Here is a 113197-nt window from a genome sequence, read left to right as displayed (position 1 = left end):
GCGAGCCGGCCGGGTCCTGGCAGACGGCGCCGCCGTCCTCGCCGAGGGTGTGCACGATCTGGCTCTGGGAGGGCACCGGGTAGCCGGCCGCGCCGAGTGCCTCGGAGAGCTGTTGGGCCTTGCGGTTGGCCTCGTTGGTGGAACGCAGCTGGGAGTAGGTCAGGAGGCCGGTGACCAGCATGGCGACCAGGAGGACGATCGCGCCGATGTAGATCCAGCGGTGCTGGGAGGCCATCAGGCTGCGGGTCATGACGCACCTCCGGGGGTACCGCCGGTGCCGGGTCCGTCGGGTCCGTCGTCGGGTCCGCCGTGTGGCCCGGCGCCGGATCCGCCCGGCCCGCCGTCGGGTCCGGTGCCGGGTCCGTCGGGTCCGCGGGGGTCGTCGTGGGTGCTGCCGGGGCCGACGTGGTCCGCCGGTCCGCCGTCGTGGGGCCGGTTGCCGGCCGACCTCTCGGCGGCCGACCGTTCGGCGGAGGACCTCTCGGCGGCCTCCACCTCGGCGAGTTCCGCCTGCGCGTCGGGCGAGCGCCACTCGGGCTTGCGCAGCCGCAGGAACAGGTACGGGATCACCAGCCCGAGCAGGGCCAGACCGCCGCCGACGATCACCACGTACGACCAGACCGAGCCGCTGCCGAACTGCGAGGAGGGGACGAAACCGATCGCCATCGCGGCGGCCGAGGCGATCAGGCCGGTCACCGCGATCGGCACCAGCGCCGGCGCGCGGTAGCCGCGCGGGTGGTCGGGCTGGGTGCGGCGCAGCCGGATCGCGGCGGTGAACATCAGCAGGTAGACGATCAGGTACACCTGCGTGGTGATCACCGAGAAGATCCAGTAGGCACTGGAGACGTTCGGGATCAGCGCGTACGCGAGGGCGATGACGGTGGTGACCACACCCTGGGTGACCAGCAGGTTCTGCTGGACCCCCTCCCCGTTGAGCCGCTGCAGGAACGGCGGCAGGTAGCCCTCCTGCCGGGAGATCATCAGCAGGCCCTTGGACGGTCCGGCCAGCCAGGTGAGCATGCCGCCGAGCGAGGCGGAGACCAGCGCCACCGCGATCACCGGGGTGAGCCAGCCGATGTGGAAGTACTGGAAGAACGAGTCGAAGGCCTGCATCACGCCCGCGGTCAGGCTGAGCTCGCTGGACGGCACCACCCAGCTGATCGCCAGCGCAGGCAGGATGAAGATCGCCAGCACCATCCCGGAGGAGGTGAACATCGCCCGCGGGAACTCCTTGGCCGGGTCGCGGAGCGAGGAGACGTGCACCGCGTTCATCTCCATGCCGGAGTAGCTGAGGAAGTTGTTGACGATCAGCACCAGGCTGGCCAGACCGGTCCACTGCGGGAACAGGTGCGCGGCGTTCATCGGCGCGGCGGAGGGGTTGCCCTGGCCGAGGAAGACCAGACCGAGCACCACCAGCAGCACGCCGGGGATCAGCGTGCCGATCACCAGACCCATCGAGGAGAGGCCGGCCACGGCCTTGGTGCCGCGCGAGGAGACCCAGACGCCGGTCCAGTACAGCACCATGATCACGATCGCGGTGTACAGGCCGTTGCTGGCGAGCGCCGGGTTGACCACGTAGGCGATGGTCGACGCCACGTACGCGAGCAGGGACGGGTAGTAGAAGATCGTCATCGCGAACTGGCACCAGACGGCCAGGAAGCCGAGCGGCTTCGACAGGCCCTCCGACACCCAGCGGTAGACACCGCCCTCCCAGCCGGACGCCAGCTCGGCGGAGACCAGCGCGGTCGGGAGCAGGAAGACGACCGCCGGGAGGAGGTAGAGGAAGACGCACGCGAGGCCGTAGACCGCCATCGTCGGGGCGGAGCGGAGGCTGGCCACCGAGCTGGTCGTCATCAGGGCGAGCGTCAGCCAGGACATCCGGGGCGCGCTCGCGAGCCTGGTCGCGACCGCGCCGGTGCGCTGCCGGGTGGCCGGGCCGGTGCCGGCGCCTCCGGGACCCGCTCCGCCCGGTCCCGATCCTCCCGGCCCGCCCGTACCGGGACTGCCACGACCGGACGAGGGCACGTCCATGGAACTCATCAGTCCTCCTCGGGGCCCGGCGGGTCTGGTTCGGCGGGCCTGGTCCAGCAGCCCGCCCCGGGGATGGCCCCGGGGCGGGCCGTACCCGGCCAGTTCACCCGGTTGCCGGTGAGGCCGCATGCGGCGTGCACCCGCACGGGTGATCGACTGTCAGGGGTGGGCGGAGGAGTGCGGCCGGCCCGCCGTCCGGTTTTCGGGTCGGCGGACCGGTGGGGCGGTGTACCGGTGGTCGGGCGAGGCGGTGGACCGGCGGGCGGGGCGAGGACCGCCGGGACCGGCACCCAGGCCACCGCGAGCAGCAGCACGCCGGGGCCCGCCAGCCGGTGCAGCCGGCCCACCAGGAACGCGCCGGCCAGTGCCCCGACGGCCTCCCCGGCCGGCGCCGGCCCCATTCCGCCGCTCGACGTACCCTGCCCGCGCGGGATCACCGTCACCGGCAGCAGCATCGGGGTGGCCGCCACGTCGAGGACCAGGACGAGGGCGAGGGTCGGGCGGAGGAAGGCGTTGGCGGCGAGGAAGCGGAAGCCGGCGAGGGCACCGCCGTCCTTCTCCGGGGAGTCCTGCGCCGGGGGGCTCGCGTCCGCCGCTCCCGGGCGGTTCGGGAACCGGACCAGCAGGGCCGAGGCCAGCGCGAGCAGCAAGGCGAGCGCCGTCCCGACGAACGGTGCGCCCCGGCCGGGCCCGAACAGTGCCCCCGCCAGCGGCGGCCCGACCGGCCCCGCGCCGCTCATCCGCGCCTCGTCCTGTGCCGGCGCCTGCCTCAGTTGCTGGGGCGGGACGACCGAGCGCACCGCGAGCAGCCGGACCGGACCGCTGTACGCGACGGTCGCGCCGATCACGACGGCCACCGACAGGGTGCGGACGAGGGTCGGCCGGTCCAGGGCCATCGCCGCCGGGACGCTCGCGGAGGCGAGCAGCCGGGTGCCGTCGGCGGCGATCAGGATCCGCCGGCGGTCGTACCGGTCGGCGACCGCGCCGCCGTGGACCCCGAGGACGACGGCGGTGCCGATCCGGAGGGGGCGACTTTCTCCACCCCGCAGGAGGGCTCGGCCGGCCTCCCCGGGCTGTTCTCGCACTTCACGCTGCGGCTCAGCCCCGGGCGGCTGGTCCGGCTCCGGGCCCAACTCAAGGACGTGTTCGACGAGTTGCACGCCCAAGGGCAGAGCGCGTCGGCGGACGCGGTGGAGGTGGCCGCCTTCGCCCTGCTGTACGGGGTCCGGCCGGACGCGGCCGTCCCGGCCGGGTCGGCCGATCCGCCGGAGGCCGCCGGTCCCCCGCCGGCCGGCTCTCGAAGCGGTACCCGGCCGGGCACGGAATCGTAAACGCCGGGCGCACTGTCAGTGCCATGGTTCAGGATGACTGAATGTCATACGAACTTCAGGCGCTGATCGGCTCGGCGGAGCTGGTCGCAGTGGCGGCCGCCGAGGTTCCGGCGGCCCGCCCCCGACCGCTGGCCCAGGGGTTGGCGATGATCCCGGCGACGCCCGCCTTCCTGGCCTCGCTGCGACTCGGCGGGCAGGAGTCGGCGACCACCGGAGCCGTCGGCTTCGCCTGGTTCCCGGACGGCCTCGAACGCAGGCTCGCCGCCTGGTCCAAGGCCGGCCCGATCGCCTGCGTCGAGGCGAACTTCTTCGGCGGCACCGGCACCCAGCGCGCCGCCGTCTGGGCCGACGGCCGGCTCGACCTTGGCCCGCTCACCGGGGGTGAGTTCGAACCCACGCCGCCCGAGGGCAGTCCGATCTCCCGCGTCCTGCGCAGGCTCGGCGCCCGGGTGGAGGACGCCGCCCACCGCGACGAGTTCGACGCCGTCGGCCTCGGCGAGCACCGCAGCACGGCCTCCTGGGCGTCGGCCCGCTGACCCGTCACCCCGGGGAGCGGTCGGCGCCGACCGCCTGACGGCGTGTCGCCGCCGGTCGCCGCGTGTCGTGCACCGTTCGGCGTACACGCGGTGGCTGGGCCAACTGGCCTGCCCCACGGTGTGAATCAGGCATTTCGCCTGATTCGTACCGAGAGGAAAGCATCACCCATGCGTGCCACCTGGATGGCCACCGCGCTGACCGCAGCCCTTGTGCTGGCTCCGGTCGCCACGGCGACCTCCGCCACCGCCGCCGGCAACGGAGCCGCGGTCGCCCCCGCCCACGTCAGCACCTTCGCGGTCCCCGTCGACCTCCCCCTGCCCGTCCCGGCCGCCCCTGCGGTGCCCGGTGCGGAGGCCCTCCCGTCCCTGCCGGATCTCTCGACGCTGTTCGCCCTGCCGGCCACCCCGGCGAACCCGGTCGCTCCTGCCGTCCCGGCCGCCCCCGATCCGACGGCCGCCCTCGGCGGAGTCCTCCAGCTGGTCGACGGCCTGCTCTCGACCGTCGCGCCGCTGCTCGGGGCGCCCGACCTCGGGCCCCTCCAGCAACTCCTCGCCTCGCTGGAGGCGACTGTTCAGGCCCTGATCGGCCAACTGCCCGCACCCCCAACGGCGACGGCCCCCGTCCCGCCCCCGGCCGTCGACCCCCCGGCGACCCCGACCGTCCCGCCGACGGACCAACCGGCCTTCCTCAAGGCCCAGGCCCAGGCGCAGGCCCAGGTCCAGGCTCTCCTCCAGGCCCGCCCCCTGCCCGGTGTCGTCGCTCCCCACTGACGGCGCCCGCCCGCACGACGGCGGCCCCGGTCGCGAGCCGCAGCTCGCGACCGGGGCCGCCCCGTCGCCGGTCCGCCGCCCCTCGGGGTCAGCGGTAGTTCACGTACTGGACCGCGAAGTCCAGGTCCTTGCCCTTGAGCAGGGCCTGGACGGTCTGCAGGTCGTCGCGGCTCTTCGAGCTCACCCGGAGCTCGTCACCCTGCACCTGGGCCTTCACGCCCTTGGGGCCCTCGTCCCGGATGATCTTCGCGATCTTCTTGGCATCGTCCTGGGAGATGCCCTCCTTCACGTCCGCGAAGATCTTGTACTCCTTGCCGGACAGCTGAGGTTCCTTGGTGTCCAACGCCTTCAGCGACAGACCGCGCTTGATGAACTTGCTCTGCAGCACGTCCAGGATCGCCTTGACGCGCTCCTCGCCGTTCGCCTTCATCTCGATCGTCTCGCCGGAGCGGCTGATCTCGGCGCCGACGTTCTTGAAGTCGAAGCGGGTGGCGATCTCGCGGGAGGTCTGGTTGATCGCGTTGTCGACCTCCTGCCACTCGACCTTCGAGACGATGTCGAAACTGGAGTCGGCCATGGGTGTTGGTCTCCTTGATGCTCTGCCTGCACTGACACGGCGTGCCCCACCGGGCGTCCGCCGCCCCAGCCTATCCAGCCCACCCCCGCCCTCGCCCCCGACCGCCACGCCGCACCACGTGATCACTCGCCGCCCAACCGGGTGGCGAAGCACCCCCTTCCATCGGGTAAGGTTTACCCAGTCGAACGGGGCAAGCCCCGGGCGGCAAAACATCCTGGCTGGTTGCCCGAGCGGCCAAAGGGAGCAGACTGTAAATCTGCCGCGCAAGCTACGCAGGTTCGAACCCTGCACCAGCCACAGGATAGAGAACGGCCCGTGATCAGCGGAAACGCTGATCACGGGCCGTTCTTCGTTTTCGGCGATCAGGAGGGCCCGGGGGAAGGGGTCGGCCGGAGCGTCAGGAGGAGGGTGGCGGCTGCGGGGGTGTCGGGGGCGGTGTGGGTGGGGGTGGGGTGGGCCGGGGGGAGTGGTGGGGGTGGGGTGGGGGTGATCCAGACGGAGAGCAGGCCGGTGGCGTGGGCGCCCCGGAGGTCGGTGGCGGGGTTGTTGCCGACCATCCAGTCGGCGGCAGTCAGGGTGCGGCCGAGGCGGGTGGCGGCGAGGTGGAAGATCGCGGGGGCGGGCTTGCGGGCGCCGGCCTCCTCGGAGACGCAGACGGCGTCGACGGCGGGCAGCAGGCCGGTGCGGGCGAGTTTGGCGCGCTGGATGTCGGTGGAGCCGTTGGTGACGACGGCGATGGTCCAGCCCGCGTCGCGGAGGGCGGCGAGGGCTTCGGGAACGCCGGGGATCAGGTGGGTGCGGGCGGCCTCCTGGGCGACGTGTTCCTCCCAGAGGGTCGCGCCGGAGCGCGGCAGGCCGTAGTGGTCGGCGATCCGGGCGAAGCCGGCCGGGGACCGGTCGGCGCGGAGGAGTGCGAAGACGGTGGGGGCGGCTTCGGCGGGGAGGCCGTGGGCGGTGCAGAAGCCGGGTGTCCAGGCGTCGGCACCGCCGTCGCGTTCGACCAGGGTGTGGTCGAGGTCGATCAGGAGGAGAGGACGGCGGGGGCGGAGCCCGTCGCGAGCTGGCGACGTGAAGTGATTTTTCATGTGCGGAGGGTAGTGGTCGGCGTCGGTGCCACTATTGCGAATGGCTTGCAATTACCTCGATCAAGCAGCAAAGTGGTGGGGCAGGGGTGGGGTCGGGCCGTTCAGCCTCCCCGCTGAGAAGCCCCGGTCGTGCGGAAGCGCGCCGGGAGTCCTCCGTAAGAGCTGATCGTCTTCCCAACCGGCGCCCGCCGGGACAGCGGTCCGCCCACCCCGCCTCTCGTCCCCACCGCGTCAAAGGCGTGTCAAGGCTGCGCGCCGGAGCGTCAGGAACGCGTAGGGGGCGGCGGCGGACGGGTGCGCGGCCCGCAGGATCGGATCATCCGATCGACTGCGGAGGTCCCGCCCGATGTCCAGCCCCGTCACTCCGGCCGTCGCCGTCGTGCCCGAGCAGCCCGAGCCGCCCGAGCCGCCCGAGCAGCCCGGACGGTCCGGGCGGTCCGGACCGCCAGGGACGGATGCCGCCGGCGCGGACGCCGACCGTCACCGGCTCACCGCCCTCGGCGGCCTGGCCGCACTGTCGTTGGACGCGATGGCCTCCGTGGCGTACGGGCCCGAGTCGATCGTGCTGGTGCTGGCCGCGGCGGGGGCGTACGGGCTGGGGTTCACGCTTCCGGTGACGGCGGCGATCGCGGTGCTGCTGGCGGTGCTGGTGGCTTCGTACCGGCAGGTGATCGCGGCGTTCCCGGACGGCGGCGGTTCGTACGCGGTGGCCAAGGCGCACCTGGGGCGGCGGACGGCGCTGACCGCCGCGGCCTCGCTGGTGATCGACTACGTGCTGAACGTGGCGGTGTCGGTGACGGCGGGCGTGGCGGCGCTGACCTCCGCCGTACCGGGACTGTACGGGGACCGGGTCTGGCTCTGCCTGGGTGTGCTGGCGCTGGTGACGGCGGTGAACCTGCGCGGGATCGCCGAGTCGGCCCGCTGGTTCATGGCGCCGACCGCCGTGTTCGTGCTCTCGATCCTGACGATCGTCGTGGTGGGTCTGTTCCGTGACGCCCCGGTGAGCACGGCGGCGGCCGAGGGGCACGCCTCGGTGCTGGCCGGCAACGCGACCGCCGTCGGGGCGCTGCTGCTGCTCAAGGCCTTCGCGGCCGGCTGCTCGGCGTTGACCGGCGTGGAGGCGGTGGCGAACGCCGTGCCGTCCTTCCGCACGCCCGGCGTGAAGCGGGCCCAGCACACCGAGGTCGCACTGGGCGCGCTGCTCGGCGTGATGCTGATCGGACTGGCCGTGCTGATCGGCCGGTTCCACCTCCAGCCGGTGGAGGGCGTCACCGTCCTCGCCCAGCTCGCCGACGCCTCGCTGGGCCACGGTGCCGGCTTCTACCTGGTCCAGTTCGCCACGGTGGTCCTGCTCGGCCTGGCCGCCAACACCTCCTTCGGCGGGCTGCCGGTCCTGCTCCACCTGCTGGCCCGCGACAACCACCTGCCGCACGTCTTCGCCCTGCGCGCCGACCGCCAGGTGCACCGGCACGGCGTGCTGTTCCTCGCGGCCGTCTCCGCGGTGCTGCTGGTCGGTTCGGGCGGCGACGTCAACAGCTTGGTGCCGCTCTTCGCGATCGGCGTGTTCGTCGGCTTCACGATCTGCCAGGTCGGCATGGTCCGCCACTGGGTGCTGGAGCGGCCGGCCCGCTGGCGGGCGAAGGCCGCGCTGAACGGCTTCGGCGCCCTGCTCACCGCCGTGGCGGCGCTGGTCGTCACCGGCACCAAGTTCACCGAGGGCGCCTGGGGCATCTGCCTGGCCCTGCCGCTGCTCGTCCTGCTCTTCGAGGCGGTCCACCGCAGCTACGCACGGATCGGCGAGCGACTGGAACTCGGCCGGATCCCCGGCCCGCTCACCCCGCAGCGCAGCCTCGTCCTCGTGCCCGTCACCGCCATCACCCGCCTCACCCGCGACGGCCTCTCCGCCGCGCTCTCACTCGGCGACGAGGTCCTCGCCGTCACCGTCGTCCACGACCCGGCCGAGGCCGAAGCCCTGCGCCGGGACTGGGAACTGTGGCAGCCCGGCGTACCGCTGGTGGACATCCCGGACGGCCACCGCCGCCTCGGCCCGCCGATCGCCGAGTTCGTGAACCGCCTTGCTGCCGAACGCGCCTACGACCGGCTGACCGTCCTGATCCCCGAGGTCGAACCGGCCCGTCCCTGGCAGCGCGCCCTGCAGAACCGGCGCGGCGCGGTCATCGACCGGGCGCTGCGCCGGCACACCGACGCGGTGGTCTGCCGGCTCCGGATGCGGATGTGAGGGCCCGCCGTGTGGCGGTGAATTGCGCAGATCGTAGGCATTTGTCCGAGCTGATCGTCATATCTTGACGATGTCTTAACGGCCCCCCTCTGTGCTCCCCGAACGCCCTCCGAACGCCCCCGCGCCACCTGGCGTGCCGCGCCCGCAGCGGCCCCGACCTGCGGGAACGTCCCCGCCGATCGGAGATGCCGGGCGTTCCGGACACTCCTCGGAGGCCCGTTCCGCGCCGGCCGGACGCGCTTACGCTCGCCCATGTGTTCAACGTGCCCCAGGCGCTCAAGCGCCTAGTGATCGGCAGAGCCATGCGCAGCGAGGAGCTGGGCGAGACGCTGCTCCCCAAGCGGCTGGCGCTGCCGATCTTCGCTTCCGACCCGCTCTCCTCGGTCGCCTACGCGACCCAGGAGATCCTGCTGGTGCTCACCGTCGGTGGCGCCGCCTTCCTCTCGCTGACCCCGTGGGTCGCGGCCGGTGTGGTCGCCCTGATGGCGGTCGTGGTGATGTCGTACCGCCAGGTCGTGCACGCCTACCCGAGCGGCGGCGGCTCGTACGAGGTGGTCTCCCGGAACCTGGGCGCCAACTCGGGCCTGGTGGTGGCCGCCTCGCTGCTGGTCGACTACGTGATGACGGTCGCCGTGTCGGTGGCCTCCGGCGTGGACAACATCATCTCGGCGCTGCCCTCGCTCGCCGACCACCGGGTCGAGCTGGCGGTCGGCTTCGTCGTGCTGCTGATGGCGGGGAACCTGCGCGGAGTGCGGGAGTCGGGCAAGGCCTTCGCCGCGCCGACGTACCTGTTCATCGGCGGCATCCTGCTGATGGTGGTCACCGGGCTGGTCCGGGCCGTGCTCGGCGACGCACCGGTGGCGGCCAGCGCCTCGTACGGGATTGTGCCGGAGGACGGCAAGGACACCCTGGCCGGGCTGGGACTGCTGCTGCTGGGACTGCGGGCGTTCGCCTCCGGCTGCACGGCGCTGACCGGGGTCGAGGCGATCTCCAACGGCGTGCCGGCGTTCCGGGCACCGAAGTCGAGGAACGCCGCCGCCACGATGGCCGTGATGGGCACCACGGCCGTGGTCATGTTCGTCGGCATCACGGCGCTGGCGCTGGTGTCCGACGTCCACATCGCCGACGACGCCTGCCACCTCACCGGGTTCCCCGGCGACTGCACGACCGCGCCCCAGCAGACCGTGATCGCCCAGCTGGCGGCGGCGGTCTTCGGCGGCGACGGGAGCGTCCTCTTCTACGCGATCCAGGCGGTCACCGCGCTGGTGCTGATCCTGGCGGCCAACACCGCGTTCAACGGCTTCCCCCTGCTGGCCTCGATCCTGGCCGAGCACCGCTACCTGCCGCGGCAGATGCACACCCGCGGTGACCGGCTGGCCTTCTCCAACGGCATCATCGCGCTCGCGGTGGTGGCCGGCGGGCTGCTCTGGCTGTACGACGCGGACGTCACCAGCCTGATCCACCTCTACATCCTGGGGGTCTTCACCTCCTTCACGCTGTCCCAGATCGGCATGGTGCGGCACTGGAACCGCACCCTGGAGACCGGGACCGACCCGGCGGTCCGGGGCGGCGCCCTGCGGTCCCGGGTGATCAACTCCTTCGGTGCGGTCACCACCGCGCTGGTGCTGGTCGTCGTGCTGCTGACCAAGTTCACCCAGGGCGCCTGGCTGGCCGTGGTCGCGGCGGCGGTGCTCTGGGTGATGATGCGCGGCATCCGGCGGCACTACGACAGCGTCGCCGAGGAGCTGGCGGTGGACGACCCGGACGCCGAGGCGGTGCGGCCCTCCAAGGTGCACGGCATCGTGCTGGTGTCCAAGGTGCACAAGCCGACCCTGCGGGCGCTCGGCTACGCCGAGGCGTTCCGGCCGGACTCGCTGGAGGCGCTCACCGTCGCCGTGGAGCCGGACGCCACCGGCGAACTGGAGCGGCAGTGGCGGGAGCTGGCCGTGGCGGTGCCGCTGAAGGTGCTGGACTCGCCGTACCGGGAGATCACCCGGCCGGTCGTCCAGTACGTGCGGGAGTACCGCCGGACCGGCCCGCGCGAGGCGGTGGCGGTGTTCATCCCCGAGTACGTGGTCGGGCACTGGTGGGAGCACCTGCTGCACAACCAGTCGGCGCTCTGGCTGAAGAGCAGGCTGCTCTTCACCCCGGGGGTGATGGTGATCAGCGTGCCGTGGCAGCTGACCTCGGCCGGCCGGGCCGACCACCCGTCCCGCCGGGCGCCGGGTGCGGTCCGGCGCGGCGAGCCGGCGGTGCGGTCGGAGCGGGAGAAGCTGCCGGCGCCCGAGCACGCCTGACGCACGCGGGCAGGGGCGCGGCAGGAACGCAGGAGCATAGGAGTACGGGAGTCACCCCACGGGCCCCGGACGGCATCGGCCGTCCGGGGCCGCGCCATGACCCGGCATGACCCTGCGCGGGACGCCGCGCGGGTGACACGCGCGGCAGCGCCCCTGGCCCCGCCGCCCCCGGCCCGTATGGAGCCCGTCAACAATCGAACGTACGCCGTATGGAGGGCGTCAAGAACGCCGTTGACGCACCGTGAGGGCGGTTGGCTGGCGTAGCCGGCCCGCCGCCGGTGCCGCGCCCCGCCCCTTCTACGCAGGCCGCGGCCACCTCCGAACCACTGTGGTGGAGCCCATGTCCGATCTCATCTACGTCGGTGTCACGGTCGCCGTGTTCGCCGTCATCGCCCTGATCGCGCGGGGGGTGGAGAAGCTGTGAGCGCCGAGAACGTCGCAGGTCTCATCGTGGCCGTCGCCCTCGTCGGCTACCTCGTCGTGGCGCTGATCTACCCGGAGAAGTTCTGACATGAGCTCCACTCTCGCGGGCTGGCTGCAGGTCCTCGCCCTGGTGGGCGCACTGGCCCTGTGCTACCGGCCCCTGGGCGACTACATCGCCCGGATCCTCACCACCTCCCGGCACCTCAGAGCCGAGCGCGGCCTGTACAAGGTGATCGGCGTGGACCCGGACGCCGACCAGCGATGGTCGGTGTACCTGCGCTCGGTGCTGGCCTTCTCGGCCGTCTCGGTCCTCTTCCTCTACGGCCTGATCCGCCTCCAGGGCCACCTCCTGCTGAACCTCGGCGTCGAGCAGATGCCGGGCCACCAGGCGTGGAACACCGCGATCTCGTTCGTCGCCAACACCAACTGGCAGTCCTACAGCGGCGAGGCCGCGATGGGGCACGTGGCCCAGATGGCGGGTCTGGCGGTGCAGAACTTCGTCTCCGCGGCCGTCGGCATCGCCGTCGTCGCCACGCTGATCCGGGGCTTCACCCGCAACCGGACGGACCGGGTCGGCAACTTCTGGGTCGACCTGACCCGGATCACCCTGCGCCTGCTGCTGCCGGTCGCGGTCGTCTTCGCCCTGGTGCTGGCGGCGACCGGGGTGGTGCAGAACTTCCACGGCTTCCACGAGGTGGCCGCGCTGGTCGGCGATCCGCAGTCGGTCCCGGGCGGGCCGGTGGCCTCGCAGGAGGTCATCAAGCTGCTGGGCACCAACGGCGGCGGCTTCTTCAACGCCAACTCGGCGCACCCGTTCGAGAACCCGACGGGTCTGAGCAACTTCCTGGAGATCTTCCTGATCCTCCTGATCCCGTTCGCGTTGCCGCGGGCCTTCGGCCGGATGGTCGGGGACCACCGGCAGGGCTACGCGATCGTCGCGGTGATGGGTCTGTTCTGGGCGGCGTCGGTGGCGCTGATCACCTTCTCCGAGTCGCAGCACGCCGGTTCGGCGATGCAGGCGGCCGGCGGGGCCCTGGAGGGCAAGGAGCAGCGGTTCGGTATCGCGGCGTCCGGTCTGTTCGCGGCGTCGACGACGCTGACCTCGACCGGTGCGGTGAACTCGTTCCACGACTCGTACTCGGCGCTCGGCGGCGGGTTGACGATGTTCAACATGATGCTGGGCGAGATCGCGCCCGGCGGTGTGGGCTCGGGCCTGTACGGGATGCTGGTGCTGGCGATCGTCGCGGTGTTCGTGGCCGGTCTGATGGTCGGGCGCACCCCGGAGTACCTGGGCAAGAAGCTCGGCGGGCGGGAGATGAAGTTCGCCTCCCTGTACATCCTGACCACGCCGACGCTCGTGCTGGTCGGTACGGGTGTGGCGATGGCGCTGCCGGGTCAGCGGGCCGGGATGCTCAACTCGGGTGCCCACGGTTTCTCCGAGGTGCTGTACGCGTTCACCTCGGGCGCGAACAACAACGGCTCGGCGTTCGCCGGCATCACGGTCAACACCGACTGGTACGACACCGCGATCGGCCTGGCCATGGTGTTCGGCCGGTTCCTGCCGATGGTCTTCGTCCTGGCCCTGGCCGGCGCGCTCGCACAGCAGCAGCCGGTCCCCGCCACCCCGGGCACCCTGCCCACCCACAAGCCGCTGTTCGTGGGCCTGCTGTCGGGCGTCGTCCTGATCGTCGTCGGCCTCACCTACTTCCCGGCCCTGGCTCTCGGGCCGATCGCGGAAGGTCTCTCCTGATGTCCTCCACCCTGACCGAGAAGCCGGCCCCCCGGCCGGAGGCGCCCGCCGAGGCGCCGCACAGAGCGGCCGGCGGCCTGCTCGACCCGAAGGTGCTCCTCGCCGCCCTGCCGGACGCGGTGAAGAAGCTCGACCCGCGCGTGATGGTCAAGAACCCCGTCATGTTCGTGGTCGAGGTCGGCTCCGTCGTCACCACGGTCTGCGCGATAGCCGACCCGTCGGTGTTCGCCTGGTCGATCACCGTCTGGCTCTGGCTGACCACGGTCTTCGCCAACCTGGCCGAGGCCGTCGCCGAGGGCCGTGGCAAGGCGCAGGCGGACACCCTGCGCCGGACCAGGACCGACACCGTGGCCCGGCGGCTCACCGGATGGCCCGCGGGCCGGGACGAGGAGGAGGTCCCGGGTGCGTCGCTGCGCCTGGGCGACCACGTCGTGGTCGAGGCCGGCCAGATCATCCCCGGTGACGGGGACGTCGTCGAGGGCGTCGCGAGCGTCGACGAGTCGGCGATCACGGGCGAGTCCGCGCCGGTGATCCGCGAGTCGGGCGGAGACCGCTCCGCCGTGACCGGCGGCACCAGGGTGCTCTCCGACCGGATCGTGGTGAAGATCTCCTCCGAACCCGGAAAGACCTTCATCGACCGGATGATCGCCCTGGTCGAGGGCGCCGCCCGGCAGAAGACGCCGAACGAGATCGCGCTCAACATCCTGCTGGCCTCGCTGACCATCGTGTTCCTGGTCGCGGTCGTCACCCTGCAGCCGATGGCCACCTACGCGGGCGCCCCGCAGTCGATGATCGTGCTGGTCGCCCTGATCGTGGCGCTCATCCCGACCACCATCGGCGCGCTGCTCTCCGCGATCGGCATCGCCGGCATGGACCGGCTGGTCCAGCGCAACGTGCTGGCGATGTCCGGCCGCGCGGTCGAGGCCGCCGGCGACGTCAACACCCTGCTGCTCGACAAGACCGGCACCATCACCCTCGGCAACCGCCAGGCCGCCGAGTTCCTCCCGGCCGCCGGCGTCACGGTCGAGGAGCTGGCCGACGCGGCGCAGCTCTCCTCGCTGGCCGACGAGACCCCCGAGGGCCGCTCGATCGTCGTCCTCGCCAAGACGCGGTACGGACTGCGCGCCCGCGCCCAGGGCGAGTTGGCGCACGCCACCTGGGTGCCGTTCACCGCCCAGACCCGGATGTCCGGCGTCGACCTCGACGAGCCCGACGGCCCGCACCAGGTCCGCAAGGGTGCGGCGGGATCGGTCACCACCTGGGTCACCGAGAACGGCGGCACCGTCGGCCGGGACGTCGCCGAGCTGGTCGACGGCATCTCGGCCGCCGGCGGGACCCCGCTGCTGGTCGCCTCCAAGGCCGGCCCCGCGGCCCCGAAGGCCCTCGGCGTGATCCACCTCAAGGACGTGGTCAAGGAGGGCATGCGGGAGCGCTTCGACGAGCTGCGCCGGATGGGCATCAGGACGGTCATGATCACGGGCGACAACCCGCTGACCGCCCGGGCGATCGCGGAGGAGGCGGGCGTGGACGACTTCCTCGCCGAGGCCACCCCCGAGGACAAGATGGCGCTGATCAAGAAGGAGCAGGCCGGCGGCAAGCTGGTCGCGATGACCGGCGACGGCACCAACGACGCCCCGGCCCTCGCCCAGGCCGACGTCGGTGTCGCGATGAACACCGGGACCATGGCGGCCAAGGAGGCCGGCAACATGGTCGACCTCGACTCCAACCCCACCAAGCTGATCGAGATCGTCGAGATCGGCAAGCAGCTCCTGATCACCCGCGGCGCGCTCACGACCTTCTCGATCGCCAACGACGTCGCGAAGTACTTCGCGATCATCCCGGCCATGTTCGCGTCGGTGTACCCGGGCCTCGACAAGCTCAACATCATGGGCCTGCACAGCCCGCAGTCCGCGATCACCTCGGCGATCGTCTTCAACGCCCTGGTCATCGTCGGCCTCATCCCGCTCGCCCTGCGCGGGGTGAAGTACCGCCCCTCCGACGCCAGTTCGCTCCTGCGTCGCAACATCGGGGTCTACGGCCTCGGCGGGCTCGTCGTCCCCTTCGCCGGGATCAAACTGATCGACCTGGTCGTCCAGTTCGTCCCCGGCCTGAGCTGAGAGAGGAGAACCCCCGTGTCCAAGCCCCTGCCCACCACCGTGCGCACGCACCTCACCGCCCTGCGGATGCTGCTGGTGATGACGGTGATCCTCGGTATCGCCTACCCGCTGCTGGTCACCGGCATCGCCCAGGCCGCCTTCCCCGACAAGGCCGACGGCTCGATCGTCAGGGTCGACGGCAAGGAGGTCGGCTCCGGCCTGCTGGCACAGAGCTACGACCTGCCCAAGCAGAACCCGGACGACCCGGACGAGGTCGCGCTGCCGGACCCGAGGTGGTTCCAGCCCCGGCCCTCCGCCGGCGGCCACGACCCGAAGAGCTCCGGCGCCTCCAACCTGGGCCCCACCAGCGAGGACCTCACCGCGACGGTCGAGGAGCGACGCAAGGCCGTCGCCGCGTTCGACGGCGTCGACCCGGCGAGCGTCCCGGTGGACGCCGTCACCGCCTCCGGATCCGGCCTCGACCCGCACATCTCGGTCGCCTACGCCGAGCAGCAGGTCGACCGGGTGGCCAAGGCCCGTGGCAACGTCTCGCCCGAGCAGCTGAACAAGCTGGTCGAGAAGTACACCGAGGGCCGCTCGCTGGGCTTCCTCGGGCAGCCTGGCGTGAACGTGGTCCGACTCAACGCCGCGCTGGCGCAGCAGAAGTGAGCGCGGAGGGCGTGCGGACGCAACGCGCGCCGGCCGACCGGCCGGACCTGTGAGACTGGCCGACCCGGGCCGGGGCACTGCCCCGCGCCCGGGTCGGCCGCCGTCCGCCCCGGCCCCGGAACCGCTCCGTTCCGGCCCCCGGAACCGCCCCGGCCCGGGGACCGCCCCCGGCCACCGTCGCCCCTCGCCCTCGCCCTCGCCCCTCGCCCCTGACCTCACCTCCGCCCCCGCCCCAGAAGCCGCCTCGTGCGCAGAAGACGAAAGAGCAGCGCCCATGGTCCGCGACCTCGCTCCCGGCACCGGCCACCGCCGAGGCCGGCTGAGGGTCTACCTCGGCTCCGCCCCCGGTGTCGGCAAGACCTACCGGATGCTGGACGAGGCGCGGCGCAGACAGGACCGCGGCGCGGACGTGGTGGTCGGCTACATCGAGTGCCACGGCCGCCGGCACACCGAGTCCATGCTCGCCGGTCTGGAGGTCCTCCCGCGGGTCCACCGCTCCTACCGGGAAGGCGACTTCGAGGAGATGGACCTCGACGGCGTGCTCGCCCGCGGGCCCGCCGTCGTCCTGGTCGACGAGCTGGCCCACACCAACGTCCCCGGCGGCCGGCACACCAAGCGCTGGCAGGACGTCGAGGAGCTGCTGGACGCCGGGATCGACGTCATCACCACCGTCAACGTCCAGCACCTGGAGTCGTTGAACGACGTCGTCCAGAAGATCACCGGCATCCCGCAGCGCGAGACCGTCCCGGACGAGGTGGTCCGCCGGGCCGACCAGATCGAGCTCGTCGACATGGCCCCGCAGGCACTGCGCCGGCGGATGGCCCACGGCAACGTCTACAAGGCGGAGAAGGTGGACGCCGCGCTCTCCCACTACTTCCGGGTCGGGAACCTCACCGCCCTGCGCGAACTCGCCCTGCTCTGGGTGGCCGGGCGGGTCGACGAGGGCCTGCGCGACTACCGGGCCAGCCACGACATCGACCGCGTCTGGGAGGCCCGCGAGCGCGTCGTGGTCGCCCTCACCGGCGGCCCCGAGGGCGAGACGCTGGTCCGCCGCGCCGCCCGGATCGCCGACCGCACCGCCGGCGGCGACCTGCTCGCCGTCCACGTCACCCGCAGCGACGGCCTGGCGGGGGCCTCGTCGGGGGAACTCGCGCAACAGCGGCAGCTGGTCGAGAACCTCGGCGGCAGCTACCACGTGGTGGTGGGCGACGACATCCCCACCGCGCTGCTCGCCTTCGCCCGGGCCCACGACGCCACCCAGCTCGTCCTCGGCACCAGCCGGCGCGGCCGGACCACCCGCTTCCTGACCGGCCCGGGAATCGGCGAGACCACCGTGGACGCCTCCGAGGACATCGACGTCCACATGGTCACCCACGAGTTCACCGGCCGCGGCCGGCTGCCGTCGCTCGGCCGCCGCCACTCCAGGCGCCGCACCGTCACCGGCTTCCTCGCCGGGCTGGTGGTGCCCTGGCTGATCACCGCCGGACTCTCGCAGTCCCACGACACCGTCAACCTCACCACCGACGCGCTGATCTTCCAGCTCGGCGTGGTCGTGGTCGCCCTGCTCGGCGGGGCGACCTCCGCACTGGTGGCCTCGGTGGTCGCCTCGCTGCTGCTCAACTACTTCTTCATCCCGCCCGTCCACGCCTTCACCATCGGCGAGACCAACAACATCATCGCCCTCACCGTCTTCGCCGCCGTCGCGCTGACCGTCTCCACGGTGGTCGACCACGCCGGCCGGCTCACCGCCCGGGCCGCCCGGGCCACCGCCGAGGCCGAGACGCTCTCCACCCTCGCCGGCAGCGTGCTGCGCGGAGCCGACGCCCTGCCCGCCCTGCTGGAGAAGTCCCGCACCGCCTTCGGCATGCACGCCGTCGCCCTGCTGGAGCGCACCGGCGGCGAGGTGCTGGCCGCCTGCGACGGCGGCGGCGAGCCCGAACCCGGACAGCCGGCCGAGGCCACCGAGGTCCCGGTCGGCGCCGACGCCGTCCTCGTCCTCACCGGACGCCGGCTGCCCGCCGCCGACCAGCGCGTCCTCACCGCCTTCGCCGCGCACGTCGCCGCCGCGCTGGAACGCGACCGGCTCGCGGTGGTCGCCGCCGAGGTCGAACCCATCAAGGCCGCCGACCGGATGCGCACCGCCCTGCTCGCCGCGGTCAGCCACGACCTGCGCACCCCGCTGGCCGCCGCGCTCGCCTCGGTCGGCTCGCTGCGCAGCCCGGACGTCGAGTTCTCGCCCGAGGACCGGGCCGAACTGCTGGCCACCGCCGACGAATCCCTGGTCAAGCTCACCCGGCTGGTCGACAACCTGCTCGACATGAGCCGCCTCCAGGCCGGCGCGCTCACCCTGCACCTCGCCGAGACCCACGTCGACGAGATCCTGCCGCGCGCCCTCGACTCGCTGCCCGACCCGTACGCGCCCGTCCAGCCGCTGGACCTGGAGAACGTGCCGCCGGTCCTGGCCGACCCGCCGCTGCTGGAACGCGTCCTCGCCAACGTGATCGCCAACGCGCTGCGCCACAACGCGCCCGGCGCGCCGGTCCTGGTGGCCGCCAGCCACCACCGGGGCCGGGTCGAGGTCCGGGTGATCGACCGCGGCCCCGGCATCGCCCCCGAGGATCGCGACCGGGTCTTCCTGCCGTTCCAGCGCCTCGGCGACACCGACAACACCACCGGCGTCGGCCTGGGCCTCGCGCTCTCCCGCGGCCTCGCCGAGGCCATGGGCGGCAGCCTGGAGGTCGAGGACACCCCCGGCGGCGGCACCACCATGCTGCTCACCCTGCCCGCCGCGGGGCCGTACGGGCCCGGCGGGGGCCGTCCGGACGAGACCGGGCCCGGCACGGGGGAGCGGCACCCGGGAGGGGTCCCCGCATGAGCGAGATCCTGGTCGTCGACGACGAGCCCGCCCTGCTGCGGACCCTGCGGATCAACCTGAGCGCCCGGCAGTACGCCGTGCGGACCGCCGCCACCGGCGGTGAGGCGCTGGACCGCGCCGCGCACACCGCCCCGGACGCCGTCCTGCTCGACCTCGGCCTGCCCGACCTGGACGGCATGGAGGTCATCCGGGGCCTGCGCAGCCGCAGCGCGGTGCCGATCATCGTGCTGTCCGGCCGCTCGGGCGGCGTCGACAAGGTGAACGCGCTGGACGCCGGCGCCGACGACTACCTCACCAAGCCGTTCCTGATGGAGGAGCTGCTGGCCCGGTTGCGGGTGGTGCTGCGCCGCCCGCGGGCCGGCCCGCCCGGGCCCGTGCCGGTGCTGGTCGGCGACCACACGGTGGACCTCGCCGCCACCACCGTCACCGGTCCGGACGGTCCGGTCCGGCTCACCCCGACCGAGTGGCGGATCCTGGCCCTGCTGCTGGCCAGCCCGGGCCGGCTGGTGCCGGGCCGGCGCATCCTGCGCGAGGTCTGGGGGCCGGACCGGGAGCTGCGCGGCAACTACCTGCGGGTCTACCTGGCGGGGCTGCGCCGCAAGCTGGAACGCGATCCGGCGCGCCCGCGCCACCTGATCACCGAACCCGGGATCGGTTACCGGTACGAGCCCTGAGGCCCGCGCTGTGCGCGGGCGGCGTCAACGAGCCGTCAGGAGCGGACCTCCGGGCGTCAGGAGGGCGTCAGGAGGGGGCGGCGGGGGCGGTTCGCGGGCGTAGCGTCAGCGATGAGGAAGCGGCCCCGCTCCATGTGGGGGATGCCTGGGGCCGCTTCGCCGCCTCGGCGGCCAGTGTGGGGGAAGGGGCGCGCGGTCGACACTGCGCGCCCCTGCCGCCTGTTCGGCGCAGGGCGACCGCCCCTGCCCGGGCGCCCGCGCAGCGGCCGGTCACCCCCCGCCGCCGCCCGCGCAGCGGCCGGTCACCCCCCGCCCGCGCTGCCCGACTGCCGGGGCAGCGCCAGCGCCACCGTGTCGGCGAACTCCCGCACCGCGCTGGTCCGGCTGACCACGCGTCCGCTGTGCACCACCAGCCGGCTGTGCCCGCCGGCCAGCGCCCCCGCCAGGCTGTCGCCGCGGACCGCCAGCAGCTCGGCCGGGAAGCCGGCGTCCACCCGCACCGGAGGCAGCCCGAGCGCCGCCCGCGCCTGGTTGGACACGGTGTCGTACGCCGCGTCGGGGCTCAGCACCCCGCCCGCCGCCAGCAGGTACGCGGCCTCCAGCGGATCGGCCCGACCGACCGGGTTGGCGCCGTCCCGCAGCGAGCCGCTGCCCGCCACCAGTGGCACCCGCGCCTCCACCAGCTCGCGCACTACCGAGTGCCGCAGCCCGACCGCCGGGCCCTCCAGACCGGAGCAGCCGCCGTTCTGCGGCAGGCAGACCACCCGGACCCCGCTGCTGGCCAGCACCGCCGAGGCGCCCGGCGCCAGCGACCCGCACGGCCCCAGCACCACCCGCGGCCGCAGCGGTCCGAGCGCCCCGGCCAGCCGGGCCAGCTGCCCCGGGTCGGCGGCCGTGGTGTGCAGGTCCACCGGGCAGTCCGCCTCCCGGGCGGCCTCCAGCAGTACCTGGACGAAGCCCGCCGGGTCCGGGTCCAGTTCGGGGCAGCCGCCGGCCGCGGTGGCCCCCAGCTTGAGCGCGTCCCGCAGCTGGGCCCGGCCGTCCGCACCGGCCCGGCCGGTGAGCAGCCGGGGCATGGCGACGGCCTGCAGATCGGCGAGGCCGCGCAGCGCCTGGCGGGCGGTGAGCACCGCCTCCAGCCGGCGCAGCCCGTGCACGTCGCCGATCCGGACGTGGGTGCGCTGGGCGGTGGCGCCGTAGCCGAGCGAGGTGAGCGCGGCCTCGGTGACCCGCCGGGTGAGGTCGGAGGGCGTCTCCGGCGGAGGGGCGGGCAGCGCGGCGGAGAAGGCGACGTCGTAGTGGGCGTGCACCTCGGCGGGGGCCGGCAGCAGCAGGTAGCCGCGGAGGTCGATCCGGGCGCCGGTGGTGACGGTGGGGGCGCCGGGCAGGGCCGGCAGCGGGCCGAGACCGCCGGAGGTGCCGACGGCCTGGATCCGGTCGCCGCTGATCCGGACGTCCACCACCCGGCCGTCGGCCAGCCGTGCGTCGGTGAGGAGCAGGACGGGGCCGTGCCCGAGCGGGTTGGCCGCCGGGCCGGGTCCGGGCTGCGGCCCGTCGGCGGCTGCGCTGTCCATCGCCCGGCTCCCTCTTCGTGCCGGCCCGGCCCGCTGTCCACGGCCCCGTCCCGGTTCCGATCAATGAGCGACGAGCCTACGGCGGGCAGGGGCGGGGCGCAGGGAGGCGGGCAATAGTCGTATCGGGTCGGGCCGCGGCCCGACCGGGCCGGTCGAACGCGCTGCCTTCGATCGCTCGCCAGTGCAGGCCGTCCACCTGCGGACTTCGCCGCGGGATACGGATTTCACCTCTGGGCGCGGAACGTGTAATCTCTTCCTCGTTCGCCCCTATAGCTCAGTCGGTAGAGCGTCTCCATGGTAAGGAGAAGGTCTGCGGTTCGATTCCGCATGGGGGCTCTGGTGAGAGAGGACCGGCTTCGGCCGTGTTCAGGATCACCGTGGCGGTGTAGCTCAGTTGGTAGAGCAAGCGGCTCATAATCGCTGTGTCACCGGTTCAAGTCCGGTCACCGCTACTCCGCGTAGTCGGTCGGGAGATCGCACTCCCGGTCGGCTACTCTTGTCTTTGTTCTCATTCATTGTTGTACAAGGAAGGCACTCCCGTGGCTGCCACCGATGTCCGCCCGAAGATCACGCTGGCCTGCGTGGAGTGCAAGGAGCGGAACTACATCACCAAGAAGAACCGGCGTAACGACCCGGACCGTCTTGAGATGAAGAAGCACTGCCCCCGCTGCAACTCGCACACCGCGCACCGCGAGACCCGTTGACCCTGTTGCAGGGCACCGGGCCTGTGTGAACCAGGTCTACGACTCCGGGCCGCAATCCTCATTGGGTTGCGGTCCGGAGTTTTTTTGTCATCCAACGCGCTTCCGAGGAGTTGCCCGTGGCACTCGACCCCTCCTTCATCGGGCGGACGTACCCGCCCACCGAGCCGTACGAGGTCGGCCGGGAGAAGATCCGCGAGTTCGCCGCCGCCGTGGGCGACGCCAACCCGGCGTACACCGACCAGGAGGCGGCCAAGGCGTTCGGTCACCCGGACGTGATCGCCCCGCCGACCTTCCCGTTCATGCTCACCTTCCGGGCCGCCGCCCAGGTGGTCCAGGACCCCGAGCTGGGCCTGGACTACAGCCGGGTCGTGCACGGGGACCAGAAGTTCGTCTACACCCGCCCGGTCCGGGCCGGTGACCGGCTGACCGTCGAGGTCACCATCGACAACATCAAGTCACTGGCGGGCAACGACGTCCTCACCGTGCGTGGCGAGGTGTCGGACGAGACCGGCGAGCACGTGGTGACGTCGGTCATGACGTTGGTGGCCCGGGCCGCCGACGAGAAGACGGGGGAGTGAGCCCGATGGCGATCAGCTACGACGAGGTCGAGGCCGGCACCGAGCTGCCCGCGCAGTCCTTCCCGGTGACCCGCGCCACACTGGTGCAGTACGCCGGAGCCTCGGGCGACTTCAACCCGATCCACTGGAACGAGAAGTTCGCCCTGGAGGTCGGCCTGCCCGACGTCATCGCGCACGGCATGTTCACCATGGCCGAGGCGATCCGGGTGGTCACCGACTGGGTCGGCGACCCGGCCGCGGTGGTCGAGTACGGCGTCCGCTTCACCCGTCCGGTGCCGGTGCCCGACGACGGGGTCGGCTCCGTGATCGAGGTCACCGGCAAGGTGGCCAAGCTGCTGGACGACCGCAGGGTCCAGGTCGACCTGGTGGCGACCTACGGCGGCCAGAAGGTGCTGGGCATGTCCCGGGCCGTCGTCCGGCTGGCCTGATCCTCCGGCCGGCCCGACGCTCCGGCCCGAACGGGCGGGGTGCGTACGGGGGCCCCGTACGCTGGGGGGCGTGCTGGAAGAACTCGACGCCCCCCTCGCCCCGCTGACCACCCTCCGGCTCGGCGGCCCGGCCCGCCGCCTGGTGACCGCGCACACCGACGACGAGGTGGTCTCGGCCGTCCGCGCGGCCGACGCGGCGGGCGAGCCGCTGCTGGTCCTCGGCGGCGGCTCCAACCTGGTGATCGGCGACGCCGGCTTCGCCGGCACGGTGCTGCGGATCGCCACCACCGGCTTCGCGCTGGACGGCACCGCACTGGAGCTGGCCGCCGGTGAGGTCTGGGCCGACGCGGTGGCCCGGACGGTCGACCACGGGCTGGCCGGCGTCGAGTTCCTGGCCGGCATCCCCGGCTCGGCCGGGGCCACCCCGGTGCAGAACGTCGGGGCCTACGGCCAGGAGGTGGCCCAGACGATCACCGAGGTGGTCGCGTACGACCGCCGGTCCGGCGAGGTGCTCGCCCTCACCGGCGCCGAGTGCGGCTTCTCCTACCGGCACAGCCGCTTCAAGGCCGAGCCCGACCGCTACGTGGTGCTGCGGGTCCGCTTCGCGCTGGAGGACGCCGGCGGGCGGTCCACCCCCGTCCGCTACGCCGAGGTCGCCAAGCACTTCGGGGTGGCCCAGGACGAGCGGGTCGGACTGCGCGAGGCGTACGAGGCGGTGCTGGGCCTGCGCTCCGGCAAGGGCATGGTGCTGGACCCGGCGGACCACGACACCTGGTCGGCGGGCTCCTTCTTCACCAACCCGGTGCTGGACCCCGAGCAGTACGCCGTGTTCCTGGCACTGGCCGCCGAGCGCGAGCTGACCGCCCCCGCCTACCCGGCGCCGGGCGGCCGCACCAAGACCTCGGCGGCCTGGCTGATCGACAGGGCCGGGTTCGGCAAGGGCTACGGCAGCGGCCCGGCGACCCTCTCCACCAAGCACACCCTGGCGCTCACCAACCGGGGGGCCGCCACCACCGAGGACCTGCTGGTGCTGGCCCGGGAGATCCGGGACGGCGTGCGCGCCGCCTTCGGGGTGGAGCTGGTGAACGAGCCGGTGATGGTCGGCGTCACCCTCTGAGGCCCCTCCCCGGGCGATCGCGGGGTGAATCCCGGAGAGGCTCCGGGGCGACTCCCGGGGAGCTCCAGGACGACTCCCCGGGCTGACTCAGCCCGCCAGCCAGGCGTCGACGTCCGCGAGCAGTTCCTTCCGCACGCTCTCCGGCGCGCACGAACCGCGCACCGACTGGCGCGCCAGTTCGGCCAGTTCGGCGTCGGAGAAGCCCAGGACGTCGCGGGCCAGGCCGTACTGGTCGGCCAGCCGGCTGCCGAACAGCAGCGGGTCGTCGGCGCCGAGCGCCAGCGGCACCCCGGCGTCGAACAGCCGTCGCAGCGGGACGTCCTCGGGCCGCTCGTAGACGCCGAGCGAGACGTTGGAGGACGGGCAGACCTCGCAGGTGACCTGGCGGTCCGCCAGCCGCTGCATCAGCCGGTCGTCCTCGGCGGCCCGGACCCCGTGGCCGATCCGGCCGGCGCCCAGGTCGTCCAGGCAGTCGCGGACCGACTCCGGTCCGGCGAGTTCGCCGCCGTGCGGGGCCGCGAGCAGCCCGCCCTTGCGGGCGATGTCGAAGGCCCGGTCGAAGTCGCGGGCCAGGCCGCGCCGCTCGTCGTTGGAGAGGCCGAAGCCGACCACGCCCCGGTCGGCGTACCGGACGGCGAGCCGGGCCAGGGTCCGGGCGTCCATCGGGGACTTCATCCGGTTGGCCGCGACCAGGACCCGGATACCGACCCCGGTGGCCGCGGCGGCCTGCTCGACGGCGTCCAGGATCAGCTCCAGGGCGGGGATCAGCCCGCCGAGCCGGGGCGCGTACGAGGTCGGGTCGACCTGGATCTCCAGCCAGCGCGAGCCGTCCCGCCGCTCGTCCTCGGCGGTCTCCCGGACCAGGCGGCGGATGTCGTCCTCGTCACGGAGCACCGAGCGGGCGGTGTCGTAGAGGCGCTGGAAGCGGAACCAGCCGCGTTCGTCGGTGGCCCGCAGGCTCGGCGGCTGGTCGGAGCTGAGCGCCTCCGGCAGCCGGACGCCGTGCCTGTCGGCCAGTTCCAGCAGGGTGGCCGGGCGCATCGAGCCGGTGAAGTGCAGGTGCAGGTGGGCCTTGGGCAGGTCCCTGACGTCTCGCGGGTTCAGCAGGCGTTCCATTCACGAATCCTGCCGTACGGAGGGCCCGGACGGGAACCGCCCCCTTCACATCCCCCGAAGGGGTGAAAAGGGGGCGGGCCGGGAGCCGGTGCCGTCAGTCGCGGGCCTCGGCGAGCAGCTTCTGGATCCGGCCGACGCCCTCGGCCAGGTCGGCGTCGCCCAGCGCGTAGGAGAGGCGCAGGTAGCCCGGGGTGCCGAAGGCCTCGCCGGGGACGACCGCGACCTCGGCCTCGTCGAGGATCAGGGTGGCCAGCTCGCCGGAGGTCTGCGGGCGCTTGCCGCGGATCTCCTTGCCCAGCAGGCCCTTGACGGACGGGTAGACGTAGAAGGCGCCCTCGGGCTCGGGGCAGACCACGCCGTCGATCTCGTTGAGCAGCCGCACGATGGTCCGGCGGCGGCGGTCGAAGGCGGTGCGCATCTCGTGCACGGCCGAGAGGTCGCCGGAGACGGCGGCGAGCGCGGCCCGCTGGGCGACGTTGGAGACGTTCGAGGTGGCGTGCGACTGCAGGTTGGTCGCGGCCTTGACGACGTCCTTGGGGCCGATCACCCAGCCCACCCGCCAGCCGGTCATGGCGTAGGTCTTGGCGACACCGTTGACCACGACGGTCTTGTCGGCGAGCTCCGGCAGCAGGGCCGGCAGCGAGGTGAACTCCGCGTCGCCGTAGACCAGGTGCTCGTAGATCTCGTCGGTGAGCACCCAGAGGCCGTGCTCCAGCGCCCAGCGGCCGATCGCCTCGGCCTCGGCCCGGGTGTACACCGCGCCGGTCGGGTTGGACGGGGAGACGAAGAGCACCACCTTGGTGTTCTCGGTGCGCGCGGCCTCCAGCTGCTCGACCGAGACCTTGTAGCCGGTGGTCTCGTCGGTCACGACCTCCACCGGCACGCCGCCGGCCAGCTGGATCGACTCCGGGTAGGTGGTCCAGTACGGGGCCGGGACGATGACCTCGTCGCCCGGGTCGAGGATCGCCGCGAACGCCTCGTAGATCGCCTGCTTGCCGCCGTTGGTGACCAGCACCTGGGAGGCGTCCACCTGGTAGCCCGAGTCACGGAGCGTCTTGGCGGCGATCGCCTCCTTCAGCTCCGGCAGTCCGCCGGCCGGGGTGTAGCGGTGGTTCTTCGGGTCACGGCAGGCCTCGACGGCCGTCTCGACGATGTAGTCCGGGGTCGGGAAGTCCGGCTCGCCGGCGCCGAAGCCGATGACCGGCCGGCCGGCCGCCTTCAGGGCCTTGGCCTTGGCGTCGACGGCGAGCGTGGCGGACTCGGCGATCGCGCCGATCCGGGCGGAGACGCGCCGGTCGGCGGGGCGGACGGAACTGTCGGGCTGCGGGGTGGAAGCGCTCATGCCTGCATGGTCGCAGACGGCACACGGCCCGGGCATGGCGGTTTCACGATATGTACGGGGCCGTCCACATGGCGGCCCGGAAAGAAGAGGTTCGACCAAACACCCCCCGACCACGTACACTCACTGCTCGACGGACACCGAGCCGACCGGAACGCTCGCCACCTGTACCTGGGGCGGCGGGAGATACGGTAGGTTGGTGGTCGCTACTGGAGCCGAAAAGCTCCGTAGGGCAATAGCTCAATTGGTAGAGCACCGGTCTCCAAAACCGGCGGTTGGGGGTTCAAGTCCCTCTTGCCCTGCTGCTTGATCCGTACTCAGCCCGTTCGCTCCAAAGAGCGAGCGGGCTTGATGCGGAGAGGGCACCGAACAGCACCGCTTTAGCCGGCCGCTCGTGCCCTACCCGGGTACGCAGGTGATGCTCGGCAGGACCCGGATTCAGGTGAGGACGAGTGACGGAGACCACGGGCTCCACCGCAACGCCTGAGAGCGGCAACCCCGAGGGGGCCGACGGCGCTGCCGAGACCACGCCTGCGGAGGGCGAGTCCCGCCGCAAGCGCTCTGGCGAGAAGAAGTCGGGCAAGCGCGGCAAGAAGGGCCCCTTCGCCCGGCTCGCGCTGTTCTACCGGCAGATCATCGCCGAGCTGCGCAAGGTCGTCTGGCCGACCCGCAGCCAGCTGGTGAACTACACCACGGTCGTGGTCGTGTTCGTCGTGATCGTGATGGCGTTCGTCTCCGGTCTCGACTACGGCTTCTCCAAGCTGGCCCTCTGGATCTTCGGCTGACGGAACCGCCACACCTTTGAAACAGCTTCCCGACCCGGGCCGGTCCTCGGCCCGGGTCGAGCTGTCTGCGTCGGAGGTACGGGGCCGCTACCGTTGACTCGGTACTGTTGAAGTCTCCGAGGCGAACTTCCGGCGCCCGCGAGAGCGGACCGGCACCGGGAACGCCACGGAGCGCGCCACCTTCACCATCTCCAGGAAAGAAGCAGCCACCGTGTCTGACTCCCCCCTGTACGACGCCGACGAGACCGTCCGCGAGGCGGATGTCGCCGCCGAGCTGGACGCGGCCGAGCTGGCTGACGACGTCGAGGCCGCCGAGCAGATCGTGGACGCCGCGGACAGCGACGAGGACGAGGCCGAGGCGCACGACGAGGTCGAGGCCGGTGAGCCGGCCGAGGAGGCCGCGCTGCACGAGGAGTCCGACGAGGAGCTCGCCGAGGAGACCGAGGCCGCAGCCGAGGCCGGGACCGAGGACGAGACCGAGGCCGAGGCCGAGGAGGCCGTCGAGGTCGACCCGGTCGCCAAGTTCCGCGAGGACCTGCGGTTCATGCCGGGCGAGTGGTACGTGATCCACACCTACGCCGGCTACGAGAACCGGGTGAAGCAGAACCTGGAGCAGCGCGCCGTCTCGCTCAACGTCGAGGAGTACATCTTCCAGGCCGAGGTGCCGCAGGAGGAGGTCGTCCAGATCAAGAACGGCGACCGCAAGACCATCCGCCAGAACAAGCTCCCCGGCTACGTCCTGGTGCGCATGGACCTCACCCCGGAGTCCTGGGGCGTCGTGCGCAACACCCCCGGCGTCACCGGCTTCGTCGGCAACGCCTACGACCCGTACCCGCTGACGCTGGACGAGGTCGTCAAGATGCTCGCCCCGGACGTCGAGCGCCAGGCGGCCAAGGAGGCCGGCAAGCCCTCCCCGGTCAAGCCCAGCGAGATCCAGGTCCTCGACTTCGAGGTCGGCGACTCGGTCACCGTCACCGACGGTCCGTTCGCCACCCTGCAGGCGACCATCAACGAGATCAACCCCGACTCGAAGAAGGTCAAGGGTCTGGTGGAGATCTTCGGCCGGGAGACCCCGGTCGAGCTCTCCTTCGACCAGATCCAGAAGAACTAGTCCCAACCGTCCGCGGATTCGGGGCAGGGCCGACGGCCCTGCCCCGAATCCGTTTTGGTCCAGCGACGCCGAGGCGTTAGCCTGGTCCGATGTGTGTGCTGGCGACTGGGTGTCGCCCCGGTTCCGCACACACCAGCAATCACCTCTCGGAAGGACCCGGAGAGACATGCCTCCCAAGAAGAAGAAGGTCACGGGGCTTATCAAGCTCCAGATCAACGCCGGTGCGGCCAACCCGGCGCCGCCGGTCGGCCCCGCGCTGGGCCAGCACGGCGTCAACATCATGGAGTTCTGCAAGGCCTACAACGCTGCGACCGAGTCGCAGCGCGGCATGATCGTGCCGGTGGAGATCACGGTCTACGACGACCGTTCCTTCACCTTCATCACGAAGACGCCGCCGGCCGCGCGCCTCATCCTGAAGGCTGCGGGTGTCGACAAGGGCTCTGCCGAGCCGCACAAGACCAAGGTCGCCAAGCTCACGGCCGCCCAGGTCCGCGAGATCGCCACGGTCAAGCTCCCCGACCTGAACGCCAACGACCTGGACGCCGCGTCGAAGATCATCGCCGGCACCGCCCGGTCGATGGGCATCACGGTCGAGGGCTGATCACCCTTCTCGTCCATGTGGTAGGGCCTGCGCGGCCCGCACATACCACGACTCCATTCCCCATTCAGGAGCAGCAGTGAAGCGCAGCAAGGCTCTGAAGGCCGCGGACGCTCAGGTCGACCGCGACCGCCTCTACGCCCCCCTCGAGGCCATCCGCCTCGCCAAGGCGACCAGCACCACCAAGTTCGACGGCACCGTCGAGGTCGCCATGCGTCTGGGCGTCGACCCGCGCAAGGCGGACCAGATGGTCCGCAGCACCGTGATCCTCCCGCACGGCACCGGTAAGACCGCTCGGGTCCTGGTCTTCGCGACCGGCGAGCGTGCCGAGGCCGCGCGTGCTGCGGGCGCCGACATCGTCGGTTCCGACGAGCTCATCGACGAGGTCGCCAAGGGCCGCCTCGACTTCGACGCCGTCGTCGCCACCCCGGACCTCATGGGCAAGGTCGGCCGCCTCGGCCGCGTGCTCGGTCCCCGTGGCCTGATGCCGAACCCGAAGACCGGCACCGTGACCCCGGACGTGGCCAAGGCCGTGAACGAGATCAAGGGCGGCAAGATCGAGTTCCGCGTCGACAAGCACTCGAACCTGCACTTCATCATCGGTAAGGTCTCCTTCACCGACGAGCAGCTGGTCGAGAACTACGCCGCCGCGCTGGACGAGGTGCTCCGCGCCAAGCCGTCCGCCGCCAAGGGCCGGTACATCAAGAAGACCGCGCTCTCCACCACGATCGGCCCCGGCATCCTCGTGGACCCGAACCGCACCCGGAACCTCCTCGTCGAGGAGGACCCGGCCGCGCTCTGATCGCAGCCGTAGTCCGTACGGCGGGCCCGCACCCCTTCGCCGGGGGTGCGGGCCCGCCGTCGTTTCCCGATCGAGATCCCGCCACTGGGGAACTGTTGCGCGGTCCGTCGTACGCTCGGCCGGACCGATCACGCGCCCCGACCGGGGCCGCATCCCAGCCCGACCGCCGGAGTGTGCCGTGCCGTCCGCCCCCCGCCCCGCCGTCAAGGGCGTGGCCCTCCTCCTGCTCGCCGCCGGTCTCACCGCGTGCAGTGTGCTGGCCGTCTCCGGGGAACGCACTCCGGACAGCGGTCGACCCACCGTCCGGCCGCCCCGGGAGGTGCTGCTGTCGGCCGCCCAGCGGCTGGACGACGTCGGCGGCGCGCGGGTCCAGCTGGTCGAGGAGGGACCGGCCGGGCGGCGGAGCGCGAGCGGGACGGTCTCCTGGGGCGCCCACGACGCGGCCGACCTGACCGTGACCGACGAGCTGGGCACCGGCCGGCTGAGCGGCCGGGACGGCGTCCTGGACCTCGGGTACCCGGGCGCGGCGCCGAAGCGCGCCGAGCGGGCCGACGCCGAGTCGCTGGACTCCCGCGCGAGCGCCGCCGGCCGGGGCGGCTGGGCCGGCGGGTGGATGACCGGCCTGGTCTCCAACCCCGGCGGGCAGATGCACTCGATGGCGCTGGCGGGCAAGCTCAGCTCCCTCGGCGGCGAACAGCTGAACGGCGGGACCGTCGCCCACTACCGGGGCACCGCGTCGGTCGAGGACTTCTTCGCCGCCGACGAGGGGCTGGGCCCCGAGCGGCTGGCCGCGGTGGTCGGGTACCACCGGCAGCGCGGGGTCACCGGCGTCGGCTACGACTTCTGGGTGGCTCCGGGGGACCGGCTGCTCCGGGTGCGGTCCACCTTCCAGGGCACCGCCGGGGCGGTGGTGACCACGACGGAGGTCGCCGAGCCGGTCGAGCCGGGCGCGGAGTCGGGCTCCGCCGAGCCGGGGGCGGGGCCGTCGGCCGTGCAGCCGTCGGGTCCGGAACCGGTTCCGGGGCCTGCTCCGGGCTCCGCTCCGGCGGCCGTCCCGGTCGGCTGACGCCGCGTCGCAGGGGGGCGCCGCCGGGCGCGCGGGCGCCGGGTGGCAAGGTGGCGGGGAGAGGGCGGCCGGGGAGCGCGGCCGCCGGGGCGGGAACGGTACGAAGGGGAGACGGGGATGGCGGTGCGGCAGCGGCTGGCGGCGGCGGTGGCCGTCGCGGTGCTGGCGGGCGGCCTGACCGGTTGCAGCGGGTCCGGCGGCCCGGCGCCGGCTCCGTCCGCTTCCGGCGCCGCGACCCCGACCCCGAGCAGTGCCTCGCCGACCTGGCCGGCCAGGCCGACCGACCGCTCGCCGCACGGCGTGCTGCTCTCCGCCCAGCTGGCCATGCAGACCGCCCGCCGGGCCAAGGTGAGCTACCGCCTGGGGGCGGACGCCGGCTCGGGCCCGCTGTTCTGGCAGCCGAAGACCGCGCTCCAGGTCAAGCGGTCCACCCCGGCCGAGGCCGAGCAGCTGATCGTCGTGGACACCGTCGCCTACCAGGGCGGGGACGCGGCCACCGCGGCCCGGCAGGGCGGGCGGCACTGGGAGCGGTTCGCCGTGCCGCCCGGCCCGGACGGGCACCGGGAGGTCCCGTACGCGGGGCTGATCGACCTGCTCAACCCGGTGGTGGCGCTGGCCGCCGCGACCGCCGACGGCGTCACCGCGCAGTACGTCGGCGAGGAGAAGTTCGAGGACTCCACGGTCGAGCACTACCGGGCCGTCACCGACGCCGCGCGCTACGCGGCGGCCCAGACCCAGCTCGGCCAGGCCCGCCGGGACGGCCTCCGGGCCGCGCTGGCGCCCGGTGGCTCGGCCTCGCTCACCCTGGACCTCTGGCTGAACGACAAGGACCAGCTGGTCCGGCTGCAGCGGACCGGCGCCGGGGAGAGCGGCCGGGTGGACGACTCGGTGCTCTACACCGATCCGGGCGGGGCGCTCTCGGTGCAGGCGCCGGCGGAGGCGGACACGGTGGACGTGGGGATCCGGAGCATCTCGCCGTTGAGCCGTTGAGCCGTTGAGCCGTTGAGCCGTTGAGCCGTTGAGCCGAAGGGCCTTGGGCCGAGGGCTGTCGCGCCGCGGGACCGCCGGCCCCGGGCCGGCCTGCGGCTTCGGGCAGATGGGCGATTTGCCCCGGGCGGCGGCGTCCCGCTACTGTGGCGGAAGCCAAAGACCGCTGGTTGTCGCCGTGGGCCCGCGAGGGACCGCGCGACCGAAGGATCTGCGCTTCACGCGCAGGCAGCCCGCGCAGGATTGTTTGGAGCTTGGACTTCCGGCCCGTGCGCCTCGTGCACACGTCCGTCGAGGTCGTACTGAGCCCCGTGCGCCTGCGCACCGGGGCTCTTCTGCATTTTCCGCAGGGGGATTCCCTTCCGTCCAGTGGTCCACGGCTGAATGGTCGACTTTCGCGGTCGGCCGGACTTCGACATCACGGAAGGAGGCGTAAGCCTATGGCTAGGCCCGACAAGGCTGCTGCCGTCGCCGAGATCACGGAGCTTTTCCGTGGCTCGAACGCGGCGGTGCTGACCGAGTACCGCGGTCTCACGGTGAAGCAGGTTAAGACCCTGCGTCGCTCGCTGGGCGAGAACGCCCAGTACGCCGTGGTGAAGAACACGCTGACCAAGATCGCGGCCAACGAGGTCGGGATCACGGAGCTCGACGACCTGTTCGCCGGTCCGACGGCTGTCGCCTTCGTCACCGGTGACCCGGTGGAGTCGGCGAAGGCTCTGCGTGACTTCGCCAAGGACAACCCCGCTCTCGTCATCAAGGGCGGTGTCCTTGACGGTAAGGCGCTGACCGCCGACGAGATCAAGAAGCTCGCGGACCTCGAGTCCCGCGAGGTGCTGCTCGCCAAGCTGGCGGGTGCCCTGAAGGCCAAGCAGTCCCAGGCTGCCGCGCTCTTCCAGGCCCTGCCGTCGAAGCTCGTCCGCACGGTGGACGCGCTGCGCGACAAGGTCGAGCAGGGCGGTGCCGGTACGCCGGCTCCCGCCGCCGAGGACGAGGCCGCCGAGTAATTCGGCAGGCTCACGCCTCGCTGCGGGCCCGTACGCCCGCCAACCCGTACATCCGGCACCACCTGCCGATTTAGTGGAAGGACGCCAATCATGGCGAAGCTGTCCCAGGACGAGCTGCTCGCGCAGTTCGAGAACCTGACCCTCATCGAGCTGGCCGAGTTCGTCAAGGCGTTCGAGGAGAAGTTCGACGTCACCGCCGCCGCCCCGGTCGCCGTCGGCATCGCCGGCCCGGCCGTCCCGGCCGAGGTCGTCGAGGAGCAGGACGAGTTCGACGTCATCCTTGAGGGTGCCGGCGACAAGAAGATCCAGGTCATCAAGGAGGTGCGCACCCTGACCTCCCTCGGCCTGAAGGAGGCCAAGGACCTCGTTGACACCGCTGGTGCCAAGGTCCTGGAGAAGGTTGCCAAGGACGTTGCCGAGAAGGCCAAGGCCGCCCTTGAGGGTGCCGGCGCCAAGGTCACCGTCAAGTGATCTCGCGCCCCCTCCTCTGAGGGGGCCTGAGGCCGGGCCGATCACCCTTACGGGTGGTCGGCCCGGCCTTTTCGCGTTCCCGGCCCAGGACGGGCCCACAGGCCCGCGGAGGGCCGGCCGGACGGGTCGTACACCGGAGTGGCCGAACGTCCACTCGGCACTGTCGGTGCGGGCGGGTATGGTGATCGCTGTCATCGCCTGACGCTCCCACCACGGCTTCTGTAACGCCGGGGGGCCCACGGCCGATGGACGGGTCGAGGTCCGCAGCCGGAGGCGGGCCCTTGACGAACCGGACGGGTCGCGCGATTCTCAAGGCGCGAGTCCGACCCGGTTGGTCCGCCGCTGGATGCATAACCAGTGGCTCCGGCGGGAAGTGACTCCACGTGAGTCCTGGGCCCGGCAAGTCCGGGCCGATGCAGTACCCGTCGGGCGTTCGCGTCCGACGGCTACCGGGAGGAGTCTCCGATTCGGTCTCCGAATCAGAGCTGGACAGCAGTGTCGCCATTGGCTACACTGTCCCTTTGCGCTGCCTGTTAGCTGCTCCGTGACTCGTCGCCCGGAGTATGCGTTGCCCTGAAGGGGTCTGGCATCGCCTCCGCAAAGCGGCTCTGACCTGGGATTCACTCCCGGGCGGAGGCCGGCGGCGAGGAGGCGGGACCAAGCCCAGCCAGGCCCGGCTGGTACGCGCGTAGTGAGCTCCGAGCCCTCGGAAGGACCCCCCTCTTGGCCGCGCCGCGCAACGCCTCGAACAATTCCGCCGCATCCACCGCCCCGCTCCGCGTCTCGTTCGCGAAGATCAAGGAGCCCCTCGAGGTACCTAACCTCCTCGCCCTGCAGACCGAGAGCTTTGACTGGCTGCTCGGCAATGCGGCCTGGAAGTCCCGGGTCGAGGCGGCGTTGGAGAGTGGTCAGGACGTCCCCACGAAGTCCGGTCTGGAGGAGATCTTCGAGGAGATCTCCCCGATCGAGGACTTCAGCGGGTCGATGTCGCTGACCTTCCGCGACCACCGTTTCGAGCCGCCGAAGAACTCGATTGACGAGTGCAAGGACCGCGACTTCACGTTCGCGGCCCCGCTCTTCGTCACGGCCGAGTTCACCAACAACGAGACCGGTGAGATCAAGTCTCAGACGGTCTTCATGGGCGACTTCCCGCTCATGACCCACAAGGGCACGTTCGTGATCAACGGCACCGAGCGTGTCGTCGTGTCGCAGCTGGTCCGCTCCCCGGGCGTGTACTTCGACTCCACCCTGGACAAGGTGTCCGACAAGGACATCTACTCCTGCAAGGTCATCCCCTCGCGTGGTGCCTGGCTGGAGATGGAGATCGACAAGCGCGACATGGTCGGTGTCCGCATCGACCGCAAGCGCAAGCAGTCCGTCACCGTGCTGCTCAAGGCGCTCGGCTGGACCAACGAGATGATTCTCGAGGAGTTCGGCGAGTACGAGTCGATGCGCGCCACCCTGGAGAAGGACCACACCCAGGGCCAGGACGACGCGCTGCTGGACATCTACCGCAAGCTGCGTCCGGGCGAGCCGCCGACCCGCGAGGCCGCGCAGACGCTTCTGGAGAACCTCTACTTCAACCCGAAGCGCTACGACCTCGCCAAGGTCGGCCGGTACAAGGTCAACCGGAAGCTGGGCAACGCCGAGTCGCTGGACTCCGGCGTGCTCACCGAGCCCGACATCATCGGTGCGATCAAGTACCTGGTGAAGCTGCACGCCGGCGAGGTCGAGTGGAGTGACGAGACCGGCCGCGACATCGTGGTCGAGGTCGACGACATCGACCACTTCGGCAACCGCCGCCTGCGCAACGTGGGCGAGCTCATCCAGAACCAGGTCCGTACGGGTCTCGCCCGTATGGAGCGCGTCGTGCGTGAGCGCATGACCACCCAGGACGTCGAGGCGATCACGCCGCAGACCCTGATCAACATCCGGCCGGTCGTCGCCTCCATCAAGGAGTTCTTCGGCACCAGCCAGCTGTCGCAGTTCATGGACCAGACGAACCCGCTGTCGGGCCTGACCCACAAGCGTCGTCTGTCCGCCCTCGGCCCCGGTGGTCTCTCCCGTGAGCGCGCCGGCTTCGAGGTCCGTGACGTGCACCCCTCGCACTACGGCCGCATGTGTCCGATCGAGACCCCGGAAGGCCCGAACATCGGTCTGATCGGGTCGCTGGCCTCGTACGGCCGGGTCAACGCGTTCGGTTTCATCGAGACCCCGTACCGCAAGGTCATCGAGGGTGTCGTCACCGAGCAGGTCGACTACCTCACGGCCGACGAGGAGGACCGCTACGTCATCGCGCAGGCCAACGCCCCGCTGACGGCGGAGCTGACCTTCGCCGAGCCGCGTGTCCTGGTCCGCCGCCGTGGCGGCGAGATCGACTACATCCCGGGCACCGAGATCGACTACATGGACGTCTCGCCGCGCCAGATGGTGTCGGTCGCGACCGCCATGATCCCGTTCCTCGAGCACGACGACGCCAACCGCGCGCTCATGGGCTCGAACATGATGCGCCAGGCGGTGCCGCTGCTGAAGAGCGAGGCCCCGCTGGTCGGCACCGGCATGGAGTACCGCTGCGCCGTCGACGCCGCGGACGTCATCACGGCCGAGAAGCCGGGTGTCGTCCAGGAGGTCTCGGCCGACTACGTCACCGTGGCCAACGACGACGGCACGTACACCACGTACCGCGCCGCCAAGTTCACCCGCTCCAACCAGGGCACCGCCTTCAACCAGAAGGTGCTCGTGGACGAGGGCGCCCGGGTCGAGGCCAACCAGGTGCTGGCCGACGGCCCGTGCACCGACGAGGGCGAGATGGCCCTCGGCAAGAACCTGCTCGTGGCGTTCATGTCGTGGGAGGGTCACAACTACGAGGACGCGATCATCCTGTCGCAGCGCCTCGTGCAGGACGACGTCCTCTCCTCGATCCACATCGAGGAGCACGAGGTCGACGCCCGTGACACCAAGCTCGGCCCCGAGGAGATCACCCGGGACATCCCGAACGTCTCCGAGGAGGTCCTCGCCGACCTCGACGAGCGCGGCATCATCCGCATCGGCGCCGACGTCGTCACCGGCGACATCCTGGTCGGCAAGGTCACCCCGAAGGGTGAGACCGAGCTGACCCCGGAGGAGCGCCTGCTCCGCGCGATCTTCGGTGAGAAGGCCCGTGAGGTCCGCGACACCTCGCTGAAGGTGCCGCACGGTGAGTCCGGCAAGGTCATCGGCGTCCGCGTCTTCGACCGCGAAGAGGGCGACGAGCTGCCCCCGGGCGTCAACCAGCTGGTCCGCGTCTACGTGGCCCAGAAGCGCAAGATCACCAACGGTGACAAGCTCGCCGGCCGTCACGGCAACAAGGGCGTCATCTCGAAGATCCTGCCGGTCGAGGACATGCCGTTCCTGGAGGACGGCACCCCGGTCGACATCATCCTCAACCCGCTGGGTGTCCCGTCCCGAATGAACCCGGGACAGGTCCTGGAGATCCACCTCGGGTGGCTCGCCAAGCAGGGCTGGGACGTCTCCGGCCTCGCCGACGAGTGGGCCCAGCGCCTGCAGGCGATCGGCGCCGACACCGTCGAGGGCGGCACCAACCTCGCCACCCCGGTCTTCGACGGCGCCCGCGAGGACGAGATCACCGGCCTGCTGGACAACACCACCCTCACCCGTGACGGTGAGCGCCTGGTGAACTCCACCGGCAAGGCCCGGCTGTTCGACGGCCGCTCCGGCGAGCCGTTCCCGATGCCGGTCTCGGTCGGCTACATGTACATCCTCAAGCTGCACCACCTGGTCGACGACAAGCTCCACGCCCGCTCGACCGGCCCGTACTCGATGATCACCCAGCAGCCGCTCGGTGGTAAGGCGCAGTTCGGTGGTCAGCGCTTCGGTGAGATGGAGGTGTGGGCCCTTGAGGCATACGGCGCGGCCTACGCGCTGCAGGAGCTCCTCACCATCAAGTCCGACGACGTTCTCGGCCGCGTGAAGGTCTACGAGGCCATCGTCAAGGGCGAGAACATCCCCGAGCCCGGCATTCCCGAGTCCTTCAAGGTGCTCATCAAGGAAATGCAGTCGCTCTGCCTCAACGTGGAGGTGCTGTCCTCGGACGGCCAGTCCATCGAGATGCGGGACTCCGACGAGGACGTGTTCCGCGCCGCCGAGGAGCTCGGCATCGACCTGTCCCGGCGCGAGCCGAGCAGCGTCGAAGAGGTCTGACGGAGGCTGGGCCGGCCCGGTGACGGGCCGGCCCGCCCCCAGGCCCCCCTCAGACCACATGAACGACTCTCGACTTACGAAAGAGGGCTTGACGACCAGTGCTTGACGTCAACTTCTTCGACGAGCTCCGCATCGGCCTGGCCACCGCCGACGACATCCGCCAGTGGTCCCACGGCGAGGTCAAGAAGCCGGAGACCATCAACTACCGCACCCTGAAGCCCGAAAAGGACGGACTCTTCTGCGAGAAGATCTTCGGCCCCACCCGGGACTGGGAGTGCTACTGCGGCAAGTACAAGCGCGTCCGCTTCAAGGGCATCATCTGTGAGCGCTGCGGCGTCGAGGTGACCCGCGCCAAGGTGCGCCGTGAGCGGATGGGCCACATCGAGCTGGCCGCCCCGGTCACCCACATCTGGTACTTCAAGGGTGTGCCGTCCCGCCTCGGCTACCTGCTCGACCTGGCGCCGAAGGACCTCGAAAAGGTCATCTACTTCGCCGCCTACATGATCACCTGGGTCGACGACGAGCGCCGCCAGCGCGACCTGCCGTCCCTGGAGGCGCACGTCTCGGTCGAGCGTCAGCAGATCGAGAACCGTCGCGACTCCGACCTCGAAGCCCGCGCCAAGAAGGCCGAGACCGACCTGGCCGAGCTGGAGGCCGAGGGCGCCAAGGCCGACGTGCGCCGCAAGGTGCGCGAGGGTGCCGAGCGCGAGATGAAGCAGCTGCGCGACCGCGCGCAGCGCGAGCTCGACCGTCTCGACGAGGTGTGGGCGCGCTTCAAGAACCTCAAGGTCCAGGACCTGGAGGGCGACGAGCTGCTCTACCGCGAGCTGCGCGACCGCTTCGGCACCTACTTCTCCGGCTCGATGGGCGCGGCGGCCCTCAAGGACCGCCTGGAGACCTTCGACCTCGCGGAGGAGTCCGAGCGCCTGCGCGAGATCATCCGCACCGGCAAGGGCCAGAAGAAGACCCGTGCGCTCAAGCGCCTCAAGGTCGTCTCCGCGTTCCTGCAGACCACCAACAAGCCCAACGGCATGGTGCTGGACTGCGTCCCGGTCATCCCGCCGGACCTGCGTCCGATGGTGCAGCTGGACGGTGGCCGCTTCGCGACCTCCGACCTGAACGACCTGTACCGCCGCGTGATCAACCGCAACAACCGCCTGAAGCGGCTTCTCGACCTCGGCGCGCCCGAGATCATCGTGAACAACGAGAAGCGCATGCTCCAGGAGGCCGTCGACGCGCTGTTCGACAACGGCCGTCGTGGTCGCCCGGTCACGGGCCCCGGCAACCGCCCGCTGAAGTCCCTCAGCGACATGCTGAAGGGCAAGCAGGGTCGTTTCCGTCAGAACCTGCTCGGCAAGCGAGTCGACTACTCGGCCCGTTCGGTCATCGTCGTCGGCCCGCAGCTCAAGCTGCACCAGTGCGGTCTGCCCAAGGCCATGGCGCTGGAGCTCTTCAAGCCGTTCGTGATGAAGCGCCTGGTCGACCTGAACCACGCGCAGAACATCAAGTCGGCCAAGCGCATGGTCGAGCGCGCCCGCCCGGTCGTGTGGGACGTCCTCGAAGAGGTCATCGCCGAGCACCCGGTGCTGCTGAACCGTGCACCCACCCTGCACCGCCTCGGCATCCAGGCCTTCGAGCCCCAGCTGGTCGAGGGCAAGGCCATCCAGATCCACCCGCTCGTCTGCACCGCGTTCAACGCGGACTTCGACGGTGACCAGATGGCCGTCCACCTGCCGCTCTCCGCGGAGGCGCAGGCCGAGGCCCGCATCCTGATGCTGTCCTCGAACAACATCCTGAAGCCGGCCGACGGTCGCCCCGTCACCATGCCGACCCAGGACATGGTGCTCGGTCTGTTCTTCCTCACCTCGGACCGGCCGAAGGTCAAGGGCGACGGTCGTTCCTTCTCCTCGACCGCCGAGGCGGTCATGGCGTTCGACGCCAAGGAGCTGGACGTCCAGGCCGTCATCGACGTCCGCCTGCCGATCGGCACCGTCCCGCCCCGCAGCTGGACCCCGCCGGTCGACGAGGACGGTCAGCCGGCCTGGTTCGAGGGCGAGTCCTTCCGCCTGCGCACCACCCTGGGCCGCGCGCTCTTCAACGAGCTGCTGCCCGAGGACTACCCGTTCGTCGACTACGAGGTGGGCAAGAAGCAGCTCTCCGCGATCGTCAACGACCTGGCGGAGCGCTACCCCAAGGTCGTCGTCGCGGCGACCCTGGACAACCTGAAGGCGGCCGGTTTCCACTGGGCCACCCGCTCGGGTGTCACCGTCTCGATCTCGGACGTCGTCGTCCCGCCGCAGAAGGCCCAGATCCTCGAGGGCTACGAAGCGCAGGCCGAGAAGATCCAGAAGCAGTACGAGCGCGGTCTGATCACCAACGACGAGCGCAAGCAGGAGCTCATCGGCATCTGGACCCGGGCGACCAACGAGGTCGCCGAGGCGATGAACGCCAACTTCGAGAAGACCAACCCCATCTTCATGATGGTGGACTCGGGCGCTCGAGGAAACATGATGCAGATGCGCCAGATCGCCGGTATGCGTGGTCTGGTGTCGAACGCGAAGAACGAGACGATCGCCCGTCCCATCAAGGCGTCGTTCCGTGAGGGCCTCACCGTTCTCGAGTACTTCATCTCGACCCACGGTGCCCGTAAGGGTCTGGCCGACACCGCTCTCCGTACCGCCGACTCCGGCTACCTCACCCGTCGTCTGGTCGACGTCTCCCAGGACGTCATCATTCGCGAGGAGGACTGCGGCACCGAGCGCGGCCTGAAGCTGGCGATCGGCACCGTCGGTGCCGACGGCGTCCTGCGCAAGACGGACGACGTCGAGACCAGCGTCTACGCCCGCATGCTCGCCGAGGACATCACGGTGGACGGCAAGCTCCTTGCCACCGCCAACACCGACCTCGGTGACGTGCTGATCGACGAGCTGATCCGCCACGGCATCAGCGAGGTCAAGACCCGCTCGATCCTGACCTGTGAGTCGGCCGTCGGCACCTGTGCCTTCTGCTACGGCCGCTCGCTGGCCACCGGCAAGCTGGTCGACATCGGTGAGGCGGTCGGCATCATCGCCGCCCAGTCCATCGGTGAGCCCGGTACCCAGCTGACCATGCGTACCTTCCACACCGGTGGTGTGGCCGGTGACGACATCACGCAGGGTCTGCCGCGTGTCGTCGAGCTCTTCGAGGCCCGTACCCCCAAGGGTGTGGCCCCGATCTCGGAGGCGCAGGGCCGGGTCCGCATCGAGGACACCGAGAAGACCCGCAAGCTGGTCGTCACCCCGGACGACGGCACCGACGAGATCGCCTACCCGGTCTCGAAGCGTGTGAAGCTGCTGGTCGGCGAGGGCGAGGCGGTCGAGGTCGGCCAGAAGCTGACCATGGGTGCCACCAACCCGCACGACGTCCTGCGCATCATGGGCCAGCGTGCCGTCCAGATCCACCTGGTCGCCGAGGTCCAGAAGGTCTACAACTCGCAGGGTGTGTCGATCCACGACAAGCACATCGAGATCATCATCCGGCAGATGCTCCGCCGCGTGACGATCATCGAGTCGGGCGACGCCGAGCTGCTCCCGGGCGAGCTCGTCGAGCGCGGCCGCTTCGAGCAGGAGAACCGTCGCGTGGTCTCCGAGGGCGGTCACCCCGCCTCCGGCCGTCCGCAGCTGATGGGTATCACCAAGGCCTCGCTGGCCACCGAGTCCTGGCTGTCGGCCGCCTCCTTCCAGGAGACGACCCGGGTCCTGACCGACGCGGCGATCCACGCCAAGTCGGACCCGCTGCTGGGCCTCAAGGAGAACGTCATCCTCGGTAAGCTCATCCCGGCCGGTACGGGTCTGCCCCGCTACCGCAACATCCGGGTCGAGCCGACCGAGGAGGCCAAGGCCGCGATGTACTCGGCCGTCGGCTACGACGACTACGACCTGTCGCCCTTCGGCGCCGGCTCCGGCCAGGCGGTCCCGCTGGACGACTACGACTACGGCCCGTACACCGGCTGAGTCCGCGGTTGAACCGCAGGGCGGTCACCCCTCACGGGGTGGCCGCCCTGCGGCGTTCCCGGGGGCTTCCTGGGGGCTTCCCGGGGCTTCTGGTGCCTGGTCCCCCACCCCGGTGCGGGCCCGTGATGCGGGGCGGTCGGTCCCCGGTGGGTGGCCGGCGGGTGGTGTTTTCGGGGGCTGGGGGAGTCCGGTTAGGTTTCCCGGCCGTGGTCGCGTAAGGTCGTGTTTACCGACGCGGGGTGGAGCAGCTCGGTAGCTCGCTGGGCTCATAACCCAGAGGTCGCAGGTTCAAATCCTGTCCCCGCTACTGAATCGAAGGGCCCGGAGGCACATCGCCTCCGGGCCCTTCGGCGTTTCCCCGATTCCTCCGCCCTCCCTCCTGCGGGGGAGGGCGGGAAACGGGTCGGGCGGGGGAAGCGGGGGCGGGGGCCGGCGCGGCAGGCTCGGGGCGTCGGCAACGGACGTGGACGAGAGGGTGTCGGGGATGGGTGCGAAGCGGGCGTTGGGGGCCGTGGCGATCACGGGGGCGGTGCTGCTCGGGTCGGTGGGGTGCTCCTGGGACGACGACGAGCGCCGGACGGTCTCCTACGGGGTGGCCGAGCCGGTGCGGGAGCTGGTGGTCGAGGGGCGGACCGGGGGGATCGAGGTCCGCGCGGGGGACACGGTGCGGGTGGTCGAGAAGCAGAGCTACCGCGGCCCCGCGCCGGAGACCCGGCACGAGGTGCGGGACGGCACGCTCAGGCTGGCGTACGACTGCTCGGACTGCGGGGTGGGCTACGAGGTGACCGTGCCGGCCGGAACGGTGGTGCGGCTGAGCAGCGAGACCGGCGGGATCCGGCTGCACGGGCTGGCCGGCGAGGTGGAGGCCAAGGTGGGCACCGGTGGCGTCCAGGGGACGGCGCTGACCTCGCCGACGGTACGGGTGAGCGCCGAGACCGGTGGTGTCGAGGTGGCGTTCGCGGCGAGCCCGACCACGGTGGAGGCGCGGTCGGTGACCGGCGAGGTCAGGGTGCGGGTGCCGGGCGGGGAACCGTACGCGGTGGACGCGGAGGCGGTGACGGGCGGGGTCGAGGTGGCGGTGCCCCGGCAGGCCGGCGCGCCGCGCACCATCTCGGCGCGGACCGACACCGGGGGTGTGGTGGTCACGGATGCCTGACCGCGTGGTGCCGGACACCGGCGGGGGCGTGCTCACGCTGCTGCCGGTCGGGCATGATCTTCTCCGCGGGGTGGGCCTCCCCGCGGACGGGGGAGGTGTCACGGTGGGGCGAGCGGTGCGCTGGCGGGCGGGGCTGGCCGGGGTCAACCCGTACGTGGTGGACGGCCTGTTGACGGTCGGCTCGGCGGGGGTCTCGCTCTGGTCGGTGTACCACGACGACACGGCGTGGTCCTGGTGGGCCTATCTGCTGGCCCTGGGGACGGCCCTGCCGTTGCCGTGGCGGCGGATCGCCCCGGTCACGGTGCTGGCGGTCAGCGGCGGCGTGTCGGCGGTGCTCTCGGTGCTCGCCCACTCGGCGATGCCGCAGCTGCCGCTGTACGCCGTGGTCACCCTCTACACGGTGGCCGACCGGGCCAGGGACGGGCAGCGCTGGGCCGTGCTGGCCGTGGTGGTGGTCGCCAACGTGGTGGGGACGCGGTCGCCGAACGGCATGCTGTTCTCGCTGCTGACCTCGGTCGGGGCGTTCGTCTTCGGCTCGCTGGTGCGTGAACTGCGGAGGCTGGCGCAGGTGGAGTCGGAGCGGGCGCGGGAGGCCGGGCGCCGGGCGGCCAGCGACGCGGCGCGCGCGGTGGCCGAGGAGCGGGCCCGGATCGCCCGGGAGATGCACGACATCCTGGCGCACGCCGTCTCGCTGATGGTGATCCAGGCGGAGGCGGGGCCGGTGGTGGTGCGTTCGGACCCGGAGCGGGCGATCAGGACCTTCGACACCATCGCCGACTCCGGGCGGGACGCCATGGTGCAACTGCGTCGGGTGCTCGGCGTGTTGAAGGAGGAGGGGGCCGCGCCCGAACTGGCGCCGCAGCCGCGGCTGGCGGAGCTCGCGGCGCTCGCGGAGCGGGTGCGTACGGCCGGGCTCTCGGTCGATCTCGACCTCGGACGCGTCGGCGGTCCGCTGCCGGCGGACGTGGAGGCGGCCGCGTACCGGATCGTGCAGGAGGCGCTGACCAACACGGTCAAGCACGCGGGCGCCTCGCACACGCTGGTGCGGGTGGTCCGGGAGGGGGAGGAGCTGGCGGTCGTGGTCTCCGACGACGGGCGGGGTGTGCCGTTGCCGGCCGGCCGGGCCGCGAGCGGCTGGTCCGGGGGGCGCGGGCTGGTCGGCATCCGGGAGCGGGCGGCGGCCTGCGGCGGCCGGGCCGAGGCCGGTCCCGGGCCCGACGGCAGGGGTTTCCTGGTGAGCGCCCGGCTGCCGCTGGGGGCGTCCGGGCTGGTGGGCGGAGTGGGTGGATGAAGCCGATCCGGGTGGTCGTCGCGGACGACCAGGAGCTGGTGCGGGCCGGGTTCGGGATGATCCTGGACGCGCAGCCGGACATCGAGGTGGTCGCCGAGGCGGGCGACGGCGCGGAGGCGATCGAGGCGGTCCGGGTGCACGGGCCGGACGTGCTGCTGCTGGACGTCCGGATGCCGGTGATGGACGGGCTGGAGGCGGCCCGCCGGGTCTGCGCGGAGTACCCGGAGACGAAGGTGATCATGCTGACCACCTTCGACGCCGACGACTACGTCTTCGACGCGCTGTACGCGGGAGCCAGCGGGTTCCTGCTGAAGGACGTCCGCCGGGACGACCTGGCACACGGTGTGCGGATGGTGGCGTCCGGAGAGGCGCTGCTGGCGCCGTCGGTGACCCGTCGGCTGATCGGGGAGTTCGCCGCCCGGCGGCCGGGCGGCGCGGAGCGGGCGGTACGGCCGCCGTCCGGGCTGCTGGAGCAGCTGACCGGGCGCGAGCGGGAGACGCTGCGGCTGCTGGCCCGGGGGCTCTCCAACGCCGAGATCGCCGCCGAGCTGGTGGTGAGCGAGCACACGGTGAAGACCCATGTCAGCAATGTGCTGGGCAAGCTGGGTCTGCGTGACCGGGTGCACGCGGTGGTGTTCGCGTACGAGGCGGGCGCGGTGGTGGCGGGCGAGGGCTGACGGCTCCCCCGCGCGGGGGAGGGGCCGGATTCGCCGGTGCGGGCGATCCGCGACGAGGGCGGCGGCGGACAGGATCCGGGGTGTCGGAACAACGACGGCCCCAACCTCGGGAGAGCACCCATGGACACCTCGACGCTCGGTCGCGTCACCCCGTTCGCGGTCATCGGCGGACCCGTTCTGATGGCGCTGTACGGCGGCATCCGGCTGCTGGACGGATCGCGTGACCCCGGTGCGGGCTGGCTGGTCGGTCACGGCCTGATGCTGGCGGGGCTGGTGCTGTTCGCGCCGGTGCTCGTCGCGCTGGAGCGGTGGCCGGCGCCGCACCGCACGGCGGCGGGCAGGGTCGCGGCGCGCGCCGCCCTGGGGGTGGCGTCCGCAGGGCTGGCGGCGTCGGTCGTGCAGATCGTCATCGACCTGTACGTGGGGGCGGTGGCCGTCGACAAGGCGGACCAGCACCGGCTGTTCGACAGCGTCCAGAGTCATCCGGGGGTGGTGCCGGTGGTCTACTCGGTCGGTCCGTTGCTGTTCTACGTCGGTCTGCTGGCGCTGCTGGTGGCCGGCACGGTGGGCCGGGCGCGCACGCTGCGCTGGTGGAGCCCGGTGCTGGTGCTGGCCGGGACGGTGCTGACGGCGGCGGACCTGGCGCTGATCCCGGTCGCTGCGGGCTGCTACCTGGTGGCGCTGGCTCCGTTGGCGGGCTTCGGCGCCGGCGCCGGGCGGCCGGTCGTGGCCTGAGCGGGGCCTGAGCGGGCCTGAGCGTGGCCTGAGCGGGGCAGGCCGGGGCGCGGGCCTGCGCGCGACCTGGGGCGGATATCGGTGGCGGGCCGGCGAGGAGTGGCCGTACCGTCCGGGGCATGAACGCGAAGCGCCCGCTGATCGCCGTGCTCACCGGCGCCGGCATCTCGACCGACTCCGGCATCCCCGACTACCGCGGCCCGAACGGACTCTGGCAGCGCGACCCGGAGGCCCCGCGGCTGGTCACCATCGGCCCGTACACATCGGACCCGGACGTTCGCCGCCGGTCCTGGCTGATGCGCGCCGAGGTCGGCGCGCTGGCCGCCGAGCCGAACGCCGGGCACCGGGCGCTGGTCGACCTCGAACAGTCCGGGCTGCCCGTCCGGGTGCTCACCCAGAACGTCGACGGGCTGCACCAGCGGGCCGGTCAGTCCCCCCGCAAGGTGCTCGAACTGCACGGCACCGCGCAGGAGGTGCAGTGCATGCGGTGCAAGGTGGTGGGCCCGGTGGCGGAGGCGCTGGACCGGGTGGCGGCGGGCGAGCCGGACCCGGACTGCCGGGCCTGCGGCGGGGTGCTGCGGCCGCGGACCGTCATGTTCGGCGAGCAGCTGGACCCGCAGGTGATCCAGCAGGCCGACGCCGTCAGCAAGGCCTGCGACCTGTTCCTCGCCGTCGGCACCAGCCTGCAGGTCTTCCCGGTGGCCGAACTGCCGTACAGCGCGCTCGGGAACGGGGCCCGGCTGATCGTGATGAACGGCGAGCCGACCCCGTTCGACGAGGTCGCCGACGAGGTGATCCGCGAGCCCATCTCCACCGCGCTGCCGGACCTGGTCCGCCGGCTGGTGGCCCGGTACGTCTGAGACCTCCGGCGCAGCCCGGGCCCCCGGGGCCCGGGCGAGTCGGTGACGAACAGGTATCCACTGGACGAACTGCCCAGTCCCGCAGGGTGGTTCTGCGCTACGCTGCGGCACGGAGCGGCGTGGCCGGATTCCGGCCACCGGGGGGAGGCTGCGCGGGCGGCTCCGCCTGTGCACCGCACCGGCCACGGGCGTTCACCCCCGCGGCGGCGCGCACCGAAGGAGTCCTCATGACGTCAGGTCGACTGCTGGACCGTCGTGCGATCGGGGGTGAGCTGCGCGCTCTGGCGGCCAGGCCCGGCCTGGTGGGTCGTCAGGAGGAGCTCAAGGAGCTCGGGTTGGCGATCTCGGGCACCGGCGACCTGGACCAGTGGGCCGACCTCGACCTGGTGCAGAGCTTCGTCCGGCCGGAGAGCGTCCGGGCGGCGGTCCGGCCGCAGCCCGAACCGAGGTTCTGGTCCTGGCTCGAAGTCGCCCTGGGTGGGCTGGTGTTCGTCCCGCTGCTGGTCACCTGGGCCGGCCTGATGCAGGCGACCAGCGCCTACCAGGCCCTGATCGGTGCGGATGCGGCGCAGGCCGCCCGGCCGTTCCTCCAGCTCTGGCAGACCGGCTTCGAGGGCCGGCTGGCCGGCTGGGCCACCTTCGGCGACATCGCGCTGTCCGCCACGCTGTTCATCGCCCTGCTGCTGGTCTTCTCCGTCGCGCACGGCGTCCGCAGGGCCGGGACCGAGCGCCGCGAGACCGGGGCGGTGCAGGAGGCGGAGGAGCTGCTGGCCGAGCTGGCCCCGGTGCTCACCCGGGCGCAGCTGGTGCTGAACGAGCGCCGCCGGTCCTCGCCGCAGCGGTTCGTGGCCGAGCTCACCGGCGCGGCGGAGACCCTGGAGCGGCTCGGTCGGCAGGCCGCCGACACCCAGCGGGACCTCAGCGACGCGGCGCTGGTGGTCGAGCGGTCGGTGACCGGGGCCAGGGAGCGGCTGGCCGAGGTGGGCGCGGCGGTCGACCCGCTGCGGCAGGCGGTCGACGGGATCGAGAAGGCGGTCGACGGCGTGGGGAAGGCCGTGCGGGACAGCGGCGAGAAGCTCGCCGGGACCGTCCGGGACGGCGCCGCCGCCACCGACGACCTGGTCCGGCGCGGCGGGCAGCAGACGGCCGACGCCGCCGATGCCGTACGGCGGGCCACCGAGCGGGTCGGCGCCGAACTGTCCGACGCGGGCGAGCGGGTGGAGGACGCGGTGCGGGACCTCGCGGTCGCCCAGCGGGGGTTCACCACCGGCGCGGAGACCGTCGCCGACGTCGGCGGGCGGCTGCTGGAGCAGCTCGACGGGCTGGCCCGGGAGGTCGCGGCGATGGCCGACCGGGTCACCGCGGCGGCCTCGGCGGCCGCGGCCGCAGCGGCGCGGGTGGACGCCCGGGACGAGCGGCGGGCCCCGGGCCCGGGAGCACTGCTGGTCAAGACCGTGTCGGAGCCCGGACCGGGCGCGGGCGGCACCCGCTCGCGCCCCTCGGACCCGTCGGACGCCCCGGGGACGCCGGGCGTCTCGGACGCGGTCGCGGTCGCGGACGAGCAGACGCTGCTGGAGCTGGACGAGGTGCCGGTGCGGCAGGCGGGCCGATGAGGGACCGGTTCCGAACCGGGCGGCCGCGCGTCCGGAGCGCACACCTCGCGGGCTGGCTCTTCGCGGACCTGCTGCTGGTCCTGGCCCTGGTCGCGATGGGCGACCAGGGCGACCCGGTGGCGGCCGCGCGCGCCACCGCGACGCCCGCGCCCGCGCCCGCGGCCACGGACACGGCCACGGCCACGGCCGACGCGAGTGCCACCGCCTCCGAGACACCCCGGCCGACGCCCACCCCCACCGGCCCGCGCGGGGTGGAGCACGACGCGGTCACCGTCGACGTCACCGGGGACTCCTCCGACACGGCCGGCCTGGTGGCGCAGATCCGCGCGGCCACCGAGCGGTACGCCGGGCGCCAGGCCGCGGTGGTGCTCACGTTCGGCAGCAACCGCGACCCGGGCGCCGGACAGGCGTACGCGCACACTGTCAACGGGCTGCTCGCGCAGGCCCGTCCGGAGATGTTCCGGGGCACCACCACCCGGGACTTCATCTCGCTGACGGACAACCCCCGGCACGCCTCGCTGGAGATCTACTTCTACACCGGCTGACCGGGGCCCCGGCCGTCCGGTCCGGGTCCCGTTCCGAACCGTGCCCCACACCCGCTGTGAACTGCGAGACCAAGGAGAAGTGCCGTGCAGATCCTCCCGTTCTACGCCGTGTGCGACGAGTCGGGGTCGATGAGCGCCGACATCGACACCCTCAACAAGGCCCTGTTCAACCTCCACCAGGAGATCAGCACCAACCCGACCATCTCCGACAAGACGCGGTTCGGGCTGATCGGCTTCTCCACCGACGCCAACGAGCTGCAGCCGCTGGTCGATCTGAGCGACCTGGACGAGCTGCCCGCCCTGGAGGCCTCCGGCCTGACCTCCTTCGGCAACGCCTTCACCCTGCTCCGGCAGTCCATCGAGCGGGACGTGCAGCAGCTGAAGGCGGAGGGCCACGACGTCTACCGTCCGGTGGTCTTCTTCCTCTCCGACGGCGTGCCGACCGACTCCGACTGGGAGCAGCCGTACCAGGACCTGCTCGCCGCCGCGTTCCGGCCGCACATCATCGCCTTCGGCATCGGCCAGGCGGACCGCACGGTGATCGCGCACGTCGCCACGTTCAAGGCCTTCATGCAGGAGGAGGGGTCGGCGGACCCGGCGGTCGCGCTGCGGGAGTTCGCGGCCAGCCTGACCCGGTCGATCGTCCGCTCGGTGAGCGGGGCGACCGCGGCCGGGCAGGGCATGAGCCTCCAGGTCGACGACCACGTGCCCGGGTTCACCGCCGTCTCGCTCGACAAGCTCTGAGCGGGGTCGCCAGGTGAACCCGTACGACAATCCGCAGGGCAGCCCGTACGACAACCCGCACGGCAACCCGCACGGCGGTCAGGGGCCGGAGCCCGTGTCCGAGCGGGCCTTCGACCCGATCGACGTCGCCTCGTCCGTCTACGAGCACGGCTGGGGGCCGGGCCCGGTCGCCCCGGCCCCGGCCAGGCCCGTGCCGTCCACCCCGGTGCCGTTCCTGCCGCATCCGGCCACCACCGGGCCGGACGCGGCGGGGCAGCCCGGCCGCGACCGGCCCGCGGCGGCGCCCGGCGGGCCGCCGGCACCGGCGGCGGGAGCGTCCGGCCTGGTGCCGGTGTCGGGCGAGGAACCCGGCGCCGTCCACCACGTCGGCCGCAAGCCCCCGGCCTACACGCCCGAGCCGACCGGCATCGCCGACGTCGGCGCCGACCTCTACGCGGGGACGCTGCCCGACACCGTGGTGGACGGCGGCACCTTCGGCCCGGTCACCGTCCGGGCCGCCTCCGTCCGCGGCGACTCGCACCGCTACCGGGGCGAGTGCCGCCAGGACGCCGTCCTGGTCACCCGGGCCGGTGACCTGCTGCTGCTCGCGGTGGCCGACGGCGTCGGCTCCCAGCAGCACTCCCAGCGCGGTTCCAACGGCGTCCTGCGGCTGCTGGCCCGGCAGGTCGCCCACAAGGCGGAGACGCTGCTGGCCTGCCTGCGGATCGGGGCCGAGGCCGACTTCGCGGTGCTCATGGGGCAGATGGTCGCGGCGGTGGCGGGCGAGCTGGCGAAGGACGCGGGGCAGCGGGGCCTGGACCCCAAGTCGTACTCGACGACGCTGCGCGCCCTGCTGGTGCCGGCCGACGCGGACGTCACCGCCCGCGGCTTCGTCTCGGTCGGCGACGGCGGCCTGCTGCGCCTGCGGGAGGGCGGCTGGACCAACTGCGAGCAGGACGAGGACGACGGCGCGCTGATCAGCACCCGGACCCACTGCCTGCCCGAGGCCTACGAGCAGACCCGGGTCCGGTTGATCACCGACACGCGCCCCGGCGACCTGCTGGTGCTGTGCACCGACGGTCTGGCGCTGCCGTTGCTGAAGGAACCCGACCTGCAGGACTTCCTCGCCGACCGGTGGGGCGGTCCGGACGTCCCCGGCCTGGCCGAGTTCCTCTGGCAGGCCCAGGTGAGGGTGCGCAGCTACGACGACGACCGCACGGCCGTCTGCCTCTGGGAGGCCGCCCGGTGAGCGCCCCGGACATCGCCACGGCGCTGGCCGGCGGGGCGGACGTGGAACTCGCGCTGCTGGCGGTGGGGGCCGAGGCCGGGCGGGGCGGCCAGGGCCTGGTGCAGCGCCTGGCCGGCTACCCGGGCCTGCTGTTCAAGCGCTACCTCGACCCCGGGAAGGTGCACGGCCCGGCCCTGGCCGAGCTGGTCGACCTGCGGCTCGCACTCCCCGGGGAGGAGCGGGACCGGCTGGACGCGCAGGCCGCCTGGCCGCTCTGCCGGGTGGTCGACGGCCCGGGCTGCGTCGGGTTCCTGATGCAGGAGGCGCCGGCCGCGATGTCCTGGCAGACGGGTGCCGGCGGGCGCAGGCTCACCGAGGCGCAGTACCTCTTCTACCCGGAGAAGCCCGCGACCCAGGGCGTGGTCCGCCCGGACCCGGAGCAGCGGCTCGCCCTGGTGCTGGAGCTGGCCGGGCTGATCGAGCGCCTGCACCGCTGGGGGCTGGTGATCGGTGACCTCTCGCACGCCAACGTGCTCTGGTCGGTGGTCCCCGAGCCCGCCGTCCATCTGCTCGACTGCGACGGTGTCCGCCGGGTCGGGGCGGCGCCGGTCCTGGAGCAGACCGACACGCCCGACTGGGCGGACCCGCTCTCCCCGCACGGCAGCAGCGCCACCGTGGACAGCGACCGCTACAAGGCGGCCCTGCTGTTCGGGCGGACCCTGGCCCAGAACCCCTACCTCACGCCGGGGCAGCCGTTCGAACCGCTGCCGGACGTGCTGACGGACCGGCAGCTGGCGACGGTCCGCCGGATCTGGGAGCAGGCCGGCGGGCCGTACGGGACCAGGCCGGACCTGACCGCCTGGCTCCTGGCGCTCGGCGGCCGGGGCAGCATCCCGCTCGGGGCGGGCGGTCCGGCCAGGGCCGCCCGCCCGGTCGACGAGCGGCTGTTCGACGGTCGGGCCCCGCGGGGCAGCATCCCGCTGCGCCGCCCGACCTGACGCGGGCGGGCCGGAGGCCGGCGGCCCGTACGGGGGGCGTAGGAGGAGGGCCCGTACGAGGAGGGCCGCACGGGAGCGCGGTACACGGGGGCGCGGTGCACGGGGGAGGGGACGCGGGAGGGACGGGACGCGGGAGGGGCCGGACATCGGAGGGGCCGGAGGCCGGACGGACTGCATGCGTACGATGATCCTTCCGGCTTCCCCTCACGGCCTGGAGTGATCGACCGATGACGACGACACCGAAGTTCGACCCCTGGTCGACGGAGTTCGTGGCCCACCCGTACGACGCCTACGCCGACCTGCGCGAGCAGGCCCCGGTCACGTACTACGAGCCGACCGGGCAGTGGCTGGTCTCGCGGTACGAGGACGTCAGCGCCCTGCTGCGGGACCGCCGGCTCGGCCGGACGTACACCCACCGCTTCAGCCACGAGGAGTTCGGGCGGCCCCTGCCCGACCCGGCCCACGAGCCGTTCCACACCCTCAACGACAACGGCCTGCTCGACCTGGAGGCGCCCGACCACACCCGGATCCGCCGGCTGGTCTCCAAGGCCTTCACCCCGCGCATGGTCGAGGGGCTCCGCCCGACCGTCCGGCGGCTCGCCGGCGAACTGGTGGACGACCTGCTCGCGGCCGGCGGCGGCGACCTGATCGGAGCCGTCGCCGAACCGCTGCCGGTCGCGGTGATCGCCGAGATGCTCGGTGTCCCCGAGGCCGACCGGCACCTGCTGCGCCCGTGGTCCGCCGACATCACCGGCATGTTCGAACTCAACCCCACCGAGGAGGCCGCCCGCCGGGCCGTCACCGCGAGCGTCGAGTTCTCCGACTACCTGCGCGCCCTGATCCGCGAACGCCGCGCCGCCCCCGGCACCGACCTGATCAGCGCGCTGATCCACGCCCAGGAGGGCTCGGACGCGCTCAGCGAGCAGGAGATGATCTCCACCTGCGTGCTGCTGCTCAACGCCGGCCACGAGGCCACCGTCAACACCACCGGCAACGGCTGGTGGGCGCTGTTCCGCAACCCCGGGGAACTGGCCCGGCTGCGCGCCGACGTCGACGGGCTGCTGCCCACCGCCGTCGAGGAGCTGATGCGCTGGGACACCCCGCTGCAGATGTTCGAGCGCTGGGTGCTGGAGGACGTCGAGGTGCGCGGGGTCACCGTCCCGCGCGGCTCGGAGGTCGCCCTGCTCTTCGGCTCGGCCAACCGCGACCCGGAGCGGTTCGCCGACCCGGACCGGCTCGACCTCGGCCGCGCCGACAACCCGCACATCACGTTCGGCGCCGGAATCCACTTCTGCCTGGGCGCCCCGCTTGCCAGACTGGAGCTCACCGAGTCGTACGGCGAGCTGCTGCGCCGGGCGCCGGGCCTGCGGCTGGTCCGCGAGCCCGAGTGGCGCCCGGGCTACGTGATCCGCGGGCTCAAGGAACTGCTGGTCGAGGTCTGACGGTTCGGCCGGCGGCCGGGCGAGGGGGAGCGCATCGTGGGCAGGGGCAAGGCGACGGGCGCGCTGCTGGGGCTGGCGATCGGCGACGCGATGGGCAGGCCGACCGAGTTCGAGGACGTCGAGCAGATCGCCTGGCAGTGGCCCGACTGGCGGGAACTCCCCCTGCCGGGCCGGGCGCTGATCACCGACGACACCCAGATGACGCTCGCGCTGGCCCGCGGCCTGCGGACCGCCCTGGAGACCGGTCCGTTCACCGCGGCCCGGCTGGAGCCGCCGGTGCGCCAGGAGTTCCTCGACTGGTGGCGTTCGCCGGACAACAACCGTGCCCCCGGCAACACCTGCCTGGCCTCCTGCGGGCGGCTCAGCACGCCCGGCCGCCGGTGGCAGAGCGCGAGCGACACCGGTTCCAAGGGCTGCGGCGCCAACATGCGGGTCGCCCCGCTCGGCCTGATCCGCGAGCTGGCGCCGGCCCAACTGGCCGGCGCCGCCCAGCTCCAGTCCGGGCTCACCCACGGCCACCCCACCGCGCTGGCCGCCAGCGACCTCACCGCCTTCGCCGTCCGCAAGCTCGCCGAGGGCCTGCCGCCCGCCGGCCTGCCCGCCGTGCTGCGCGCGTACGCGCTGGCCAACCGCACCCGGTACGACCGGTCCTGGCTCGGCGACCTCGCCGAGCACGCCCAGGACAGCACCCCGGAGGCGTTCATCGCCCGCGGCTGGGACGACTGCCTGGCCGTCCTCGACCGGCTCACCGCCGCGCTGGCCGCACCCGACGTCGAGGCCGACCCGTGCCTGGCCACCGGCGAGGGCTGGATCGCCGAGGAGGCGCTCGCCACCGGACTGCTCTGCTTCCTGCTGCTGCCGGACGACCCGGTGGCCGCCGTCCGCCGGGGCGCCTACTCCTCGGGGGACTCCGACTCGATCGCCTGCCTGGCCGGCGCCTTCGCCGGGGCGCACCTGGGCGCGGACGCGTGGCCCGCCGAGTGGGTGGAGCGGATCGAGCACCGGGACGAACTGCTGGAGTTCGGCGCGCTCTGGGACTGATCCCGGCCCCGCGGCCGGCGGGGCCCGTGGAACCGCCTCGGGCCCCGCCGCGTCGAACCGGCACCGAGGCGCGGGCACCGGCCCGCGCCGCCGACCCAGGGGACGAGGCCAGCCATGTCCGTCCGTACCCGCCGCCCGGCGGTGTTCCTGCTCTGCTGCACGGCACTGCTCGCCGGCTGCGGCTCCACCGGAGGCGGCGGCCAGGTCGTGATCCGCGCCTCCTCCCCCGAGTCGCTGCCACCGGCCGATCCCGCCCAGGTCGCCGCGACCGCCGCCGCCACCGGCGCCTTCGGGCTGGACCTGCTGCACGCCCTCACCGCCGACCCCGCCGAGACCGGCCGCAACCTGGTGCTCTCGCCGTCCGGCCTGGCCACCGCGCTCGCCATGCTGCTGCCCGGCACCCGCGGCACCACCGCCGACGAGCTCGCCAAGGCGCTGCACACCGAACTCACCCCGCAGCAGTACGCGCTCGCCACCGGCGCCCTGAACCGTCCCGTCCCGGCCAAGGACGGGCTGGTGCTCAAGCAGGCGGACGACGTCTGGGCCCAGCGGGACTTCCCGCTCGACCAGCGGTACCTGGGCGTGCTGGCCGCGGCCTTCGGCGCCGGGGTGCACACCGCCGACTTCCGCAAGGACCCGGAGGGCGCCCGGAAGACCGTCAACTCCGCCGTGGAGAAGGCCACCGAGGGCCGCGTCAAGGACCTCTTCGGCCAGGGGTCGATCAACCCCGACACCCGGCTCGCGCTCACCGACGCGCTCTACCTCAAGGCCGAGTGGGCCACCCCGTTCAAGGCCGGGCGCACCACGGACCGGCCGTTCCACCGCCTCGACGGGTCCGCGCCGGCCGTCCCCACCATGGGGCAGAGCGGCTCGCTCCGCTACGCCGAGGGCTCCGGCGGCATCCTCGGGGAGCCCTGGCAGGCCGTCGAACTCCCCTACGCGGGCGGCACGCTGGCGATGGACCTGGTGGTGCCCGCGCAGGGCGGCTTCGAGGCCTTCCGCAAGGGCCTGGACCAGGCCCGGTTGGAGATGATCCTGGGCTCGCTCGACGAGCGGACCGTCGACCTGACCCTCCCGAAGTTCCACTTCGACACGGCCAACGAGCTGAAGCCCACCCTCCAGGCGCTCGGCGTCAAGGCCGCGTTCGAGCCGGGTGCCGACCTCTCCGGCATCCCCGGCGCGGGCGCGACCGAGCCGCTCAGGGTCGGCACGGTGGTGCAGAAGGCCACCGTCCAGGTCGACGAGGAGGGCACCGTCGCGGCGGCCGGCAGCGGGGTCGGCGTCGAGGCGATGGCCGCGCCGATGCCGAAGGACCCGGTGCAGCTGCACATCGACCGGCCGTTCCTCTTCCTGATCCGGGACACCGCCACCGGCCGGCCGCTCTTCCTCGGCCAGGTCACCGACCCGCAGGCCAAGTGAGCACGGTCCCCCGGGCCCCCGGCGCCGCCCGCGCGGCCCCGGCTCACCAGGCCGGGTAGCGGTCCCCGAGGGCCGGGTGGCCCGGTTCGCGGCTGCCGAACAGCACCAGCAGGTCGTCCGCCACCCGCAGCAGCGTCTCCCGGCCCTCCACCGCCTCCGTCCAGTCCGTCGACAGCGCCGAGGCGCCGTACGCCGCACCGACCAGGTTGCCGCAGACCGCACCCGTGGAGTCGCTGTCCCCCGAGTGGTTGACCGACAGCAGCAGCGCCGTCCGGGCCGGCTCCGGACCGGAGGTCCCCGCCAGCAGGCAGTACACCGCGATCGCCAGGCACTCCTCGGCGATCCAGCCCAGCCCGACCCGCTCCACCGCCTCCGCCGACGGTTCGGCCTCCTCGGCCACCCGCACCGCCCGGGCCAGCGCCTGGACCGTCTCCTTGGACGCCGGCCACTCCCGGGTCTGATCCACGACCTCGCCGACCGCCGCCCACGGCTCCACCCCGGCCGCCAGCCGCTCCACCAGCGACGCGAACGCGCCGGCCGCCAGGTAGCCGGTCGGATGCCCGTGGGTCAGCTGCGCGCACTGCGCGGCCAGCCCGAACGACTGCTCGGCACCCAGCCGGGCCAGCCCGAACGGCGCCGACCGCATCACCGTGCCGCACCCCTTGGAGTGCGCGTTGATCGGCCCCGGCTGCCCCAGCGCGGCCGGCGCCTCGAAGGACGGGTGGTACTTCATCCCGGTCAGGCAGGCGTCACCCGGGGCCCGCCGCGCGTACAGGAACGGCTCGCGCAGCAGCCAGCCGTCGTACGGGCGGGCGAGCGGGCTCCGGTCCGGCGCGCCCTGCTGCTGGGTCAGCAGCCACCGCCGGTACGCGCCGTGCACGGCCTCCGGCACCGAACCGCCACCGCCCGACCAGCCCCGGACGAAGCCGCGGATCAGGCCCTCGGCGGTGAACAGCGTCATCTGGGTGTCGTCGGTCACCTCGGCGACCAGGCCGCCGCCCGGCAGGCCGGTCACCCCGGCCGGGCCGTACCGCTCACGGATCTGGTACAGCCGCAGGAACTCCACCGGCCAGCCCAGCGCGTCCCCGATCGCCCCGCCGACCAGCGCTCCGCGCACCCGGTCCCGGAACCCCGGCTGTTCGCCCACCGTCACCGTCGTCCCCCTCGCTCGTCGCCGCCCACCGCGTGCGCCGCCCACCGCGGGTGGTGCCCGCGCCGGGCCGTGCCCGGGCCGGTGTCCGTTCTATCAGGGCCCGTCCGGTCAGCCCCGGATCTCCCCGGCCCGGCCGTGCAGCGCCGCCCGGTCCGCGGCGGCCCGGCCCGCCGCCCAGCCCTCGCCGTCGCTCACCCGGACCCGCTGCGAGACCAGCTTCGGGAACATCCGGCCCACCTCCTGGTCCACCGCCGCCGAACGGGCCGCCAGCGCGGGCAGCAGCCGCTCGTCCGGCACGAGCTGCTCCTCGGTGCCGTCCGCCCGCAGGTGCCGGCCGGCCGCCGCGTCGCTGGTCGCCCGCTCGGTCGCCTCGGTCAGCCGCTCGCGGATCCGCGCCGCGTACGCCACCAGGAAGGACTGCCGGAACGCCTTGGTGCGCGAGGCGCCGTCCAGGTGCTGCCGGGAGCCCGCCTTCTGCATCGCGTGGGTGGCCTGCACCAGCAGTGAGGTGTACAGCAGCTCCACGCCGTCGAGGTCCGCGTCGAAGCCGATCAGGGTGCAGAAGCCGAACTCCTTCGCCCACACCACCCGGCACCGGTTGGCCGCCGCCACGGCGTCCAGCAGCATCGTCTTCGGGACCTCGTAGGGGTTGTCCACCCCGATCCGCAGGGCCCCCGGGGCGTTGCGGTCCGCACCGTCGACGGCCAGCAGCGCTTCGTCGATGCTGTGCTGCGCCATCAGCTGCTGGGCCTTGGCGGTCAGCGCCTCGGCCTCCTCCGGGTACTCGGTGGACTCGGCCTTCGCCAGCAGCGCCCGGATCCGCGACAGCATCCGCGGCTCGCCGGTCACCGGTCCGGGCCGCTCCCGCCGGACGGCGTACCCGACCTGCCCCGGCACCGGCCCGACCGGGGCGATCGGCGGCAGCCGGCCCCAGATCCGCAGCAGCTCCAGTACGGCGGTGGCGAGCGCGAACCGGTCCAGCCGGTGACGCTGCGCGAAGGCCTCCAGGTACCGCTCGTCGTCCGGCCACCAGGCCGCCGTCTCCAGCTCGCGCAGCTGCTCCTGCCAGCGCCGGTCCGGTGCGGCCGCGGCGTGGCGGCGCCCCTCGGCGGAGATCAGGTCCACCGCCAGCGCCAGGTGCACCGGCTTCAGCTCCCGCCGCACCACGCGGGCCAGGTCGGCCGGGCGCCAGCCCGCCGACCAGCACCGGCCGACGGACGTGTCCGCGTACCCGAGCACCGCCCGGCTCACCGCCGGCCACTGGCCGGCGGAGGCCGCCAGCAGGGAGGCCCCGGTGTCCAGCGCGAGGTCGAGGCCGTCCTCGGGCGCCGTGACCACGGTCGCCACCGCCCGCTCCAACAGTGCCCCGGCACCGCCGTCCGCCCCGGTTCCGCCCGGTTGCCTGCGCTTGCCCACGGTGCTCCCGCTCTCGTCCCACGTCTGATGCGGTCCGCACCCTTGCCCATGATGCCGGAGCGGCGCCGACAACGACGGGCCCGCCCGGCCGGCCACCGTCGGCGGGGAACGACCCCGGCGGCCCCTGCGCGGAGCAGGGGCCGCCGGGGGACGGGCGTCAGCGCTCGACGGTCTTGGCGAGGATCTCCGGGAGGCGTTCCAGCAGGCGGCCGGCGGCGAGGCGCAGGCCGAGGGCGGCGACGAGTGCGCCGTAGGCGGGTCCGACCAGGAGGACGGGCCAGGTCGGGCCGTCGGCGGCCAGCGCCCAGCCGAGGTAGCCCGCGACCGGGGAGGCGAGGACGGCGCTGCCGAAGATCGAACCGAAGCTGTTGACCATCACCAGCCCGCCCTGGCCGGGCGCCGCGTTGCGCATCGGGTTGTTGTCGGCGGGCATGGTGTACGGCGCGAGCACGCTGAGTACGGCGCCGATCGCGATGCCGCTGCCGAGCAGGGCGAAGGCCACGCCGGTGGCCGCCGGCAGGCCGGCCCAGTCGCCGCTGACCGCCGCCAGGGCCGGCGCGAGCACGAGGGTGATCGGGACGGCGTAGGAGAGGACGGCGAAGGCCCGGCCGCGCAGCTCGTCCCGGGCGTCGGCCGGGGTGAGCAGGGTGGCGGCGACCATCCAGAACGCCGACCCGTCCATGCCGAACAGGTTGAGCATCTGCAGACCGAGGAACATCCCGGCCATCGCCACCAGGTAGACCGTCGCCCAGCCCTGGACCACCGACAGCACGCAGATCACCAGGGTCATGCCGATGCTGGTGAAGACGGCGGCCTTCGCCCGCGGCTCCCGCCAGGCGTACCGCAGGTGACGCTGCATCACCGCGCCGACCCGGCCGCCCGGGAGGAAGCGCGCGCCGCGCGCACCCTGGACGCCGCGCACCACCTCCAGGGTGGAGGCGTCGGCGGTGACCATCAGCTGCTGGAGGCTGGAGCGCCACCAGCGCAGCAGCAGCACCAGCAGGCCGGCGGTCGCCGCCAGCTGGAGCAGCGCCAGGCCGTACCGGCCCTCGCCGGCCGTGCGGGCCGCGTCGACGGCGCCGACCGGCGGCACCCAGCGCAGCACCGAGGCGACCGGGGCCAGCGGGCTGAGGTCGAGGCCGTGCTCGCCGGCCTTGCCGAAGACGCTCTGCGAACCGACGTTGGCGATCTGCACCAGCAGGGCGAAGAGCAGCCCGCCGAAGATGGCGAAGTCCTTGCCGCGCCGGCTGGAGAGCAGCCGGGCGTTCCCGGCCGCGACCGAGCGGGACAGCACGACCACGGTGAGTACGGCCAGCGGGACGCCGACCGCACCGGCCACCGCCGACGCCATGCCGTCGGCGCCGGAGATCGCGGCCCCGGTGAGCAGGATCAGGCTGACCAGCGGGCCGGGCCCGATCAGTGAGGCCAGCACCGAGCCGCGGAGCAGCGGGGCGGGCCGCAGCGGGAGCATGGTGAGCCGGGTCGGGTCGGCGCTCTCGTCGCTGGAGAACAGGAACAGCGGGATCGCGGCCCAGCCGAGGGCGAGCGCGCCGGCGAGGACGACACCCGCGTCGCCGGCCGAGCCGGCCTCGGTGGGGCGGTCGAGCAGGGCGAAGGCGACCGCGATCCCGGCGGCGAAGAGCACGCCGAGGACGGCGCCGACGACGTACAGGGCGGCCCGGCCGCGGCTGCGGCGCAGGCCGTTGCGGAGCAGCCGGAGCTTGAGCGAGACGAGGGTCCGGACCACCGTCCGGTCGTCGGGCACGCCGCCCCGGACGGACGGGGCGGCGGGGACGGCGGCGGGGACGGCTGCGGGGGAGGAGCTCACCGCTCGCCCCCGCCGAGCCAGTCGAGGGACCGGCCGTCGTCCTCGCGGACGCCGATGAGGTCGAGGAACGCCTCGTGCAGGCTGCGCCCGCCGCGGACGGCGTCGAGCGGGCCGCGGGCGATGACCTGGCCGGCGCTGATCACGGCGACCCAGTCGCAGAGCTGCTCGACCAGCTCCATCACGTGGCTGGAGAAGACGACCGTGGAGCCGGCCGCCGCGTACCGCTTGAGCACGCCGCGGATGGTCTGGGCGGAGACCGGGTCGACGCCCTCGAAGGGCTCGTCGAGGAAGAGCACGTCCGGGTTGTGCAGCAGTGCGGAGGCGAGGCCGATCTTCTTGCGCATGCCGGTGGAGTAGTCGGCGACCAGCTTGTCGGCGTGGCCGGTCAGGTCGAGCACGGCGAGCAGTTCCTCGGCCCGGCGGTCGACCTCGGCGCCGGGCAGGCCGCGCAGCCGGCCGTTGTACTGCAGCAGTTCGCGGCCGCTGAGGCGCTCGAACATCCGCAGGCCCTCGGGGAGGATGCCGATCCGGGACTTGGCCGCGACCGGGTCGGCCCAGACGTCGGCGCCGTGGATCAGGACGGTGCCCTGGTCGGGGCGGAGCAGACCGGTGGCCATCGACAGGGTGGTGGTCTTGCCGGCGCCGTTCGGGCCGACCAGCCCGATGAACGCCCCGGTCGGCAGCTCCAGGCTGAGCCCGGCCACCGCGGCCTGGCTGCCGAAGTGCTTCCACAGCCCCCGGACGGAGACGGCGGAGGGAGCGGCCGGGGGAACGGGGGAGTCGGGGGCGGGGGACGGCGGCGGCGCTGACGCCTGCATGGTGGCCCTCTCTGCTGGTGGCGGGCGGTCGGGTCCATGATCGTTCCATGATCGACATCGGTCCGGACGACAGCCTGCCACCGTCCGGGCGGCCCTGTCCCGTGTGCGGACGTTCCGGGCGTGTCTGGGCCGAACGGGTGAGACGGGGCCGGGTCCGGCCGGGCCCGTGCAGGGGCGGAGTCGAATAACCGGAAGGTGGCAACTACTCAGGGCCCCCGTTCGTCCTGCACTATGAGGACCAGTGGGCGTGCCGATGCACGCAGGGGCGCCGGGAGGTGGCGGATGGCCGTTCAGCCGTGGGGCGAACCGGGGTACGGGGCCGGGGGGCGCCAGCCTGCCGTCTCGGCGCAGGCGGCGATGCGTGCCGCGCACGCCGACCGCGAGCGGACGGTGGACGTGCTGAAGGCGGCCTTCGCCGAGGGGCGGCTCACGGCGGACGAGTACGGCGACCGGTTCACGGCGGCCAGCACCGCGCAGACCTACGGGCAGCTCGCCCAGCTGGTGGCCGACCTGCCGTCCGGGCCGATGGTGGCCCCGGCGCACGTCGCCGGGCCGGTCGTGCCGCCGACGTTCCTGATCCCGCAGCCGCTCCCGCCGCAGCGCCGGACCAACGCGGTGGCGGTGACCTCGCTGGTGCTGGGCCTGCTGTGCGTCCCGACCGGGGGCATGCTCGGGCTGCCGGCCGTGATCACCGGCCACATCGGCCGCCGGCAGGTGCAGGAGCGGAACGAGGAGGGTGACGGCATGGCCGTCACCGGCCTGGTCTTCGGTTGGCTGTCGATCGCGTTCTGGATGCTGCTCGGCGTGATGGTGGTGCTCTTCGGCGGCTGACCGCCCGCGGGGCGGCCGGAGGCCGCTCCGGTGGCGACGGTCCCCGCGATGTGGTAGAGCGGCAGGAGGAGGGTCCGACACCGGGCGGCCGCGTGCGGGACATCCCGGCGACACCCGGCCGACGGCCACGACCTGCGGCGTTGCATTTGTTTTGACCGAGCCCGATGCGCTAGGTACGCTCTGACCTTGTGCCTGGGGTGTCCCCGGGTCCTTGTGCGTGCATGCACACCGGCCGCCGCGCCGAGCCGGAGCGCTTTCCAGTGCCCCGAGCGTAGAGCGCCGCCGCTGTACATCAGCTCATGGGATTCCGTGTCGGAATAGCCCAACACACCCGACCGCGTGGGTCGACCACGCGGCTGTGTGTGCAGGGAACACCGCAGGTTAGTTTCACCAAGCCTTGGCACACAGAAAACGGAGAAACGGTGCCTACGATCCAGCAGCTGGTCCGAAAGGGCCGGCAGGACAAGGTCGAGAAGAACAAGACTCCCGCGCTGAAGGGTTCCCCGCAGCGCCGTGGGGTCTGCACGCGTGTGTACACGACCACCCCGAAGAAGCCGAACTCGGCGCTTCGTAAGGTCGCCCGTGTGCGCCTCACCAGCGGGATCGAGGTCACCGCTTACATTCCGGGCGAGGGCCACAACCTGCAGGAGCACTCCATCGTGCTGGTGCGCGGTGGTCGTGTGAAGGACCTTCCTGGTGTCCGCTACAAGATCATCCGCGGTTCGCTCGACACCCAGGGTGTCAAGAACCGCAAGCAGGCTCGCAGCCGCTACGGCGCCAAGAAGGAGAAGTAAGAATGCCTCGTAAGGGCCCCGCCCCGAAGCGCCCGGTCATCATCGACCCGGTCTACGGCTCCCCTGTCGTCACCCAGCTGGTCAACAAGATCCTGCTGCACGGCAAGCGCTCCACCGCCGAGCGGATCGTCTACGGCGCCCTTGAGGGCGTCCGTGAGAAGACCGGCTCGGACCCGGTCGTCGCGCTGAAGCGTGCGCTGGAGAACGTCAAGCCGGCCCTCGAGGTCAAGTCCCGCCGTGTCGGTGGCGCGACCTACCAGGTTCCGGTCGAGGTCCGTCCGGGCCGCGCCAGCACCCTGGCGCTGCGCTGGATGGTCGGCTACTCGCGCGCCCGTCGCGAGAAGACCATGACCGAGCGCCTGATGAACGAGATCCTCGACGCCAGCAACGGCCTGGGCGCTTCCGTGAAGCGTCGCGAGGACACCCACAAGATGGCCGAGTCCAACAAGGCCTTCGCGCACTACCGCTGGTAGTCCGTACCCCGTCACTAGACAGAGAGAGAACGAGCCACCATGGCTGCAACCTCCCTTGACCTCGCCAGGGTCCGCAACATCGGGATCATGGCGCACATCGACGCGGGCAAGACCACCACCACCGAGCGGATCCTGTTCTACACCGGTGTCTCGTACAAGATCGGTGAGGTCCACGATGGCGCTGCCACCATGGACTGGATGGAGCAGGAGCAGGAGCGCGGCATCACGATCACGTCGGCCGCGACCACCTGTCACTGGACGGTCGACGACGTCGCCAACACCATCAACATCATCGACACCCCGGGCCACGTCGACTTCACCGTCGAGGTGGAGCGTTCGCTGCGCGTGCTCGACGGTGCCGTGACGGTGTTCGACGGTGTCGCCGGTGTCGAGCCCCAGTCCGAGACCGTGTGGCGGCAGGCTGACCGCTACGGCGTCCCGCGCATCTGCTTCATCAACAAGCTGGACCGCACGGGCGCCAACTTCTTCTTCTGCGTGCAGACCATCGTGGACCGCCTCGGCGCCACCCCGCTGGTCATGCAGCTCCCGATCGGTGCCGAGGCGGACTTCCAGGGCGTTGTCGACCTGGTCCGCATGAAGGCGCTGGTCTGGTCCGCCGAGGCGGCCAAGGGTGAGATGTACGACATCGTCGACATCCCGGCCGAGCTGCAGGAGCAGGCGGACGAGTACCGCACCCAGCTGATCGACACCGTCTCCAACGTGAGCGACGAGATCATGGAGCTCGCCCTCGAAGAGGCCGAGATCCCGGTCGAGCTGCTCCAGGACGCGATCCGCAAGGGCACGCTGAACTCGGACTTCACCCCGATCTTCTGCGGTACCGCGTTCAAGAACAAGGGCGTTCAGCCCCTGCTCGACGCGGTCGTCAAGTACCTGCCGTCGCCGCTGGACATCGAGTCCATCGAGGGCACCAAGCCCGGCGACGACACGGTCAAGATCTCCCGCAAGGCCTCGGACGACGAGCCGCTCGCCGCGCTCGCGTTCAAGATCATGTCGGACCCGCACCTCGGCAAGCTCACCTTCGTCCGGGTCTACTCGGGCCGCCTGGAGTCCGGCACCTCGGTGCTGAACGCCGTGAAGGGCAAGAAGGAGCGCATCGGCAAGATCTACCGCATGCACGCGAACAAGCGTGAGGAGATCGACTCGGTGGGCGCCGGCGACATCATCGCCGTCATGGGCCTGAAGCAGACCACCACCGGTGAGACGCTGTCCGACGAGAAGAACCCGGTCATCCTGGAGTCCATGGACTTCCCGGCCCCGGTCATCCGCGTCGCGATCGAGCCCAAGTCCAAGGGTGACCAGGAGAAGCTGGGCGTTGCCATCCAGCGTCTCGCCGAGGAGGACCCGTCCTTCCAGGTCAACACGGACGAGGAGACCGGCCAGACCATCATCGCGGGTATGGGCGAGCTGCACCTTGAGGTGCTCGTCGACCGTATGCGCCGTGAGTTCAAGGTCGAGGCCAACGTCGGCAAGCCGCAGGTCGCGTACCGCGAGACGATCCGCAAGGCCGTCGAGCGCATCGACTACACCCACAAGAAGCAGACCGGTGGTTCCGGTCAGTTCGCCAAGGTGCAGATCGCGATCGAGCCGCTCGAGCAGGCCGAGGGCTACGAGTTCGTCAACCAGGTCACCGGTGGCCGCGTGCCGCGGGAGTACATCCCGTCGGTCGACGCCGGCTGCCAGGAGGCCATGGAGTTCGGCATCCTCGCCGGCTACCCGCTCCAGGGTGTCCGCGTGAAGCTGCTCGACGGTGCGGCGCACGACGTCGACTCGTCCGAGCTCGCGTTCAAGATCGCCGGCTCGATGGCCTTCAAGGAAGGCGCCCGGAAGGCCTCCCCGGTCCTCCTGGAGCCGATGATGGCCGTCGAGGTCACCACGCCCGAGGACTACATGGGCGACGTGATCGGCGACATCAACTCTCGTCGTGGCCAGATCCGGTCCATGGACGAGCGTCACGGTGCCCGCGTCGTCACGGCGCTGGTGCCCCTCTCCGAGATGTTCGGCTACGTCGGTGACCTGCGCAGCAAGACCTCTGGTCGCGCGAGCTACTCGATGCAGTTCGACTCGTACGCCGAGGTTCCGCGGAACGTGGCGGACGACATCATCGCCAAGGCCAAGGGCGAGTAGGGACCGGCACCTGCCGGCTCCCTGTTCGAGGCCGCCGTACGTCCCGACGATCGGGACGACAGCGAACCCTTAGGCTATTAGGAGGCAATCCGGGAGAATCCGGTCGGATTCTCCCGGGGCCTCCGGCCCCCACCCGCGGGACGGCATGGAGTGCCTCGGCGCTCCGTACCCAACCCGATCAAAGACCAACTGACGTCAGCACGGCGTACAGAACTGTCCTCAGGAGGACTGCAGTGGCGAAGGCGAAGTTCGAGCGGACGAAGCCCCACGTCAACATCGGCACCATCGGTCACATCGACCACGGTAAGACCACTCTTACCGCGGCGATCACCAAGGTGCTGCACGACGCTCACCCGGACATCAACCCCTTCACGCCGTTCGACCAGATCGACAAGGCGCCGGAGGAGCGGCAGCGCGGTATCACCATCTCGATCGCGCACGTCGAGTACCAGACCGAGGCGCGTCACTACGCCCACGTCGACTGCCCGGGTCACGCGGACTACATCAAGAACATGATCACCGGTGCGGCCCAGATGGACGGTGCGATCCTCGTCGTCGCCGCCACCGACGGCCCGATGCCGCAGACCAAGGAGCACGTCCTCCTGGCCCGCCAGGTCGGCGTCCCCTACATCGTCGTCGCCCTGAACAAGGCCGACATGGTGGACGACGAGGAGATCCTGGAGCTCGTCGAGCTCGAGGTCCGTGAGCTCCTCTCCGAGTACGAGTTCCCGGGCGACGACCTGCCGGTCGTCCGCGTCTCCGCGCTGAAGGCGCTGGAGGGCGACAAGGAGTGGGGCGAGAAGCTCCTCGGCCTGATGGCGGCGGTCGACGAGGCCATCCCGACCCCGGCCCGCGCCGTGGACCAGCCGTTCCTGATGCCGATCGAGGACGTCTTCACGATCACCGGTCGTGGCACCGTCGTCACCGGTCGTATCGAGCGTGGCATCCTCAAGGTCAACGAGACTGTCGACATCATCGGCATCAAGGAGACCAAGACCACCACCACGGTCACCGGCATCGAGATGTTCCGCAAGCTGCTCGACGAGGGCCAGGCGGGCGAGAACGTCGGTCTGCTCCTCCGTGGCATCAAGCGCGAGGACGTCGAGCGCGGCCAGGTCATCATCAAGCCCGGCTCGGTCACCCCGCACACCGACTTCGAGGCCCAGTCCTACATCCTGTCGAAGGACGAGGGTGGTCGTCACACCCCGTTCTTCAACAACTACCGCCCGCAGTTCTACTTCCGTACCACGGACGTGACCGGCGTCGTGACCCTCCCCGAGGGCACCGAGATGGTCATGCCGGGCGACAACACCGCCATGACGGTCGTGCTGATCCAGCCGATCGCCATGGAGGAGGGCCTCAAGTTCGCCATCCGTGAGGGTGGCCGCACCGTCGGCGCCGGCCAGGTCACCAAGATCCTCAAGTAATTGACGATCTGACCTGCCTGTGACCCACAGGCGATCCGAAGGGCCCCGCACACCTCAGGGTGTGCGGGGCCCTTCGGTCTTAACCCTGCGCTCATCTTCTCTCACGGAGCGCTCACAGGCTGCTGCTATTCTCGGGCCACGAACCAGCCCCAGCAGCGGAAAGCGGGAGCACCTCATGCCAACGGCGCCCCAGTTGTCGGTCGTGATGCCGATCTACAACGAGCAGGAAGCGCTCCCGCTGACGGTCGAGCGCCTCCGCCCGATACTCGACGCCCTCGACGTCACCTACGAGGTGGTCGGTGTCGACGACGGCAGCACGGACGTCACCCCGGTGCTGATGCAGAAGATCCGCCAGGACTGGCCCGAGTTCCGCATCGTCCGCTTCGCGCGCAACTCCGGTCACCAGGCCGCGCTCACCGCCGGGATCCACCGGGCGCTGGGGGACTACGTGGTCAGCATCGACGCGGACCTCCAGGACCCGCCGGAGAAGATCCCCGAGATGCTCGCACTCGCCCGCGAGCAGAACCTGGACATCGTCTACGGGGTCCGCGGCGACCGCGCCACCGACACCCGTTTCAAGCGGCGCACCGCCGGCGCCTACTACTGGCTCATGCGCAAGCTCGTCGGCAAGCGGATGCCCAGCCAGGCCGGCGACTACCGGCTGCTCAGCCGGGCCGCCGTCGACGCCCTCAAGTCCCTCCCCGAGCACCAGCCGGTCTACCGGCTGCTCGTCCCCTGGCTCGGCTTCCCCAGCGGCGAGGTCGTCTACGTCCGCGAGGAGCGGGTCGCCGGGGCGACGCACTACCCGTTGTCCAAGATGGTGCGGCTGGCGATCGACAGCATCACCAACTTCTCCGCAAGTCCCCTGCGGCTCGCCACCTGGATGGGCCTGCTGAGCTTCCTGGTCTGCATAGGGCTCGCCGTCTACACGGCGTTCGCGTACGCGCTCGGCGCCACCGTGCCGGGCTGGTCGTCGCTCTTCATCGGGATGCTCTTCATCGGTGCCGTGCAGCTGATCTGCGTCGGTCTGCTCGGCGAGTACATCGGGCGGATCTACTCGGCCGTGCAGGCCCGCCCCGCGTACTTCGTCGGCTACGACTCGGCCGAGGACGAGTGGCAGGAGCGGTCGCGATGACCTCCACAGGGGAACGGATCCGGTCGCAGCGAACCGTGTCGAGCCGCCCGGGGCGGCTCCGGTGCGCGGCACGGAGGACGGAACGGACAGCATGGGCACCACCAACAGCACGGCGTCCTCGGCCAGGTCCCGGGACGGGCGCCCGCCGGGCGGGGCGAGTGCTTCCGCGTCGCTGACGGCGGGCCGCCGCGACTCCCCTGCCCCGGGCGGGCTGCGGCGGTGGGCGCCGGCGGTGGCCTGCTACCTGTTCGCGGTCGCGCTGCTGCTGGCCACGGACACCCCGCCGGGTGACGTCGCCCGCTACACCGGCTACGCGGCCTGGGGCGTGCTGCTTCCCGGCACGCTGGTGTTCCGGGCGCTCCGCCGCCGCCCCCACACCCTGGTCGAGGACCTCGTCCTCGGCGCGGTCACCGGCCTCGTGCTGGAGCTCGGCGCGTGGGCCCTGCTGGTGTCGCTCGGCCTGCAGAGGTTCGCGGTGGCCTGGCCGCTGCTGGTGGTGGTGCCCTTCCTGGCGGTGCCCGGCCTGCGGCGGCACTGGCGGCCGGCCGGGTACCGCCGGCCGGCGGAGCGCTGGTCCTGGGCGACGGCCGGCGTGGTGGCCCTCTCCTCGGCGTACTACTACGAGGTCTTCCTCGCCCGGTTCCCGATCCTGCCGGACAGCGAGACCACCCGGCAGTACGGTGACCTGCCCTACCTGCTGTCGCTCGCGGGGAACGCCAAGTACAACGTCCCGCCGACCCTGCCGCAGGTGTCGGGGGAGCCGCTGAACTACCACTGGTTCACCTTCGTCCACATGGCGATGGGCGATCTGGTCGGGCACATCGACCTGTCGGTGGTCGAGATGCGGCTGATGGTCCCGGCGCTGGGCGCGCTGGGGATCCTCGCCGTCGCGGTGGTCGCCCACCGGCTCGTGGGCCGGCCCTGGGCCGGCCCGGTGGCGGCCCTGCTGGTGTTCGCGGTGGGCGAGTTCACCGCGGCGTACCCCAACAACGTGGGCAGCTGGACCTTCGGGGCTCCCGCGGTCCGGCTGATGTCGTTCGCCAGCCTCTCCCTGACGTACAGCCAGCCGCTGCTGATCGCCCTGATCGGTGCGGCCGGCGACCTCCTGAGGCGGACCCGGGAGGGCGACGGGGGGATCCCGTCGTTCGGCCGCGGCGCCTACGCGCTCGCCGCGCTGTTCGCGCTGGCCTCCAGCGCGGCGAAGGCCAGCACGCTTCCGGTGGTCCTGGGCGGTCTCGGCTTCGCCGGGCTGATGATCCTGATCGGGACGCGGCGCGTCCCGTGGACGATCGTCGGCCTGGGGGCGATCATCGGCGCGGCGCAGCTCTTCGCGACGGCCGCCGTCTTCGACTTCCAGAGCTACGCGCTGGAAGTCGTCCCGTTCGGCAACGTCCGGGGGTACTGGGCGGATCCGGACGGTTCCCGGCCGGCGGCGGTGCAGGCCGGGCTGGTCGCCGCGATCCTGGTCGCGTTCGTGCTGAACCACCACCTCAAGGCGGCCGGGATGCTGCCTCTGCTGTGGCGCAGCCGGCTGGACCTCGCTCCGGTGCAGTGGTTCCTGCTCGGCGGCGCGCTGGCCGGGCCGGCCGCCTACCTCGCGGTGAACGGCTTCAACGCCAGCTACTTCACCCTGGCGGGGCTGCCCTTCGCCGCCCTGCTCTCGGCGTGGGGGTACTGCGAGACCTTCGAGCGGGCGGCGCTCCCGCGCCGTGCCGTGCTCCTGCTGGCCGCCGCGGCGGCGGTCCTGGCCGGAGCGCTCACCCTCGCCCTCTACCGGTACTCGGACGACTGGAAGGCGTTCGCGGCCCGGCCGTTCGACGGTCCGGCGGGGGAACCGCCGTACGTCAAGCTGCTGCCCGCGCTGGTCGCGGTGGCGGCGCTGGCCGGGCTCGCGCTGGCCGGCGGCCTGCTCTGGCGGCTCGCCGGCCGGGCGGTGCCGGCGCTGCGGCGCCGCGGCGGCGTCGTGCTGCTGACGGCGGTGCTGGCGGTGGGCGTCCCGGCGACGGCCCTGGACGTCCTCCAGGCGCGGAAGGTGCACTGGGAGGGCTCGTGGATCCTGCCGGAGACGCAGGTCCAGGCGGCCCGCTGGGTCCGTGAGCACAGCGGGCCGCGGGACGTGCTCGCCACCAACAGCCACTGCTGGCAGTTCGAGGACTACGCGGACAGCGCCTCCTGCGACAACTACCGTTCGTACTGGTTGAGCGCCTACTCCGAACGCTCGGTGCTGATCGAGGGCTGGGCCTACGCGCCCCGGTTGATGGCCACCGCGGCCGGAGCCGTGTCGGCCACGACGGGCTTCTGGGACGAGGCCCTGTTCAGGCGCAACGAGGAGGCGTTCTACCATCCGACGGCGGACACCCTGCGACGGCTGCGCGACGACGACCCCCGGCTCCGGTACCTGGTGGTCCACCGCAAGGCCGGGGCCGAGTCGCCGCGGCTGAAGGACCTCACCAAGCAGGTGTTCGACAACGGCCGGGTGGCCGTGTACGAGCTCTCCTGATCCGACGAAGAAATCATGGGCATCCAGATGGTCTCCACCGACAAGCCGACCGTGCCGGCGCAGGACGGTCCCGCGGCGGCGCGGCCGGCCGGGACGGTCCGGCGCCAGATCCCGTCCTTCCTGGTGATCGGGGTCCTGAGCACCCTCTTCTACCTGGGGCTGTACGTCGTCGCGCGGCAGTTCGTCGCCCCGCAGGCGGCGAACCTGATCGCGCTCGCGGTGAGCGCGGTGGCCAACACCGCGGCCAACCGGCGGTTCACCTTCGGGATCACGGGTGCCGAGGGCGCCCTGCGCCACCAGCTCCAGGGGGCGGTCGCCTTCCTGATCGGCCTGGGTCTCAGCGCCGGGGTGCTCGCCCTGCTGGACCTCGCGGCGCCGGACGCCTCGCGCACGGTCGAGGTGGCGGGCCTGGTGGTCGCCAACGGCCTGGCCACCGTCCTGCGCTTCGTGCTGATGCGGATCTGGGTCTTCAAGGAGCGGAAGGGCTGACCCGGTCGGCGGTCGGCGGTCGGTGGGCGGCGGGCGCTCCGGCGCGACGGTTCAGCTGCCGGCCTTCGCGGGCCGGGCCCCCTCCGCGGAGCCCCGAGGCCCCGGGGCCCAGTTCCGCAGCCGCATCGCGGGCTCCTCGACGACGTGCCAGGAGAAGGCCGCCAGGGCCAGTGTCGCGGTCATGGCGGCCGCGAAGAAGCCCAGGACGCCGAAGCGCGCGAAGCCGAGCAGCGCGGCCGCCTGCTCGACCGGGAACCCGTAGATGTACACGCCGTACGAGTAGTCGTGGCGGCGTCCGACGGCCTGGAACCGGCGGGGCAGCCGGGCCGCCGCCCAGAAGAGCAGGTACACCAGGGCGGGGTGGCCGAGCACGGGATAGCCGCGCCAGTACAGCGTCCCGGCCAGGACGATCCCGGCGGCCAGCGCCAGCCGGTCGTCCACCGGAATCCGGTCGGCCCACAGCCGGAGGCCGGCGCCCAGCAGGAAGACGAACCCGAGGTGCACCAGCAGGTACCCGCTGAGCTGCCCGAGGACCGGGACGGCCACACCGGGGCCGACGAGCGGGGAGCCCGGGGACGGGAGGTCGGCGAGGCCTCCGGCGATCATCAGCCAGAGCGCCAGCGCCAGCGCGGGGACGACCAGCCGGCCGCGCAGCAGGCCGAGCGCGGCCAGCAGGCCGGCGAGGGCGTAGCAGAGGATCTCGTACTTCAGGGACCACAGGGCGCCGTTGAGGCTCCGGTCGAAGTTGGTCGACCGGCGGATGCCCTCGGCCAGCACGCCGGAGATGTCCCAGCCGGCCGCGGGCGAGGTGCTGCCGAGGCTGCTCAGGTAGCTCAGCGGACCGTCCGGGCGGTTCCAGAAGCCCGTCAGTGACCCGTGCTGGAAGAGGTAGAGCAGCGGTACGAGGGCCAGGGCGCAGACCAGCAGCGAGCCCCAGAGCCCGGGCAGGATGCGCAGGGCCCGGTGCCAGGCGAAGCGGAGGGGCGACAGGGCCGCGGCACTGCCGGTGATCATGAAGCCGGAGAGGGCGAAGAACCCGAGGACGGCCGACTTGCCGAAGTCGGTCTGGTGACCGCTCCAGTTCCAGAGGGGGTCCAGCCGGCCCCAGCCGAGCGGGTAGACGTGCGAGACCACCACCGCGACCGCGAGCAGCAGGCGCACGGCGCCGAAGCTGTTGGCCCGACCCGTGCAGAGGTCGGCGAGGGTGCCGTGCGGGCGGAGCAGGGCGCGCAGTGTCGTGCCTTCCCGTTCACTGGGTGGCGCGGGCGCGGTGCCCGGACCCGGTGGGGTCCGGGCACCGCGCCCGTCGGGGCCGGTGGCCCGCTGAGTCTCGTACCGCCGTGCTGCCGTGCTGCTTGCCGTGCGGGGGTCAGGCCGAGGAGGCGACCTGGGCCTGCCAGAGGTCCCGGACGGCCTCGCGCAGCGTGCGCCGGGGCTCCCACCCGAGCTGCTCGCGGGCGACGGTGACATCGAGCTGCTGCCACTCGGTCTCCGGGCCGGTGCCGTCCGGCGCGGGGACCTCGGTGATCTCGGTGGGCACCCCGCTCTCCTCGATCAGCAGCTCGACGAGCAGCCGGGCGGAGGAGGCGGTGCCGGTGCCGACGTTGACCACCGGCGGGAGGACGTCGGCGCGGGCGGCGATCAGGACGGCGTCGAGGGTGTCGGTGAGGTCGACGAAGTCGCGCTGGGCGGTGAGCGGCTGGAGGGAGAGCTGCGCGGTCTCGCCGGCCAGCCGGGCGGCGTCCAGCTTGGCGGCCATCACGCCGAGCAGGCTGTGGCCGGGCTGGCCGGCGCCGACGACGTTGCCGAGCCGCAGCGAGACCGCGTCCAGCCGGCCGGCCTCGACGGCCCGGACCAGGGCCTCGGTGGCGGCGAGCTTGAGCTTGCCGTACTCCATCACCGGGGCGGCGGGGTCGCTCTCGCGCTGGCCGGTGCCGACCGGCGCCATGCCGTACTCGTGCACGGTGCCGAGGTGGACCAGGCGGGCGGGGGAGGCCATCGCGGAGACCGCCTCGATCAGCCGGTCCACCAGGACCACGTTGGCCTGGTACATCTGCTCGTCGTTGAGGCCCCACATGCCGCCGGCCGCGTTGACGACCGTGTCGATCCGCTCACGGTCGAGCAGCGCGGTGAGGTCGGCGGCGGCGTCGGAGGAGATGTCGAAGGCGACGAACCGGCCGGGGGCCGGCACCGCCGGCGCCTTGCGGGCCAGGCTGACGACCTCGACGCCCTGCTCCAGCAGGCGGGCGCCGAGCACCCGGCCGATGAAGCCGGTGCCGCCGAGGACGGCCACCCGGGAGGGGGTCGTGTGCGGTGCGGTCATTGCGGAGATCTCCCAGGGGACGGTGGTGAGCGGGGGTCAGCGGGGGCGGGCGGCCGTGCTGGTGGCGTTGCGCAGCAGGGCCTTCGCCCCGTCCCACTGGCCGGCGCGCATCGCGCCAGGGACCAGGGTGAGGGCGTGGATCCGGGCCGACAGGTGCATCCGGGACGCCTTGGCGGCCCGCGGCCAGCCGTGTGCGTCGAGGCGGTCGGCGGCGTCGAGGAAGTACCGGCGGGCCTCGGTGAAGCGGGTGCCGCTGAAGGCCGACGAGGAGGAGATGCTGACCGCGTGCCGGCGGTACTGGAAGGCCCGGACGTCGTCGACGACCATCTGCTCGCCGGCCTGGAGCAGGTCGATGACGAGCGCGAGGTCCTGGATGATCTCCAGGTTGTCGCGGAAACCCATGGTCCGCACGGCGTCCGTGCGCCAGCAGATCGACGGGAAGTACAGCCAGTTGCCCTTGAGCAGGCTGACCGCCAGGTCCTCGCCGCCCCGCAGGGTGCGGCCCTGCTGCTTGGGCGCGTAGATCCGGCGCTTGGCCTCGTCGGCGAGCGAGCTGCTGGGCTTGCCGTCGCCGTCGATGACCTGGACGCCCGGCTGGATCATCGCGACGCCGGGGTACTGGGCCAGGATCGAGCGGATGGTGGCGACGTAGTTGGGGAGCATGATGTCGTCCGTGCCCATGAACATCATGTACTCGTGCTCGGCCATGCCCAGGCACTTGCGGTAGTTGCCGGTGACGCCGAGGTTCTTCTCGTTGCGGAAGTACCGGACCCGCGGGTCGTCGAGCTCGGCGAACCACTCCGGCACGCCGGGCTCCCGACCGTCGTCGACGACGGTCAGCCGCCAGTCCGGGTCGGTCTGGGCCAGCACACTGCGCACCGCTGCCTGCATCAGCGCGACGTCGCCGTAGTACGGAAGCAGGATTTCCAGAGTGGTCATGGTGGAGGCACATCCGCTGGTCGGAGTCGGGGCCGGAACAGGGCAGGGACCCTGTGGCTGGCCCATCATACTGAGCCCGTCCGCGCCCCTCCGCCGGGCCGAGCGCGGGGCCGAGCGCCGGGCTGCGGGCCGGGCCGCGGCCCCGCGGACGACGATGCCCGGGCCCGCCGCAGAGCGGTGGACCCGGGCATCGGACGGTCTCAGCGGTTGCGCAGGCCCTCGGTGAAGGCGAGGCACTTCTCGTAGTCCGGCAGCAGGCCGCCGGCGATCGCGTCGGCCAGCGACGGGGCGGCGTCGTCACGGGCGGACAGCTGCGGGGCGTCGGTGGGCCACTCGATGCCGAGGTCCGGGTCGAGCGGGTGCACCGCGTGCTCGCCGGTCGGGTTGTAGGTCTCGGAGCAGACGTACGACAGCGTGGCGTCGTCGGTCAGCGCGCAGAAGCCGTGGCCGAATCCCTCGGGGATGTAGACCGACTTGCGCTCGACGTCGTCCAGGCGGACGAACTCCCAGCGGCCGAAGGCGGGGGAGCCGACCCGCAGGTCCACGACCACGTCGAGGACGGCGCCGCGGACGCAGCTGACGTACTTGGCCTGGCCGGGCGGGACGTCGGCGAAGTGGATGCCGCGGACGACGTCCTTGGCGGACACCGACAGGTTGCCCTGGGCGAGGTTCAGCGGGTGGCCGACGACCTCCTCCAGCCGGTCGAAGCGGTACCACTCCATGAACAGGCCGCGCGGGTCGCCGTGCTGCTGCGGGGTGACCTCGAAGGCGCCGGGGAGGGAGAGCTCGCGGAACTTCACCGGGCGTTCTCCTCGTCGAGCAGGGCGATCAGGTAGTCGCCGTAGCCGCTCTTGCACAGCGGCTCGGCGAGTTCGCGCAGCTGCGCGTCGTCGATCAGGCCGGCCCGCCAGGCGGCCTCCTCGATGCAGCCGATCTTGAAGCCCTGGCGCTCCTCGATGACCCGCACGAACTCGGAGGCCTGGACCATCGAGACGAACGTGCCGGTGTCGAGCCAGGCGGTGCCGCGGTCGAGGATGGTGACGTGCAGCTCGCCGGTCTTGAGGTACTCCTCGTTGACGGCGGTGATCTCCAGCTCGCCGCGCGCGCTCGGGCTGAGGCCCGACGCGATCTTGACCACGCGGTTGTCGTAGAAGTAGAGACCGGGCACCGCGTAGCGCGACTTCGGCTGGGTGGGCTTCTCCTCGATGGAGATGACCTGGCCGTTGTCGTCGAACTCGACCACGCCGTACGCGGTCGGGTCGGCGACCGGGTAGGCGAAGACCATGCCGCCGTGCGGCGAGGTGCGCTCCGCGAGCCGGGTGCCGAGGCCGCTGCCGTGGAAGATGTTGTCGCCGAGGATCAGCGCGACGGGCTCGTCGCCGATGAAGTCGGCGCCGAGCACGAAGGCCTGGGCGATGCCCTCGGGCTTCTCCTGGACGGCGTACTCGAGCTTGAGGCCGAACTGGGAGCCGTCGCCGAGCAGGCGCTGGAACTGCTCCTGGTCCTGCGGGGTGGTAATGATCAGGATCTCGCTGATACCGGCCATGACCAGGGTCGACAGCGGGTAGTAGATCATCGGCTTGTCGAAGACGGGGAGGAGCTGCTTCGAGACTGCTCGGGTCAGCGGCCACAGACGTGACCCGGTACCGCCCGCCAAGAGAATTCCACGCATGCGCGCAGCTTATGTGAGGTTCGGAGCCTGCTGCTGACCCGGGGCGATGGCCCCGGGGTGCACCGGTAGACTGCCCGCACTATGCGCATCCTCGTTACCGGCGGCGCCGGCTTCATCGGTTCAGAGTTCGTCAGGCAGCTGCTGAGCGCCGACGCAACGGATCAGATCACCGTCTTCGACAAGCTCACCTACTCGGGCGTCGAGGCCAACCTGGCGTCCGTCGCCGGTCACAGCGGCTACACCTTCGTGCGTGGCGACATCTGCGACGCGGACGCCGTCGACCAGGTCATGCCCGGCCACGACGTGGTCGTGCACTTCGCCGCCGAGTCCCACGTGGACCGGTCCATCGAGGGCGCGGGCCCGTTCGTGGTCACCAACGTCCTGGGCACCCAGGTGCTGCTGGACTCGGCCAAGAAGCACGGTGTCGGCCGCTTCGTCCACGTCTCCACCGACGAGGTCTACGGCTCGATCTCCGAGGGCTCGTGGACCGAGGAGTGGCCGCTCGCGCCCAACTCCCCGTACTCGGCCTCCAAGGCCGGCTCCGACCTGCTGGCGCTCGCCTACCACCGCACGCACGGCATGGACGTGGTGGTCACCCGCTGCTCCAACAACTACGGGCACTACCAGTTCCCGGAGAAGGTCATCCCGCTGTTCACCACCAACCTGCTGGACGGCAGGAAGGTGCCGCTGTACGGCACGGGCGGCAACATCCGTGACTGGCTGCACGTCTCCGACCACTGCCGCGGCATCGAGCTGGCCATGCGCAAGGGCCGGTCCGGCGAGGTCTACAACATCGGCGGCGGCACCGAGATCACCAACAAGGAGCTCACCGAGCTGCTGCTCCAGGCCGCCGGCGCCGACTGGTCCATGGTCGAGCCGGTCGCCGACCGCAAGGGCCACGACCTGCGCTACTCGCTGGACATCACCAAGATCAGCGAGGAGCTCGGCTACACCCCGCAGGTCCGTTTCGAGGACGGCCTGGCCGCCACCATCACCTGGTACCGCGAGAACCGCGCCTGGTGGGAGCCGCTGAAGGCCAAGGCCTCCCTGCGATGACGAACCCGGTGGCCAAGCTGCTGGGGGCGCTGCCCCCGGGCGTGCGGCTCGTTCTCGGCGGCACCGTCGTGCTCGGTGTCTCGTCGTACATCTTCCTGGCGCTTGCCGGGCACAGCTTGGACACCACCCAGGTCGCGGGCGTCAACATGCTCTGGACCGTGGTCATGTCCGTCGGGTACGGACTCTTCTCCCCGGTCGAGTTGGAGCTCAACCGCCTGGTCGCGGCCCGCGACGTGGCCGGTCGCGGGCCGGGTCCGGCGATCCGCCGCGTCCTGCTGGCCACCGTCGTGGTGCTGGCCGTCGTGCTGCTGGTGGTCGCCGCCGCGGCCCGGCCGATCGCCGACCGCTTCTTCTCCGGTGACCTCTGGCTGGTCGCCGGCCTCGGCGGCGCCCTGGTGGGCCTCGCCGTCAGCTCGGTCGCCCGCGGGGCGCTGGCCGGGCTCGGCCACTTCGGCGCGTACGGCGCCCAGCTCGCGGTCGACGGCGGGCTGCGGATCGGGCTGGCCGCGCTGATCCCGCTGTTCGGCACCCACTCGCCGCTGGCGTTCGCGCTGATCCTGGTGATCTCGCCGCTGGCCGCCTCGGTGATCGGGATGCGCAAGGTGTTCGCCGACCGGCGCGGCGGCCCGGCCCCGGCCTGGCGCGACGTGACCACCGGTCTGGGCCTGCTGACCGGGTCCACCCTGCTCGCCCAGCTGATGGTCAACGCCGCGGTGGTGAGCGTGGGTTCGCTCTCGCCCTCCTCGAAGGCGCTGATCGCCGCGCTCGCCAACGCCGTGGTGCTGGCCCGCGTCCCGCTGTTCGCCTACGCCGCGATCCAGGCCTCGCTGGTCTCCTCGCTGTCCGGCGCTGCCGCCGCGGGCAACCAGGCGGAGTTCCGGAAGGTGCTGCTGCGGACCGGCGGCATCGTCGTGCTGATGTGCACGGCGGCCGGTCTGCCGACGGTCGTCCTCGGGCCGTGGGCCATCCAGGTGCTGTTCAAGGCGCAGGGCGTGCTGGGGTCGACCGACTTCCTCTGGCTCGTGCTCGGCACCCTCTGCTACATGCTGGCGACCGTGTTCGGTCAGGCGCTGCTCTCGCTCGGCCGCCACCAGCGGCAGCTGCTGGCCTGGCTGGCGGGTACCGCCGTCCTGGTCGCGGTGACCCTGTCGCCGGGCGAGATCGCGACCCGGGTCGAACTCGGGTACCTGGCTGGTGCGGCGGTGAGTGCGGCTGCCATGCTGTGGGCGCTGGCCCGTTCCCTGTCCGCTCCGGTCGTTCCCTCGGCGCGGGAGCGGGCGACCCCGGCAGCACGCCAGTCGTCAGAGGTGTGACACCCCTCGGCCCCGCCCAGCACCCCCGGCGGCGGCCATTCGTTCACGCCATGCCTTTAATATGTCTTTTCCTTGGCCACGCCACTGCCGCTGAAAGGCGCAACCAGTCGTGCAACTCACCGTCATCACTTCGATCACCGGCGTGCTGGTGGTCGTCTACATCCTGGAGCTGCTGCGTCGCCAGCAGCTGCGGGAGAAGTACGCGGCTATCTGGCTCGCGATCGGCGTCATCGTGGCGCCGCTCGGGTTCTTCCCCACGATCCTGGACTCAACCGCGCGCCGGCTCGGTATCGCGTCCGGCGTGAGCCTCGTGCTGTTCGCCGGCTTCGTCCTGGTCCTGCTGGTGTCGCTGCACCTCAGCTGGGAGGCCTCTCGGCTGGAGGCGGAGACCCGCACCCTGGCCGAGGACGTGGCGATGATGCGCGCCCACCTGGCCGAGCACCACGGCTTCCCGATCGCCGGTGCGAACCAGCAGGCGAGCGGCTCGACCAACCCCGAGGTGAGGGCATGATCGACGGCAAGCGGGTACTGATCATCCTTCCCGCCTGGAACGAGTCGGAGGGTCTGCCCAAGATCCTCCGCGAGATCCAGCAGAAGCTCCCCGGCGTGGACACCCTCGTCGTGGACGACGGCTCGGTGGACAACACCGCCGCCGTCGCCGCGGCGTCCGGCTCCCGCGTGGCGCAGCTGCCCTACAACCTCGGTGTCGGCGGCGCGATGCGGTTCGGCTACCGCTACGCCCACCTGCACGACTACGACGTCGCGATCCAGTGCGACGCCGACGGTCAGCACGACCCCGCCTACGTCCCCGCCCTGCTGGCCAAGCTGGACGAGGCGGACCTCGTCATCGGCGCCCGCTTCGACGGCGAGGGCAGCTACAAGGTGCGCGGCCCCCGCAAGTGGGCGATGAAGCTGCTGTCGGTGGTGCTCTCGCGCATCACCCGCACCCGCCTGACCGACACCACGTCGGGCTTCAAGGCGTGCAACAAGCCGCTCATCGAGTTCTTCGCGCAGTGGTACCCGGTCGAGTACCTGGGTGACACCATCGAGAGCATGGTCGGCGCGGCCCGCTGCGGCTTCGTCGTGCGCCAGGTGCCGGTCGCCATGCGCGAGCGCACCACCGGTACGCCCAGCGCCTCGCCGGTCAAGGCCATGATCTACCTGTCCCGCGCCGGTCTGGTGCTGCTGCTCGCGATGATCCGCCGGATGCCCGCGCACCTGAAGGCGATCCAGCCCGCGAGCCGCCAGGCCGCCCGTCGCCCCGAGCTCGTCGGCCGGGCCTAGGGCCTGGAAGCACCGGCACGAGGACGTTGACCGGGTTCCGGCCCCGCCGCACCACGCGGCGGGGCCGCACTCGTTCCCGGGCCCGGTGGGCCGTCCTGCCGGTGCGGCCGGCTCCGCGGGCTCCGCGCGCCGGAACGCCTCGGGCCCGGTACGCGGGTGCGTACCGGGCCCGAGGCGTCGGTGCGGGTGTCCGGCCGGTCAGCGGGCCGCGTGGACCCCACCGGCGGTGGTCGCCGTGACCCCGACCCCGCCGAGGGGCGCCGGGGCGGGGGCGGTGGTGCCGGCGGGAGCCGCTGCCGGGGCCGCCGTGCCGGCCGTGCCCGGACCGGCCTTCGGGGGCCGGCGCAGGCCGAGGTCCTTGAGCTTGAGGGCGGGCTTCTCCACCAGGAACCAGGAGCAGAGCGCCGCGAGGAGCGCCAGCGCCACCGACAGGGCCGTGTAGACGGCGTAGCCGTGGCGGTTGACCTCCCAGAGGGTCAGGCACTGCTGGATCGGGAAGGCGTAGATGTAGACGCCGTACGAGAGGTCGACCTTGGTGCCGACCTTGGTCAGCGGGCCGGGCATCCGCGCGGCCAGGACGAGCAGCACGTAGGCGAAGGCCGGCAGGCCGATGACGGTGAAACCGCCGTAGTGGGCGGTGGCGAGGACGACGCCGAACGCCAGCACACCGGCGACCGGGTTGATCGGGAGGCGCTTCTTGTAGAGCTCGGCGACCGCGCCGAGGCCGAACATGAAGCCCACCGGCAGCAGCATCTCCATGCTCAGCCAGTCGAGGAACGGGAAGCGCCAGCCCTGCAGGTCGGTCGGGGCGTAGAGCGGCAGGCGCAGCCGGTCGAAGTCCACCGCCATCGACACCAGGTAGGCGTACATGCCGGCGACCAGCAGGGCCACCGCCCAGCGGGCCCGGTGGAGGATCCCGAGCGCGGCGAGCGCGGCGACCGCGATGTAGCAGAACACCTCGTAGGAGAGCGACCAGACCGAGCCGTTGAAGGCGGTCGGGTGCGGGTTGTGGTCCAGCAGGCCGGAGACGCCCCACTGGCCGACGCCGATCCCGTAGTTGGCCTTGAGGTAGGACCACGGCCCCTGGGGGTGCGACCAGAAGCCGTCGAGCCGGCCCTGGTGGTACGCGACGAGCGGCGCGATGACGAGCGCCGTGACCAGCAGGCAGACCCAGAGACCGGGAAGGATGCGGATCGCCCGGTTCCACATGAACCGGCCGGTGCTCAGCCGCATACCACTGCGGGTGATCAGCAGGCCGGAGAGGACGAAGAAGCCGGCGACCGCCATCGCGCCGACGTTCGTCTGGCCTTGCGCCTGGTCGTAACCGAGGTCGTGCTTCCCCATACCGAGCGGCATGGCATGGGCGAAGATCACCGAGAGCGCGAGGACGAGACGCAGCAGTCCGAAGCCGTTCTTGCGTCCGAGCGCCTCGGACAGCGGGGGGCAAGCCAGCAAGGCGGGCCGCTTGCGCTGAGTGCGTGACATGTGTGGAGGCTCCGGGCCGGTAGGTGAGCCAGGCGGCCCCGGGTGTCGGGGGCGGCCCTGGGGTCGGTGGCGAGGGATTGCACGAGTGGCTGTTCCCAGCTTATCGGGGCCGTTTTCGAGCCGTGGGGGCGCGGCGGCGTGGCGACCACTCGGCGGTCACGTTATGACACGCCTGCGGCCTGTGGCTACCATGAGCGTCACGCTGGGTGTGGTATGTGAACGGGCCGGACGCGATCGGTCCGTGTACGCCGCGACCGGGAAGCGCATGACCTGGTGCGCCACTTGTTAGCGTGACCTCCGCAGCCGGCCCGTTCGGACGAACGGTCCGGCGGAGTGGGCCGCGGTCGGGCCGGGCGGTCTGCCGAAATCCTATGCGGAGCCGGACTAGGAAGAGTCGGAGTTCAGTGCAGACTTCAGCGGAAACTGTCGAGGAGCACCGGGACGGTGCTCGGACGGGCGGACAGCCGGTCGCCGCGTCCCGGTCGACGGGTCTGACGGCCCGGGCTGTGCAGCGGTTCGAGGAGGCCCGCGGCCGGCGGTGGTTCTGGCCGGCCGCCCTGGTGGTCGGGTACGCCGTCGAGGTCGCCTTCCGGCTGGTGCTCGTCCGCCACCTGAGCTACCCCTCGGTGCACGCGGACGAGGACTCCTACCTCGTCCTGGCCCGTGTGCTCGCCGGACGCCAGACCACCGAGATGCCGGTCGGCGTGGTGATCCCCGGGGGCTACCCGCTGCTGATCTCCCCGGCCCTGCGGCTCTCCGACGACCCGGCGATGGCCTACCACCTGATCATGGGGATCAACGCGCTGCTCAACGCGCTGGTCTTCCCGCTGGCCTACCTGGCGCTCCGCCGCCTGGGCCTGCGCCGGCTGCTGGCGTACGTGTTCGCCGGGGTCACCGCGCTGCTGCCGCCGGTGATCTTCTACTCCGAGTACGTCATGGCGGACACCGTCCTGCCGGTGCTGATCCTGGCCTGGCTGCTCTGCATGCACGGCTGGCTGAGCGACGGCCCCACCAAGCACCGCTACTGGTACGCGGCCGGCACGGGTGCCGCCGCCGCCTACTCGCTGGCGACGCACGACCGCGGCGGCGTCGTGGTGGCCCTGACCGGGGTGGTCTTCGTCGGCGTCCTGCTGCTGCGCTGGGCGCCGTGGCGGACCACCGTGGCGGGCCTCGGTGCGCTGGGTGCCGGCGTGCTCTTCGCCAAGGCGCTGTCCTGGTGGCTCAACCGCCAGTTCGAGGTGGAGCCGAGCAAGGTCGGCTCGTACCTGTGGGACGGCCTGAAGAACCCCGACATCCTGCAGCGCACGCTGACCAGGACCACCGGGCAGATCTGGTACTTCATCGTCTCCACCTGGGGCATCGGCGGCCTGGCGGTCGTCACCTGCCTGTTCGCGCTCTTCAGCAGCCGCTTCCCGCGCCCGCACCGGATCGTCGGCGGCGTCATGGTGGCGCTGCTCTTCGGCACCGCGCTGGCCTCCGCCGCGGCCCTCCCGGACGACGCCCGGATCGACAACTGGGTCTACGCCCGCTACCTGTCGTACCTGGTCCCGGTCGCCTTCGTGGCCGGAATCGCCGTCCTGGCCCGGTTCGGCCGGCGCAGCCTCGGCTACGCGGTGGCCGGCACGGTCGGCCTGACCCTGCTCCTCGCCCAGCTGGTGATCTGGTCGGCGGGCTCGCAGCTGTACAAGCAGGTCTTCATCGGCTGGGGCATGCCGGACGTCCTGTTCCTGGCCAGCGACTGGAGCAAGCTGAACATGATGCGGTCGACGACCGCGGCGTTCATCATCCTCGGCGCGGTCGTGATGCTCCTGCTCGCGGGCGGACGCAAGGTCCTCTGGGCGGTCGGCCTCTCGCTCGCGCTGTTCGCCGGGTTCGCGACGACCACCATCACCGAGCAGATCACCGACCCGTACACGTCCTGGCGCAAGACCTACGCGACCGGTTTCACCAAGGCCGCGGGCATCAAGCCCAAGGACAACGTGGTGCTCGCCTGGGACCTCGACGGCAGCACGCGGATGGCCCAGGCCTACGAGGTCTACCTCGGCCGGGTCTGGTACCGCGACCCCCGCTGGCAGCCCGTCCCCCCGCAGGCGAACGTGATCGTCACCCCGCTGCCGGAGGAGGGCAAGGCGCCCGAGGCCTACTGGCACGACCACCCGGAGCAGTGGTACGTCGAGCGGGTCAACAAGGGCCAGGGCTGGATGGTCTGGCGCAAGCACTGAGCGTCACACGGTCCGGCCGCCGCGTGACTTCGCGCGGCCGGGCCGTGCGGTCGGGGCCGGTGGGGGATACCCCCACCGGCCCCGATTGGCTTTACGGCTGCTCCATGTGGCAGTATGTCCAAGTTGCTCGGTTGAGTGCCGATGCTGCGCGCCTCCCGCCGGGAGGACTGGAAGCGAGTCCCATGTACTCGTCGTTCCCGTGATGGCCGTTCATGTGTTCACGGACAGTGTGTGGACACAGTGGTGTGAAGTCGACACCGCGGCAGCTGCGGGGCGAAAGTACGGGAATCTTCCGGGAAGCGTGAGCGGGGCCTCAACGCGGGCGTCCACGGAACCGACGGGTTCCACCGACCACAGCTGATACCGACGGAGTGATTCGCCGGTTTTTTGCAAGCGCGGGCGCGACACGCCCGAGCGCGGGGGTCGGAGGACGACCGTGCAGTGACTTATGACAAAAGGACTACAAGGTAGCCATGGCGGGACAGAAGATCCGCATCCGGCTCAAGGCCTACGACCACGAGGTCATCGACTCCTCGGCGAAGAAGATCGTCGAGACGGTGATCCGAACTGGTGCGCAGGTCGCAGGCCCGGTGCCGCTGCCCACTGAGAAGAACGTGTACTGCGTCATCCGCTCGCCGCACAAGTACAAGGACTCGCGCGAGCACTTCGAGATGCGTACTCACAAGCGTCTGATCGACATCCTCGACCCCACGCCGAAGACGGTTGACTCGCTCATGCGTCTCGACCTGCCGGCTGGCGTCGACATCGAGATCAAGCTCTGAGAGGCGCACCGAAGATGGCTAAGCAGATTAAGGGCATCCTGGGCGAGAAGCTCGGCATGACCCAGGTCTGGGACGAGAACAACCGGATCGTTCCGGTGACCGTCGTCAAGGCTGGGCCCAATGTCGTGACCCAGGTCCACACCGCCGACAGCCCGGCCGGCTACGACGCCGTGCAGATCGGCTTCGGCGAGATCGACCCCCGCAAGGTGAACAAGCCCCTCGCGGGCCACTTCGCCAAGGCCGGCGTCACCCCGCGTCGTCACCTGGTCGAGCTCCGTACGACGGACGCGTCCGAGTACACCCTCGGCCAGGAGATCACCGCGGAGCTGTTCGAGGCGGGTGTCAAGGTCGACGTGACCGGCACCTCCAAGGGCAAGGGCTTCGCCGGTGTCATGAAGCGCCACAACTTCCGGGGCCTCGGCGCCGGTCACGGTGTGCAGCGCAAGCACCGCTCGCCCGGCTCGATCGGTGGCTGCGCCACCCCGGGTCGTGTGTTCAAGGGCGTACGGATGGCCGGCCGGATGGGCCACGAGCGCGTGACCACCCAGAACCTGACCATCCATGCCGTTGACGCGGAGAAGGGGCTGCTCCTCATCAAGGGCGCAATCCCGGGCCCGAACGGCGGCCTCGTCCTCGTCCGCACCGCGGCGAAGGGGCTGTGAGGATATGAGCACCATTGACATCCTGTCGCCCTCGGGCGACAAGACCGGCAGCCTGGAGCTTCCGGCCGAGATCTTCGACGCGAGGGTCAGCGTTCCGCTGATGCACCAGGTCGTCGTGGCGCAGCTCGCTGCGGCCCGTCAGGGCACCCACAAGACCAAGACTCGTGGCGAGGTCCGCGGTGGCGGCAAGAAGCCGTACCGCCAGAAGGGCACCGGCCGCGCCCGTCAGGGCTCGACCCGCGCCCCGCAGTTCGCCGGCGGTGGCGTCGTGCACGGTCCCGTGCCGCGTGACTACTCGCAGCGGACGCCCAAGAAGATGATCGCCGCCGCCCTCCGCGGTGCGCTCACCGACCGGGCCCGCCACAACCGCATCCACGTCGTCACCGACGTGATCGCGGCCGAGGCGCCGTCGACCAAGGCCGCCAAGGGTCTGTTCGGCAAGATCACCGAGCGCAAGAACATCCTCCTCGTCGTCGAGCGTGCCGACGAGCTGGGTCTGAAGAGCGCCCGCAACCTGCCGCACGTGCACATCCTGGACGCCGGCCAGCTGAACACCTACGACGTGCTCGTCTCCGACGACGTGGTCTTCACCCAGGCCGCCTTCGAGCGTTTCGTGGCGGGTCCCGCCGCGTCCGCCAAGGCCGTGGCTGCTGAGGGCGAGCTCGAAGGGAGCGCCGCCTGATGGCTGCAGAGATCACGAGCAAGACGTTCACGGACCCCCGTGATGTCCTGGTGAAGCCGGTCATCTCCGAGAAGAGCTACTCGCTCCTCGACGAGAACAAGTACACGTTCGTCGTGTCGCCCGGTGCCAACAAGACCCAGATCAAGCAGGCCGTCGAGGCGGTCTTCTCGGTCAAGGTCGAGTCCGTCAACACGCTCAACCGTCAGGGCAAGCGCAAGCGCTCCAAGACGGGTTTTGGCAAGCGCAAGGACACCAAGCGCGCCATCGTGACGCTGGCTGAGGGCAACCGCATCGACATCTTCGGTGGTCCGACCTCCTGACGGAGGCCGTGATCGTCGATCAAGACGAGGACGAAAATGGGTATCCGCAAGTACAAGCCGACTACGCCGGGCCGCCGTGGCTCCAGCGTGGCCGACTTCGTCGAAATCACGCGGTCCACGCCGGAAAAGTCGCTGGTTCGCCCCCTGCACAGCAAGGGCGGCCGTAACAACGCCGGTCGGATCACCGTTCGCCACCAGGGTGGCGGTCACAAGCGCGCCTACCGTGTGATCGACTTCCGTCGTCACGACAAGGACGGCGTGCCGGCCAAGGTCGCGCACATCGAGTACGACCCGAACCGCACCGCGCGCATCGCGCTCCTGCACTACGCGGACGGCGAGAAGCGCTACATCATCGCTCCGCGCGGCATCGCGCAGGGTGACCGGGTCGAGAACGGCGCCGGCGCCGACATCAAGCCCGGCAACAACCTGCCGCTTCGCAACATCCCGGTCGGTACGACCATCCACGCGGTGGAGCTGCGTCCCGGTGGCGGTGCCAAGATGGCCCGCTCCGCCGGTGCCGGCATTCAGCTGCTGGCGCGTGAGGGCAAGATGGCGCACCTGCGCATGCCCTCCGGTGAGATCCGCCTGGTCGACGCGCGCTGCCGCGCGACCGTCGGCGAGGTCGGCAACGCCGAGCAGTCGAACATCAACTGGGGCAAGGCCGGCCGTATGCGCTGGAAGGGCGTTCGCCCGACCGTGCGTGGTGTGGCCATGAACCCGATCGACCACCCGCACGGTGGTGGTGAGGGTAAGACCTCCGGTGGTCGCCACCCGGTCTCGCCGTGGGGCCAGAAGGAGGGTCGTACCCGTCGCCCGAAGAAGGCGTCGGACGCTCTCATCGTGCGCCGCCGCAAGACCAACAAGAAGCGCTAGGAGCAGGTCAGATGCCGCGCAGTCTCAAGAAGGGCCCCTTCATTGACGGCCACCTTCTCAAGAAGGTGGACGCGCAGAACGAGGCGGGTACCCAGAACGTCATCAAGACCTGGTCCCGTCGCTCCGTGATCTTCCCGGCCATGCTCGGCCACACGATCGCGGTGCACGATGGCCGTAAGCACGTCCCGGTGTTCGTCACCGAGTCGATGGTCGGCCACAAGCTCGGCGAGTTCGCGCCGACGCGTACCTTCCGCGGTCACGTCAAGGACGACCGCAAGTCGAAGCGTCGCTAGTCGCCAGCGAGATTACCGACTCAATGACTTACACCAGCAAGGGGACAACCATGGAAGCCAGGGCCCAGGCGCGGTACATCCGCGTCACGCCCATGAAGGCCCGCCGCGTGGTGGACCTCATCCGTGGCCTGAACGCCACGGAGGCCCAGGCGGTCCTGCGTTTCGCTCCGCAGGCCGCGACCGTGCCGGTCGGCAAGGTGCTCGACAGCGCCATTGCCAACGCCGCGCACAACTACAACCACTCCAACGTGGACGACCTCGTCATCAGCGAGGCGTACGTTGACGAGGGCCCGACCCTGAAGCGGTTCCGTCCGCGTGCCCAGGGCCGTGCCTACCGGATCCGCAAGCGGACCAGCCACATCACCGTGGTCGTCAGCAGCAAGGAAGGGACCCGGTAATGGGCCAGAAGGTTAACCCGCACGGGTTCCGCCTCGGCATCAGCACGGACTTCAAGTCCCGCTGGTACGCCGACAAGCTGTACAAGGACTACGTCAAGGAAGACGTCGCCATTCGTCGCATGATGACGAAGGGCATGGAGCGCGCCGGCATCTCCAAGGTCGAGATCGAGCGCACCCGCGACCGCGTCCGCGTCGACATCCACACCGCGCGCCCCGGCATCGTCATCGGTCGCCGTGGCACCGAGGCCGACCGCATCCGCGGCGACCTCGAGAAGCTGACCGGCAAGCAGGTCCAGCTGAACATCCTCGAGGTCAAGAACCCCGAGCTGGACGCCCAGCTCGTGGCTCAGGGCGTCGCGGAGCAGCTGTCCTCCCGCGTCTCCTTCCGCCGTGCCATGCGCAAGTCGATGCAGGGCACCATGAAGTCCGGCGCCAAGGGCATCAAGGTCCAGTGCTCCGGTCGTCTCGGCGGCGCCGAGATGAGCCGTTCGGAGTTCTACCGCGAGGGCCGTGTGCCGCTGCACACCCTGCGCGCGAACGTCGACTACGGCTTCTTCGAGGCCAAGACGACCTTCGGCCGTATCGGCGTGAAGGTCTGGATCTACAAGGGCGACGTCAAGAACATCGCCGAGGTCCGCGCTGAGAACGCCGCTGCCCGCTCGGGCAACCGTCCGGCCCGTCCCGAGGGTGGTCGTCCCGCCCGCGGTGGCGAGCGCCGTGGTGGCGAGCGCGGTGGCCGTGGCCGTCGTCCCGCCGGTGCCGAGGCTCAGGCCCCGGTCGCCGCCGAGACCCCGGCTGCCGAGAACACCGGAACGGAGGCCTGACCGCAATGCTGATCCCCCGTCGGGTCAAGCACCGCAAGCAGCACCACCCCAAGCGCCGCGGCGCTGCCAAGGGTGGCACCGAGCTCGCCTTCGGCGAGTACGGCATCCAGGCCGTCACCCCGGCCTACGTGACGAACCGGCAGATCGAGTCCGCTCGTATCGCCGTCACCCGTCACATCAAGCGTGGCGGCAAGGTCTGGATCAACATCTACCCGGACCGTCCGCTCACCAAGAAGCCGGCCGAGACCCGCATGGGTTCCGGTAAGGGTTCGCCCGAGTGGTGGATCGCGAACGTGCACCCGGGTCGGGTCATGTTCGAGCTGTCGTACCCCAACGAGAAGGTGGCTCGTGAGGCGCTGACCCGCGCAGCTCACAAGCTCCCGATGAAGTGCCGGATCATCCGGCGCGAGGCAGGTGAGAGCTGATGTCGGCCGGCACCAAGGCTGCTGACCTCCGCGAGCTGGACAACGAGGGTCTCGTTGCCAAGCTCCGTGAGGCCAAGGAGGAGCTGTTCAACCTCCGCTTCCAGGCGGCGACCGGGCAGCTCGACAACCACGGACGGCTCAAGCTGGTCCGTAAGGACATCGCGCGGATCTACACCCTGATGCGCGAGCGCGAGCTGGGCATCGAGACGGTGGAGAACGCCTGATGACTGAGAACACCAACGAGACGCGCGGTTTCCGCAAGACCCGTGAGGGCCTCGTCGTCAGCGACAAGATGGACAAGACCGTCGTCGTCGCCGTCGAGGACCGCGTCAAGCACGCGCTGTACGGCAAGGTCATCCGCCGTACGAACAAGCTGAAGGCGCACGACGAGGCGAACGCCTGCGGCATCGGCGACCGGGTCCTCCTCGCGGAGACCCGCCCGCTGTCCGCGACGAAGCGCTGGCGCGTCGTCGAGATCCTCGAGAAGGCCAAGTAACGAAGTTGATGCGGTACGGCCGTATGTGCACCAGGTCCCTCGCGGGCGCTGGTGTGAGCAGCGGCCGGCCCGTCAGCTCTCGTTGACGATCAGGAGAAAGCTGTGATCCAGCAGGAGTCGCGACTGCGTGTCGCCGACAACACGGGCGCGAAGGAAATCCTTTGCATCCGCGTTCTCGGTGGTTCCGGTCGCCGCTACGCCGGTATCGGGGACGTCATCGTCGCCACCGTCAAGGACGCGATCCCCGGCGGTTCGGTGAAGAAGGGTGACGTCGTCAAGTGCGTCGTCGTCCGTACCGTGAAGTCGCGCCGTCGTCCCGACGGTTCGTACATCCGGTTCGACGAGAACGCCGCTGTCGTTCTCAAGAACACCGACGGTGACCCCCGCGGTACCCGCATCTTCGGCCCGGTGGGCCGCGAGCTGCGCGACAAGAAGTTCATGAAGATCATCTCGCTTGCGCCGGAGGTGCTCTAACCCATGGCGAACAGCATGAAGATCAAGAAGGGTGACCTGGTCCAGGTCATCACCGGCAAGGACCGCGGCAAGCAGGGCAAGGTCATTCAGGCCATGCCCGCCGAGAACAAGGTCCTGGTCGAGGGTGTGAACCGGGTCAAGAAGCACACCAAGCCGGGCCCGGGTACTCAGGGTGGCATTGTCACCGTCGAGGCCCCGGTGCACGTCTCCAACGTCCAGCTGGTCGTGGAGAAGGACGGCAAGAAGGTCGTCACCCGCGTTGGCTACCGCTTCGATGACGAGGGCAACAAGATCCGCGTTGCCAAGCGAACCGGTGAGGACATCTGATGTCTGAGACGTCTGTTGAGAAGGTGACCCCCCGTCTCAAGGAGCGTTACAACTCCGAGATCAAGGGTCAGCTGCAGGAGCAGTTCTCGTACGAGAACGTCATGCTGACGCCCGGCCTGGTCAAGGTCGTCGTCAACATGGGTGTCGGCGAGGCCGCCCGTGACAGCAAGCTGATCGAGGGCGCGATCCGCGACCTGACCGCGATCACCGGTCAGAAGCCGGCCGTGACCAAGGCTCGCAAGTCCATCGCGCAGTTCAAGCTGCGCGAGGGCCAGCCGATCGGCACCCACGTCACCCTCCGTGGTGACCGCATGTGGGAGTTCCTGGACCGTCTGGTGTCGCTGGCCCTGCCGCGTATCCGTGACTTCCGCGGTCTCTCCCCCAAGCAGTTCGACGGCCGTGGCAACTACACCTTCGGTCTGACCGAGCAGGTTATGTTCCACGAGATCGACCAGGACAAGGTCGACCGTCAGCGCGGTATGGACATCACCGTCGTGACCACCGCTCAGACCGACGACGAGGGCCGGGCGCTCCTGCGTGCTCTGGGCTTCCCGTTCAAGGAGGCGTGAGCCAATGGCGAAGAAGTCCCTCATCGCGAAGGCCGAGCGGAAGCCGAAGTTCGGCGTCCGGGCCTACACCCGGTGCCAGCGCTGCGGTCGTCCGCACTCGGTGTACCGCAAGTTCGGCCTCTGCCGTGTGTGCCTCCGTGAGATGGCCCACCGCGGCGAGCTGCCGGGCGTGACCAAGAGCTCCTGGTAGTCCAGGACCTCGCGGTAACGCCATAGCGAAGCAGGTGTGCCCGATCCCACAGTGCCCCGTTTTTGGGGCTGCGTACGGAATCCCGTAAGGTAGTGAGGTCGGGCCCCCTGTCGCGGGAGCTCCATAGCTGCCGTCGACCCTCTTCGGAGGGCTCGCACCCAGTCTTACGACGCCGCAGGTCCCCTGCGTCTGTGCCCCTGCCGCACTCCTCGGAGTGCGGCGGGGGGACCTGGCGCGGAGAAACCACGGCGAGAGAGGCCTGAGGCCATCATGACCATGACCGACCCCATCGCAGACATGCTCACGCGTCTGCGTAACGCGAACTCGGCGTACCACGATTCCGTGGCGATGCCGGCCAGCAAGATCAAGGCGCACGTCGCCGAGATCCTGCAGCAGGAGGGGTACATCTCCTCCTACAAGGTTGAGGAGCCCGTCGAGGGCGAGGTCGGCAAGAAGCTGACCATCGAGCTCAAGTTCGGCCCCAACCGTGAGCGCTCGATCGCTGGCATCAAGCGGATCAGCAAGCCGGGCCTGCGGGTCTACGCAAAGTCCACCAACCTGCCGAAGGTGCTCGGCGGCCTGGGCGTGGCGATCATCTCCACGTCCTCGGGTCTCCTCACCGACAAGCAGGCTGCCAAGAAGGGCGTAGGCGGAGAAGTTCTCGCCTACGTCTGGTAATTCGGGAAACGGAGGTACAGCAATGTCGCGCATTGGACGGCTGCCCATCCCGGTTCCCGCCGGCGTGGACGTCACCATCGATGGCCAGGCGGTCTCGGTGAAGGGCCCGAAGGGCTCCCTCACCCACCACGTCGCCGCGCCGATCGAGATCGGCAAGGGCGAGGACGGCAACCTGCTCGTCACCCGCCCCAACGACGAGCGTCTGTCGAAGGCCCTGCACGGCCTTTCCCGCACGCTGGTGGCGAACATGATCACCGGCGTGACCGCGGGCTACCGCAAGTCGCTGGAGATCAGCGGTGTCGGCTACCGAGTTCTGGCGAAGGGCTCCAACATGGAGTTCCAGCTGGGCTACAGCCACCCGATCCTGGTCGAGGCCCCGGAGGGCATCACCTTCGTCGTCGAGTCGGCCACCAAGTTCCACGTGGACGGCATCGACAAGCAGAAGGTCGGCGAGGTCGCCGCAAAGATCCGCAAGCTGCGCAAGCCCGACCCGTACAAGGCCAAGGGCGTCAAGTACGCGGGCGAGGTCATCCGCCGCAAGGTCGGAAAGAGTGGTAAGTAAGCGATGAGCGTCTCTGTCAAGATCGGCAAGGGCAACGCCTACAAGAGCGCCGCTCGCAAGCGCCGCGCGATCCGCGTTCGCAAGCGCGTCGTCGGCACCGAGGTGCGTCCGCGCCTCGTCGTGACGCGCTCGAACCGTCACATGGTCGCCCAGGTCATCGACGACGCGCAGGGTCACACCCTGGCGTCGGCGTCCACCCTCGACGTGTCCATCAAGGGCGCCGAGGGCGACAAGACCGAGCTGGCCAAGAAGGTCGGGAGCCTGGTCGCCGAGCGCGCCAAGGCTGCCGGCATCGAGTCGGTCGTCTTCGACCGCGCGGGCAACCGGTACGCCGGCCGCATCGCCGCCCTGGCGGACGCGGCCCGCGAGGCCGGGCTCGACTTCTAAGCCGCTCGTCGGCTCAGTCGACGGACGTAATCGAGAGAGGTAATTCCAATGGCTGGACCCCAGCGCCGCGGTAGCGGCGCCGGCGGCGGCACCGGCGGTGGCGAGCGGCGTGACCGTAAGCGTGACGACCGGGGCAACGCCCCCGCCGTCGAGAAGACCGCTTACGTCGAGCGTGTGGTCGCGATCAACCGTGTCGCCAAGGTTGTCAAGGGTGGTCGTCGTTTCAGCTTCACCGCGCTGGTCGTGGTGGGCGACGGTGACGGCACCGTAGGTGTCGGTTACGGGAAGGCGAAGGAGGTTCCGGCCGCCATCGCCAAGGGTGTTGAGGAGGCCAAGAAGAACTTCTTCAAGGTCCCCCGTATCCAGGGCACCATCCCGCACCCGATCCAGGGCGAGAAGGCTGCCGGCGTCGTGCTCCTGAAGCCGGCTGCCCCCGGTACCGGTGTTATCGCCGGTGGCCCGGTGCGTGCCGTGCTGGAGTGCGCCGGTATTCACGACATCCTGTCGAAGTCGCTCGGCTCCGACAACGCGATCAACATCGTGCACGCCACGGTGGCCGCTCTGAAGGGCCTCGTGCGCCCCGAGGAGATCGCCGCCCGTCGTGGCCTGCCGCTGGAGGACGTGGCTCCCGCGGCTCTGCTGCGGGCTCGTGCTGCAGGGGTGAGCGCCTGATGGCTCGCCTGAAGATCACGCAGACCAAGTCCTACATCGGCAGCAAGCAGAACCACCGCGAGACGCTGCGCTCGCTGGGTCTGAAGCGCATGCACGATGTGGTCGTCAAGGAGGACCGTCCCGAGATCCGCGGGATGGCCCAGACCGTGCGTCACCTCGTCACGGTCGAGGAGGTGGACTGAGATGGCTGACTCGCCGATCAAGGTGCACAACCTGCGTCCCGCCCCGGGTGCCAAGACCGCCAAGACCCGTGTCGGTCGTGGTGAGGGCTCCAAGGGTAAGACCGCCGGTCGTGGCACCAAGGGCACCAAGGCCCGTTACCAGGTTCCGCAGCGCTTCGAGGGTGGCCAGATGCCCCTCCACATGCGCCTGCCGAAGCTGAAGGGCTTCAAGAACCCGTTCAAGATCACGTTCCAGGTTGTCAACCTCGACAAGCTGGCCGAGCTCTACCCGCAGGGTGGCGAGGTCACTGTCGAGGACCTGGTCGCCAAGGGCGCGGTTCGCAAGAACTCCCTCGTCAAGGTGCTCGGCACCGGCGAGATCTCGGTCGCCCTGCAGGTGACGGTCGACGCCGTCTCCGGCTCGGCCACCGAGAAGATCACCGCCGCCGGCGGTACCGTCACCGAGCTCGTCTGAGCCCGCTGACTTCGTGAGCCCCGCACTTCCCCTCAGGGAGGTGCGGGGCTTGCGCCGTTTCCGGCCGCGCCCTTTCCCGGCGGTCCGGATTCCGGTGATCCGCCCTCGTTCTTTTGTGTGGCAAAACCGGGCATCCCGTACCCCATGAGTGGGGGAGGGACGGTACGCGCTTCTTTCGAGTGGCCGCGCACTGTTAGAGTCCGTGGAGTTCCCTTGTAGGCTGCGCGTAGGCTCGCCTGTGCCGTCTGTACGGGGGCCCGTACCGCCCAAACTCCCATTCAGGACCGACCCTCCCGCCGACGACGCGCGGGAGGCGCAGGAGGCACCGTGCTCAGTGCGTTCGCGCGGGCGTTCCAGACGCCCGACCTGCGCAAGAAGCTGCTGTTCACGCTGGGCATCATGGTGCTGTTCCGGCTGGGCTCGCACATCCCTGTTCCAGGGGTGGACTTCCAGGCGGTTCACGCCTGTATCAAGGAGACCAAGAACAACGGCCTCTTCGGACTGGTCAACCTGTTCAGCGGTGGCGCGCTCCTCCAGCTGACGATCTTCGCCCTCGGCATCATGCCGTACATCACGGCGAGCATCATCCTCCAGCTCCTCACGGTCGTGATCCCGCGACTCGAGGCGCTGAAGAAGGAGGGCCAGGCCGGTACCGCGAAGATCACGCAGTACACCCGGTACCTGACCATCGCGCTCGCGGTGCTCCAGGGCACCGGCATCGTGGCGACGGCCTCCAGCGGCGCGCTCTTCTCCGGCTGCGTCTACGCCAACCAGATCGTGCCGGACACCGGGGTCTTCCGGATCGCCGTGATGGTCCTGACCATGACCGCCGGCACCACGGTGATCATGTGGCTGGGCGAGCTGATCACCGACCGCGGTATCGGCAACGGCATGTCGCTGCTGATCTTCACCTCGATCGCCGCGCAGTTCCCGACCTCGATGTGGGCCATCAAGGGTTCCGGCACCATCGGCGGTGGCTGGGTCGAGTTCCTCTCCGTCATCGCGATCGGCGTCATCGTTGTGATGCTCGTCATCTTCGTCGAGCAGGCGCAGCGGCGGATCCCGGTGCAGTACGCGAAGCGGATGATCGGCCGCCGGGCCTTCGGCGGCACGTCGACCTACATCCCGCTGAAGGTGAACCAGGCCGGTGTCATCCCGGTCATCTTCGCCTCGTCCCTGCTGTACATCCCGGCCCTGGTGGTCCAGCTGACCAACAGCCAGTCCGGCTGGGCGGTGTGGATCAACCAGCACTTCGTCCGCGGTGACCACCCGGTCTACATGGCCACGTACTTCCTGCTGATCGTCTTCTTCGCCTTCTTCTACGTCGCCATCTCCTTCAACCCCGAAGAAGTTGCCGACAACATGAAGAAGTATGGTGGGTTCATCCCGGGTATCCGGGCCGGCCGCCCGACGGCCGAGTACCTGAACTACGTGCTCACCCGCATCACGTGGCCGGGTTCGCTCTACCTGGGCCTGATCGCGTTGATCCCGATGATCGCCCTGGTCGCCTTCGGACAGCAGACCAACTTCCCGTTCGGCGGCACCAGCGTCCTCATCGTCGTCGGCGTCGGACTCGAAACTGTGAAGCAGATCGAGAGCCAGCTCCAGCAGCGCAATTACGAAGGGTTCCTCCGCTGATGCGAATCGTCCTCGTCGGGCCTCCCGGGGCCGGGAAGGGTACTCAGGCGCACCTGCTCGCCAAGACCCTGTCCATTCCCCACATCTCCACCGGCGACCTCTTCCGCGCCAACATCGGCCAGGGCACCCCGCTGGGTGTCGAGGCCAAGAGCTACATGGACGCGGGCCGGCTGGTGCCGGACGAGGTCACGATCGGGATGGCCAAGGACCGGATGCTCCAGGAGGACGCCGTCAACGGCTTCCTGCTGGACGGCTTTCCGCGCAACCTTGGCCAGGCCAAGGCGCTGGACGAGTTCCTCACCGAGCAGGGCATCGCGCTCGACGGCGTGCTGGACCTGGAGGTCCCCGAGGACGAGGTGGTCCGGCGGATCGCCGGCCGTCGCCTCTGCCGCAACGACGGCGGCCACGTGTTCCACGTGGACTACAACGCGCCGAAGACCGAGGGCGTCTGCGACGAGTGCGGCGGCGAGCTGTACCAGCGTTCGGACGACACCGAGGACAAGGTGCGGACGCGGCTGGAGGTCTACCACACGGAGACCGAGCCGATCATCGACTACTACCGCCAGCAGGGCCTGATCGCGACGATCCCGGCCCTCGGCAAGGTGGACGAGGTCACCGCCCGCGCGATCGAGGCGCTGAAGCAGGACAGCTGAGTTTTTGAGCGGCGTACCTACGGCCGCGTTGCCCTTCCGGGGCAGCGCGGCCGTAGGTCGTCGTACGGTGGAACGAGTGCACGGCCGCCCGGCAAGGACCGCGCGGGAGACCAAGGAAGGCGTGACCAGATGGTGGAGATCAAGACCTCCGAGCAGATCGCGAAGATGCGAGCGGCCGGACTGGTCGTCGCCGAGGCGCTCAAGGCGTGCCGCGAGGCGGTAGCCCCGGGTGTGACCACCCAGGAACTCAACGACATCGCCGACAAGGTCATCACGGACCACGGCGCGACCTCCAACTTCCGCGCCCACCACGGCGGGCTCTGGTTCCCCGGTGTGATCTGCGCCTCGGTGAACAACGAGGTCGTGCACGGCATCCCGGGCGACCGGGTGCTGGAGGAGGGCGACCTGATCTCGATCGACTGCGGCGCCATCCTGGACGGCTGGCACGGCGACGCGGCGATCTCGGTGGCCGTCGGCGAGGCCCGGCCCGAGGTGGAGATGCTGAGCCGCGTCACCGAGGGCTCGATGTGGGCCGGCATCGCCCAGATGAAGAAGGGCAACCGCCTGGTCGACGTCTCCAAGGCGATCGAGGGCTTCATCCGCCGCCAGCCGCTGCCGCCGAAGGGCAAGTGGGGCATCACCGAGGGCTACGGCGGCCACGGCATCGGCACCGCGATGCACATGGAGCCGCACGTCCTGAACTACGTCGAGCGCGGCCGCGGGAAGGGCCCCAAGCTGATCCCCGGCACCGTGCTGGCCATCGAGCCCATGGTGTCGCTCGGCACGCCGCACACGACGGTGCTGGAGGACGACTGGACCGTCGTGACCAACGACGGTACCTGGGCCTCGCACTGGGAGCACTCGGTGGCCGTGACCGAGGAGGGGCCGCTGGTGCTGACCTCCTTCGACGGCGGCCGGGCCGAGCTGGCCAAGCTCGGCATCACCGCAGCTCCGGACCCGCTCGCCTAGTCGTCGGAGCCCGGTCGGGGCGGCCGTTCGCCGCCGCCCGCGAGGCCGGCTGCCGGGTCCGACGACGGACCGGAGCCCTGGGGGTTTGGACCTCCAGGGCTTTTGTCCTATTTTTATCGGCTGGCAGTGGCTTCAGAGGCTCGGAGCGTCCCCGGACGGCTTCGACCGGCAAACGGCTTCGATCGAGCAGGAGAGAGCAGTGCTCAAGGGATTCCGCGAATTCATGATGCGCGGCAACGTCGTCGACATGGCGGTCGGTGTCGTCATCGGTGCCGCGTTCACCGGGGTGGTGACCGGCTTCGTGTCGGCCTTCCTCACCCCGCTGGTGGGTGTGGTGGTCGGCGCGGCGGGCGACTTCGGCTCGTACAAGGCCAACGTGGCGGGGGTCATCTTCCCGTACGGCCAGTTCCTGAACGTGCTGATCGCGTTCCTGATGACCGCCGCGGTGCTCTACTTCTGCGTCGTCCTGCCGGTGACCAAGGCGACCGCCCGCTACCTGCCGAAGAAGCCGAAGACCCCGAAGCGCCCGTGCCCGGAGTGCCTGACCGAGATACCCGAGGCCGCCCGCCGCTGCTCGGCCTGCACCGCCCACGTGGAGCCGCTGCGGGTCGTCGCCCCGCACTGACCGGGGGCCCCGGTTTTGGTCCACCCCTCGCGCTGGCGTAGGATGGACCGTCGGCTCACTCGTAGCGTGCTTCAGCACGCCCTCTTCCCCCTCGGGGGTCGGGGTGGACCCAGGTTCGCACGAGCGTGCCGCATACGGTAGCCGGTCCCGGAAGGTGGATCTCGCAGTTCATGGCTAAGAAGCAAGGCGCCATTGAGATCGAGGGCACCGTGATCGAGTCTCTTCCGAACGCGATGTTCAAGGTCGAGCTGCAGAACGGTCACAAGGTCCTCGCGCACATCAGTGGCAAGATGCGCATGCACTACATCCGCATCCTGCCGGACGACCGGGTCGTGGTGGAGCTCAGCCCCTACGACCTCACGCGTGGCCGGATCGTCTACCGCTACAAGTAAGAACGTCAGATCTAGACCCGGAGAACCTGAACATGAAGGTCAAGCCGAGCGTCAAGAAGATCTGCGACAAGTGCAAGGTGATCCGCCGCCACGGCCGGGTCATGGTGATCTGCGACAACCTGCGCCACAAGCAGCGCCAGGGCTGATCAGTTCCCCCCCAGCATTTCTCGTAGTACTTCGCGCGACGCGAAAAACGTCATAAGCGGGCTACCCGATCCGTCCGTCAGTGGACGGACTGCCACCCCCGGTCAGAGGCCGGGGCTCCATCGTCGAGAGGCGTAGGAGTAGGTAGCACGCGAGACCTCTGAAGAAGCACAGGAGCCTTGAATGGCACGCCTCGCCGGCGTTGATCTCCCCCGTGAGAAGCGGATCGAGATCGCCCTTACCTACGTGTACGGCATCGGCCGTACCCGCGCCCAGCAGACCCTGGTCGAGACCGGTGTCAACCCCGATGTCCGCGTGCGCGACATCAGCGAGGAAGACCTCGTCAAGCTGGGTCAGTACATCGACGCCAACTACACGGTCGAGGGTGACCTCCGCCGTGAGGTGGCCGCCGACATCCGCCGCAAGGTCGAGATCGGCTGCTACGAGGGTCTGCGTCACCGTCGCGGCCTGCCGGTCCGCGGCCAGCGCACCCACACCAACGCGCGTACCCGCAAGGGCCCGCGTCGCGCGATCGCCGGTAAGAAGAAGCCGGGCAAGAAGTAGTCCGTCCCGTCACCGGACATCCCTCCGGCCCGCGGGTCAGCGGACCGACCACCTCAGTAGGAGAACAGACTTATGCCCCCCAAGGGTCGTCAGGCTGCCGGCGCGAAGAAGATCCGCCGCAAGGAAAAGAAGAACGTGGCTCACGGCCACGCGCACATCAAGAGCACGTTCAACAACACGATCGTCTCGATCACCGACCCCGCGGGCAACGTGATCTCCTGGGCCTCTGCCGGCCACGTCGGCTTCAAGGGCTCGCGCAAGTCCACCCCGTTCGCCGCGCAGATGGCCGCTGAGGCCGCTGCCCGTCGCGCGCAGGAGCACGGCATGCGCAAGGTCGACGTCTTCGTGAAGGGTCCGGGCTCCGGCCGCGAGACCGCGATCCGCTCGCTCCAGGCCACCGGCCTGGAGGTCGGTTCGATCCAGGACGTCACCCCCACCCCGCACAACGGCTGCCGTCCGCCGAAGCGCCGCCGCGTCTGACGCAGCGCCTTCGGGCACGCGGGTTCTGCTTCAAGCCTTCGTACGGGGTCCCACGCGGTGTGTCACTGCCGGCGGGACCCCGTACGCTGGTTCTGTTCGGCATCAAATAGTGGGTGCCGAAGATCACTGGAGGATTTGAAACATGCTGATCGCTCAGCGTCCCTCGCTGACCGAAGAGGTCGTCGACGAATTCCGCTCGCGGTTCGTGATCGAGCCGCTGGAGCCGGGCTTCGGCTACACCCTCGGCAACTCGCTCCGCCGCACCCTCCTGTCGTCGATCCCGGGTGCCGCTGTCACCAGCATCCGCGTCGACGGCGTCCTGCACGAGTTCACCACCGTGCCGGGCGTCAAGGAGGACGTCACCGACCTCATCCTCAACATCAAGCAGCTGGTCGTCTCCTCGGAGCACGACGAGCCGGTCGTGATGTACCTGCGCAAGCAGGGCCCGGGTGTGGTCACCGCCGCCGACATCGCCCCGCCGGCGGGTGTCGAGGTGCACAACCCCGAGCTGGTCCTCGCCACGCTGAACGGCAAGGGCAAGCTGGAGATGGAGCTGACCGTCGAGCGCGGTCGCGGCTACGTCTCCGCCGTGCAGAACAAGGCCTCCGGCCAGGAGATCGGCCGCATCCCGGTCGACTCGATCTACAGCCCCGTGCTGAAGGTCACCTACAAGGTCGAGGCCACCCGTGTCGAGCAGCGGACCGACTTCGACAAGCTCATCGTCGACGTCGAGACCAAGCCCGCCATGCGTCCGCGCGACGCCATGGCCTCGGCCGGCAAGACCCTGGTGGAGCTGTTCGGTCTCGCCCGCGAGCTGAACATCGACGCCGAGGGCATCGACATGGGCCCGTCCCCCACGGACGCCGCCCTGGCCGCCGACCTGGCGCTGCCGATCGAGGAGCTGGAGCTCACCGTCCGCTCCTACAACTGCCTCAAGCGCGAGGGCATCCACACCGTGGGTGAGCTCGTGGCCCGCTCCGAGGCCGACCTGCTCGACATCCGCAACTTCGGTGCGAAGTCGATCGACGAGGTCAAGGCGAAGCTGGCCGGCATGGGCCTGGCCCTCAAGGACAGCCCGCCCGGGTTCGACCCGACCGCCGCCGCCGACGCCTTCGGCGCCGACGACCTGGACGACGCGGGTTACGCGGAGACCGAGCAGTACTAAGAGTTTGACCGTGGGGACGGCCGCTCCGGCGGCCGTTCCGGCGGGTCAGTGAAAAGCCGTACGGGCACCGTGCCCGTACGCCCGCTGCGGTACCTGGTACGGCCGCAGTCGGAGATTCGAGGAGTAATTCCATGCCGCGTCCCACCAAGGGTGCCCGCCTCGGCGGCGGCCCGCACCACGAGCCGCTGCTGCTCGCCGGTCTGTGCCGGGAGCTCTTCCAGTACGGCCGCATCACCACGACCGAGGCCAAGGCCCGTCGGATGCGCCCGCTGGCGGAGAAGCTCATCACCAAGGCGAAGAAGGGCGACATCCACAACCGTCGCCTGGTGCGCAAGACCATCACCGACATCTCGGTGCTGCACACCCTCTTCACCGAGATCGCGCCGCGCTACGAGAACCGCCCGGGTGGCTACACCCGCATCACCAAGATCGGCGGTCGCCGCGGCGACAACGCGCCGATGGCCGTGATCGAGCTGGTCGAGGCGCTGACCGTCGCGCAGACCGCCGTCGGCGAGGCCGAGGGCGCCACCAAGCGTGCCGTCAAGGAGGCCGACGCCAAGGTCGAGGCCACCAAGGCCGACGAGGCGAAGGCCGACGAGGCCGAGGCCACCGAGCAGGCCTGACACCTTCCGGTGTAGTGCGGGCCCGTTCTCCCATCCGTGGGGGAGCGGGCCCGTTCCTTCTGTCTGGACCCCTCTGGGAGAGAAGCAGTGGTCAACGATTGCGCCGAGCGGCCGCCGGTCAAGGACGGCCCGGCCGACGGGTACGTCCGGATCCGGTTCGACCTCGCCTACCAGGGCGCCGAGTTCTCCGGATGGGCCCGCCAGCGCGGCGGTCGCCGCACCGTCCAGGAGGAGATCGAGACCGCGCTGCAGATCGTCACCCGGAGCCCGGAGCTCCACCCCCTGACGGTGGCCGGCCGCACCGACGCCGGTGTGCACGCCCGGGGCCAGGTCGCGCACGTCGACCTGCCGGACGAACTCTGGGCCCAGCACGGCGGGAAGCTGCTCCGGCGGCTGGCCGGGCGACTCCCCGGTGACGTCCGGATCTACCGGGTGAGCGAGGCCCCCGCGGGCTTCGACGCCCGCTTCTCGGCGATCTGGCGCCGGTACGCCTACCGGGTCGCCGACCACCCCGGCGGGGTCGACCCGCTGCTGCGCGGGCACGTGCTCTGGCACGACCGGCCGCTGGACGTCGAGAAGATGAACGCCGCCGCCGAACTGCTCCTCGGCGAGCACGACTTCGCCGCGTACTGCAAGAAGCGCGAGGGCGCCACGACCATCCGCACCCTGCTGGAGCTGCGCTGGGACCGCGTGCCGGTGGACACCTACGCCGCGCAGGAGGGCTCGCTGGCGGTCGCCACCGTCCGGGCCGACGCCTTCTGCCACAACATGGTGCGGGCGCTGGTCGGCGCGATGCTGCTGGTCGGCGACGGGCACCGGCCGGTGGAGTTCCCCGGGGAGGTGCTGGCCGGCGGCGTCCGCAACTCGGCGGTCAACGTCATCCGGCCCCACGGGCTGACGCTGGAGGAGGTCGGCTACCCGGCGGACGAGCTGCTCGCCGAGCGCAACCGGGCGGCCCGCCGGATGCGGACCCTGCCCGGACAGCCGGTGGTCGGCTAATCCGTTTTGGTCCTGGGCGGCGGCTTGGGAGAATCGTCCGCATGGGACACGTCGAGATTTCGCACCTTGAGTACTACCTGCCGGACGGGCGGGTGCTTTTCGACGACGCGTCCTTCCGGGTCGGCGAGGGCACCGCGGTCGCCCTGGTGGGCGCCAACGGCGCCGGCAAGACCACCCTCCTGCGCATGATCGCGGGCGACCTCCAGCCGCACGGCGGCTCGGTGACGATCAGCGGCGGCCTCGGCGTGATGCGCCAGTTCGTCGGCACCACCGGCCGCGAGGGCAAGCAGGAGGACGAGGACCGGCAGGGCCCGGCCCCGCTGGCCGCCGACGCCTCCGTCCGTGACCTGCTGGTCTCCGTCGCCCCCGAGCGGATCGCCGTCGCGGCCCGCGCGGTCGACGCCGCCGAGCTGGCGATGATCGCCCAGGACGACGAGAAGACGCAGATGGCGTATGCCCAGGCGCTCTCCGACTGGGCCGACGTCGGCGGCTACGACTACGAGACCGACTGGGACGTCTGCACGACGGCGGCCCTCGGCATGCCCTTCGACAAGGCCCAGTGGCGCGGCCTCAACACGCTCTCCGGCGGTGAGCAGAAGCGCCTCGTCCTGGAGGCGCTGCTGCGCGGCCCCGAGGAGGTGCTGTTGCTGGACGAGCCGGACAACTACCTGGACGTTCCCGGCAAGCGCTGGCTGGAGGAGGCGATCAGGGCCACCCCGAAGACCGTGCTCTACATCTCGCACGACCGTGAGCTCCTCTCCCGGACCGCCGAGAAGATCATCAGTGTCGAGTCCGGCGCGGCCGGCAGCAGTGTCTGGGTCCACGGCGGCGGCTTCGACTCCTTCCACGAGGCCCGCAAGGACCGCTTCGCCCGCTTCGAGGAGCTCGGCCGGCGCTGGGACGAGGAGCACGCCAAGCTCAAGAAGCTCGTCGTCACGCTGCGTCAGGCCGCCTCCGTCAGCCACGCGCTGGCCACCCGCTACGCGGCGGCGCAGACCCGGCTGAAGAAGTTCGAGGAGGCCGGCCGTCCGGAAGAGCCCCCGCGCGAGCAGAGCATCACCATGCGGCTCAAGGGCGGCCGGACGGGCGTGCGCGCCTTCACCATGGAGCAGCTGGAGCTCACCGGCCTGATGAAGCCCTTCGACCTGGAGGTCTTCTACGGCGAGCGGATCGGCGTCCTCGGTTCCAACGGCTCCGGCAAGTCGCACTTCCTGCGCCTCCTCGCGGGGGACACCACGGTCGCGCACACCGGTGGCTGGAGGCTCGGCGCCCGGGTGGTGCCCGGCCACTTCCGGCAGACCCACGCCCATCCGGAGCTGCTCGGCCGCACCGTCCGCTCGATCGTCGAGGAGGAGCACGCGCTCAGCCGCGGCGCCGCGATGGGTGCCCTGCGCCGGTACGAGCTGGACCGGCAGGAGGAGCAGAAGTTCGAGTCGCTCTCCGGCGGGCAGCAGGCCCGGCTGATGATCCTCAAGCTGGAGCTCTCCGGGGTCACCGCGCTGCTGCTCGACGAGCCGACCGACAACCTGGACCTGGAGAGCGCGGAGGCGCTGCAGGCCGGGCTGGAGGCCTTCGACGGCACCGTGCTGTGCGTCACGCACGACCGCTGGTTCGCGAAGGCCCTGGACCGTTTCGTGGTGTTCGGCGCGGACGGCCGCGTCTACGAGTCGACGGAGCCGGTCTGGGACGTCACCCGGGTCGAGCGGGATCGCTGACCTGGCGTTGCGGCGCGGTGCGGGGCGGTCCGGGCCGCACCGCGCCGGGCCGGGTGGTGTCCGGAGCCTGTGCGGTTCCGGTCGTTCGGGTGCCGTTCGTGACCGGTCGGGGACCGGTTCAGGGTCCGTTCGGGAGCGGTTCAGGACAGTCCCGGGGCGGGTTCCGCCGGGCGAATTTTGACCCTCCCCGGTAGTCCCGGTAGCCTGGGCGCTTGATGTGCGTATTGGCTCGCTCTATCTCACGTGAGAGGTCGGTACGCCGGAGATATCAGGTCGACCACCCAGCGGCCCCCCTTGAATTGCGTCCAAGGCGGCCAGGCTGATGCCCTCGACCGGGTGCTCCTGTCAGGACTCACTCACTGAAAAGCAGAGGCTACGACCGTGCGTACGTACAGCCCCAAGCCCGGCGACGTCCAGCGTCAGTGGCACGTCATCGACGCGACCGACGTCGTGCTCGGCCGCCTGGCCTCCCAGGCCGCCAACCTCCTCCGGGGTAAGCACAAGGCGATCTACGCGCCGCACGTTGACACCGGTGACTTCGTCATCATCATCAACGCGGACAAGGTGCACCTGTCGGGTAACAAGAAGACCCAGAAGCTGGCGTACCGCCACAGCGGCTTCCCGGGCGGTCTCCGCTCGGTCCGCTACGACGACCTCCTGGCGAACAACCCGGAGAAGGCCGTCGAGAAGGCCATCAAGGGCATGGTCCCCAAGAACAGCCTGGGCCGCCAGATGCTCTCGAAGCTGAAGGTCTACTCGGGCGACCAGCACCCGCACGCTGCCCAGCAGCCGGTGCCGTTCGAGATCACCCAGGTCGCGCAGTAACTCCGGCCACCAAGCCCCCCAACACTGAAAAGAGCTGAGGAACCCCGTGGCCGAGACCACCGAAACCCTTGAGGTCGACTTCGACGAGACTGTCGTCGAGGGCGAGTACACCTCCGAGGAGAACTACACCTCCGAGTCCCTGGCCGGCCGCTTCGGCGAGGCCGTCCCCGGCGCCGGCCTCGGCCGTCGCAAGGAGGCGATCGCCCGCGTGCGCATCGTCCCCGGCACCGGCCAGTGGAAGATCAACGGTCGCACCCTGGAGAACTACTTCCCCAACAAGGTGCACCAGCAGACCGTGAACGAGCCGTTCAAGCTCCTTGAGCTCGACGGCCGTTACGACGTCGTCGCCCGCATCTCGGGTGGCGGCACCTCCGGTCAGGCCTACGCGCTGCGCCTCGGCGTCGCCCGTGCCCTGAACGAGGCCGACGTGGACAACAACCGCGCCGCCCTGAAGAAGGCCGGCTTCCTGATGCGTGACGCGCGTGCCGTCGAGCGCAAGAAGGCCGGTCTCAAGAAGGCCCGCAAGGCGCCGCAGTACAGCAAGCGCTAGTCGCGCCCCGGGGGTGCGTACCGCCCTGGTGGTGCACGCCCCCGGATGCGCTCTCACGCCCCGGAGTACTTCGCGTACTCCGGGGCGTCGTGCTCCCCGGCCATTGTGCGGAGGCCTGGGATTCGATCGGATTCTCTGCAAAGCATTGCGGCGATGGAGGACGGGACAGTGGGACGACTCTTCGGTACGGACGGCGTACGCGGCGTGGCCAACGAGACCCTGACGGCCGAGCTCGCGCTCGGGCTGTCGGTCGCGGCGGCGCACGTGCTCGGTGAGGCGGGGGCCTTCGACGGCCACCGGCCGGTCGCGGTGGTCGGCCGCGATCCGCGCGCCTCGGGCGAGTTCCTGGAGGCCGCGGTCATCGCCGGCCTGGCCAGCGCGGGCGTCGACGTGCTGCGGGTCGGCGTGCTGCCCACCCCGGCGGTGGCGTACCTCACCGGCGCGCTCGGCGCCGACTTCGGCGTGATGCTCTCCGCCAGCCACAACGCCATGCCGGACAACGGCATCAAGTTCCTCGCCCGCGGCGGCCACAAGCTGGACGACCGGATCGAGGACGCCATCGAGGCGCACTACCGGACGTACTCCGTCGGCAGCGACGAGTGGAAGCGCCCGACCGGGGCCGACGTCGGCCGGGTCCGCGAGTACACCGAGGGCTTCGACAAGTACGTCGCCCACCTGATCGGCGTGCTGCCCAACCGCCTGGACGGCATCCGGGTCGTCATCGACGGCGCCCACGGCGCGGCCGCGTACGTCGCCCCCGAGGCCTTCGCCCGGGCCGGCGCCGAGGTCGTCCACACCCTGGGGGCCGAGCCCACCGGCCTCAACATCAACGACGGTGTCGGCTCCACCCACCTGGACCGGCTGCGCACCGCCATGCGCGAGCACCGGGCGGACCTCGGGATCGCCCTCGACGGTGACGCCGACCGCTGCCTGGCCGCCGACGCGGACGGCGACGAGGTCGACGGCGACCAGATCATCGCGATCCTCGCCGTCGCCATGAAGGAGGCCGGCACGCTGCGGAGCAACACCGTCGTGGCCACCGTGATGTCCAACCTGGGCTTCAAGCTGGCGATGGAGCGCGAGGGCATCGACCTGGTCGAGACCGCCGTCGGTGACCGCTACGTGCTGGAGGCGATGAAGGCGCACGGCTTCGCGCTGGGCGGCGAGCAGTCCGGCCACGTCATCCTCCTCGACCACGCGACCACCGGCGACGGCACGCTGACCGGCCTGATGCTCGGCGCCCGGCTGGCCGCCACCAAGCAGCCGCTGGCCGACCTGGCCGACGTGATGACCCGGCTGCCGCAGGTGCTGATCAACGTCAAGGGCGTCGACAAGAGCCGGGTGAAGACCAGCGAGGAGCTGGCCGCCGCCGTCGCCGAGGCCGAGGCGGAGCTGGGCTCCACCGGCCGGGTGCTGCTGCGGCCGTCCGGCACCGAGCCGCTGGTCCGGGTGATGGTCGAGGCCGCCGACGAGTCGCAGTCCAAGGCCGTCGCGGAGCGCCTGGCCGAGGCGGTCCGGACGTACCTGGGCTGACCCCCCCGCCGAACGCTCGAACGCCCGAGGGCCCCGCAGGTGCGGGGCCCTCGGGCGTTCGCGGCTCGTGGCGCGTTCAGAGCTTGCGCAGCCGTGCCCGGCGGACCTTGTGGTCCGCGCCCTTCTGCAGGACCAGCGTCGCCCGGCCGCGGGTGGGCAGCACGTTCTCCAGCAGGTTCGGCTTGTTGATGGTGCGCCACACCTGGCGGCCGTACTCCATGGCCTCCTCCTCCGGCACCTCGGTGAACCGGCGGAAGTAGGAGTTCGGGTCCTGGAAGGCGGTCTGCCGCAGCTTGCGGAACCGGTCCAGGTACCAGCTCTCGATGTCGTCGGTGCGGGCGTCGACGTAGATCGAGAAGTCGAAGTAGTCGGCCACCGCGAGCCTGGTCCGGCCGTCGGTGCCCGGCAGCGCCGGCTGCAGCACGTTCAGCCCCTCGACGATCAGGATGTCCGGGCGCTCCACGGTGAGCCGCTCCCCGGGCACGATGTCGTACACGAGGTGCGAGTAGACCGGGGCGGAGACCCTCTCCTTGCCGGCCTTCACGTCCGCGACGAACCGCATCAGCGCCCGGCGGTCGTACGACTCGGGGAACCCCTTGCGGGCCATCAGCCCGCGCCGGCGCAGCTCCGCGTTCGGCAGCAGGAACCCGTCCGTGGTGACCAGCTCCACCCGGGGGTGCTCCGGCCAGCGGGCCAGCAGCGCCTGGAGCAGCCGGGCCGTCGTGGACTTGCCGACCGCGACCGAGCCGGCCACGCCGATGATGAACGGCGTGCGGGTGCGCTCGGTGTCCCCGGTGTCGAGGAAGGTGCCCAGCGCGTCGCGTAGGTCGTGCGTGGCGTGGATGTAGAGGTTCAGCAGCCGGGACAGCGGCAGGTAGACGTCGCGGACCTCGTCGAGGTCGAGCGCGGTGCCGAGACCGCGCAGCCGTTCCACCTCCTGTGCGGTCAGTGGCAGCGGCGTACGCTCGCGCAGTGCGCTCCACTCGGCCCGGCTGAGGTCCACGTAGGGGGACGGCGACGGGCCGGGCGTGGCAACGCCCCGCGTACAGAGTTCGGTCAGCACATGCTCCATTGTGAGCCGTAGCGCCGTTCAGGGGGGTTGTGGTGTCGGTCACGCGCCGGGGGCGAACCGCGCGAATGGGGCGTTCGGAGCGCCCTTATGCTGGCACGCATGTGCGGAATTGTTGGATACGTGGGCTCCCAGCCCGCCCTTGACGTAGTAATCGCAGGCCTGCAGCGACTGGAGTACCGGGGTTACGACTCCGCCGGTGTCGCGGTGCAGGTGCAGGGCTCCGACGGGCAGTGGAGCCTCGCCACCGACAAGCGGGCCGGAAAGCTCGCCAACCTGGAGAAGTCACTCGCCGAGACCCCTCTTCCCGGCGGAACCACCGGCATCGGTCACACCCGTTGGGCCACCCACGGCGGCCCGACCGACGCCAACGCCCACCCCCACCTGGACGACGCCGTCCGGGTGGCCGTGGTCCACAACGGCATCATCGAGAACTTCGCCCAGCTCCGGGCCGAGCTGACCGAGCGCGGCCACACGCTGCGCTCGGAGACCGACACCGAGGTCGTCGCCCACCTGCTCGCCGAGCTGTACGACGGTGACCTGGCCGAGGCGATGCGGGCGGTCTGCCGCCGTCTCGACGGCGCCTTCACCCTCGTCGCCGTGCACGCGGACGCGCCGGACGTCGTGGTCGGCGCCCGCCGCAACTCGCCGCTGGTGGTCGGGCGCGGCGAGGGCGAGAACTTCCTCGCCTCCGACGTCGCGGCGTTCATCGCGCACACCCGCGAGGCGATCGAGCTGGGCCAGGACCAGGTCGTGGAGCTGCGCCGCGACGCGGTGACGGTCACCAACTTCGACGGCACCCCGGCCGACGTGCGCGAGTACCACGTCGACTGGGACGCCTCGGCCGCCGAGAAGGGCGGCTACGACTACTTCATGCTCAAGGAGATCGCCGAGCAGCCGAAGGCCGTCGCCGACACCCTCCTCGGCCGGATCGGCACCGACGGCCGGCTCACCCTCGACGAGCTGCGGATCTCCGACGCCGACCTGCGGTCGGTCGACAAGGTCGTCATCGTCGCCTGCGGCACCGCCTTCCACGCGGGCATGATCGCCAAGTACGCGATCGAGCACTGGACCCGGATCCCCTGCGAGGTGGAGGTCGCGTCCGAGTTCCGCTACCGCGACCCGATCATGGGCCCGGGCACGCTGGTCATCGCGATCTCGCAGTCCGGCGAGACCATGGACACCCTGATGGCGCTGCGGCACGCGCGCGAGCAGGGCGCCAAGGTGCTGGCGATCTGCAACACCAACGGCTCCACCATCCCGCGCGAGTCGGACGCGGTGCTGTACACCCACGCCGGGCCCGAGGTCGCCGTCGCCTCCACCAAGGCGTTCCTGACCCAGCTGGTCGCCTGCTACCTGGTCGCGCTGTACCTCGGCCAGGTGCGCGGCACCAAGTGGGGCGACGAGATCCACGCCGTCATCAAGGAGCTCGGCGACGCCCCGCGCCAGGTCGAGCAGGTCCTGCGGACCATGGAGCCGGTGCGCGAGCTGGCCCGCTCGCTGGCGGACGCGCGCTCGGTCCTGTTCCTCGGCCGGCACGTCGGCTTCCCGGTGGCCCTGGAGGGCGCGCTCAAGCTCAAGGAGCTCGCCTACATGCACGCCGAGGGCTTCGCGGCCGGCGAGCTGAAGCACGGGCCGATCGCGCTGATCGAGGAGGGCCTGCCGGTCGTGGTGGTCGTGCCGTCGCCGCGCGGGCGGTCGATCCTGCACGACAAGATCGTCTCCAACATCCAGGAGATCCGGGCCCGGGGCGCCCGCACGATCGTCATCGCCGAGGAGGGCGACGAGGCGGTCGTCCCGTACGCGGACCACCTGATCCGCATCCCGGTCACGCCGACCCTGCTGCAGCCGCTGGTCTCCACCGTGCCGCTGCAGGTCTTCGCCTGCGAGCTGGCCACGGCCAAGGGCCACGAGGTCGACCAGCCCCGCAACCTGGCGAAGTCGGTGACGGTCGAGTAGTCGGGTCGTCCGGCCCTTCCCGTCCGGTGCCCCCGCGGTGGCTGCGTTCCACCGCGGGGGCGCCCTGCTGTCCGGGCCCGCCGGGCCGCTCCGGCGGCGCGGGGTCGGCCGGTGGGGGGCCGGAGCGGGTGTCGTGCCGAAGCGTGCCGCACGGCCTCGGGCCCTGCGGGGGAGGTCGGTCGCGTAGCGTCGGCGGTAGCCGTCGTCGTCCCTACCCGTCGTCCCTATCCGTCGTCCGTCGCCGAAGACCGGGGGAACCCCTCATGCGCAGTGCTCACCGCGTCGACCAGGTCCGGGCCGCCGAGGCCGAACTGATGGCCGCGCTGCCGGAGGGCACCCTGATGCAGCGGGCCGCCGCCGGCCTCGCCGTGACCTGCGCCCGGCTGCTGACCCGCCGTCGGGGCCGGGTCTACGGCAGCCGGGTGGTGGTCCTGGCGGGCAGCGGGGACAACGGGGGCGACGCCCTGTACGCGGGCGCGGCGCTGGCCCGGCGCGGCGCGCGGGTGGCGGCGGTGCTGCTCGCACCCGAGCGGGCCCACGCAGGGGGCCTCGCGGCTCTCCGGTCGGCCGGCGGGCGGGTGGTGCCGGAACAGGAAGTCGGCCTGGCCGACTTCTCGCGCGCGGACCTGGTGCTGGACGGCATCGTCGGCATCGGCGGGCGGGGCGGCCTGCGGCCGGAGGCGCAGCCGTACGCCCGCGCCGGCCGGGACGGGGTGGTGGTGGCCGTGGACGTGCCGAGCGGGGTGGACGCCGACACCGGCGAGGTGGCGGGCGTGGCGCTCCGGGCGGACGTGACGGTCTGCTTCGGCACGTACAAGCCGGGGCTGCTGATCGATCCGGGCGCCTCGTACGCGGGGGTGGTGCAGCTGGTGGGGATCGGGCTGGAGCTGCCGCCGGCCGCGGTGGCGGCCCCGCAGCACGCCGACGTGGCCGCGCTGCTGCCGGTGCCGGGGGCGGAGAGCGACAAGTACCGGCGCGGCGTGGTCGGGGTGGCGGCCGGCTCGTCGCGGTACCCCGGGGCCGCGCTGCTCGCGGTGGCCGGGGCGCTGAGCGGTGGCGCCGGTGCGGTGCGGTACGTGGGGACGGCGGCCGAGGAGGTGGTGCGGCGGTTCCCGGAGGCGCTGGTCACCGAGGGCGGGCCGGCCGGGGCGGGGCGGGTGCAGGCCTGGGTGGTCGGACCGGGTGGCGGCGAGGGGGCGGAGCGGGCGCTCACGGAGGCGCTGGCGAGCGACGTCCCGGTGCTGGTCGACGCGGACGGGCTGACCGAACTGGCCCGCCTCGGGCCGCAGGCGCTCGCCGGGCGGACGGCGCCCACGCTGCTGACCCCGCACACGGGCGAGGCGGCCCGCCTGCTGGCGGGCGCGGGTGAGGCGGCGGGTGCCGCGGGCGGTGAGGCCAGGCCGCCGGCCGCCGACGAGCTGGCCGCCACCCGGCTGGCCACGGCCCGCCGGCTCGCCGCCGCCTACCGGGCGACGGTGCTGCTGAAGGGCTCGACGACGGTGATCGCCGACCCGGGCGGCGCGGTGCGGGTGAACCCGACCGGCAGCTCCTGGCTGGCGACGGCCGGCAGCGGCGACGTGCTGGCGGGCCTGGCCGGTTCGCTGCTGGCCACCGGGCTCTCCCCGCTGGACGCCGCCTCGGTGGCCGCGTACCTGCACGGCCTCGCCGCCCGCCGCGCGGCCGGTAGTCCCGGGGCGCCCGTCACCGCCCTCCAGGTGGCGGCAGCCCTCCCCGCCGCCTGGCGCGACGTCCGGTCGGCCGAGGGCTCTGAGGGCTCTGAGGGTTCCGCGGCCGCCGTGGCCTCCGGGGGCTGACGCGCGCCGGAACGTACCGACCGGCTTCCGTCGAGCTGCCCGGGCGCCCGTCGGCCCCTGCGCCCCCGCCCTCGGCTCGCCGGGCGCGCACGAGAAGTCGGCCCGTCCGACGTCCGGTGCGCGGACTGAGGTTGTCGCCCTCTCCTGGCCGATCGGCCTGCTCCTCGTCCGCTGCGGGGCCCGAGGGGCCGGGGAGGCCGGGACGGTCGGGGCGGTCGGGGCGGGTGGGGGGAGGGGGGAAGGAACCGGCGGGTGATTCGTGGGCGTCCGGTAAGGGACGGCGGGTTGTGCGGGCCGCTCGGCGGCGGCGCCCCGGGGCGGCGTGCCGACGGGCCGTTCGGCGAGGACCCTGGGACGTCTGGGAGACTGACCCTGATGACAACTGCGAACACGATCGCTACGGCCACCCTCACCGAAGGAGCGCGGGCCGAGGCGACCATCGATCTGGCCGCCCTGCGCGGCAACCTCGACGCGCTGCGCGAGCGCGTCGGAGGCGCCGCGGTGATGGCCGCGGTCAAGGCGGACGCCTACGGCCACGGCGCGGTCCGGTGCGCCCGGGAGGCGGTCGCCGCAGGGGTCGGCTGGCTGGGCACCGCGACGCCGGAGGAGGCGCTCGCCCTGCGCGCCGCCGGCATCCGCCCCGACCAGGCCCGCGTCCTGTGCTGGCTCTGGACCCCCGGCGGCCCGTGGCGTGAGGCGCTGCTCGCCGACATCGACATCTCGGTCAGCGGCCGGTGGGCGCTGGACGAGCTGCTCGCCGCCGTCCGCGGCACCGGGCTGCCGGCCCGCGTGCACCTGAAGGCCGACACCGGCCTGGGCCGCAACGGCTGCCAGCCGCACGACTGGCCCGACCTGGTCGCCGCCGCCCGCCGCGCCGAGCTGGACGGCCTGCTCACCGTGGTCGGCGTCTGGTCGCACTTCGCGGCCGCCGACGAGCCCGGCCACCCGTCGATCCAGGCCCAGCTGGACGCCTACCGCGCCGCGCTGGTCACCGCCGAGGCGGCCGGGCTGCGGCCGGAGGTCCGCCACCTGGCCAATTCGCCCGCCACCCTGCTGCTCCCGCAGTCGCACTTCGACATGGTCCGCACCGGCCTGGCGATGTACGGGTTGTCCCCCGTCCCCGAGGTCGGCTCGCCGGCCGACTTCGGCCTCCGCCCGGTGATGTCGCTGAGCGCCCGGCTCGCCCTGGTGAAGCACGTCCCCGGCGGGCACGGCGTCAGCTACGGCCACCACTACACGACCCCCGGTCCGACCACGCTGGGCCTCGTCCCGGTCGGCTACGGCGACGGCGTGCCCCGGCACGCGAGCGGCACCGGCCCGGTGCAGATCGACGGCAAGTGGCGGACGGTGGCCGGCCGGGTGGCGATGGACCAGTTCGTCGTCGACCTCGGCGGCGACACCCCGCCGGTCGGCGACGAGGTGCTGCTGTTCGGCAACGGCGACCGGGGCGAGCCGACCGCCGAGGACTGGGGCCGCGCCTGCGGCACCATCTCCTACGAGATCGTGACCCGGATCGGCTCCCGGGTGCCGCGCCGCTACGTCGGCGGGCTGGACGGGGAGCCGCTCGGATGAGCGGGCAGCCCGGCACGGACCCGGTCGCGACGGTGGCCAAGGCGGCCGGGAAGGCCGCGGAGGTGGCGGGTGCCGCGTCCGGTGCGGCCTCCGGGGTGAGCCGGGCCGGCCTGATCGGGATCTCGGTCGGCGTGCTCGCGGCGGGTGCCGCGGCCGGCGTGGCGATAGAGCGTCTGACGGTCGGCCGGGCGATGCGCCGCCGGGCCCGCGCGGAGCTGGACGCCAAGGCCGCGTACGGCTCGCTGCGCGGTCGCCCCCGGACGGTGACCGCCACCGACGGCACCGAGCTGTACGTGGAGGTGGACGGCACCGGCTGGCCGGACGCCGCGGATGCCGCTGGGAACACCGGTCCGGACTCCGGTCCGGAGCCGCTGACCGTGGTCTTCTGCCACGGCTACTGCCTCAGCCAGGACAGCTGGCACTTCCAGCGCGCGGCGCTCCGCGCCGGTCTGCGGCTGGTCTTCTGGGACCAGCGCAGCCACGGGCGCTCGGAGCGGTCCCGCTCCTACCTGGCGGGTGAGCCGGCCAGCATCGACCAGCTGGGCGGCGACCTCAAGGCCGTGCTCGACGCCGTCGCGCCCACCGGTCCGCTGGTCCTGGTCGGCCATTCGATGGGCGGCATGACGGTGATGGCGCTGGCCGACCAGCATCCGGAGCTGTTCCGTGAGCGGGTCGCCGGGGTCGGGCTGATCGGCACGCTGGCGGGGAACTGGGACGCGGTGACCCTCGGCCTGCCCGCGGTGGGGGCGAAGCTGTTCAAGCGGGTCGCGCCCGGCATGGTGAAGCTGCTCGGTCGTCAGGTCGACCTGGTCGAGGCGAGCCGCCGGCTGGGGGCCGACGTCAGTGCCGTGTTCTACCGGCGTTTCTCCTTCGGGGGGAAGGACGTCGACCCCGGGGTGGTCCGGTTCGCCGAGCAGCTGCTGGACGCGACGCCGATCGACGTGGTGGCGGAGTTCTACCCGGTCTTCGCCGCGCACGAGAAGACCGAGGCGCTGGGTGCCCTGCGCGGCGTTCCCACCCTGGTGCTGACCGGCACGAAGGACCTGCTGACCCCGCCCGGCCACGGTGAGGTCATGGCCGGCCAGCTGCCCGGCGCGGAGCTGGTCCTGGTCGAGGACGCCGGGCACCTGGTGATGCTGGAGCGGCCGGACCTCGTCAACCAGTGGCTGGTCACCCTGCTGGAGCGGGCCGCCGCCTACCGGGGTGCGGCCCCGCTCCCGGCCTCGTTGCGCGAGCCGGCGTAGCCGCCGCCCGGCCCGCCGCCGCCCGGCCCGCCGCCGGGCGGCCGGATCGCCGGTGGGCGGGGGCCAGGCACCACGGGACCTGCACCCAGTTAGATGTTGGTGGTGGGACGGCGTTAGTTCGGGCGGGAGGACAGAGAGGGGGGGGACGCAGAATAGA

The 113197-nt window shown here is 71.5% G+C and carries 109 protein-coding genes, 5 tRNA genes and 1 pseudogene (1 of these 115 cut by a window edge); 96 read left to right on the top strand and 19 right to left on the bottom strand.

The window, feature by feature from the left end; translation table 11 throughout:
- From ABZY91_RS04080 to ABZY91_RS04070, 3 genes and pseudogenes are all read right to left on the bottom strand, one after another.
- Window positions 1–250, bottom strand: partial view of a hypothetical protein gene (locus tag ABZY91_RS04080; protein ID WP_329885445.1) — the 5' portion only. Its footprint begins 188 nt before the window's first position; the window shows 250 of its 438 coding nt (coding positions 1–250); it begins with the start codon at window positions 248–250; its stop codon lies beyond the left edge, outside the window.
- Window positions 251–516: 266 nt separating this feature from the next.
- Window positions 517–1878, bottom strand: a pseudogene (locus ABZY91_RS04075) (APC family permease); the annotation flags it as partial.
- Window positions 1879–2039: 161 nt separating this feature from the next.
- A complete protein-coding gene (locus ABZY91_RS04070; RefSeq protein ID WP_355399555.1) occupies window positions 2040–3116 on the bottom strand; it encodes an MFS transporter in 1077 nt (358 codons plus the stop codon).
- Here ABZY91_RS04070 and ABZY91_RS04065 point away from each other — a divergent pair.
- The 3 genes from ABZY91_RS04065 (at window position 3021) to ABZY91_RS04055 (ending at window position 4669) form a co-directional block, all read left to right on the top strand.
- The gene (locus ABZY91_RS04065; RefSeq protein WP_355399604.1) at window positions 3021–3362 is read left to right on the top strand and encodes a hypothetical protein; all 342 of its coding nucleotides are present in this window, start codon (window positions 3021–3023) and stop codon (window positions 3360–3362) included. The genes ABZY91_RS04070 and ABZY91_RS04065 overlap by 96 nt on opposite strands.
- A gap of 41 nt (window positions 3363–3403) precedes the next feature.
- The gene (locus tag ABZY91_RS04060; protein WP_329885442.1) at window positions 3404–3898 is read left to right on the top strand and encodes a hypothetical protein; all 495 of its coding nucleotides are present in this window, start codon (window positions 3404–3406) and stop codon (window positions 3896–3898) included.
- A 168-nt stretch (window positions 3899–4066) separates the two neighbouring features.
- Window positions 4067–4669, top strand: a complete 603-nt coding sequence (locus ABZY91_RS04055) for a hypothetical protein (protein WP_355399553.1) — start codon at window positions 4067–4069, stop codon at window positions 4667–4669.
- An 88-nt stretch (window positions 4670–4757) separates the two neighbouring features.
- Here the strand turns inward: ABZY91_RS04055 and ABZY91_RS04050 are convergent, their stop codons facing one another.
- Window positions 4758–5246, bottom strand: a complete 489-nt coding sequence (locus tag ABZY91_RS04050) for a YajQ family cyclic di-GMP-binding protein (protein WP_329885440.1) — start codon at window positions 5244–5246, stop codon at window positions 4758–4760.
- 216 nt (window positions 5247–5462) lie between these two features.
- On the opposite strand from ABZY91_RS04050, the gene ABZY91_RS04045 reads away from it, so the two are divergent.
- Window positions 5463–5543: transfer RNA gene (locus ABZY91_RS04045), tRNA-Tyr, on the top strand.
- A gap of 65 nt (window positions 5544–5608) precedes the next feature.
- Here ABZY91_RS04045 and ABZY91_RS04040 read toward each other — a convergent pair.
- Window positions 5609–6331: an HAD family hydrolase gene (locus ABZY91_RS04040; protein ID WP_355399551.1), complete on the bottom strand. Its 723-nt coding sequence runs from the start codon at window positions 6329–6331 to the stop codon at window positions 5609–5611.
- Window positions 6332–6677: 346 nt separating this feature from the next.
- On the opposite strand from ABZY91_RS04040, the gene ABZY91_RS04035 reads away from it, so the two are divergent.
- From ABZY91_RS04035 to ABZY91_RS04000, 8 genes are all read left to right on the top strand, one after another.
- Entirely contained in the window at window positions 6678–8570 is a 1893-nt protein-coding gene (locus ABZY91_RS04035) for an APC family permease (protein ID WP_355399548.1), read from the top strand.
- Window positions 8571–8872: 302 nt separating this feature from the next.
- The gene (locus ABZY91_RS04030) at window positions 8873–10867 is read left to right on the top strand and encodes an APC family permease (RefSeq protein ID WP_355399600.1); all 1995 of its coding nucleotides are present in this window, start codon (window positions 8873–8875) and stop codon (window positions 10865–10867) included.
- A gap of 420 nt (window positions 10868–11287) precedes the next feature.
- Entirely contained in the window at window positions 11288–11377 is a 90-nt protein-coding gene (kdpF, locus tag ABZY91_RS04025) for a K(+)-transporting ATPase subunit F (protein ID WP_238863773.1), read from the top strand.
- A gap of 1 nt (window position 11378) precedes the next feature.
- Window positions 11379–13040, top strand: a complete 1662-nt coding sequence (gene kdpA / locus ABZY91_RS04020; RefSeq protein WP_355399546.1) for a potassium-transporting ATPase subunit KdpA — start codon at window positions 11379–11381, stop codon at window positions 13038–13040.
- Window positions 13040–15157 carry a potassium-transporting ATPase subunit KdpB gene (kdpB, locus tag ABZY91_RS04015; RefSeq protein WP_355399544.1) on the top strand — a complete coding sequence of 706 codons (2118 nt, stop codon included), beginning with the start codon at window positions 13040–13042 and terminating at the stop codon, window positions 15155–15157. The genes kdpA and kdpB overlap by 1 nt, the downstream gene beginning before the upstream one ends.
- Before the next feature lie 15 nt (window positions 15158–15172).
- Window positions 15173–15805, top strand: coding sequence for a K(+)-transporting ATPase subunit C (gene kdpC, locus ABZY91_RS04010; protein WP_355399542.1), 633 nt, complete (start codon window positions 15173–15175; stop codon window positions 15803–15805).
- Window positions 15806–16079: 274 nt separating this feature from the next.
- A complete protein-coding gene (locus tag ABZY91_RS04005) occupies window positions 16080–18680 on the top strand; it encodes a sensor histidine kinase KdpD (RefSeq protein WP_355399540.1) in 2601 nt (866 codons plus the stop codon).
- Window positions 18677–19354, top strand: coding sequence for a response regulator (locus ABZY91_RS04000; RefSeq protein WP_355399538.1), 678 nt, complete (start codon window positions 18677–18679; stop codon window positions 19352–19354). Before ABZY91_RS04005 ends, ABZY91_RS04000 begins: the two co-directional genes overlap by 4 nt.
- 302 nt (window positions 19355–19656) lie before the next feature.
- On the opposite strand, the gene ABZY91_RS03995 is transcribed toward ABZY91_RS04000, so the two are convergent.
- Window positions 19657–20928, bottom strand: coding sequence for a hydrolase (locus ABZY91_RS03995; protein ID WP_355399536.1), 1272 nt, complete (start codon window positions 20926–20928; stop codon window positions 19657–19659).
- 263 nt (window positions 20929–21191) lie between these two features.
- Between ABZY91_RS03995 and ABZY91_RS03990 the strand changes: the two genes are divergently transcribed.
- From ABZY91_RS03990 to ABZY91_RS03965, 6 genes are all read left to right on the top strand, one after another.
- Window positions 21192–21264, top strand: a tRNA-Thr gene (locus tag ABZY91_RS03990).
- Window positions 21265–21307: 43 nt separating this feature from the next.
- Window positions 21308–21380 (top strand) — tRNA-Met (locus tag ABZY91_RS03985).
- An 87-nt stretch (window positions 21381–21467) separates the two neighbouring features.
- Complete coding sequence (gene rpmG, locus ABZY91_RS03980) at window positions 21468–21632, top strand: 50S ribosomal protein L33 (protein ID WP_006604855.1); 165 nt, start codon at window positions 21468–21470, stop codon at window positions 21630–21632.
- 116 nt (window positions 21633–21748) lie between these two features.
- Window positions 21749–22210 carry a MaoC family dehydratase N-terminal domain-containing protein gene (locus ABZY91_RS03975; protein WP_355399534.1) on the top strand — a complete coding sequence of 154 codons (462 nt, stop codon included), beginning with the start codon at window positions 21749–21751 and terminating at the stop codon, window positions 22208–22210.
- 5 nt (window positions 22211–22215) lie between these two features.
- Complete coding sequence (locus tag ABZY91_RS03970) at window positions 22216–22638, top strand: MaoC family dehydratase (protein ID WP_355399532.1); 423 nt, start codon at window positions 22216–22218, stop codon at window positions 22636–22638.
- A 73-nt stretch (window positions 22639–22711) separates the two neighbouring features.
- Window positions 22712–23755, top strand: coding sequence for a UDP-N-acetylmuramate dehydrogenase (locus ABZY91_RS03965; protein ID WP_355399598.1), 1044 nt, complete (start codon window positions 22712–22714; stop codon window positions 23753–23755).
- Between the two features lie 87 nt (window positions 23756–23842).
- Here the strand turns inward: ABZY91_RS03965 and ABZY91_RS03960 are convergent, their stop codons facing one another.
- Window positions 23843–24871 carry an adenosine deaminase gene (locus tag ABZY91_RS03960; RefSeq protein WP_329885429.1) on the bottom strand — a complete coding sequence of 343 codons (1029 nt, stop codon included), beginning with the start codon at window positions 24869–24871 and terminating at the stop codon, window positions 23843–23845.
- Window positions 24872–24965: 94 nt separating this feature from the next.
- Window positions 24966–26213: a pyridoxal phosphate-dependent aminotransferase gene (locus ABZY91_RS03955; protein ID WP_329885428.1), complete on the bottom strand. Its 1248-nt coding sequence runs from the start codon at window positions 26211–26213 to the stop codon at window positions 24966–24968.
- 226 nt (window positions 26214–26439) lie between these two features.
- On the opposite strand from ABZY91_RS03955, the gene ABZY91_RS03950 reads away from it, so the two are divergent.
- The 25 genes from ABZY91_RS03950 to ABZY91_RS03830 all read left to right on the top strand — a co-directional run bounded on the left by ABZY91_RS03950 (window position 26440) and on the right by ABZY91_RS03830 (window position 54954).
- Window positions 26440–26512: transfer RNA gene (locus ABZY91_RS03950), tRNA-Trp, on the top strand.
- A gap of 150 nt (window positions 26513–26662) precedes the next feature.
- Window positions 26663–26995: a preprotein translocase subunit SecE gene (secE, locus tag ABZY91_RS03945; RefSeq protein WP_329885427.1), complete on the top strand. Its 333-nt coding sequence runs from the start codon at window positions 26663–26665 to the stop codon at window positions 26993–26995.
- Between the two features lie 274 nt (window positions 26996–27269).
- Window positions 27270–28106 (top strand): transcription termination/antitermination protein NusG, encoded by an 837-nt coding sequence (gene nusG, locus ABZY91_RS03940; protein WP_355399596.1) that lies wholly within the window; start codon window positions 27270–27272, stop codon window positions 28104–28106.
- Between the two features lie 166 nt (window positions 28107–28272).
- Entirely contained in the window at window positions 28273–28707 is a 435-nt protein-coding gene (gene rplK / locus ABZY91_RS03935; RefSeq protein WP_148644356.1) for a 50S ribosomal protein L11, read from the top strand.
- A 76-nt stretch (window positions 28708–28783) separates the two neighbouring features.
- Window positions 28784–29506: a 50S ribosomal protein L1 gene (rplA, locus tag ABZY91_RS03930; protein ID WP_329885426.1), complete on the top strand. Its 723-nt coding sequence runs from the start codon at window positions 28784–28786 to the stop codon at window positions 29504–29506.
- A gap of 178 nt (window positions 29507–29684) precedes the next feature.
- A complete protein-coding gene (locus ABZY91_RS03925; protein WP_355399530.1) occupies window positions 29685–30572 on the top strand; it encodes a hypothetical protein in 888 nt (295 codons plus the stop codon).
- A 117-nt stretch (window positions 30573–30689) separates the two neighbouring features.
- Window positions 30690–31562: a hypothetical protein gene (locus ABZY91_RS03920; protein WP_355399528.1), complete on the top strand. Its 873-nt coding sequence runs from the start codon at window positions 30690–30692 to the stop codon at window positions 31560–31562.
- A gap of 437 nt (window positions 31563–31999) precedes the next feature.
- On the top strand, window positions 32000–32563 hold the full coding sequence (rplJ, locus tag ABZY91_RS03915; protein WP_329885423.1) for a 50S ribosomal protein L10: 564 nt from the start codon (window positions 32000–32002) through the stop codon (window positions 32561–32563).
- 87 nt (window positions 32564–32650) lie between these two features.
- The gene (rplL, locus tag ABZY91_RS03910; protein ID WP_355399594.1) at window positions 32651–33034 is read left to right on the top strand and encodes a 50S ribosomal protein L7/L12; all 384 of its coding nucleotides are present in this window, start codon (window positions 32651–32653) and stop codon (window positions 33032–33034) included.
- Between the two features lie 723 nt (window positions 33035–33757).
- Window positions 33758–37234 carry a DNA-directed RNA polymerase subunit beta gene (gene rpoB / locus ABZY91_RS03905; RefSeq protein ID WP_329885422.1) on the top strand — a complete coding sequence of 1159 codons (3477 nt, stop codon included), beginning with the start codon at window positions 33758–33760 and terminating at the stop codon, window positions 37232–37234.
- A gap of 98 nt (window positions 37235–37332) precedes the next feature.
- The gene (locus ABZY91_RS03900; RefSeq protein WP_329885421.1) at window positions 37333–41226 is read left to right on the top strand and encodes a DNA-directed RNA polymerase subunit beta'; all 3894 of its coding nucleotides are present in this window, start codon (window positions 37333–37335) and stop codon (window positions 41224–41226) included.
- A 233-nt stretch (window positions 41227–41459) separates the two neighbouring features.
- A tRNA-Met gene (locus ABZY91_RS03895) sits at window positions 41460–41533 on the top strand.
- Window positions 41534–41710: 177 nt separating this feature from the next.
- Window positions 41711–42382: a hypothetical protein gene (locus ABZY91_RS03890; RefSeq protein ID WP_355399525.1), complete on the top strand. Its 672-nt coding sequence runs from the start codon at window positions 41711–41713 to the stop codon at window positions 42380–42382.
- Complete coding sequence (locus ABZY91_RS03885; protein WP_355399523.1) at window positions 42375–43673, top strand: histidine kinase; 1299 nt, start codon at window positions 42375–42377, stop codon at window positions 43671–43673. Before ABZY91_RS03890 ends, ABZY91_RS03885 begins: the two co-directional genes overlap by 8 nt.
- Window positions 43670–44350, top strand: a complete 681-nt coding sequence (locus ABZY91_RS03880) for a response regulator transcription factor (protein WP_329950370.1) — start codon at window positions 43670–43672, stop codon at window positions 44348–44350. The genes ABZY91_RS03885 and ABZY91_RS03880 overlap by 4 nt, the downstream gene beginning before the upstream one ends.
- Before the next feature lie 120 nt (window positions 44351–44470).
- Entirely contained in the window at window positions 44471–45085 is a 615-nt protein-coding gene (locus ABZY91_RS03875; protein ID WP_355399520.1) for a hypothetical protein, read from the top strand.
- 119 nt (window positions 45086–45204) lie between these two features.
- Window positions 45205–45945, top strand: coding sequence for a Sir2 family NAD-dependent protein deacetylase (locus tag ABZY91_RS03870; protein WP_329950372.1), 741 nt, complete (start codon window positions 45205–45207; stop codon window positions 45943–45945).
- A 227-nt stretch (window positions 45946–46172) separates the two neighbouring features.
- The gene (locus ABZY91_RS03865; protein ID WP_355399518.1) at window positions 46173–47558 is read left to right on the top strand and encodes a methyl-accepting chemotaxis protein; all 1386 of its coding nucleotides are present in this window, start codon (window positions 46173–46175) and stop codon (window positions 47556–47558) included.
- Complete coding sequence (locus tag ABZY91_RS03860; protein ID WP_355399516.1) at window positions 47555–48103, top strand: hypothetical protein; 549 nt, start codon at window positions 47555–47557, stop codon at window positions 48101–48103. Before ABZY91_RS03865 ends, ABZY91_RS03860 begins: the two co-directional genes overlap by 4 nt.
- 84 nt (window positions 48104–48187) lie before the next feature.
- Complete coding sequence (locus ABZY91_RS03855; protein WP_329950375.1) at window positions 48188–48847, top strand: VWA domain-containing protein; 660 nt, start codon at window positions 48188–48190, stop codon at window positions 48845–48847.
- Window positions 48848–48860: 13 nt separating this feature from the next.
- The gene (locus ABZY91_RS03850) at window positions 48861–50075 is read left to right on the top strand and encodes a protein phosphatase 2C domain-containing protein (protein ID WP_355399514.1); all 1215 of its coding nucleotides are present in this window, start codon (window positions 48861–48863) and stop codon (window positions 50073–50075) included.
- A complete protein-coding gene (locus ABZY91_RS03845; RefSeq protein ID WP_355399512.1) occupies window positions 50072–51052 on the top strand; it encodes a hypothetical protein in 981 nt (326 codons plus the stop codon). Before ABZY91_RS03850 ends, ABZY91_RS03845 begins: the two co-directional genes overlap by 4 nt.
- A gap of 227 nt (window positions 51053–51279) precedes the next feature.
- Complete coding sequence (locus tag ABZY91_RS03840) at window positions 51280–52494, top strand: cytochrome P450 (protein WP_355399510.1); 1215 nt, start codon at window positions 51280–51282, stop codon at window positions 52492–52494.
- 36 nt (window positions 52495–52530) lie between these two features.
- Entirely contained in the window at window positions 52531–53535 is a 1005-nt protein-coding gene (locus ABZY91_RS03835) for an ADP-ribosylglycohydrolase family protein (RefSeq protein ID WP_355399508.1), read from the top strand.
- 114 nt (window positions 53536–53649) lie between these two features.
- Entirely contained in the window at window positions 53650–54954 is a 1305-nt protein-coding gene (locus tag ABZY91_RS03830; protein WP_329950380.1) for a serpin family protein, read from the top strand.
- 43 nt (window positions 54955–54997) lie between these two features.
- On the opposite strand, the gene ABZY91_RS03825 is transcribed toward ABZY91_RS03830, so the two are convergent.
- The 4 genes from ABZY91_RS03825 to ABZY91_RS03810 all read right to left on the bottom strand — a co-directional run bounded on the left by ABZY91_RS03825 (window position 54998) and on the right by ABZY91_RS03810 (window position 60169).
- The gene (locus tag ABZY91_RS03825; protein ID WP_355399506.1) at window positions 54998–56107 is read right to left on the bottom strand and encodes an ADP-ribosylglycohydrolase family protein; all 1110 of its coding nucleotides are present in this window, start codon (window positions 56105–56107) and stop codon (window positions 54998–55000) included.
- Window positions 56108–56215: 108 nt separating this feature from the next.
- Complete coding sequence (locus tag ABZY91_RS03820) at window positions 56216–57523, bottom strand: DUF2786 domain-containing protein (protein ID WP_355399505.1); 1308 nt, start codon at window positions 57521–57523, stop codon at window positions 56216–56218.
- A gap of 157 nt (window positions 57524–57680) precedes the next feature.
- Entirely contained in the window at window positions 57681–59351 is a 1671-nt protein-coding gene (locus ABZY91_RS03815) for a transporter (protein ID WP_355399503.1), read from the bottom strand.
- The gene (locus ABZY91_RS03810) at window positions 59348–60169 is read right to left on the bottom strand and encodes an ABC transporter ATP-binding protein (RefSeq protein WP_355399501.1); all 822 of its coding nucleotides are present in this window, start codon (window positions 60167–60169) and stop codon (window positions 59348–59350) included. Before ABZY91_RS03810 ends, ABZY91_RS03815 begins: the two co-directional genes overlap by 4 nt.
- A 282-nt stretch (window positions 60170–60451) precedes the next feature.
- On the opposite strand from ABZY91_RS03810, the gene ABZY91_RS03805 reads away from it, so the two are divergent.
- The 8 genes from ABZY91_RS03805 to ABZY91_RS03770 all read left to right on the top strand — a co-directional run bounded on the left by ABZY91_RS03805 (window position 60452) and on the right by ABZY91_RS03770 (window position 69963).
- The gene (locus ABZY91_RS03805) at window positions 60452–61000 is read left to right on the top strand and encodes a DUF1707 and DUF4190 domain-containing protein (RefSeq protein WP_329950384.1); all 549 of its coding nucleotides are present in this window, start codon (window positions 60452–60454) and stop codon (window positions 60998–61000) included.
- Between the two features lie 422 nt (window positions 61001–61422).
- Window positions 61423–61794 carry a 30S ribosomal protein S12 gene (gene rpsL / locus ABZY91_RS03800; RefSeq protein WP_014144289.1) on the top strand — a complete coding sequence of 124 codons (372 nt, stop codon included), beginning with the start codon at window positions 61423–61425 and terminating at the stop codon, window positions 61792–61794.
- Between the two features lie 2 nt (window positions 61795–61796).
- The gene (gene rpsG / locus ABZY91_RS03795) at window positions 61797–62267 is read left to right on the top strand and encodes a 30S ribosomal protein S7 (protein WP_148644378.1); all 471 of its coding nucleotides are present in this window, start codon (window positions 61797–61799) and stop codon (window positions 62265–62267) included.
- Between the two features lie 39 nt (window positions 62268–62306).
- Window positions 62307–64412 (top strand): elongation factor G, encoded by a 2106-nt coding sequence (gene fusA, locus ABZY91_RS03790; RefSeq protein WP_329885401.1) that lies wholly within the window; start codon window positions 62307–62309, stop codon window positions 64410–64412.
- A 233-nt stretch (window positions 64413–64645) separates the two neighbouring features.
- Complete coding sequence (tuf, locus tag ABZY91_RS03785; RefSeq protein WP_329885400.1) at window positions 64646–65839, top strand: elongation factor Tu; 1194 nt, start codon at window positions 64646–64648, stop codon at window positions 65837–65839.
- Window positions 65840–66014: 175 nt separating this feature from the next.
- Complete coding sequence (locus tag ABZY91_RS03780; protein ID WP_329885399.1) at window positions 66015–66974, top strand: glycosyltransferase family 2 protein; 960 nt, start codon at window positions 66015–66017, stop codon at window positions 66972–66974.
- Window positions 66975–67065: 91 nt separating this feature from the next.
- Window positions 67066–69474 carry a hypothetical protein gene (locus ABZY91_RS03775; protein WP_355399497.1) on the top strand — a complete coding sequence of 803 codons (2409 nt, stop codon included), beginning with the start codon at window positions 67066–67068 and terminating at the stop codon, window positions 69472–69474.
- A 15-nt stretch (window positions 69475–69489) separates the two neighbouring features.
- Window positions 69490–69963 carry a GtrA family protein gene (locus tag ABZY91_RS03770; protein WP_329950386.1) on the top strand — a complete coding sequence of 158 codons (474 nt, stop codon included), beginning with the start codon at window positions 69490–69492 and terminating at the stop codon, window positions 69961–69963.
- A gap of 51 nt (window positions 69964–70014) precedes the next feature.
- Here ABZY91_RS03770 and ABZY91_RS03765 read toward each other — a convergent pair whose 3' ends face one another.
- From ABZY91_RS03765 to rfbA, 5 genes are all read right to left on the bottom strand, one after another.
- Window positions 70015–71124: an acyltransferase family protein gene (locus ABZY91_RS03765; protein ID WP_329950387.1), complete on the bottom strand. Its 1110-nt coding sequence runs from the start codon at window positions 71122–71124 to the stop codon at window positions 70015–70017.
- Window positions 71125–71332: 208 nt separating this feature from the next.
- A complete protein-coding gene (locus ABZY91_RS03760) occupies window positions 71333–72286 on the bottom strand; it encodes an NAD(P)-dependent oxidoreductase (protein WP_329885393.1) in 954 nt (317 codons plus the stop codon).
- Window positions 72287–72322: 36 nt separating this feature from the next.
- Window positions 72323–73225, bottom strand: a complete 903-nt coding sequence (locus ABZY91_RS03755) for a glycosyltransferase (RefSeq protein WP_329885392.1) — start codon at window positions 73223–73225, stop codon at window positions 72323–72325.
- Window positions 73226–73425: 200 nt separating this feature from the next.
- Window positions 73426–74025 (bottom strand): dTDP-4-dehydrorhamnose 3,5-epimerase, encoded by a 600-nt coding sequence (gene rfbC / locus ABZY91_RS03750; protein WP_329885391.1) that lies wholly within the window; start codon window positions 74023–74025, stop codon window positions 73426–73428.
- Window positions 74022–74897, bottom strand: a complete 876-nt coding sequence (gene rfbA / locus ABZY91_RS03745) for a glucose-1-phosphate thymidylyltransferase RfbA (RefSeq protein ID WP_329885390.1) — start codon at window positions 74895–74897, stop codon at window positions 74022–74024. The genes rfbC and rfbA overlap by 4 nt, the downstream gene beginning before the upstream one ends.
- 81 nt (window positions 74898–74978) lie before the next feature.
- Here rfbA and rfbB point away from each other — a divergent pair, with 81 nt between their 5' ends.
- The 4 genes from rfbB to ABZY91_RS03725 all read left to right on the top strand — a co-directional run bounded on the left by rfbB (window position 74979) and on the right by ABZY91_RS03725 (window position 78550).
- Complete coding sequence (gene rfbB, locus ABZY91_RS03740) at window positions 74979–75953, top strand: dTDP-glucose 4,6-dehydratase (RefSeq protein WP_329950389.1); 975 nt, start codon at window positions 74979–74981, stop codon at window positions 75951–75953.
- Window positions 75950–77266 (top strand): hypothetical protein, encoded by a 1317-nt coding sequence (locus ABZY91_RS03735; RefSeq protein WP_355399492.1) that lies wholly within the window; start codon window positions 75950–75952, stop codon window positions 77264–77266. Before rfbB ends, ABZY91_RS03735 begins: the two co-directional genes overlap by 4 nt.
- Window positions 77267–77375: 109 nt before the next feature.
- Window positions 77376–77777, top strand: coding sequence for a DUF2304 domain-containing protein (locus ABZY91_RS03730; RefSeq protein WP_329885387.1), 402 nt, complete (start codon window positions 77376–77378; stop codon window positions 77775–77777).
- Window positions 77774–78550 (top strand): glycosyltransferase family 2 protein, encoded by a 777-nt coding sequence (locus ABZY91_RS03725; RefSeq protein WP_329885386.1) that lies wholly within the window; start codon window positions 77774–77776, stop codon window positions 78548–78550. Before ABZY91_RS03730 ends, ABZY91_RS03725 begins: the two co-directional genes overlap by 4 nt.
- A gap of 198 nt (window positions 78551–78748) precedes the next feature.
- Here ABZY91_RS03725 and ABZY91_RS03720 read toward each other — a convergent pair whose 3' ends face one another.
- Window positions 78749–80035: an acyltransferase gene (locus ABZY91_RS03720; RefSeq protein WP_355399490.1), complete on the bottom strand. Its 1287-nt coding sequence runs from the start codon at window positions 80033–80035 to the stop codon at window positions 78749–78751.
- A gap of 506 nt (window positions 80036–80541) precedes the next feature.
- On the opposite strand from ABZY91_RS03720, the gene ABZY91_RS03715 reads away from it, so the two are divergent.
- From ABZY91_RS03715 to glmM, 37 genes are all read left to right on the top strand, one after another.
- On the top strand, window positions 80542–82257 hold the full coding sequence (locus ABZY91_RS03715; RefSeq protein ID WP_355399488.1) for a phospholipid carrier-dependent glycosyltransferase: 1716 nt from the start codon (window positions 80542–80544) through the stop codon (window positions 82255–82257).
- Window positions 82258–82730: 473 nt separating this feature from the next.
- Window positions 82731–83039 carry a 30S ribosomal protein S10 gene (gene rpsJ / locus ABZY91_RS03710; protein WP_012785157.1) on the top strand — a complete coding sequence of 103 codons (309 nt, stop codon included), beginning with the start codon at window positions 82731–82733 and terminating at the stop codon, window positions 83037–83039.
- A gap of 14 nt (window positions 83040–83053) precedes the next feature.
- Entirely contained in the window at window positions 83054–83701 is a 648-nt protein-coding gene (gene rplC / locus ABZY91_RS03705) for a 50S ribosomal protein L3 (protein ID WP_327677876.1), read from the top strand.
- Window positions 83702–83705: 4 nt separating this feature from the next.
- A complete protein-coding gene (rplD, locus tag ABZY91_RS03700; protein WP_329885383.1) occupies window positions 83706–84383 on the top strand; it encodes a 50S ribosomal protein L4 in 678 nt (225 codons plus the stop codon).
- The gene (gene rplW / locus ABZY91_RS03695) at window positions 84380–84703 is read left to right on the top strand and encodes a 50S ribosomal protein L23 (RefSeq protein ID WP_093861719.1); all 324 of its coding nucleotides are present in this window, start codon (window positions 84380–84382) and stop codon (window positions 84701–84703) included. Before rplD ends, rplW begins: the two co-directional genes overlap by 4 nt.
- A gap of 36 nt (window positions 84704–84739) precedes the next feature.
- Complete coding sequence (gene rplB / locus ABZY91_RS03690) at window positions 84740–85576, top strand: 50S ribosomal protein L2 (protein WP_329885382.1); 837 nt, start codon at window positions 84740–84742, stop codon at window positions 85574–85576.
- 11 nt (window positions 85577–85587) lie between these two features.
- Complete coding sequence (gene rpsS / locus ABZY91_RS03685) at window positions 85588–85869, top strand: 30S ribosomal protein S19 (protein ID WP_030055821.1); 282 nt, start codon at window positions 85588–85590, stop codon at window positions 85867–85869.
- 50 nt (window positions 85870–85919) lie between these two features.
- A complete protein-coding gene (rplV, locus tag ABZY91_RS03680; RefSeq protein ID WP_045304593.1) occupies window positions 85920–86267 on the top strand; it encodes a 50S ribosomal protein L22 in 348 nt (115 codons plus the stop codon).
- Complete coding sequence (gene rpsC, locus ABZY91_RS03675; protein WP_329885381.1) at window positions 86267–87091, top strand: 30S ribosomal protein S3; 825 nt, start codon at window positions 86267–86269, stop codon at window positions 87089–87091. The genes rplV and rpsC overlap by 1 nt, the downstream gene beginning before the upstream one ends.
- A 5-nt stretch (window positions 87092–87096) precedes the next feature.
- The gene (gene rplP, locus ABZY91_RS03670) at window positions 87097–87516 is read left to right on the top strand and encodes a 50S ribosomal protein L16 (RefSeq protein ID WP_030055824.1); all 420 of its coding nucleotides are present in this window, start codon (window positions 87097–87099) and stop codon (window positions 87514–87516) included.
- The gene (gene rpmC / locus ABZY91_RS03665) at window positions 87516–87740 is read left to right on the top strand and encodes a 50S ribosomal protein L29 (protein ID WP_063348970.1); all 225 of its coding nucleotides are present in this window, start codon (window positions 87516–87518) and stop codon (window positions 87738–87740) included. Before rplP ends, rpmC begins: the two co-directional genes overlap by 1 nt.
- Complete coding sequence (rpsQ, locus tag ABZY91_RS03660; protein ID WP_030055826.1) at window positions 87740–88012, top strand: 30S ribosomal protein S17; 273 nt, start codon at window positions 87740–87742, stop codon at window positions 88010–88012. The genes rpmC and rpsQ overlap by 1 nt, the downstream gene beginning before the upstream one ends.
- 102 nt (window positions 88013–88114) lie before the next feature.
- Window positions 88115–88486: a 50S ribosomal protein L14 gene (rplN, locus tag ABZY91_RS03655; RefSeq protein WP_030393301.1), complete on the top strand. Its 372-nt coding sequence runs from the start codon at window positions 88115–88117 to the stop codon at window positions 88484–88486.
- A 15-nt stretch (window positions 88487–88501) separates the two neighbouring features.
- The gene (gene rplX / locus ABZY91_RS03650) at window positions 88502–88813 is read left to right on the top strand and encodes a 50S ribosomal protein L24 (RefSeq protein WP_030055828.1); all 312 of its coding nucleotides are present in this window, start codon (window positions 88502–88504) and stop codon (window positions 88811–88813) included.
- Window positions 88813–89382 (top strand): 50S ribosomal protein L5, encoded by a 570-nt coding sequence (gene rplE, locus ABZY91_RS03645; RefSeq protein WP_030300393.1) that lies wholly within the window; start codon window positions 88813–88815, stop codon window positions 89380–89382. The genes rplX and rplE overlap by 1 nt, the downstream gene beginning before the upstream one ends.
- 4 nt (window positions 89383–89386) lie before the next feature.
- Complete coding sequence (locus ABZY91_RS03640; protein ID WP_030393303.1) at window positions 89387–89572, top strand: type Z 30S ribosomal protein S14; 186 nt, start codon at window positions 89387–89389, stop codon at window positions 89570–89572.
- A 270-nt stretch (window positions 89573–89842) separates the two neighbouring features.
- Window positions 89843–90250, top strand: coding sequence for a 30S ribosomal protein S8 (rpsH, locus tag ABZY91_RS03635; protein ID WP_030055831.1), 408 nt, complete (start codon window positions 89843–89845; stop codon window positions 90248–90250).
- Between the two features lie 22 nt (window positions 90251–90272).
- On the top strand, window positions 90273–90812 hold the full coding sequence (gene rplF / locus ABZY91_RS03630; RefSeq protein ID WP_329885380.1) for a 50S ribosomal protein L6: 540 nt from the start codon (window positions 90273–90275) through the stop codon (window positions 90810–90812).
- 3 nt (window positions 90813–90815) lie between these two features.
- On the top strand, window positions 90816–91199 hold the full coding sequence (gene rplR, locus ABZY91_RS03625; protein WP_329885379.1) for a 50S ribosomal protein L18: 384 nt from the start codon (window positions 90816–90818) through the stop codon (window positions 91197–91199).
- Between the two features lie 48 nt (window positions 91200–91247).
- Entirely contained in the window at window positions 91248–91871 is a 624-nt protein-coding gene (rpsE, locus tag ABZY91_RS03620) for a 30S ribosomal protein S5 (protein WP_030055834.1), read from the top strand.
- On the top strand, window positions 91871–92053 hold the full coding sequence (gene rpmD, locus ABZY91_RS03615) for a 50S ribosomal protein L30 (RefSeq protein WP_030300409.1): 183 nt from the start codon (window positions 91871–91873) through the stop codon (window positions 92051–92053). The genes rpsE and rpmD overlap by 1 nt, the downstream gene beginning before the upstream one ends.
- A gap of 1 nt (window position 92054) precedes the next feature.
- Window positions 92055–92507, top strand: coding sequence for a 50S ribosomal protein L15 (gene rplO / locus ABZY91_RS03610; protein ID WP_329885378.1), 453 nt, complete (start codon window positions 92055–92057; stop codon window positions 92505–92507).
- A 327-nt stretch (window positions 92508–92834) separates the two neighbouring features.
- A complete protein-coding gene (gene secY / locus ABZY91_RS03605) occupies window positions 92835–94145 on the top strand; it encodes a preprotein translocase subunit SecY (RefSeq protein ID WP_327677856.1) in 1311 nt (436 codons plus the stop codon).
- Window positions 94145–94798, top strand: coding sequence for an adenylate kinase (locus ABZY91_RS03600; protein WP_329885377.1), 654 nt, complete (start codon window positions 94145–94147; stop codon window positions 94796–94798). The genes secY and ABZY91_RS03600 overlap by 1 nt, the downstream gene beginning before the upstream one ends.
- A gap of 129 nt (window positions 94799–94927) precedes the next feature.
- Window positions 94928–95767, top strand: coding sequence for a type I methionyl aminopeptidase (gene map, locus ABZY91_RS03595; protein ID WP_329950393.1), 840 nt, complete (start codon window positions 94928–94930; stop codon window positions 95765–95767).
- Between the two features lie 199 nt (window positions 95768–95966).
- On the top strand, window positions 95967–96392 hold the full coding sequence (mscL, locus tag ABZY91_RS03590) for a large conductance mechanosensitive channel protein MscL (protein WP_355399481.1): 426 nt from the start codon (window positions 95967–95969) through the stop codon (window positions 96390–96392).
- A gap of 170 nt (window positions 96393–96562) precedes the next feature.
- Window positions 96563–96784: a translation initiation factor IF-1 gene (infA, locus tag ABZY91_RS03585; RefSeq protein ID WP_003956442.1), complete on the top strand. Its 222-nt coding sequence runs from the start codon at window positions 96563–96565 to the stop codon at window positions 96782–96784.
- A 32-nt stretch (window positions 96785–96816) separates the two neighbouring features.
- Entirely contained in the window at window positions 96817–96930 is a 114-nt protein-coding gene (rpmJ, locus tag ABZY91_RS03580) for a 50S ribosomal protein L36 (protein WP_003956441.1), read from the top strand.
- A gap of 181 nt (window positions 96931–97111) precedes the next feature.
- Entirely contained in the window at window positions 97112–97492 is a 381-nt protein-coding gene (gene rpsM, locus ABZY91_RS03575; RefSeq protein ID WP_063348977.1) for a 30S ribosomal protein S13, read from the top strand.
- Between the two features lie 72 nt (window positions 97493–97564).
- A complete protein-coding gene (rpsK, locus tag ABZY91_RS03570) occupies window positions 97565–97972 on the top strand; it encodes a 30S ribosomal protein S11 (RefSeq protein ID WP_030232513.1) in 408 nt (135 codons plus the stop codon).
- Window positions 97973–98114: 142 nt separating this feature from the next.
- On the top strand, window positions 98115–99137 hold the full coding sequence (locus ABZY91_RS03565; RefSeq protein WP_030232516.1) for a DNA-directed RNA polymerase subunit alpha: 1023 nt from the start codon (window positions 98115–98117) through the stop codon (window positions 99135–99137).
- 131 nt (window positions 99138–99268) lie between these two features.
- Window positions 99269–99760, top strand: a complete 492-nt coding sequence (gene rplQ, locus ABZY91_RS03560) for a 50S ribosomal protein L17 (RefSeq protein WP_329885374.1) — start codon at window positions 99269–99271, stop codon at window positions 99758–99760.
- An 87-nt stretch (window positions 99761–99847) separates the two neighbouring features.
- A complete protein-coding gene (gene truA, locus ABZY91_RS03555) occupies window positions 99848–100759 on the top strand; it encodes a tRNA pseudouridine(38-40) synthase TruA (protein WP_329885373.1) in 912 nt (303 codons plus the stop codon).
- 41 nt (window positions 100760–100800) lie between these two features.
- Window positions 100801–102474, top strand: a complete 1674-nt coding sequence (locus tag ABZY91_RS03550; protein WP_355399478.1) for an ATP-binding cassette domain-containing protein — start codon at window positions 100801–100803, stop codon at window positions 102472–102474.
- 381 nt (window positions 102475–102855) lie between these two features.
- Window positions 102856–103299 carry a 50S ribosomal protein L13 gene (rplM, locus tag ABZY91_RS03545; RefSeq protein ID WP_014136251.1) on the top strand — a complete coding sequence of 148 codons (444 nt, stop codon included), beginning with the start codon at window positions 102856–102858 and terminating at the stop codon, window positions 103297–103299.
- 46 nt (window positions 103300–103345) lie between these two features.
- A complete protein-coding gene (rpsI, locus tag ABZY91_RS03540) occupies window positions 103346–103849 on the top strand; it encodes a 30S ribosomal protein S9 (RefSeq protein ID WP_329885371.1) in 504 nt (167 codons plus the stop codon).
- Window positions 103850–104017: 168 nt separating this feature from the next.
- Window positions 104018–105382: a phosphoglucosamine mutase gene (gene glmM / locus ABZY91_RS03535; RefSeq protein WP_355399475.1), complete on the top strand. Its 1365-nt coding sequence runs from the start codon at window positions 104018–104020 to the stop codon at window positions 105380–105382.
- A gap of 76 nt (window positions 105383–105458) precedes the next feature.
- On the opposite strand, the gene coaA is transcribed toward glmM, so the two are convergent.
- Window positions 105459–106454, bottom strand: coding sequence for a type I pantothenate kinase (gene coaA, locus ABZY91_RS03530; RefSeq protein WP_329885370.1), 996 nt, complete (start codon window positions 106452–106454; stop codon window positions 105459–105461).
- A 99-nt stretch (window positions 106455–106553) separates the two neighbouring features.
- Here coaA and glmS point away from each other — a divergent pair, with 99 nt between their 5' ends.
- From glmS to ABZY91_RS03510, 4 genes are all read left to right on the top strand, one after another.
- On the top strand, window positions 106554–108410 hold the full coding sequence (glmS, locus tag ABZY91_RS03525; RefSeq protein ID WP_355399473.1) for a glutamine--fructose-6-phosphate transaminase (isomerizing): 1857 nt from the start codon (window positions 106554–106556) through the stop codon (window positions 108408–108410).
- 263 nt (window positions 108411–108673) lie between these two features.
- Entirely contained in the window at window positions 108674–110224 is a 1551-nt protein-coding gene (locus ABZY91_RS03520; protein ID WP_355399471.1) for an NAD(P)H-hydrate dehydratase, read from the top strand.
- Window positions 110225–110599: 375 nt separating this feature from the next.
- Window positions 110600–111796: an alanine racemase gene (gene alr / locus ABZY91_RS03515; RefSeq protein WP_329950401.1), complete on the top strand. Its 1197-nt coding sequence runs from the start codon at window positions 110600–110602 to the stop codon at window positions 111794–111796.
- Window positions 111793–113040, top strand: a complete 1248-nt coding sequence (locus tag ABZY91_RS03510; protein ID WP_355399469.1) for an alpha/beta hydrolase — start codon at window positions 111793–111795, stop codon at window positions 113038–113040. The genes alr and ABZY91_RS03510 overlap by 4 nt, the downstream gene beginning before the upstream one ends.
- Window positions 113041–113197 lie beyond the last annotated feature (157 nt).

Source organism: Kitasatospora sp. NPDC002965 (assembly GCF_040611255.1).
In the GTDB taxonomy this organism is placed as follows: Bacteria; Actinomycetota; Actinomycetes; order Streptomycetales; family Streptomycetaceae; genus Kitasatospora.
Note: the sequence above shows the minus strand (reverse complement) of the source record. Positions and strands in the feature narration are given on the sequence as shown.

What these genes read in the sequence shown, in the direction of transcription:
- rplP (WP_030055824.1), top strand. Translation starts at nt 87,097, where the DNA reads ATGCTGATCCCCCGTCGGGTCAAGCACCGCAAGCAGCACCACCCCAAG.
- infA (WP_003956442.1), top strand. Translation starts at nt 96,563, where the DNA reads ATGGCTAAGAAGCAAGGCGCCATTGAGATCGAGGGCACCGTGATCGAG.
- ABZY91_RS03920 (WP_355399528.1), top strand. Translation starts at nt 30,690, where the DNA reads ATGGCGGTGCGGCAGCGGCTGGCGGCGGCGGTGGCCGTCGCGGTGCTG.
- ABZY91_RS03760 (WP_329885393.1), bottom strand. Translation starts at nt 72,286, where the DNA reads ATGACCGCACCGCACACGACCCCCTCCCGGGTGGCCGTCCTCGGCGGC.
- rpsM (WP_063348977.1), top strand. Translation starts at nt 97,112, where the DNA reads ATGGCACGCCTCGCCGGCGTTGATCTCCCCCGTGAGAAGCGGATCGAG.
- rplF (WP_329885380.1), top strand. Translation starts at nt 90,273, where the DNA reads ATGTCGCGCATTGGACGGCTGCCCATCCCGGTTCCCGCCGGCGTGGAC.
- ABZY91_RS03640 (WP_030393303.1), top strand. Translation starts at nt 89,387, where the DNA reads ATGGCGAAGAAGTCCCTCATCGCGAAGGCCGAGCGGAAGCCGAAGTTC.
- ABZY91_RS03970 (WP_355399532.1), top strand. Translation starts at nt 22,216, where the DNA reads ATGGCGATCAGCTACGACGAGGTCGAGGCCGGCACCGAGCTGCCCGCG.
- ABZY91_RS04035 (WP_355399548.1), top strand. Translation starts at nt 6,678, where the DNA reads ATGTCCAGCCCCGTCACTCCGGCCGTCGCCGTCGTGCCCGAGCAGCCC.
- map (WP_329950393.1), top strand. Translation starts at nt 94,928, where the DNA reads ATGGTGGAGATCAAGACCTCCGAGCAGATCGCGAAGATGCGAGCGGCC.
- rplD (WP_329885383.1), top strand. Translation starts at nt 83,706, where the DNA reads ATGAGCACCATTGACATCCTGTCGCCCTCGGGCGACAAGACCGGCAGC.
- rpmJ (WP_003956441.1), top strand. Translation starts at nt 96,817, where the DNA reads ATGAAGGTCAAGCCGAGCGTCAAGAAGATCTGCGACAAGTGCAAGGTG.
- ABZY91_RS03885 (WP_355399523.1), top strand. Translation starts at nt 42,375, where the DNA reads ATGCCTGACCGCGTGGTGCCGGACACCGGCGGGGGCGTGCTCACGCTG.
- rpmC (WP_063348970.1), top strand. Translation starts at nt 87,516, where the DNA reads ATGTCGGCCGGCACCAAGGCTGCTGACCTCCGCGAGCTGGACAACGAG.
- rpsG (WP_148644378.1), top strand. Translation starts at nt 61,797, where the DNA reads ATGCCTCGTAAGGGCCCCGCCCCGAAGCGCCCGGTCATCATCGACCCG.
- rplO (WP_329885378.1), top strand. Translation starts at nt 92,055, where the DNA reads ATGGCTGACTCGCCGATCAAGGTGCACAACCTGCGTCCCGCCCCGGGT.
- rplE (WP_030300393.1), top strand. Translation starts at nt 88,813, where the DNA reads ATGTCTGAGACGTCTGTTGAGAAGGTGACCCCCCGTCTCAAGGAGCGT.
- rpsK (WP_030232513.1), top strand. Translation starts at nt 97,565, where the DNA reads ATGCCCCCCAAGGGTCGTCAGGCTGCCGGCGCGAAGAAGATCCGCCGC.
- ABZY91_RS03780 (WP_329885399.1), top strand. Translation starts at nt 66,015, where the DNA reads ATGCCAACGGCGCCCCAGTTGTCGGTCGTGATGCCGATCTACAACGAG.
- ABZY91_RS03830 (WP_329950380.1), top strand. Translation starts at nt 53,650, where the DNA reads ATGTCCGTCCGTACCCGCCGCCCGGCGGTGTTCCTGCTCTGCTGCACG.
- ABZY91_RS03840 (WP_355399510.1), top strand. Translation starts at nt 51,280, where the DNA reads ATGACGACGACACCGAAGTTCGACCCCTGGTCGACGGAGTTCGTGGCC.
- ABZY91_RS03775 (WP_355399497.1), top strand. Translation starts at nt 67,066, where the DNA reads ATGGGCACCACCAACAGCACGGCGTCCTCGGCCAGGTCCCGGGACGGG.
- ABZY91_RS03755 (WP_329885392.1), bottom strand. Translation starts at nt 73,225, where the DNA reads ATGACCACTCTGGAAATCCTGCTTCCGTACTACGGCGACGTCGCGCTG.
- rfbB (WP_329950389.1), top strand. Translation starts at nt 74,979, where the DNA reads ATGCGCATCCTCGTTACCGGCGGCGCCGGCTTCATCGGTTCAGAGTTC.
- ABZY91_RS03955 (WP_329885428.1), bottom strand. Translation starts at nt 26,213, where the DNA reads ATGAGCGCTTCCACCCCGCAGCCCGACAGTTCCGTCCGCCCCGCCGAC.
- rfbA (WP_329885390.1), bottom strand. Translation starts at nt 74,897, where the DNA reads ATGCGTGGAATTCTCTTGGCGGGCGGTACCGGGTCACGTCTGTGGCCG.
- fusA (WP_329885401.1), top strand. Translation starts at nt 62,307, where the DNA reads ATGGCTGCAACCTCCCTTGACCTCGCCAGGGTCCGCAACATCGGGATC.
- ABZY91_RS03725 (WP_329885386.1), top strand. Translation starts at nt 77,774, where the DNA reads ATGATCGACGGCAAGCGGGTACTGATCATCCTTCCCGCCTGGAACGAG.
- rplJ (WP_329885423.1), top strand. Translation starts at nt 32,000, where the DNA reads ATGGCTAGGCCCGACAAGGCTGCTGCCGTCGCCGAGATCACGGAGCTT.
- ABZY91_RS03805 (WP_329950384.1), top strand. Translation starts at nt 60,452, where the DNA reads ATGGCCGTTCAGCCGTGGGGCGAACCGGGGTACGGGGCCGGGGGGCGC.
- rpmD (WP_030300409.1), top strand. Translation starts at nt 91,871, where the DNA reads ATGGCTCGCCTGAAGATCACGCAGACCAAGTCCTACATCGGCAGCAAG.
- ABZY91_RS03720 (WP_355399490.1), bottom strand. Translation starts at nt 80,035, where the DNA reads ATGTCACGCACTCAGCGCAAGCGGCCCGCCTTGCTGGCTTGCCCCCCG.
- ABZY91_RS03875 (WP_355399520.1), top strand. Translation starts at nt 44,471, where the DNA reads ATGGACACCTCGACGCTCGGTCGCGTCACCCCGTTCGCGGTCATCGGC.
- ABZY91_RS03735 (WP_355399492.1), top strand. Translation starts at nt 75,950, where the DNA reads ATGACGAACCCGGTGGCCAAGCTGCTGGGGGCGCTGCCCCCGGGCGTG.
- rpsQ (WP_030055826.1), top strand. Translation starts at nt 87,740, where the DNA reads ATGACTGAGAACACCAACGAGACGCGCGGTTTCCGCAAGACCCGTGAG.
- ABZY91_RS03860 (WP_355399516.1), top strand. Translation starts at nt 47,555, where the DNA reads ATGAGGGACCGGTTCCGAACCGGGCGGCCGCGCGTCCGGAGCGCACAC.
- rplV (WP_045304593.1), top strand. Translation starts at nt 85,920, where the DNA reads ATGGAAGCCAGGGCCCAGGCGCGGTACATCCGCGTCACGCCCATGAAG.
- rpsS (WP_030055821.1), top strand. Translation starts at nt 85,588, where the DNA reads ATGCCGCGCAGTCTCAAGAAGGGCCCCTTCATTGACGGCCACCTTCTC.
- rpsE (WP_030055834.1), top strand. Translation starts at nt 91,248, where the DNA reads ATGGCTGGACCCCAGCGCCGCGGTAGCGGCGCCGGCGGCGGCACCGGC.
- kdpB (WP_355399544.1), top strand. Translation starts at nt 13,040, where the DNA reads ATGTCCTCCACCCTGACCGAGAAGCCGGCCCCCCGGCCGGAGGCGCCC.
- ABZY91_RS03865 (WP_355399518.1), top strand. Translation starts at nt 46,173, where the DNA reads ATGACGTCAGGTCGACTGCTGGACCGTCGTGCGATCGGGGGTGAGCTG.
- ABZY91_RS03810 (WP_355399501.1), bottom strand. Translation starts at nt 60,169, where the DNA reads ATGCAGGCGTCAGCGCCGCCGCCGTCCCCCGCCCCCGACTCCCCCGTT.
- ABZY91_RS04050 (WP_329885440.1), bottom strand. Translation starts at nt 5,246, where the DNA reads ATGGCCGACTCCAGTTTCGACATCGTCTCGAAGGTCGAGTGGCAGGAG.
- ABZY91_RS04030 (WP_355399600.1), top strand. Translation starts at nt 8,873, where the DNA reads ATGCGCAGCGAGGAGCTGGGCGAGACGCTGCTCCCCAAGCGGCTGGCG.
- coaA (WP_329885370.1), bottom strand. Translation starts at nt 106,454, where the DNA reads ATGGAGCATGTGCTGACCGAACTCTGTACGCGGGGCGTTGCCACGCCC.
- rplB (WP_329885382.1), top strand. Translation starts at nt 84,740, where the DNA reads ATGGGTATCCGCAAGTACAAGCCGACTACGCCGGGCCGCCGTGGCTCC.
- rplK (WP_148644356.1), top strand. Translation starts at nt 28,273, where the DNA reads ATGCCTCCCAAGAAGAAGAAGGTCACGGGGCTTATCAAGCTCCAGATC.
- rplQ (WP_329885374.1), top strand. Translation starts at nt 99,269, where the DNA reads ATGCCGCGTCCCACCAAGGGTGCCCGCCTCGGCGGCGGCCCGCACCAC.
- ABZY91_RS03890 (WP_355399525.1), top strand. Translation starts at nt 41,711, where the DNA reads ATGGGTGCGAAGCGGGCGTTGGGGGCCGTGGCGATCACGGGGGCGGTG.
- ABZY91_RS04005 (WP_355399540.1), top strand. Translation starts at nt 16,080, where the DNA reads ATGGTCCGCGACCTCGCTCCCGGCACCGGCCACCGCCGAGGCCGGCTG.
- ABZY91_RS04060 (WP_329885442.1), top strand. Translation starts at nt 3,404, where the DNA reads ATGTCATACGAACTTCAGGCGCTGATCGGCTCGGCGGAGCTGGTCGCA.
- rpsH (WP_030055831.1), top strand. Translation starts at nt 89,843, where the DNA reads ATGACCATGACCGACCCCATCGCAGACATGCTCACGCGTCTGCGTAAC.
- kdpA (WP_355399546.1), top strand. Translation starts at nt 11,379, where the DNA reads ATGAGCTCCACTCTCGCGGGCTGGCTGCAGGTCCTCGCCCTGGTGGGC.
- alr (WP_329950401.1), top strand. Translation starts at nt 110,600, where the DNA reads ATGACAACTGCGAACACGATCGCTACGGCCACCCTCACCGAAGGAGCG.
- ABZY91_RS04055 (WP_355399553.1), top strand. Translation starts at nt 4,067, where the DNA reads ATGCGTGCCACCTGGATGGCCACCGCGCTGACCGCAGCCCTTGTGCTG.
- ABZY91_RS03600 (WP_329885377.1), top strand. Translation starts at nt 94,145, where the DNA reads ATGCGAATCGTCCTCGTCGGGCCTCCCGGGGCCGGGAAGGGTACTCAG.
- ABZY91_RS03960 (WP_329885429.1), bottom strand. Translation starts at nt 24,871, where the DNA reads ATGGAACGCCTGCTGAACCCGCGAGACGTCAGGGACCTGCCCAAGGCC.
- ABZY91_RS03510 (WP_355399469.1), top strand. Translation starts at nt 111,793, where the DNA reads ATGAGCGGGCAGCCCGGCACGGACCCGGTCGCGACGGTGGCCAAGGCG.
- ABZY91_RS03870 (WP_329950372.1), top strand. Translation starts at nt 45,205, where the DNA reads ATGAACGCGAAGCGCCCGCTGATCGCCGTGCTCACCGGCGCCGGCATC.
- rpsC (WP_329885381.1), top strand. Translation starts at nt 86,267, where the DNA reads ATGGGCCAGAAGGTTAACCCGCACGGGTTCCGCCTCGGCATCAGCACG.
- rplC (WP_327677876.1), top strand. Translation starts at nt 83,054, where the DNA reads ATGGCTAAGCAGATTAAGGGCATCCTGGGCGAGAAGCTCGGCATGACC.
- rplX (WP_030055828.1), top strand. Translation starts at nt 88,502, where the DNA reads ATGAAGATCAAGAAGGGTGACCTGGTCCAGGTCATCACCGGCAAGGAC.
- glmS (WP_355399473.1), top strand. Translation starts at nt 106,554, where the DNA reads ATGTGCGGAATTGTTGGATACGTGGGCTCCCAGCCCGCCCTTGACGTA.
- ABZY91_RS03995 (WP_355399536.1), bottom strand. Translation starts at nt 20,928, where the DNA reads ATGGACAGCGCAGCCGCCGACGGGCCGCAGCCCGGACCCGGCCCGGCG.
- ABZY91_RS04040 (WP_355399551.1), bottom strand. Translation starts at nt 6,331, where the DNA reads ATGAAAAATCACTTCACGTCGCCAGCTCGCGACGGGCTCCGCCCCCGC.
- ABZY91_RS03880 (WP_329950370.1), top strand. Translation starts at nt 43,670, where the DNA reads ATGAAGCCGATCCGGGTGGTCGTCGCGGACGACCAGGAGCTGGTGCGG.
- rpsJ (WP_012785157.1), top strand. Translation starts at nt 82,731, where the DNA reads ATGGCGGGACAGAAGATCCGCATCCGGCTCAAGGCCTACGACCACGAG.
- ABZY91_RS04000 (WP_355399538.1), top strand. Translation starts at nt 18,677, where the DNA reads ATGAGCGAGATCCTGGTCGTCGACGACGAGCCCGCCCTGCTGCGGACC.
- ABZY91_RS03565 (WP_030232516.1), top strand. Translation starts at nt 98,115, where the DNA reads ATGCTGATCGCTCAGCGTCCCTCGCTGACCGAAGAGGTCGTCGACGAA.
- rplR (WP_329885379.1), top strand. Translation starts at nt 90,816, where the DNA reads ATGAGCGTCTCTGTCAAGATCGGCAAGGGCAACGCCTACAAGAGCGCC.
- ABZY91_RS03520 (WP_355399471.1), top strand. Translation starts at nt 108,674, where the DNA reads ATGCGCAGTGCTCACCGCGTCGACCAGGTCCGGGCCGCCGAGGCCGAA.
- ABZY91_RS03770 (WP_329950386.1), top strand. Translation starts at nt 69,490, where the DNA reads ATGGGCATCCAGATGGTCTCCACCGACAAGCCGACCGTGCCGGCGCAG.
- ABZY91_RS03550 (WP_355399478.1), top strand. Translation starts at nt 100,801, where the DNA reads ATGGGACACGTCGAGATTTCGCACCTTGAGTACTACCTGCCGGACGGG.